General features: G+C 67.6%; 93 protein-coding genes (1 of these 93 running past the window's edge). 34 read left to right on the forward strand and 59 right to left on the reverse strand.

The features are described 5' to 3' along the window. Positions 1-6: 6 nt before the first annotated feature. Together B5X82_RS11315 and B5X82_RS11320 are read right to left on the reverse strand one after the other, a co-directional pair. Positions 7-2,283 (reverse strand): TonB-dependent receptor, encoded by a 2,277-nt coding sequence (locus B5X82_RS11315; protein WP_079648259.1) that lies wholly within the window; start codon positions 2,281-2,283, stop codon positions 7-9. A 219-nt stretch (positions 2,284-2,502) separates the two neighbouring features. After that, a complete protein-coding gene (locus B5X82_RS11320; protein WP_079648260.1) occupies positions 2,503-3,555 on the reverse strand; it encodes an aromatic ring-hydroxylating dioxygenase subunit alpha in 1,053 nt (350 codons plus the stop codon). 325 nt (positions 3,556-3,880) lie between these two features. Between B5X82_RS11320 and B5X82_RS11325 the strand changes: the two genes are divergently transcribed. Genes B5X82_RS11325 through hpaI form a run of 3 tightly spaced genes read left to right on the forward strand, consistent with a single transcriptional unit; the run spans position 3,881 to position 6,625 of the window. After that, positions 3,881-5,017: an LLM class flavin-dependent oxidoreductase gene (locus B5X82_RS11325; protein ID WP_079648261.1), complete on the forward strand. Its 1,137-nt coding sequence runs from the start codon at positions 3,881-3,883 to the stop codon at positions 5,015-5,017. 4 nt (positions 5,018-5,021) lie between these two features. Next, the gene (gene hpaH, locus B5X82_RS11330; protein WP_079648262.1) at positions 5,022-5,828 is read left to right on the forward strand and encodes a 2-oxo-hept-4-ene-1,7-dioate hydratase; all 807 of its coding nucleotides are present in this window, start codon (positions 5,022-5,024) and stop codon (positions 5,826-5,828) included. Between the two features lie 2 nt (positions 5,829-5,830). Next, positions 5,831-6,625 (forward strand): 4-hydroxy-2-oxoheptanedioate aldolase, encoded by a 795-nt coding sequence (hpaI, locus tag B5X82_RS11335; RefSeq protein ID WP_079648263.1) that lies wholly within the window; start codon positions 5,831-5,833, stop codon positions 6,623-6,625. Here hpaI and B5X82_RS11340 read toward each other — a convergent pair. Together B5X82_RS11340 and B5X82_RS11345 are read right to left on the reverse strand one after the other, a co-directional pair. Then, positions 6,619-7,662, reverse strand: coding sequence for an aromatic ring-hydroxylating dioxygenase subunit alpha (locus tag B5X82_RS11340; RefSeq protein ID WP_223811393.1), 1,044 nt, complete (start codon positions 7,660-7,662; stop codon positions 6,619-6,621). The two genes, hpaI and B5X82_RS11340, sit on opposite strands and share 7 nt — an antisense overlap. Positions 7,663-7,687: 25 nt before the next feature. Continuing rightward, the gene (locus B5X82_RS11345; RefSeq protein ID WP_079648264.1) at positions 7,688-9,076 is read right to left on the reverse strand and encodes an LLM class flavin-dependent oxidoreductase; all 1,389 of its coding nucleotides are present in this window, start codon (positions 9,074-9,076) and stop codon (positions 7,688-7,690) included. A 165-nt stretch (positions 9,077-9,241) separates the two neighbouring features. Between B5X82_RS11345 and B5X82_RS11350 the strand changes: the two genes are divergently transcribed. Both B5X82_RS11350 and B5X82_RS11355 read left to right on the forward strand, forming a co-directional pair. Beyond that, on the forward strand, positions 9,242-9,907 hold the full coding sequence (locus tag B5X82_RS11350; RefSeq protein WP_079648265.1) for a flavin reductase family protein: 666 nt from the start codon (positions 9,242-9,244) through the stop codon (positions 9,905-9,907). Between the two features lie 31 nt (positions 9,908-9,938). Continuing rightward, the gene (locus B5X82_RS11355; RefSeq protein WP_079648266.1) at positions 9,939-11,516 is read left to right on the forward strand and encodes a carboxylesterase/lipase family protein; all 1,578 of its coding nucleotides are present in this window, start codon (positions 9,939-9,941) and stop codon (positions 11,514-11,516) included. Between the two features lie 175 nt (positions 11,517-11,691). Here the strand turns inward: B5X82_RS11355 and B5X82_RS11360 are convergent, their stop codons facing one another. The 5 genes from B5X82_RS11360 to B5X82_RS11380 all read right to left on the reverse strand — a co-directional run bounded on the left by B5X82_RS11360 (position 11,692) and on the right by B5X82_RS11380 (position 16,253). Then, positions 11,692-12,630, reverse strand: coding sequence for a LysR family transcriptional regulator (locus tag B5X82_RS11360; RefSeq protein ID WP_079648267.1), 939 nt, complete (start codon positions 12,628-12,630; stop codon positions 11,692-11,694). Positions 12,631-12,709: 79 nt separating this feature from the next. After that, complete coding sequence (locus B5X82_RS11365; protein WP_079648268.1) at positions 12,710-13,261, reverse strand: carboxymuconolactone decarboxylase family protein; 552 nt, start codon at positions 13,259-13,261, stop codon at positions 12,710-12,712. A 24-nt stretch (positions 13,262-13,285) separates the two neighbouring features. Further along, complete coding sequence (locus B5X82_RS11370; RefSeq protein WP_079648269.1) at positions 13,286-14,386, reverse strand: cupin domain-containing protein; 1,101 nt, start codon at positions 14,384-14,386, stop codon at positions 13,286-13,288. A 20-nt stretch (positions 14,387-14,406) separates the two neighbouring features. Continuing rightward, entirely contained in the window at positions 14,407-15,414 is a 1,008-nt protein-coding gene (locus B5X82_RS11375; protein ID WP_079648270.1) for an ornithine cyclodeaminase family protein, read from the reverse strand. Then, complete coding sequence (locus B5X82_RS11380) at positions 15,411-16,253, reverse strand: fumarylacetoacetate hydrolase family protein (protein ID WP_079648271.1); 843 nt, start codon at positions 16,251-16,253, stop codon at positions 15,411-15,413. Before B5X82_RS11380 ends, B5X82_RS11375 begins: the two co-directional genes overlap by 4 nt. Before the next feature lie 299 nt (positions 16,254-16,552). Between B5X82_RS11380 and B5X82_RS11385 the strand changes: the two genes are divergently transcribed. Next, on the forward strand, positions 16,553-17,689 hold the full coding sequence (locus tag B5X82_RS11385; RefSeq protein WP_079648272.1) for an LLM class flavin-dependent oxidoreductase: 1,137 nt from the start codon (positions 16,553-16,555) through the stop codon (positions 17,687-17,689). A 30-nt stretch (positions 17,690-17,719) separates the two neighbouring features. On the opposite strand, the gene B5X82_RS11390 is transcribed toward B5X82_RS11385, so the two are convergent. From B5X82_RS11390 to B5X82_RS11480, 19 genes are all read right to left on the reverse strand, one after another. Continuing rightward, the gene (locus B5X82_RS11390) at positions 17,720-18,520 is read right to left on the reverse strand and encodes an acetoacetate decarboxylase family protein (protein ID WP_079648273.1); all 801 of its coding nucleotides are present in this window, start codon (positions 18,518-18,520) and stop codon (positions 17,720-17,722) included. A gap of 28 nt (positions 18,521-18,548) precedes the next feature. Further along, a complete protein-coding gene (locus B5X82_RS11395) occupies positions 18,549-19,670 on the reverse strand; it encodes a cupin domain-containing protein (RefSeq protein ID WP_079648274.1) in 1,122 nt (373 codons plus the stop codon). A 135-nt stretch (positions 19,671-19,805) separates the two neighbouring features. Beyond that, the gene (locus B5X82_RS11400) at positions 19,806-21,044 is read right to left on the reverse strand and encodes a metal-dependent hydrolase family protein (protein WP_079648275.1); all 1,239 of its coding nucleotides are present in this window, start codon (positions 21,042-21,044) and stop codon (positions 19,806-19,808) included. 24 nt (positions 21,045-21,068) lie between these two features. Continuing rightward, positions 21,069-22,073: a zinc-dependent alcohol dehydrogenase family protein gene (locus B5X82_RS11405; protein WP_079648276.1), complete on the reverse strand. Its 1,005-nt coding sequence runs from the start codon at positions 22,071-22,073 to the stop codon at positions 21,069-21,071. Further along, positions 22,073-23,761 (reverse strand): hydantoinase B/oxoprolinase family protein, encoded by a 1,689-nt coding sequence (locus tag B5X82_RS11410; protein ID WP_079648277.1) that lies wholly within the window; start codon positions 23,759-23,761, stop codon positions 22,073-22,075. Before B5X82_RS11410 ends, B5X82_RS11405 begins: the two co-directional genes overlap by 1 nt. 11 nt (positions 23,762-23,772) lie before the next feature. After that, positions 23,773-25,821 (reverse strand): hydantoinase/oxoprolinase family protein, encoded by a 2,049-nt coding sequence (locus B5X82_RS11415; RefSeq protein WP_079648278.1) that lies wholly within the window; start codon positions 25,819-25,821, stop codon positions 23,773-23,775. Between the two features lie 4 nt (positions 25,822-25,825). After that, on the reverse strand, positions 25,826-26,152 hold the full coding sequence (locus tag B5X82_RS11420; protein WP_079648279.1) for a cupin domain-containing protein: 327 nt from the start codon (positions 26,150-26,152) through the stop codon (positions 25,826-25,828). Between the two features lie 12 nt (positions 26,153-26,164). Beyond that, on the reverse strand, positions 26,165-26,956 hold the full coding sequence (locus tag B5X82_RS11425) for an aspartate/glutamate racemase family protein (RefSeq protein ID WP_079648280.1): 792 nt from the start codon (positions 26,954-26,956) through the stop codon (positions 26,165-26,167). A 92-nt stretch (positions 26,957-27,048) separates the two neighbouring features. Then, the gene (locus tag B5X82_RS11430) at positions 27,049-29,301 is read right to left on the reverse strand and encodes a TonB-dependent receptor (RefSeq protein ID WP_079648281.1); all 2,253 of its coding nucleotides are present in this window, start codon (positions 29,299-29,301) and stop codon (positions 27,049-27,051) included. 182 nt (positions 29,302-29,483) lie between these two features. Further along, entirely contained in the window at positions 29,484-32,168 is a 2,685-nt protein-coding gene (locus tag B5X82_RS27295; protein ID WP_079648282.1) for a LuxR C-terminal-related transcriptional regulator, read from the reverse strand. A gap of 24 nt (positions 32,169-32,192) precedes the next feature. Next, positions 32,193-32,984, reverse strand: a complete 792-nt coding sequence (gene cobA / locus B5X82_RS11440) for a uroporphyrinogen-III C-methyltransferase (RefSeq protein WP_079648283.1) — start codon at positions 32,982-32,984, stop codon at positions 32,193-32,195. After that, entirely contained in the window at positions 32,971-35,598 is a 2,628-nt protein-coding gene (locus tag B5X82_RS11445) for a nitrate reductase (protein ID WP_079648284.1), read from the reverse strand. The genes cobA and B5X82_RS11445 overlap by 14 nt, the downstream gene beginning before the upstream one ends. Next, positions 35,595-35,939, reverse strand: coding sequence for a nitrite reductase small subunit NirD (gene nirD, locus B5X82_RS11450; protein WP_176152532.1), 345 nt, complete (start codon positions 35,937-35,939; stop codon positions 35,595-35,597). Before nirD ends, B5X82_RS11445 begins: the two co-directional genes overlap by 4 nt. Further along, on the reverse strand, positions 35,939-38,458 hold the full coding sequence (gene nirB, locus B5X82_RS11455) for a nitrite reductase large subunit NirB (RefSeq protein ID WP_079648286.1): 2,520 nt from the start codon (positions 38,456-38,458) through the stop codon (positions 35,939-35,941). Before nirB ends, nirD begins: the two co-directional genes overlap by 1 nt. 229 nt (positions 38,459-38,687) lie before the next feature. Further along, on the reverse strand, positions 38,688-39,893 hold the full coding sequence (locus tag B5X82_RS11460) for an alginate export family protein (protein ID WP_079648287.1): 1,206 nt from the start codon (positions 39,891-39,893) through the stop codon (positions 38,688-38,690). A gap of 59 nt (positions 39,894-39,952) precedes the next feature. Continuing rightward, positions 39,953-41,197, reverse strand: coding sequence for a nitrate/nitrite transporter (locus B5X82_RS11465; RefSeq protein ID WP_079648288.1), 1,245 nt, complete (start codon positions 41,195-41,197; stop codon positions 39,953-39,955). A gap of 192 nt (positions 41,198-41,389) precedes the next feature. Continuing rightward, complete coding sequence (locus B5X82_RS11470) at positions 41,390-42,622, reverse strand: CmpA/NrtA family ABC transporter substrate-binding protein (protein WP_079648289.1); 1,233 nt, start codon at positions 42,620-42,622, stop codon at positions 41,390-41,392. Further along, positions 42,619-43,200, reverse strand: coding sequence for an ANTAR domain-containing response regulator (locus B5X82_RS11475; protein ID WP_079648290.1), 582 nt, complete (start codon positions 43,198-43,200; stop codon positions 42,619-42,621). The genes B5X82_RS11470 and B5X82_RS11475 overlap by 4 nt, the downstream gene beginning before the upstream one ends. A 242-nt stretch (positions 43,201-43,442) precedes the next feature. Then, positions 43,443-46,073: a LuxR C-terminal-related transcriptional regulator gene (locus B5X82_RS11480; protein WP_079648291.1), complete on the reverse strand. Its 2,631-nt coding sequence runs from the start codon at positions 46,071-46,073 to the stop codon at positions 43,443-43,445. 214 nt (positions 46,074-46,287) lie between these two features. Here B5X82_RS11480 and B5X82_RS11485 point away from each other — a divergent pair, with 214 nt between their 5' ends. Both B5X82_RS11485 and B5X82_RS11490 read left to right on the forward strand, forming a co-directional pair. Next, positions 46,288-46,770 (forward strand): (2Fe-2S)-binding protein, encoded by a 483-nt coding sequence (locus B5X82_RS11485; protein WP_079648292.1) that lies wholly within the window; start codon positions 46,288-46,290, stop codon positions 46,768-46,770. Position 46,771: 1 nt separating this feature from the next. Next, complete coding sequence (locus B5X82_RS11490) at positions 46,772-49,159, forward strand: xanthine dehydrogenase family protein molybdopterin-binding subunit (protein WP_079648293.1); 2,388 nt, start codon at positions 46,772-46,774, stop codon at positions 49,157-49,159. A 48-nt stretch (positions 49,160-49,207) separates the two neighbouring features. Here B5X82_RS11490 and B5X82_RS11495 read toward each other — a convergent pair whose 3' ends face one another. The 3 genes from B5X82_RS11495 to B5X82_RS11505 all read right to left on the reverse strand — a co-directional run bounded on the left by B5X82_RS11495 (position 49,208) and on the right by B5X82_RS11505 (position 53,159). Beyond that, the gene (locus B5X82_RS11495) at positions 49,208-49,603 is read right to left on the reverse strand and encodes a RidA family protein (RefSeq protein WP_079648294.1); all 396 of its coding nucleotides are present in this window, start codon (positions 49,601-49,603) and stop codon (positions 49,208-49,210) included. Between the two features lie 60 nt (positions 49,604-49,663). Further along, positions 49,664-50,704, reverse strand: a complete 1,041-nt coding sequence (locus B5X82_RS11500) for an aromatic ring-hydroxylating oxygenase subunit alpha (protein ID WP_176152533.1) — start codon at positions 50,702-50,704, stop codon at positions 49,664-49,666. Between the two features lie 100 nt (positions 50,705-50,804). Further along, positions 50,805-53,159: a TonB-dependent receptor gene (locus B5X82_RS11505; RefSeq protein ID WP_079648296.1), complete on the reverse strand. Its 2,355-nt coding sequence runs from the start codon at positions 53,157-53,159 to the stop codon at positions 50,805-50,807. Positions 53,160-53,501: 342 nt separating this feature from the next. Between B5X82_RS11505 and B5X82_RS11510 the strand changes: the two genes are divergently transcribed. The 5 genes from B5X82_RS11510 (at position 53,502) to B5X82_RS11530 (ending at position 58,038) form a co-directional block, all read left to right on the forward strand. Continuing rightward, a complete protein-coding gene (locus tag B5X82_RS11510) occupies positions 53,502-54,356 on the forward strand; it encodes a thiamine pyrophosphate-dependent dehydrogenase E1 component subunit alpha (RefSeq protein ID WP_079648297.1) in 855 nt (284 codons plus the stop codon). 14 nt (positions 54,357-54,370) lie between these two features. After that, positions 54,371-55,354 (forward strand): alpha-ketoacid dehydrogenase subunit beta, encoded by a 984-nt coding sequence (locus B5X82_RS11515; RefSeq protein ID WP_079648298.1) that lies wholly within the window; start codon positions 54,371-54,373, stop codon positions 55,352-55,354. Positions 55,355-55,376: 22 nt separating this feature from the next. After that, positions 55,377-55,607, forward strand: coding sequence for a biotin/lipoyl-containing protein (locus tag B5X82_RS11520; protein WP_079648299.1), 231 nt, complete (start codon positions 55,377-55,379; stop codon positions 55,605-55,607). 66 nt (positions 55,608-55,673) lie between these two features. Further along, positions 55,674-56,492, forward strand: a complete 819-nt coding sequence (locus B5X82_RS11525; protein WP_079648300.1) for an FAD binding domain-containing protein — start codon at positions 55,674-55,676, stop codon at positions 56,490-56,492. A 4-nt stretch (positions 56,493-56,496) separates the two neighbouring features. After that, entirely contained in the window at positions 56,497-58,038 is a 1,542-nt protein-coding gene (locus B5X82_RS11530; protein WP_079648301.1) for a fatty acyl-CoA synthetase, read from the forward strand. 204 nt (positions 58,039-58,242) lie between these two features. Here the strand turns inward: B5X82_RS11530 and B5X82_RS26785 are convergent, their stop codons facing one another. The 3 genes from B5X82_RS26785 to B5X82_RS11540 form a co-directional block, all read right to left on the reverse strand. Next, on the reverse strand, positions 58,243-58,395 hold the full coding sequence (locus tag B5X82_RS26785) for a hypothetical protein (RefSeq protein WP_176152534.1): 153 nt from the start codon (positions 58,393-58,395) through the stop codon (positions 58,243-58,245). A 223-nt stretch (positions 58,396-58,618) separates the two neighbouring features. After that, positions 58,619-59,092: a carboxymuconolactone decarboxylase family protein gene (locus B5X82_RS11535; protein WP_079648302.1), complete on the reverse strand. Its 474-nt coding sequence runs from the start codon at positions 59,090-59,092 to the stop codon at positions 58,619-58,621. A 19-nt stretch (positions 59,093-59,111) separates the two neighbouring features. Then, positions 59,112-59,522: a cupin domain-containing protein gene (locus B5X82_RS11540; protein ID WP_079648303.1), complete on the reverse strand. Its 411-nt coding sequence runs from the start codon at positions 59,520-59,522 to the stop codon at positions 59,112-59,114. Here B5X82_RS11540 and pdxR point away from each other — a divergent pair. Next, positions 59,521-61,047 (forward strand): MocR-like pyridoxine biosynthesis transcription factor PdxR, encoded by a 1,527-nt coding sequence (gene pdxR / locus B5X82_RS11545; RefSeq protein ID WP_235862666.1) that lies wholly within the window; start codon positions 59,521-59,523, stop codon positions 61,045-61,047. The genes B5X82_RS11540 and pdxR overlap by 2 nt on opposite strands. Here the strand turns inward: pdxR and B5X82_RS11550 are convergent. The 6 genes from B5X82_RS11550 to B5X82_RS11575 form a co-directional block, all read right to left on the reverse strand. Continuing rightward, positions 61,016-61,678: a DUF72 domain-containing protein gene (locus B5X82_RS11550; protein ID WP_079648304.1), complete on the reverse strand. Its 663-nt coding sequence runs from the start codon at positions 61,676-61,678 to the stop codon at positions 61,016-61,018. The genes pdxR and B5X82_RS11550 overlap by 32 nt on opposite strands. Positions 61,679-61,878: 200 nt before the next feature. After that, positions 61,879-63,420, reverse strand: coding sequence for a M81 family metallopeptidase (locus B5X82_RS11555; protein ID WP_125724923.1), 1,542 nt, complete (start codon positions 63,418-63,420; stop codon positions 61,879-61,881). Next, positions 63,417-65,015, reverse strand: coding sequence for a serine hydrolase domain-containing protein (locus tag B5X82_RS11560; RefSeq protein WP_079648306.1), 1,599 nt, complete (start codon positions 65,013-65,015; stop codon positions 63,417-63,419). Before B5X82_RS11560 ends, B5X82_RS11555 begins: the two co-directional genes overlap by 4 nt. A 31-nt stretch (positions 65,016-65,046) precedes the next feature. Then, positions 65,047-66,372 (reverse strand): MFS transporter, encoded by a 1,326-nt coding sequence (locus tag B5X82_RS11565; protein ID WP_139385088.1) that lies wholly within the window; start codon positions 66,370-66,372, stop codon positions 65,047-65,049. A gap of 65 nt (positions 66,373-66,437) precedes the next feature. Continuing rightward, positions 66,438-68,648, reverse strand: a complete 2,211-nt coding sequence (locus B5X82_RS11570; protein ID WP_079648308.1) for a TonB-dependent receptor — start codon at positions 68,646-68,648, stop codon at positions 66,438-66,440. A 44-nt stretch (positions 68,649-68,692) separates the two neighbouring features. Then, positions 68,693-69,823 carry an NAD(P)/FAD-dependent oxidoreductase gene (locus B5X82_RS11575; protein WP_209045367.1) on the reverse strand — a complete coding sequence of 377 codons (1,131 nt, stop codon included), beginning with the start codon at positions 69,821-69,823 and terminating at the stop codon, positions 68,693-68,695. Between B5X82_RS11575 and B5X82_RS11580 the strand changes: the two genes are divergently transcribed. After that, positions 69,801-70,673, forward strand: coding sequence for a helix-turn-helix domain-containing protein (locus tag B5X82_RS11580; protein WP_328588183.1), 873 nt, complete (start codon positions 69,801-69,803; stop codon positions 70,671-70,673). The two genes, B5X82_RS11575 and B5X82_RS11580, sit on opposite strands and share 23 nt — an antisense overlap. A gap of 141 nt (positions 70,674-70,814) precedes the next feature. On the opposite strand, the gene B5X82_RS11585 is transcribed toward B5X82_RS11580, so the two are convergent. Further along, the gene (locus B5X82_RS11585) at positions 70,815-71,903 is read right to left on the reverse strand and encodes a sphingomyelin phosphodiesterase (protein ID WP_235862667.1); all 1,089 of its coding nucleotides are present in this window, start codon (positions 71,901-71,903) and stop codon (positions 70,815-70,817) included. A gap of 97 nt (positions 71,904-72,000) precedes the next feature. On the opposite strand from B5X82_RS11585, the gene B5X82_RS11590 reads away from it, so the two are divergent. Continuing rightward, positions 72,001-73,197 (forward strand): hypothetical protein, encoded by a 1,197-nt coding sequence (locus B5X82_RS11590; protein WP_235862668.1) that lies wholly within the window; start codon positions 72,001-72,003, stop codon positions 73,195-73,197. A 2-nt stretch (positions 73,198-73,199) separates the two neighbouring features. Continuing rightward, positions 73,200-74,108, forward strand: a complete 909-nt coding sequence (locus tag B5X82_RS11595; RefSeq protein WP_079648311.1) for a glucosamine inositolphosphorylceramide transferase family protein — start codon at positions 73,200-73,202, stop codon at positions 74,106-74,108. On the opposite strand, the gene B5X82_RS11600 is transcribed toward B5X82_RS11595, so the two are convergent. Next, complete coding sequence (locus tag B5X82_RS11600; protein WP_079648312.1) at positions 74,023-75,198, reverse strand: glycosyltransferase family 4 protein; 1,176 nt, start codon at positions 75,196-75,198, stop codon at positions 74,023-74,025. The genes B5X82_RS11595 and B5X82_RS11600 overlap by 86 nt on opposite strands. 141 nt (positions 75,199-75,339) lie before the next feature. Here B5X82_RS11600 and B5X82_RS11605 point away from each other — a divergent pair, with 141 nt between their 5' ends. The 9 genes from B5X82_RS11605 (at position 75,340) to B5X82_RS11645 (ending at position 84,611) form a co-directional block, all read left to right on the forward strand. After that, the gene (locus B5X82_RS11605; protein ID WP_079648313.1) at positions 75,340-76,137 is read left to right on the forward strand and encodes a hypothetical protein; all 798 of its coding nucleotides are present in this window, start codon (positions 75,340-75,342) and stop codon (positions 76,135-76,137) included. A 98-nt stretch (positions 76,138-76,235) separates the two neighbouring features. Next, positions 76,236-76,802, forward strand: coding sequence for an RNA polymerase sigma factor (locus B5X82_RS11610; RefSeq protein ID WP_223811398.1), 567 nt, complete (start codon positions 76,236-76,238; stop codon positions 76,800-76,802). Beyond that, positions 76,789-77,745: a FecR family protein gene (locus B5X82_RS11615; RefSeq protein WP_223811399.1), complete on the forward strand. Its 957-nt coding sequence runs from the start codon at positions 76,789-76,791 to the stop codon at positions 77,743-77,745. The genes B5X82_RS11610 and B5X82_RS11615 overlap by 14 nt, the downstream gene beginning before the upstream one ends. Beyond that, complete coding sequence (locus tag B5X82_RS11620; RefSeq protein WP_223811400.1) at positions 77,696-80,071, forward strand: TonB-dependent receptor domain-containing protein; 2,376 nt, start codon at positions 77,696-77,698, stop codon at positions 80,069-80,071. The genes B5X82_RS11615 and B5X82_RS11620 overlap by 50 nt, the downstream gene beginning before the upstream one ends. Further along, the gene (locus tag B5X82_RS11625) at positions 80,058-80,807 is read left to right on the forward strand and encodes a DUF2334 domain-containing protein (RefSeq protein WP_079648317.1); all 750 of its coding nucleotides are present in this window, start codon (positions 80,058-80,060) and stop codon (positions 80,805-80,807) included. Before B5X82_RS11620 ends, B5X82_RS11625 begins: the two co-directional genes overlap by 14 nt. 78 nt (positions 80,808-80,885) lie before the next feature. After that, a complete protein-coding gene (locus B5X82_RS11630) occupies positions 80,886-81,791 on the forward strand; it encodes a hypothetical protein (protein WP_223811401.1) in 906 nt (301 codons plus the stop codon). Then, positions 81,788-82,297 carry a DUF2141 domain-containing protein gene (locus tag B5X82_RS11635; RefSeq protein ID WP_079648319.1) on the forward strand — a complete coding sequence of 170 codons (510 nt, stop codon included), beginning with the start codon at positions 81,788-81,790 and terminating at the stop codon, positions 82,295-82,297. Before B5X82_RS11630 ends, B5X82_RS11635 begins: the two co-directional genes overlap by 4 nt. Continuing rightward, positions 82,294-83,469, forward strand: a complete 1,176-nt coding sequence (locus tag B5X82_RS11640; RefSeq protein ID WP_079648320.1) for a glycosyltransferase — start codon at positions 82,294-82,296, stop codon at positions 83,467-83,469. Before B5X82_RS11635 ends, B5X82_RS11640 begins: the two co-directional genes overlap by 4 nt. An 11-nt stretch (positions 83,470-83,480) precedes the next feature. Further along, positions 83,481-84,611, forward strand: coding sequence for a glycosyltransferase (locus B5X82_RS11645; protein ID WP_079648321.1), 1,131 nt, complete (start codon positions 83,481-83,483; stop codon positions 84,609-84,611). A gap of 113 nt (positions 84,612-84,724) precedes the next feature. Here the strand turns inward: B5X82_RS11645 and B5X82_RS11650 are convergent, their stop codons facing one another. After that, positions 84,725-86,191: an amidase gene (locus B5X82_RS11650; protein WP_176152535.1), complete on the reverse strand. Its 1,467-nt coding sequence runs from the start codon at positions 86,189-86,191 to the stop codon at positions 84,725-84,727. A gap of 151 nt (positions 86,192-86,342) precedes the next feature. Here B5X82_RS11650 and B5X82_RS11655 point away from each other — a divergent pair, with 151 nt between their 5' ends. The 3 genes from B5X82_RS11655 to B5X82_RS11665 all read left to right on the forward strand — a co-directional run bounded on the left by B5X82_RS11655 (position 86,343) and on the right by B5X82_RS11665 (position 89,549). Next, positions 86,343-87,077: a TetR/AcrR family transcriptional regulator gene (locus B5X82_RS11655; protein WP_079648323.1), complete on the forward strand. Its 735-nt coding sequence runs from the start codon at positions 86,343-86,345 to the stop codon at positions 87,075-87,077. A 169-nt stretch (positions 87,078-87,246) separates the two neighbouring features. Next, positions 87,247-88,551 carry a 4-aminobutyrate--2-oxoglutarate transaminase gene (gabT, locus tag B5X82_RS11660; RefSeq protein WP_079648324.1) on the forward strand — a complete coding sequence of 435 codons (1,305 nt, stop codon included), beginning with the start codon at positions 87,247-87,249 and terminating at the stop codon, positions 88,549-88,551. Between the two features lie 41 nt (positions 88,552-88,592). Beyond that, the gene (locus B5X82_RS11665) at positions 88,593-89,549 is read left to right on the forward strand and encodes a LysR substrate-binding domain-containing protein (protein ID WP_079648325.1); all 957 of its coding nucleotides are present in this window, start codon (positions 88,593-88,595) and stop codon (positions 89,547-89,549) included. Here the strand turns inward: B5X82_RS11665 and B5X82_RS11670 are convergent, their stop codons facing one another. From B5X82_RS11670 to B5X82_RS11685, 4 genes are read right to left on the reverse strand one after another with little or no spacing between them, the layout of a single operon-like run. Next, the gene (locus B5X82_RS11670) at positions 89,550-90,185 is read right to left on the reverse strand and encodes a 3-oxoacid CoA-transferase subunit B (protein WP_079648326.1); all 636 of its coding nucleotides are present in this window, start codon (positions 90,183-90,185) and stop codon (positions 89,550-89,552) included. After that, positions 90,182-90,889, reverse strand: a complete 708-nt coding sequence (locus B5X82_RS11675; protein ID WP_079648327.1) for a CoA transferase subunit A — start codon at positions 90,887-90,889, stop codon at positions 90,182-90,184. The genes B5X82_RS11670 and B5X82_RS11675 overlap by 4 nt, the downstream gene beginning before the upstream one ends. A gap of 2 nt (positions 90,890-90,891) precedes the next feature. Further along, on the reverse strand, positions 90,892-91,575 hold the full coding sequence (locus B5X82_RS11680) for a glutathione S-transferase family protein (protein ID WP_079648328.1): 684 nt from the start codon (positions 91,573-91,575) through the stop codon (positions 90,892-90,894). A gap of 2 nt (positions 91,576-91,577) precedes the next feature. Then, entirely contained in the window at positions 91,578-92,363 is a 786-nt protein-coding gene (locus B5X82_RS11685) for a glutathione S-transferase family protein (protein ID WP_079648329.1), read from the reverse strand. A gap of 218 nt (positions 92,364-92,581) precedes the next feature. Here B5X82_RS11685 and B5X82_RS11690 point away from each other — a divergent pair, with 218 nt between their 5' ends. Further along, positions 92,582-93,940 (forward strand): FAD-binding oxidoreductase, encoded by a 1,359-nt coding sequence (locus B5X82_RS11690; RefSeq protein ID WP_079648330.1) that lies wholly within the window; start codon positions 92,582-92,584, stop codon positions 93,938-93,940. A gap of 85 nt (positions 93,941-94,025) precedes the next feature. Next, complete coding sequence (locus tag B5X82_RS11695; protein WP_079648331.1) at positions 94,026-96,098, forward strand: outer membrane protein assembly factor BamB family protein; 2,073 nt, start codon at positions 94,026-94,028, stop codon at positions 96,096-96,098. Positions 96,099-96,180: 82 nt separating this feature from the next. Here B5X82_RS11695 and B5X82_RS11700 read toward each other — a convergent pair whose 3' ends face one another. The 12 genes from B5X82_RS11700 to B5X82_RS11755 form a co-directional block, all read right to left on the reverse strand. Beyond that, a complete protein-coding gene (locus B5X82_RS11700; protein WP_079648332.1) occupies positions 96,181-97,077 on the reverse strand; it encodes an SDR family oxidoreductase in 897 nt (298 codons plus the stop codon). 136 nt (positions 97,078-97,213) lie between these two features. Then, entirely contained in the window at positions 97,214-98,647 is a 1,434-nt protein-coding gene (locus tag B5X82_RS11705) for an NAD-dependent succinate-semialdehyde dehydrogenase (RefSeq protein ID WP_079648333.1), read from the reverse strand. Between the two features lie 5 nt (positions 98,648-98,652). Next, on the reverse strand, positions 98,653-99,366 hold the full coding sequence (locus B5X82_RS11710; protein WP_079648334.1) for a dienelactone hydrolase family protein: 714 nt from the start codon (positions 99,364-99,366) through the stop codon (positions 98,653-98,655). A 54-nt stretch (positions 99,367-99,420) separates the two neighbouring features. Further along, positions 99,421-100,482, reverse strand: a complete 1,062-nt coding sequence (locus B5X82_RS11715) for an LLM class flavin-dependent oxidoreductase (protein WP_079648335.1) — start codon at positions 100,480-100,482, stop codon at positions 99,421-99,423. Positions 100,483-100,582: 100 nt separating this feature from the next. Next, positions 100,583-101,980 carry a flavin monoamine oxidase family protein gene (locus tag B5X82_RS11720; RefSeq protein WP_079648336.1) on the reverse strand — a complete coding sequence of 466 codons (1,398 nt, stop codon included), beginning with the start codon at positions 101,978-101,980 and terminating at the stop codon, positions 100,583-100,585. A 100-nt stretch (positions 101,981-102,080) separates the two neighbouring features. After that, on the reverse strand, positions 102,081-103,229 hold the full coding sequence (locus tag B5X82_RS11725) for an MFS transporter (RefSeq protein WP_079648337.1): 1,149 nt from the start codon (positions 103,227-103,229) through the stop codon (positions 102,081-102,083). Between the two features lie 112 nt (positions 103,230-103,341). Then, entirely contained in the window at positions 103,342-103,758 is a 417-nt protein-coding gene (locus B5X82_RS11730) for an ester cyclase (RefSeq protein WP_079648338.1), read from the reverse strand. Positions 103,759-103,809: 51 nt separating this feature from the next. Further along, positions 103,810-104,196: a YybH family protein gene (locus tag B5X82_RS11735; RefSeq protein WP_079648339.1), complete on the reverse strand. Its 387-nt coding sequence runs from the start codon at positions 104,194-104,196 to the stop codon at positions 103,810-103,812. A gap of 73 nt (positions 104,197-104,269) precedes the next feature. Then, complete coding sequence (locus tag B5X82_RS11740) at positions 104,270-106,564, reverse strand: TonB-dependent receptor (protein WP_079648340.1); 2,295 nt, start codon at positions 106,562-106,564, stop codon at positions 104,270-104,272. A 262-nt stretch (positions 106,565-106,826) separates the two neighbouring features. Further along, positions 106,827-107,987: an aromatic ring-hydroxylating oxygenase subunit alpha gene (locus tag B5X82_RS11745; RefSeq protein WP_079648341.1), complete on the reverse strand. Its 1,161-nt coding sequence runs from the start codon at positions 107,985-107,987 to the stop codon at positions 106,827-106,829. A gap of 118 nt (positions 107,988-108,105) precedes the next feature. Then, positions 108,106-109,116 carry a hypothetical protein gene (locus B5X82_RS11750; protein WP_079648342.1) on the reverse strand — a complete coding sequence of 337 codons (1,011 nt, stop codon included), beginning with the start codon at positions 109,114-109,116 and terminating at the stop codon, positions 108,106-108,108. A gap of 69 nt (positions 109,117-109,185) precedes the next feature. Continuing rightward, the gene (locus B5X82_RS11755; RefSeq protein WP_079648343.1) at positions 109,186-110,202 is read right to left on the reverse strand and encodes a saccharopine dehydrogenase; all 1,017 of its coding nucleotides are present in this window, start codon (positions 110,200-110,202) and stop codon (positions 109,186-109,188) included. Between the two features lie 347 nt (positions 110,203-110,549). Between B5X82_RS11755 and B5X82_RS11760 the strand changes: the two genes are divergently transcribed. The 3 genes from B5X82_RS11760 to B5X82_RS11770 all read left to right on the forward strand — a co-directional run. Further along, complete coding sequence (locus B5X82_RS11760; RefSeq protein ID WP_079648344.1) at positions 110,550-111,545, forward strand: helix-turn-helix transcriptional regulator; 996 nt, start codon at positions 110,550-110,552, stop codon at positions 111,543-111,545. 702 nt (positions 111,546-112,247) lie between these two features. Beyond that, on the forward strand, positions 112,248-114,671 hold the full coding sequence (locus tag B5X82_RS11765) for a TonB-dependent receptor (protein WP_079648345.1): 2,424 nt from the start codon (positions 112,248-112,250) through the stop codon (positions 114,669-114,671). A gap of 90 nt (positions 114,672-114,761) precedes the next feature. Further along, positions 114,762-115,343: the 5' portion of an FAD binding domain-containing protein gene (locus tag B5X82_RS11770; RefSeq protein WP_079648346.1), read on the forward strand. 273 nt of this gene lie beyond the right edge of the window; the window shows 582 of its 855 coding nt (coding positions 1-582); its start codon is at positions 114,762-114,764; its stop codon lies off the right edge, out of view.

The raw sequence follows: 115,343 nt of genomic DNA on the forward strand, positions 1-115,343 counted from the left end.
GCCAGCTCAGAAGCTGTAGCGGGCCTCCAGGCCGAAGGTCCGGGGCGGCGCGACCGCGCCCTGGGCTGGCGTGCCGAGGATCGGGGTGTTCACCACGCCGCTCGTCTTGGTGTCGATATCGGTGATGTTCTTCACGAAGGCGGTGACCTGCCAGTTGCTCGGCGCCTTGTAGGTCAGCGAGGCGTTGACCTTGGCGAACGGCTTCTGGCTCAGCAGCTTCAGATTGGCCGGCGTGAAATAATAGCGGGTCGAATATTCGCCATCGACGCGGGCCGCGATCTCGCCGTCGCCCAGCTCCCATGTGTAGGTGCCGGCCAGATAGGCCTGGAACTCTGGCGCGTTGTTCAGATGGTTGCCGCTGAAATCGACCGTGGCCAGCAGCGGGCGGGCGCCGTCGGGGCCGACATAGTTCTTATACTTGGTGTTGAGGTAGGAGCCCGAGGCCTCCAGCTTGAACTGGTCGCTGACGATCGCATCGATCTGGGCCTCCACACCATAGACCCGCGCCGTCGCGGCGTTGGTGGTGACGACCGCAGGGCCTACGACCTGCAGCACCTGCAGGTTGGTATAGTCGTAATAGAAGCCCGCGGCGTTGAAGCGCAGCCGGTTGTTGGCCAGGGTCGTCTTGATGCCGACCTCATAGGCGGTCAGCTTCTCCGGCTCGAACGCCGGCGCCACCGTGGTGACGTCGTAGCCGCCCGACTTGAAGCCCTTCGAATAGGACGCATAGATCATCGTCCGCGGATCGACCTGATACTGGATTCCGAGACGGGGCGTCGTCGAATTGAACGAGACGCGCGGCTGCACCGTCACCGGCGGCAGCGGGGTGTCGTTGGTGGTGGGCGAATTGGCGATATAGGGCTGCGTCAGGCTGAAACCGTTGATCAGGAAGGCTTGTTTGCGCTCGTTGCTGACGCGGATGCCGGCGGTGAGCGACAGATTGTCGACCACCTCATAGGTCGCCTGGGCGAAGGCCGCCTTGGCGCGCGTCTTGATCGTGCCGCCCACCTCGACGAAGTCGACCAGATAGTCGGGGGTGCCATCGTCGGGAACGCCGAAGAAGGCGTTGAGCACCGAGCGCGGGAACGGCGAGGAACCCGGGATCGAGGCGTCCTTCTCGCGGAAGTAGAACAGGCCGGCGGTCGCCTTCAGCCGGTCCGAGGTGTAGTTGAGCTGCACCTCCTGGCTGAACTGGTGCGCGGGCTCGCCGGCGATGAAGAAGGCGTCGACGGTGCTGCCGCCGCCCAGCGGGGTGATCGTCAGCGAATTCTGGTCGCGATAGCCCGTGATCGACTTGAGCTGGAAGTCGCCCAGGTTCCATTCGAGGATGCCGGTGACCGCGTCGATGCGCAGGCGGAACTTGGAATCGCGCGGCGCCGCGATGTCCTGGACGTCGGAGGCCGCATAGCCGCCGAGCTGCTGGAAGACCGGCGGCGTGCCGAGCGCGCCGGGGAGCCCGGTCAGGCCGGCCGCGCCGAAATAGTGCAGCGCCGCGCCATTGTCGCTCTGCTTGTAATGCTCGTAGATCAGGGTGCCGGTCAGGTTTTCGGTCGGCTTGACCACCACCGTGGCGCGGACGCCCCAGGCGTCCTTGTCGCTGACGTCGTTGCCGGTGACCAGATTCTTGCCGTAGCCGTCATGCTTGTCCATGAAGCCGGCGACACGGACGAGGATGCGGTCCTCGACCAGCGCGCCGCCGACCGCGCCCTCGACGTTGAGCGCGCGATAATTGCCGACCAGCACGCGGCCGAAGCCCGACCATTCGTTGGTCGGCCGCGCGGTCGACATGTTGACCGAGCCGGCGGTGGCGTTGCGGCCGTAGAGCGTGCCCTGCGGCCCCTTCAGCACCTCGACCGAGGCGATGTCGTACATGCCGGCGAGCTGCGCGATCGGGCGCGAGACATAGACGTCGTTCAGGTTGACCGCGACCGCGCCCTCGGCGGTCGGCACGAAGCCCGAGCTGCCGATGCCGCGGATGGTAAGCTGGGCATAGCCGTCATTCTCACCCATCTTGAAGGCCGGCACGAGCTGCTGCATGTCGGTCAGCGTGCGCACCTGGGCCGCGACCAGCGTATCGGCGCTCAGCGCCGTGACGGCGACCGGCGTCCGCTGCGCGCTGCTGCTGCGCCGCTCGGCGGTGACGATGATGTCCTGAAGGCCGGTGGTGCCGGCATCGTCCGCCGTCGCGGCCGGTGCCGCCTGCTGCGCCTGGACGGCGCCGGCCGCGACGAGCAGGCTCGCCGACAGGGCCGACGCATGAAGAAGCGCTCTTATGCTAGTCATGATCTCGAATCCTCCCCTAAATAAGGCAAAAGCTAGCCACTGCCCGGACCGTCTTTTTGACGATCTCCTCCGAGCATCTCGCTTGCCAGAAAGAATTACATGTTCGCTAAGTCGGTAACATTCCAAATCGAGAAAAATGGTTTTTCCAAATCACGCAGATTGTTTCTCAAAAACTCTGAAAAATAATTATTCATTTAATCAAAGGTATGCTGCGCATGTTTACGCCGTCATGAGGCTAATCTTGTCCGTGGCGACCGCGCTCCGTTCCTCGCGGCACATCTGCGCGATCCTTCGCCTCACGCGGATCGCGGCGGCGTCGCTCGGCAGGATCGCGGGCTTCAGCGCCCAGAAATCCTCGCCGCCCATCCGATCGGCGACGCCCTCGACCATCGGATTGTCCTCGGCCAGGAAGACGCGGCTCTGCGCCTCGCGCACCATCGCCGGAATCCACGCCTCATCGTCGCCGTAGGAACCCGAGCTGCCGAAGAAATAATGGGTGCTCTGCTCGGTTTCGGGGGTGAAGATATGGAAGGCATAGGCGCCCTTGTCCTGGACCGGCTCGGCGCCCGGCGGCACCGCGCCGAAGTCCATCATCATGACCGAGGGCGCCATCCAGACGACGTTGTTCCATTGGTCGCAGGGCTGCCCCTGCATCGGCCCGAAACCGCACAGCGTGTCGGGCATCCAGAGCACAGCGCGGATCATCCCGTTCTGCTCGCTCACCTTGACCTCGGCCGCGCGCATCGTCTCATTGCCGAGCGATCCGTCATGCAGGAAGCCGACATGGGTCAGGTCCATGATATTGTCGGTCTCGAGCAGCCAATTGGCCTTCACGTGCAGGTAGTTGCCGATATTGTCGTGCCCGCCGGCCGGCGGAATCCGATCGAGGACGGGAATGCTCGCCTCGTCGGCCAGCGCCGGATCGCCCGGCCATATCCACAGGATGCGGTGGCGTTCGACCAGCGGATAGGCGCGCGTCCGCGTGCCCGGCGGGAAATGCCCGCTGCCGCCCGGATTGGCGATGCAGGCCCCGCTCCGGTCGAACTGCAGGCCGTGATAGCCGCACTCGATCCGGTCCCCTTTCAGCCGCCCGAGGCTGAGCGGCGCGAAGCGATGGGGACAGCGATCATCGAACGCGACGGCGACGCCATCGTCGAAGCGGGCCATGACGATCGGCTTGCCGAACAGGCGACGCGCCAGCAGCCTGTCGCGGACCTCGTCCGCCCAGGCCGCCATATACCAGCAGTTGAGGGGAAAGCTGCGATCCGACATCCTCGAGTCCCGAATGCTGCTCTTCACCGACAGCTTGTGTGTCACGGTAGTTAAGGCGGATGCCGGCCTGCCGTGTAGGCAGCTAGCCGAAAGACATTCTTTCCAATTTGGCACGTCCGTCGCTTGCATCCCACATCTATGCGGTCGGCGCCGCTCCGATCGGGAATCCGGGCGGATTGACGCTTCCGTCCGCCGGACGTGAACCTTTCCGCCCCACCGACCCTCCATTTTTTCCATTTCGGAAATCCAGTGGTTCCGCGATGCGATTGTCAAAGCCGGCCTGGCCCCTCAGGCTCGCGGCAAAAGCTTAGGGAGCGACACGAGGATGAAAAGCTGGAAGGACGATCCGCGGGCGGACACCAATCCCCTGTTCAACGACAATCCGCTCAAGCTCGGGCTGTTCGGCCTGAACGGCATCGGGATCAGCATGACCAACGTGCCCGAGGCGCCCAACGCTCGCTGGAGTGAATCCGTCGCCGTCTCGAAGATCGCCGACGAGGCGGGGTTCGAGGCGAACGTCCCCTATGCGCGCTGGCGCGGCTTCATCGAGGAGGAACCCTCGCATCGCAGCGGCCTCGCCATGGATTGCTACACCTGGGCCGCGGCGACCAGCCAGCTGACCAGCCGGGGCGGCGTCTTCTCCACCTCGCACGTTCCCACCATCCATCCGATCGCGGCGGCCAAGCAGTGCGCGACGATCGACCTGATCTCGGGCGGCCGCTTCGGCCTCAACGTCGTCGCCGGCTGGAACAAGCCCGAGCTCGACATGTTCGGCGCGCCGATGAAGGAGCATGACGACCGCTACGCGCAAGCGGCCGAATGGATCGAGGTCATCCGCCAGCTCTGGACGCGCGAGGAGGCCTTCGATTTCGAGGGCCAATATTATTCCATCAAGAAGGGCATCAGCTTGCCCAAGCCGATGCAGAAGCCTTTCCCGCCGATCATGAACGCGGGCGGATCGGATCGCGGCCGCGCCTTCGCCGCCAAATATGCCGACATGGCCTTCGTCATCGTCAAGTCGGACGACCCCGACGAGATCCGCAAGGAAGCCGACCTCTACCGCCGGACCGCGCGCGAGGAGCATGGCCGCGACATCCAGATCTGGACCTATGCCTATGTCGTCCAGCGCGAGACCGAGCAGGAAGCGCGCGACTATCTGAACTATTACGCGGTCGAGCATGGCGACGACCGCGCGCTCGACGGCTGGATGCGGCTCCAGGGCATGCACACCCAGCTCATGCCCAAGGACGTGATGGAGGCGATGCGCTTCCGCTTCAAGGCCGGCAATGGCGGCTTCGAGCTGGTCGGTACCGCCGACCAGATCACCGCGCGCCTGGAAATCCTCAAACAGGGCGGGATCGACGGCGTGCTGCTCGGCTGGGTCGGCTTCGAGGACGGCATCCGGCGCTGGGTCAAGGACGTGATGCCCCGTCTCACCCAGGCCGGTCTGCGGCTGGGCTGACCGCATGGCCTTCGACAGGACGCTGGTCGCCGAGCTGGCGGCCCGGCTCGATCGGGCCGAGCAGGATCGCGAGCAGATCGCCCAGTTCTCGCGCGCCTATGACGGCATGACGATGGACGATGCCTATGCCGTGCAGGCAGCCTGGATCGACCGCAAGGTGGCGGCGGGCCAGACGGTCATCGGCCACAAGATCGGGCTGACGAGCCGCGCCATGCAGCGCGCGGTGAACATCACCGAACCCGATTATGGCGTGCTGCTGTCGCCGATGCGCTTCCACGACGGACAGACCATCCCGATCGAACGCTTCATCGAGCCGCGCGTCGAGGTCGAGATCGCCTTCGTCCTCAGGAAGCCGCTGGAGGGGCCGGACTGCACGATCTTCGACGTGCTCAACGCGACCGATCATGTCGTCCCGGCGGTCGAGATCATCGACGCCCGGATCGAGCGCCACGACCGGAACGGCGGCGGCACGCGGACGGTCCTCGACACGATCGCCGACAACGCCGCCAATGCCGGCATCGTGATCGGCGGCCGGCCGATGCGGCCCGACGCGATCGACCTGCGCTGGGCGCCCGCGATCCTCTACCGCAACGGCGAGATCGAGGAGACCGGGGTCGGGGCCGCCGTGCTCAACCATCCGGCCAACGGGCCGGCCTGGCTCGCCAACCGGCTGTCGCGCTTCGGGGTGTCGCTCCAGGCGGGGGAGATCATCCTCGGCGGATCGTTCACCGGACAGGTGTTCGTGCGGCGCGGCGACAGCTTCCATGTCGATTTCGGGCCGCTCGGATCGATCGGGATGCATTTCGCGTGAACATGTTCAAGACCGCGATCGCCGCCGGACGGCGGCAAATCGGCTTCTGGCAGGCGCTGGCGACCCCCTATACGGCGGAGATCTGCGCAGGTGCCGGCTTCGACTGGCTGCTGATCGACGGCGAGCATGGCCCCAACGACCTGCCGCTGGTGCTCCGGCAGTTACAGGCGATCAAGGGCTCGCCGGCCGAGCCGGTCGTGCGCCTGCCCTGCGCCGACAGCGTATTGGTGAAGCAATATCTGGACATCGGCGCGCGCACCCTGCTCGTCCCGATGATCGAGAGCGCGGCACAGGCCGCGGCAATGGTCGCCGCCTGCCGCTATCCGCCGCGCGGCGTCCGTGGCGTCGGATCGGCGATCGGGCGGGCCAGCCGCTGGAACCGTACGCCCGACTATCTCCACAATGCCGAACGCGACATCTGCCTGCTGTTGCAGGTGGAGAGCGTCGCCGGGCTGCAGGCCTGCGACGCCATCGCCCGCACCGACGGGGTCGATGGCGTCTTCATCGGCCCGTCCGACCTCGCCGCCGCGCTCGGCCATCTCGGCAATCCCGGCCATCCCGACGTCCAGGCGGCGATCGCCGACGCGATCGGCCGCGTCCTCTCCGCCGGCAAGGCGGCGGGCCTGCTCGCGGCCGACGAGCAGCTGGCGCGCCGCTATCTGGCGGCGGGGGCGAGCTTCGTCGCTGTCGGCACGGACGTCACCGTCCTGGCGCGCGGCGCCGAGGCGCTGGCCACCCGGTTCCGCGAAGACGAGGGCGCGCCCGCGGCCGGGGCGGTCTCCGACCAGACCTACTGATCGCCGACCGCTTCGAGGATGCTACCCTTGCGCTCGCGCGCGATGCGCTGCGCGAGGATGCGGCGCGCACGAACGCCGCCGGCGTCGGTCGGCAGGACCACCGGACGCAGCTCCATGATGTCGCGATGACCGACGCGCCGCTGCTGCGCCTCGAGCACCGGCTTGTCCTGCTCGCCGAAGCCCACACGCTGCCATTCGCGGATCTTCTCGTCGGCCTCGGCGTCACCGACGCCATAGTCGCGGCTGTGCGCGTAGAAATAATGGCAGCTCCCGTCCGCCTCGGGGGTGACGAGATGGGCGCTGTGGTTGCCGATCACATATTTGTCGGGCTCGCCCGGCTCCGTCACCGTCGCCGACAGCTTGATGTTGGAGGGCAGCGTCCAGCGCGTCTCCATCGTGAAGTCGATCAGCTTGTCGGGACCTAGGAAGCTTTGCAGGAACGGAGCCGGCCGGCCGTTCGGGAAGGTGATCGATCGATAGACGATATCGCCGTCCTGCCAGGTGTCGTCGACGAGCCGGTGATAGGCCTCGGACGCCTGGAAGTCGCGATGGACGAACTGGATGTGGGTCAGATCAGAGAGATTGTCGATCGCGAGCTGATAGTCGGCGCGGACATGGGCATAGCCGGTGACCGTCGCCCGCGCGGGATCGGCGAGGAAGGAGAAGTCGGCGACCTCGTCCGGGTCTGCGAGCGCCGGATCGCCGGTCCAGACCCAGATCACCCGGTCGCGCTCGACGACGGGATAGGAGCGCACCACCGCGCGTTCGGGTGGATCGCCCAGCGGGTTGAACATGCAGCGCCCGTCGCTCCCGAAGCGCAGCCCGTGATAGGCGCATTCGAGCACGCCGTCGGCGACACGGCCCAGGCTTAGCGGTACGAAGCGGTGGGGGCAGCGATCGGCGAGCGCGACCAGCCCGTGGCGGCCGCGGAAGCAGACGATATCGTCGCCGACGATCTTCCGGCCGAGCGGGGCCTCCCCGACCTCCTCGCTCCAGGCCAACATGTACCAGGCGTTGCGCAGGAAATTGCCGCTCATTTCTCCACCCACGTCACGATCGTCCTCAGGCCGGCTCGGTCACGCGATGGCGAAAGCTGCTGCCGATGTGATCGGACGGCAGCCGGCCGTCGGTTTCCGGAAAGAATTTCTGCCGCATCGTGCCCGGCGCATAGGCGGTCTTGTAGAGCCCCCGGTTCTGCAATTCGGGCACGACCAGGTCGACGAACGCGCCCAGCCCGCCGGGCTCGACCGTCCGAACCAGGTTGAAGCCGTCGATGTCCGCCTCCTCAACCCATTGCGCCATCTCGTCGCACACCTCGTCGGCCGAGCCGACGAAGAAGGCCTCGCGCCCGCCGACCTTGCCGAACCGGCCCAGGTCGCGGACCTGCAGCGGCCGGCCGGGATTATGGGTGGTCATCGCCTCCATGATCGACTGGATCGCGTTGCTCTCGACATAGGTGATCGGATCGTCGGGCGCATATCTGGACAGGTCGATGCCCAGCCATTGCGAGAACATCGCCAGGTTGCCCGTCTCGTCGCTATAGGCCGCGATGTCGCGCTGGATGTCGCGCGCTTCGGCGCTGGTCGGGGCGACGATGACGGTAGCGGCGTTGAACACCTTGATGCTGTCGGGCGCCCGACCTGCGCGCACCGCTTCGTCTCGATAGGCACCTACCGTCTTGCGGGCGAAGCCGATGTCGCTGGTCGACATGAAGGTGCATTCGGCGTGCCGCCCCGCGAAGACCCGCCCGCGCGACGAGGCGCCGGCGGCGTAGATCAGCGGCGTGCGCTGCGGCGACGGCTCCGACAGGTGGATGCCGTCGCAGCGATAATGCTCGCCATGATGGTGGACGGCATGGATCCTCGACGGATCGGCGAAGATCCGCGACGCCTTGTCGCGCACCGCGGCACCATCCTCCCAGCAGCCTTCCCAGAGCTTGTACATCAGCTCCATATATTCGTCGGCGATGTCGTAGCGCGCGTCGTGCGCCACCTGCTGGGTCGCACCGACCGCGCGGGCGGTGCTGGCGAGGATGCCGGTCACCACATTCCAGGCCACCCGCCCCTTGGTCAGGTGATCGAGCGTGCTGAATCGACGCGCGAGCAGATAGGGCTGTTCATAGGTGGTGTTTCCGGTGATCCCGAAGCACAGGTCGCGGCTGACGGCCGCCATTGCCGAGATCAGCATCATCGGATCGTTGTTCGGCATCATGGTACCCGAGCGGAGCACCGCGTCGGGCGTCCCGCCATAGACGTCGTTGGCGCCCAGCACGTCCGCCAGGAACACCGCGTCGATCAGCCCGCGCTCGCACAGCCTGGCGAGATCGGTCCAGAATTCGAGGTCGGTATAGGCCAGCCCGTTCGATTTCGGATGCGCCCAGAGCCCAGCCCAGGATTGCGTCGGGGACGCCATCGAAAAAGCGTTGACCGCGATCTGCTTGGTCCGCCCCATATCCACTCCTCGCCATGATATTTGCTTACAGCATCGCCCGATGCCGGCCGACGGCAAGCCGGAATCCGGAATGTTACTCTTGTCATTTTGGAAAGCGCTTTTGGTTGGCCCGCGTGCGAGCCGCGGCGGTAGACCGATGCCATGAACAGGGGAGAGGATCGATCCATGCCGCCTCGGGACGGGGCCGCCACCACCGCCCGTCCGACCGGGCATGGGCATGATTTCCATTGCTACGAACCGGCCACCGGCCATGGCCTGCGCCACAATCCGATGCAGGCGATCATCGCGCCGCGGCCGATCGGCTGGATTTCGTCGGCCAGCGCGGCCGGAGTCAACAATCTCGCGCCCTACAGCTTCTTCAACATGTTCCGCGCGACGCCGCCGCTGATCGGCTTTTCGAGCGGCGGGCGGAAGGATAGCCTGCGCAACGTCGAGGAGACCGGGCGCTTCGTCTGGAACCTGGCCACCCGCTCGCTCGCCACGGCGATGAACCTCTCCTCCGCCGTCGTCCCGCACGAGGTCGACGAGTTCGTCCTCGCCGGGCTGACGCCTATGCCGTCGAGCTTCGGCAGCCCGCCCTGCGTCGCCGAATCCCCAGTCTCGTTCGACTGCGTGCTGACCCAGATCGTCGATCTTCAGGATCGCCACGGCCAGCCGTCGGGATCGCACCTCGTCATCGGCGAGGCGGTCCATGTCCGCATCGCCCGCTCGCTGATCGCCGACGGGGTCTACGACACGCTGGCGAGCGATCCGATCCTGCGCGGCGGCGGCACTGCCGACTATTTCCATCTGACGCCGGACGGCCATTTCCGGATGGAGCGGCCGGACTAGTCGGCGACGAAGTATCAGGAGAGGCAATGCGATGATCGACAGCGTGACGACGCGACAGGGCCGGCTCAGCGGCATCGCGACGCGGAGCGGGACCGCCTTCCTGGGCATTCCCTATGCCGCGCCGCCGGTCGGCGACCTGCGATGGCGTCCGCCGCATGACCCGCTGCCCTGGCAGGGAACGCGCGCGGCCGGCCGCCATTCGCCGGTCGCGATGCAATATACGCCCTCGCCCGCTTCGCTCTATCATCCCGGTTCACCGCCACAGAGCGAGGACTGCCTGACCCTCAACGTCTGGACCGGCGCCGGGAGGGGATCGGAGCGGCGGCCGGTGATGGTCTGGTTCCACCTCGGCGCCTTCATGTTCGGTTCCTCGGCCTGCACCACCGCGCCCGACGGCAAGCTCCTGTTCGACGGCGCCGCGCTCGCCGCGCAGGGCGTCGTCGTGGTGACGGTCAATTACCGACTCGGCCGCTTCGGCTTCCTCGCCCATCCCGGGCTCAGCGCCGAAAGCGACCATCGCGCCTCCGGCAATTACGGCTTCATGGACCAGGTAGCGGCGCTGCGCTGGGTGCGCGACAACATCGCCGGCTTCGGCGGCGATCCGGACAACGTCACCATCTTCGGCGTGTCGGCCGGGTCGGCGAGTTGCTCGATGCACATGGCCTCACCGCTGTCGAAGGGACTGTTCCATCGCGCGATCGCCGGCAGCGGCGCCTTCATGGGTCCGCCGAGCCGCAGCAGCGGCCTGTTCGACAAGCTGCTCGACCTGCCCTCGGCCGAGGCACGCGGCCTCCAGATGTCGGAGGCGCTGGACGCCGGCGACGTCGCCGCGCTCCGCGCCCTGCCCGCCGATGTTATCATGGCGGCACCGATCCCGATGGAGGCCGGCAGCTGGTACATGGAGGCGCTCGGCGGCCATCTCGGCGAGGGGGCCGCCGACACCAACTATCCGATTGTCGACGGATATGCCCTGCCCGACAGCCCGGCGGCGATCATCCGCGCCGACCGGCACAACGACGTGCCGCTGCTGACCGGCTCGACCGTCGACGACTGCTCGGGCCTGCCCGCGATCCGCAGCCTCGCCGACTATCGGGCCTATGTCCGGCAGGACATGGGCGCGCTCGCCGACGCCGCGCTGCGCGCCTATCCCGCCGACGACGACCGGGAGGCCGCGCGCGCCAGTGGCGACCTGCTCGCCGACCGGGTGTTCGGCTGGCAGAACTGGACCTGGGCCAGGCTCACGGCCCGGCACGGCCGGCAGCCGGTCTATTATTATGACTGGCTCCATGCCCCGCCGATTCCCGAGGGCCGCTATATCGAGAGCGGCTTCGGCGCGGTCCATGCGGCCGAGATACCCTATATCTTCCGCAACCTCGACGCCTATGACTGGCCATGGACGGCGGCGGATGCGCGCCTGTCCGATCGCATCTCCGCCTATTGGGTCAATTTCGCGCGGTCGGGCGATCCGAACGGCGGCGATCTGCCGCTTTGGTCTCGGTTCGAGGGAAGCGACGGACCGGCGATGCGGATCGGTGCCGAACCGGCGATGGGCCGTCCGGGACGCGGCGAGCGCTTCGCGGTACTCGATGCTTATTATGCGGGCCGATAGTCGGCTTCAGCTTGCCTGAAACCGTTCGTGTCGAGCGAAGTCGAGACACGTTCCGAGCGCCAACGTCCCTCGACTTCGGCCAATGGCCGAAGTTTATCCCGAGCACCTGCCTTGCAGGCAGTCGAGGGGCTCGGGACGAACGGTCTGATCTTACCTTGATCCAGCAGTGCTGCGCTCACGCCATCCATTCGGGCGTGCCGCGGAAGGCATCGCGCAGGTGATCGATGAACACCCGCGTCTTGAGCGGCAGGTTGCGGCGCTGCGGATAGACGACGTAGATGAAGCTGTTGACCACCCCGCGATCGGGGAACAGCTCGATCAGCCTGCCGTCATTGATCTCCTGATAGACGAGATAGCGCGACAGATGGCCGATCCCCACGCCGTCGAGGATCGCCTGCTTATAGATGTCGCCATGGTTGACCACCAGGTTGCCTGACACATGGACGACATTCTCGACGCCGTCCTGCAGCAGCCGCCACTTGGCGGTGCTGGAGGCCTCGTTGGTCAGCAGGCAATTATGGTTTTCGAGATCCCTGGGCTCGGCCGGCATGCCGAATTTCTCGACATAGGCCGGCGACACGCACACGCTGCGGATGTTCGGCGCCAGCTTCACCGCGATCAGCCCGGGCTCCAGATTGCTGCTGATGCGGATCGCGACGTCAATGCTGTGGTCGATCAGGTCGACGAGTTCGGGCGTGACCCGGAAGTCGAGGCTGATCTTGGGATAGCGTTCCAGGAAGCTCGGGATCAGCCGCGGCAGATGGTAGCCGGCGAAGGACGGGCCGACGGTGATACGCAGCTTGCCCTGCGGCTCCATCTGATATTCGAGCATCTCCGCTTCGGTTTCCTCGACCTCCTTCAGGATGATCAGGCACCGATCGTAGAAGCGGCGCCCCAGCTCGGACACCGAGAGATGCTTGGTGGAGCGGACGATGAGCTGCCCGTGGATCTTCTCCTCCAGGAAGGAGACATGCTTGCTGATCGTCGAGGGCATGACGTTCAGCCGATAGCCGGCTTCGGAGAAGCTGCCCGATTCCACCACCGCCACGAAGGCGCGCAGCGCGCTCAGATTGTCGAGCATCGAGCGGTAGATGTTCTTGACGTCGCCCTTCATCCGGTCACCTGCCCCTTGCCGTGGCGCGTCCGCCCGCTGTCGTCAGGCGGCGCGCAGCGGGATCGACGACCGCGGACGATCATTGCCCCGCATTAGAGTCAAATATCGATGGGAGGGCAAGCTGCATGCCGAGCGTGCGGCCGACCGCACAGACCTGCATGAAGCGTGTCGCCTGGAACAGCAGCGCGACCGCCAGCCCGGGCGATGCGAGCGATGCCACCTGCTCGGCCGCATCGCGCGCCGCATCGTGGCGGCCCTCGACGATCGCGATCGACAGGGCGCGCGCGGCCTGCTGCAAAGGCGTGGTCTCCGCCGCCGAGGGACGCCCGACCATAGCCGCAATCCATTCGCGGTCGAACCCCAGCTTCACCGACAGCCTTTCATGCTGGATACGCTCATAGGGGAAATCCATCGCCTGGCAGACGGTCAGCGCGACGGTCTCGTTGACGTCGTCGGGGATCGCTCCCTTGAGTGCGACGCTGAGCCCCATGAAGGCGGACAGGACATCGGGCGCATGGCTCCCGTAACGGAAGAAGTCGCCGAAATAGCCGAGCCGATCGACCGTCGGCTGAAAGAGCTTCTGCAAAGTCTCGCCGATCTCGGCGAATTCGAGCGGGGATATGTTGGTCATCGTCGTCGCCTGCTGGGGAAAGGTTCAGACCAGTTCGGAGATATTGGTCTGGAAGCCGATCTGGGTGCCGAGATTCTTGATCGGGTCCTTCATCGTCTCCTGCCAGATCAGCGATTCCGCCGCGATCATCAGCGGGTGATCCTGGATGGTCAGCGAGTAGAAGCCGTCCGGCCCCGACGCATGGTTGTGGACCGACCAGCCCGGCGCCGACAGCATCAGGTCGCCGGCCTTCCAGAACAGCTTCTCGCCGTTGACGGTGCTGCGGCCCGAGCCCGCGAACCAGTAGTTGATCGCCGCCGAGCTGTGCCGGTGCGGACGATCGACCACGTCGCCGGGATAGGCGGCGATCGACGCGAAGAAGCTGTGCGTCGTGCCGTTCCGCCGCTCGGTCGCCGGATTGTAGAGGATGTAGAGGCGGCGCCCGGTATAGCCTTCGCCGATGCCGCGCACCGCGTTCAGCCGCGGCTCGACGATCGACCAGGGCCAGTGGAGCGCGCGGTTCTCGACCGTGTCGGGATCGACCAGATGCTCATAGGGCATCAGGAAGCCGCCGCCCTCGATCGGCACGATCGGCGCGCTGTCCTTGGCGCGGGGGCCGGCGGGGGCGTTCTGCGCCACCGTCTCGAACCATGCCCCGGAGATCTTCGAGTCCTCGGCTTCCTCGCCGTAGAAGACCATCAGCTTCTCGAGCATCGGCCGGTTGGAGAAGGTCAGCCGCACCAGCAGGTCCGACCCGCTATTCTCGTAGAAGACCGGGTGCATCGACGGCACGTTCCACACGTCGTGCTTCTCGACCCCGAAGCAGGAGGTGCCGATCCGCGCGGCGCCCTGTCCGCGGATGCAGGTGCCGACCGCCGACCCGTTCGACCGGCTGACGCGGACGCTCTCGCCCGGCTTCAGCACCTCGATATGCGCGTCGATGCCGGGCGCCAGGCCCAGCCCGGGCGCCTGCGCCATCGGGTGGACGATGCTGGAAGCGCGCCGGCCGTTGGCGGGCGGCGGCTCGTCGGCGAGCCGCTCGACCTCCCGCTCGATCTCCTCTTTGGTGATCACGATCGACGGCCAGCTTTCCACCGAAGTGGCGAACTGTCCGCTTTGGTCGATGAGCTTCGCCTTGTGTGCCACGTCCACTCTCCCGAGACCTGTCATGCCGTTGCCATCATGCTCCGCCAGCGCGGCGGCACCCGCGTCGGCTGGTCGATCGTCATGCCGATGCCCTGCGCGGTGGCACGCTCATACGCCATGATCGCCACCGACAGGTCCGACAGGCCCGTGCCCATCGGCTTGAACAGGGTGATGTCCCCGCCAGCCGGCGGCGACACGCCGTCGCCGAGCAGCGAGCCGAGCGTGCGAACCGCCTCCCACCCCGCCGGTCCCTCACCGAAATGCTCGCGAAGCTCGCGCGAGTTGCGCTGGGCGTTGCCCAGGCTGTCGACGACCACGCGGGTGCTGCGCGCCAGCACGTTGGGCAGGCATTCGGCATTGGCGGGCAGGATCGCGCCAGCCGCGATCAGCAGCGTACCCGGCGCCAGCAGGTCGGCGTCGAGGAACGGCGCCGAGGCGCGGGTGATCAGCGTGACGATCGGCGCGCCGTCGACCGCCTCGGCCAGCGAGCCGCAATCGACCACCTCGAATGGGAAGGCCTGGCGCGCGCGCTCAACGAAGGCCGCGCGCTTCTCGGCGGTCGGGCTATGGATCCTCAGCCGGCGCAACGGCCGGACCGCCGCGATCGCCGCCGCCTGGGTCAGCGCCTGCGCGCCGGTTCCCACCAGCGCCATCTCGGCGGCGTCGGGCGCGGCCAGCATGTCGGCCGCCAGCCCCGATATCGCCGAGGTGCGAATCTGGCCGAGCGTCGCGGCTTCGAGCACCGCGAGCAACTGGCCGTCGCGCGTGTCGAACAGCGAGAAGATCGCGGTCGCGCCCCGGTCGGTATGGACCCAGGTCTTGAAACCGGCATAGTTCAGCCCCGGCGACAGCGACCCCAATGCATGCATCGCGCCGCCGGGCCAGACGCCCAGTGCCTTGTCGACCGTCTTCGCCCGCCCCTGCGCCTCCTCGGCCAGGCCGACGCGCAGCGCCGCCATCGCATCGTTGATGTCGACCAGCGACGCGACCTCGGCCTCGGTCAGCCAGATCAGCCGCTGCTTGGTCATGCGCCCGCTCCCTCGGCGACCACCGCGTTGCGCAGCAGGCCGACGCGCGGAATGTCGATCTCCAGCACGTCGCCGGGGGCCAGCCATATCTTCGGATCGCGCAGGAAGCCGACGCCGTCGGGGGTACCGGTCGAGATGATGTCGCCGGGCAGCAGCCGCGTGAAGCGGGTGATGTAGGCGATGAGCTGCGGGATGGTGAAGATCAGCGAGCCGAGGGTGTCCTGCTGGACCACCGCGCCGTTCAGCCGGGTCGTCAGCTCCAGCGTCGACGGATCGCCAACCTCGTCCGCAGTCGTCAGCCACGGGCCGATCGCGCCGCTCGCCAGGAAATTCTTGCCGGCCGTCACCTGCCGCGCATGGGCCTGATAGTCGCGCACCGAATTCTCGGCGAAGCAGCTATAGCCGGCGACATGGTCCATCGCGTCGGCTTCGTCGACACGCCATGCCGGGCGGCCGATGATCACCGCCAGCTCGCCCTCGAAGTCGAACTCGCCCGACAGCGACGGCGCCACCACCGGTTGCCCATGGCCGACCTGGCTCGACGCGAAGCGGACGAACAGCGACGGATAGTCGGGCAGCGGCGTGCCCGTCTCGATCAGGTGCCCGCGATAGTTGAAGCCGACCGCGATGATCTTGTCGGGATCGGTCACCGGGGGAAGGAAGGTCAGGCTCGACGGATCGACCGGGGCACCGGCGACGGTCGCCGCCTCGTCCAGCCGCCCATCGGCGATCAACGCCCTGACGCCGCTCGCAAATCCCTCGGGCAGCAGGACCAGTCGGTCGCCATCGTCCCGGACGATCCGGGCACGCCCCTCATGCAGGCAGGTTCCTATCCTCATCGGCTCTTTCGTTCGCTGTTGCGCTTTCCCGTAGGTAAGGCGGTTGCCGCCCCGCGGTGTAGGCACGTCGCCGAAAGACATAATTTCCATTTTGGCACTTCCGCCCGCGCGACGATGCCGCGCCGCCCGGTCGGCATTTTTTCGCGCGGATATGAGAAGGATCGCGACCCGCCTGCCGGTCTGGTGCCGATCGCCGGGGCCGCTTTTTCCAATTCGGAAATCCACTGCTTCCGCAGCGCGATTGTCAAAGCCCCGTCCGGGGATCAGCTTCCCGCCAAAATCTAGGGAGCGACACGAGGATGAAGAGCTGGAAGGACGATCCGCGGGCGGACACAAATCCCCTGTTCAACGACAATGCGATCAAGCTGGGCGTGTTCGGGCTCAACGGGATCGGCATCAGCATGACCGACGCCCCCGAAGCCGCGAAGGCGGACTGGAACGAGTCCGCCACGGTCGCGAAGATGGCCGACGAAGGCGGGTTCGAGGCGATCGTCCCCTATTCGCGCTGGCGCGGTTATATCGAGGAGGAGCCCGCCCACCGCAGCGGCCTCGCGCTCGACAGCTATACCTGGGCCGCCGCGACCAGCCAGATCGCGCCGCGACCGAGCATCTTCTCCACCTCGCATGTCCCGACGATCCACCCGATCGCGGCGGCCAAGCAATGCGCGACGATCGACCAGATCTCGGGCGGCCGCTTCGGCCTCAACGTCGTCGCCGGCTGGAACAAGCCCGAGCTCGACATGTTCGGCGCCTCGATGCTCGATCATGAGGACCGCTACGGCCAGGCCGCCGAATGGATCGAGATCCTGCGCGAGCTTTGGACCCGCGACGAAGCGTTCGACTATGAGGGGCGCTATTACACGATCAAGAAGGGCATCAGCCTGCCCAAGCCGATCCAGAAGCCGATGCCGCCGATCATGAACGCGGGCGGATCGGATCGCGGCCGCGCCTTTGCCGCGAAATATTCGGACATGGCATTCGTCATCATCCGTTCGGACGATCCCGACGAGATCCGCCGCGAGGCCGATCATTATCGCGACCTTGCCCGCACCGAGCATGGCCGCGACCTGCAGGTGTGGACGCTCGCTTATGTCGTCCAGCGCGATACCGAGCAGGAAGCGCGCGACTATCTGAACTATTATGCGGTCGAGCATGGCGACGATCGATCGCTCGAAGGCTTCATGGCGATGCACAACATGCATTCGCAGCTGCTGCCCAAGGACGTGATGGAGGCGATGAAGTTTCGCCTCAAGGCCGGCCATGGCGGCTTCGAGCTGGTCGGCACCGCCGACAAGATCACCTCGCGTCTCGAACTGCTGGCCAAGGCCGGCATCGACGGCGCGCTGCTCAACTGGGTCGGTTACGAGGACGGCGTCGGCCGCTGGGTCAAGGACGTGATGCCCCGGCTCAGGCAGGCCGGGCTGCGCCGCACCTGAGACGGGAACGCCAGCGACGCCTGTCAGGCCCTACCGGCCTGACGGGCGTTCTCCGATGGACGCGAGCCGGGTCGCCCCGCCGATGCGGAAGCCGTAGGAATAGGTGACGCCCGCCAGCACCTCATGATCGGCGAAACAGTCGAGCGCCTCGTCGGGCGCGCTGCCAAGCTCGATGAAGGGCTCTCCGGCCCAGACGTCGCCGACCCTCAGGTCGGTGCGGTTGACCTCCACCAGTTCGGACACCGGCGTCTGGGTCGGGTGCAGCGCCGGCCAGTGGCGGTGGCCGAAGGTGGCGGGGCGCGAGCGAAGGTCGCCGGCATCGCCGGCGCGCGTCACCGTCAGCCCCAGCCGGAACAGGGTGAAGCCGTGCCGCGCGCAGATTCCGCCGACCACCGCGCCTTCGCGCAAGCCGCCCGTCACCGGGTTGTAGGGATGCGGCCGCGCCAGGGTGATCGCGCCGATCTTCTTGGGATAGCCGTTGAGCCAGCCGCGGATCAGCGACCATTCCTTGTCGACCCAGACGAAGGCCGGGAAATAGCCCTGGCGATCGCCATGGGTGCAGGCGATGCTGAGCGCCGCCTCATTATAGACCGCGCCGGCGGGATTGCGCAGCATCGCTGCCGGCTGATCCTCGCTGGTCGACTGGAAGGCGCCGACATAGGCCATGCACAGCCCGTCCGCGACCTTCAGCCCGGCGGGCAGCAGCGCCTGCAGCCGCGCGGGATCGCAGCGCAGATAGACGGTCAGCATGTCCGCGCCCCAGCCATAGACCGCGTCGTCGACCAGGCTGGCCTGCCCGGTCGGCGTCAGGAAATGTGTCGCGCCTGCCATCAGCGCTCCCCCTCCGGCCGCAACCGCGTCACGCCTCGAAACCGGGACGCGCGCCCAGGTGCAGCGGCGGGCGGTTCACATATTCCTGCATGATCGTGCTGTTCAGCGCGCCGAGCAGGGCGTTGTCCTGGATCGCGAAGGTATAGGCCTCGCGATCGAAGCGGCCGTTGGAATGCGCGGCCCAGGCCGGGGCGGTCAGGACCAGGTCGCCCGGCCCCCACAATATCTCCTCGCGCTCGACGATCGTCTTCCAGTTGCCCGCGACCGCATAGTTGAGCGCGGTGACGTTGTGCCGGTGCGACCGGGCCATGTCCCATTTCTTGCCGGTCCAGTTGGGATCGACGCCGCCGCTCATCCAGGCGGTGATCGTGTTGGTCGATCCATGGGTGCGGCCGGTCGACGGGTTCCAGTACATGGCGATGATCGCCGCGCGCAGGTCGGGCGTGTCCTTGTCCATGTCGTTGAGGAAGGCCTTCACCTCCTCCCACCGCCACAGCAGCGCGGTCTGCTCGACCACCTCTGGATCGATGAAGGCATGATAGGTCTTGAGCGCGCCGCCGCCGGTCGGCAGCCGGTGGACGAAGTCGGCCATCGGATGGCGATGATGCCCGGCCGGCTCGCCTTCTCCCTCCGTCGCTGCCGGCGCTTCGGCCGCCGTCCCGTCCGACACATAGAGCGCATGGAGATATTCGAGCAGCGGCGCATCGCTGAACATCAGGCGGACGTGCGGCACGTCGCCGCGATTGGCATAGGTCTGGACGGCCATGTTCGGCGTCGACCAGGTGTCGAGCCGCCCGACCTCGAACGCCTTGTTGTCGATGCGTGCCTCTCCGCGCCCCTCGATGCAGATGCGGACGCTCGACGAATTGGTCGCCGGCAGGTCGATGACCTCTCCGGGCATGATCACCTCGATCGACGCGCGGATGCCCGGGGTGATGCTGTTGGTCGTCGACTGGGGGTGGACGATGTAGGAGAGGCGCCGGCCATTGGCGGGGCGGGCAATGGACTTCAGCCGATCGATCTCGCCGTCGATCTCTTCCCTGGAAACCTTGAAGGCCTTCCAGAAGCGCGGCATCCGCTCCTGCTCGCCGGAGGCATCCACGAAATGCCGCCCGGCACGCCGATCCACAGCCTTCGCCTCCGCCGCCATATTCCTCTCCCTCGCCCGATCGTCTTGTCGCACAATTGCCTGTGCTGTGGACCTATCGCGGGATCCGCCAGGGGGTTAGCGGAAATTCCGAAAGAGATATTTTCCATTTCGAAGCATGGGCGGATGCGGGCTTCCCTATTCCCGATAAGGTTCGGCCCCTACCGAGCAGCCGCCTTTCCAGATCGAGCTGATGGCGTCGGAATCCTCGTAGAGCAGCGAGATATCCGTCAAGGGATTCCCGTCGATCGCCAACAGGTCGGCGAACGCGCCCGGCGCGATCGTGCCCAGGTGGCCGTCCATCCCCAGGATCGATGCGTTCACGGAGGTCGCCGACTGCAGGATTTCGAACGGGGTCTCCGCCTGCGCCCGGAGGCGGAACTCGTCGCGCTGGTGGCGGTGGAGCGGGCCCAGAAGATCGGTTCCGAACCCCAGCTTCGCGCCCGCCGCCCGGCACAGGCGGATCGCCTCTATGCCCTTGTCGGCCACCTCGACCAGCTTGGTCAGCAGGTGATCGGGAGCGCCGGCCTCGACGCCGCTGCGCCGAAAGGCCTCATATGTCGCGAGCGTCGGCACGACGAAGGCGCCCGCTTCCGCCACCGCCTGCGCGGCCGCCGCGTCGATCAGGTTGCCGTGCTCGATCGTCCGGACACCCAGGCGAACGGCGCGGACGATCGTCTCCGCCGTATAGGCGTGGGCGGCGACATAGGAACGGCGACGGCTCGCTTCGTCGACGATCGCGGCGATCTCCTCCTCGGAGAATTGCAGCATCCAGATCGGATCGCTCGGCGAAGCGATCCCGCCCGATACGAAGATCTTCAGATGGTGGGCCCCCTGGCGCAGCGCCTCGCGTGCGGCCTTGCGCATCGCATCGACCCCGTCGACCCGCCTGGCGAGGATACCCCGCCCGCTGCATCCGCAGAGCTCCTCGGCTTCGTGCGGCGCGCGGATGTCGCCATGCCCGCCACTCTGGCTGAAGGCATGGCCGCAATAGAACAGGCGCGGGCCGACGACCCAGCCCTCCTCGATCGCCCGCCACAGGCCGTAATCGCCGCCCCCCACGTCGCGCACGGTCGTGAAGCCGCGCTTCAGCGCGTCCTCCATCAAGTGCCTGGCTCGCTGCGACAGATAGGTCGGCGGCAGCGTCTCCAGCTTCACGAAGTCGATGTCCGAGGCATAAGCGTGGAAATGGGCGTCGATCAGGCCGGGAATGACATGACGCCCCTCCATGTCGACGATCTCGTCGGCCGGCGGCAGGTCGTCGAGGCCGTGGATCGACACGATCCGCTCGCCATCGATCAGGATCGATGCGTTCTCGATCAGTTCGGGATGGACGCCGTCGAAGATATGGACGTTGCGAAGGAGCGTGCGGGACATCGGTTTTCCTGGTTCTGAACGGGATCAGGCCGGATCGAGGCGGACGACGATCTTTCCGATCTGGTCATGGCTGTCGAGCCGACGATAGGCGTCGAGCACGTCGTCGAAGTCGAACCGGCTGTCGATGCGCGGACGCAGGCCCGCGCGAACGGCCTTCTCGACGAAGGCAATGCCCCGGCGCAACTCGTCCGGATGGCGGACATGGTTGAACACCGAATAGGGATGCACGATCGCCGCTCGCCGGACGAGCCGGACGATATCGAGTTCGGTCGGCGCTCCCGACAGCAGGCCGTAGACGAAGATCCGGGCATCGTCGGCCAGCGCATCGAGATAGTCGGCCATGAAGGGACCGGCGACGGGATCGAACACGACGCGCACGCCGTGCCCCGCGGTAACGCGGTCGATCGCCTCGCTCAACCTCTCCCCGCCGTCGAGCGGGACGACCAGGTCGGCGCCCGCCTCACGGATCGACGCGGCCTTCCGGGCCGTCCGGCTGGTGGCGATCACCCGGGCGCCGCACAGCTTGGCGACCTGGATCGCCGCCAATCCGGCGCTGCTGCTCGCGGCGGGGATCAGGACGTGATCCGATGGCCCGACCGAGGCGATCTCCACCAGCGGGAAGTAGGCGGTCAGATATTGCATCCACAGCGACGCGGCCTCGACCGCGTCGAGCTCCGCCGGCCAGGGCGCCACATAAGCGGCCGGCACGGTGGCCACCTCGCCCTGCACCCCATGGGTGGAGGAGTGGAAGGGAACGGTGCAGACCCGGCGGCCGATCAACGCGGGATCGACCGCGGCGCCGACCGCGACGACCGTGCCCGCGCATTCCGAGCCGATCCGCGAGGGCAGGATCGGCAGCGAATAATGCTCGCCCCGGCAATAGAGCCAGTCGGCCCGATTGAGCGCGAAGGCATCGACCCGGATCATCACTTCGTCGTCGGCCGGCGGCTCGGCGGAGAGCTCCTCGATCGCGAGGACCTCCGCCGGGTCGCCGAGGCGGTGGAAGCGGACGGCGCGGAAGCGATCCATCAGGCGCCCTCCCCGCCCACCTCCAACCCATAGTCGCGCCGGGCCTGCTCGACGGTGATGTAGCCGTCGCGCAGATCGCGACGGACCGCGTCCCGGTCCCGCTGGCGAGGATCGCCATGTCCGCCGCCGGTGGCCGAGAAGATGCGGATCACCTCGTCCTTGCGGACCGGAACGGTGGTGCACATGGTGTGCCGGTCCCGCGTGCCGTCCCGGCGGTGGATCTCGGCATAGTTGGTCGATCCTTCCTGGCCGCCGTCGAGCGCCCAGGGGCGGGCCGCGCTCCGCGATACCGCATAGGTGAGGAAGGCCTCCTCCCCCGTCACGCGATAGTCGAGCACCACGCCCTTGCCGCCGCGATGGCGACCCGCGCCGCCATCCTCGTTGTGAAAGGCATATTGATCGACCTCGAGCGCGTAACGGCTCTCGAACAGTTCGCAGGGGATATTATAGGTCTCGCCATTGGCGCAGCAGAACTGGCCGTTGTCGCCGTCGAGCCCCGCCGAGGCGCCCCAGCCGCCGACCAGCGGCTCGCCCATCACGAACAGCTCACCGCTTTCCGGGCTCAAGCCCGAGATGAAGGTCGCCCCGACGGTGCGCTGATGGCCCGCAGGCAGGCGGCCCGGCAGGATCGGTGCCAGCGCCTTCCAGAAGGCATCGATCGCAGCGATCAGTGGCTCATAATAGAGCGACACCGGCGCCGGCGCCTGCGCGCTGACGATGGTGCCTGGCGGGCAGATGATGCGCAGGGGCCGGAAGCAGCCGCCATTGGCCGGAATTTCGGGATTGGTGACCGCCTTGAACAGGCAGCGCGCGCCGGTGACGAGCCCGGTATAGGAGCAGTTGATCGGACCGACCGTCTGCGGCGAGGAGCCGCTATAGTCGACGATCATCTCCTCGTCGGTGATGGTCACCCTCACCCGGACGACGAAGGGACCGTTGCCGACGCCGTCCTCCTCGACGATGTCCTCGGCTTCGAACACGCCCTTGGGAAGCTTGGCCAGCTCGGCGCGGGTCATCCGCTCGCCATAGTCGAGCAGCTCCGACATGGCGGTGAGCAGCTGGTCGCGGCCATAGCGGGCCAGCATCTCGTCGATCCGTCGCGCGCCGACCCGGGCGGCGGCAACGCCGGCATGCATGTCGCCGATCGTCGATTCCGGCAGGCGGACATTGTCGCGGATCAGCTGCACCAGCGACTCGTTGATCGCGCCGCGGTCGTAGAGCTTGAGGAAGGTGAAGCGCAGCCCCTCCTGGTAGATGTCGACCGCGTTGGTCGAGACGCTGCCGGGCTGCGCGCCGCCGACCTCCGTCCAGTGCGCCTTGTTGACCGTCCAGGCGATCAGCGTCTCGCCGTCGAACACGGGCACCAGGATGACCACGTCCGACAGGTGCGTGCCGCCCCCCGCATAGGGCGTGTTCGAGATGAAGACGTCGCCCGGCCGGATCGACGCCGGATCGGGATGATGTTCAAGCAGCGAGACCACCGCCGTGTCGAGCGTCGCGAGGAAGGCGGTGACGCCGTTGCCCTGCGCCAGCAGATTGCCCTTCGCATCAGTCGCGCCGACCGCGAAGTCGGTGGTCTCGTAGATAATCGGGCTCATGCTGGTCCGGATCATCGCGTTGAACATCTCTTCGCCGAGCGCGACGATGGCGTCCTTGATGATCTCGATCGTGAAGATGTCGTGCTGCACTGTCCCGCTCCTCAGGCTGCGAGATGGATGTGGTAGTTGCCGAACCGGTCGACCGAGACGCGGTGCGGCGGCGGGACGACACAGGTCACCGAAGGCTCCTGCACGATGGCGGGGCCGGCGAAGCTCATGCCCGGCTCGAGCCGCAGGCCGTCGTAGATCACCGCTTCGTGGATGCCGTGCTGGTCGAAGTCGACCGTCCGCCGGCCGATCACCGCCTCCTCCAGCGCCAGCCCGGTCACCGACTTCTCCGCCAGGTCGGGCTTGGGCACCGCCACCGTCGCGACGAGGTGGAAATTGACGATCTCGATCGGGTTGGGCAGCCGATAGGTGAAGCGCTTCTCATGCGCCGCGTGGAAGGCTTCGCGCGTGGCCTCGACGTCGATCGTGCCATCCGGCGACCGCACGGCGGCAATCTTCACCGTATGCTCCTGGCCGATGTAGCGCATGTCCAGGAAATGCTCGAAACCGACATCGCCCTGGCCGTAATCGGCGCCGGCCTGCTGCTCGATCGCCGCGAAGCCCTCCGCGATCTGCGGAGCCGAGACAGGATCGAGCCGGGTCAAGCGGGTCTGCAGATAGTCGCGGCGCAGATCGGTCAGCAGCATGCCCCAGGCCGAGAATACCGATGAGTTGACCGGCACGATCACATGCGGGACGCGCAGTTCCTCGGCCAGCGCGACGGCGTGCATCGCTCCGCCCCCGCCAAACGCCATCAGCGCGAAGTCGCGCGGGTCATAGCCCTTGTTGGTCGATACCAGCCGCAACGCGGCGGTCATGTTGGCATTGGCGATGCGGACGATACCGCGCGCAACCTCCTCCTTCGACAGGCCCAGCCGTTCCTGCAGCGGCGCGAACGCGGCATCGACCGCCGCCCAGTCCGGCTCGCGCTCGCCGCCGACGAAGCTCGCCGGATCGATGCGGCCGAGGACGAGGTTGGCGTCGGTGGTGGTGGCGCTGGTCCCGCCATGGCCATAAGCCGCCGGCCCCGGACGGGCGCCAGCCGATTTCGGCCCGACATGGAGCTTGTCGCCCTCGTCGATCCAGGCGATCGATCCCCCGCCATTGCCGATCTCGACGATCTCGGAGACCGCCGTCTGAATCGGATAACCTGGGTTCCGCGCGTCGCGCTCGATATGATATTCGGTGGTGACCTTGACCTCGCCGTCCTCGACCAGGGTGCACTTCGCGGTGGTCCCGCCGATGTCGAGGACGATCAGGTTGGGCTCGCCGATATGCCTGCCCATATAGGCGGCGGCGAAGATGCCGCTCGCGGGGCCCGATTCCACCATCGCGATAGGATTGGCCTTGGCCGCCTTGGCGGTGGCGATGCCACCGTTCGACTGCATCATGTAGAGCGGCCGGTTGTAGCCGCCGTCCCTCAGCTGGTCCTCGAGCCGCTCGATATAGCGCTGGGTGATCGGATGGACGTAGGTCGACAGGATCGTGGTGTTCGTCCGTTCATATTCGCGCCATTCGCGGCTCACCTCGTGCGATGCGAGCACCGAGACCTCGGGCCAGAGCCGGCGGATCTCGGCGATCACCGCCTGCTCGTTCGACGGCTCGACATAGGCGTGGAGGAAGGCGACCGCGATCGCCTCGACCCCGTTCCAGCGGAAATGGTCGAGCAGGTCCGGCAGCGGCCCCAGGTCGACCGCGCGCTTGATCTCGCCACGGAACGTCACCCGCTCGTCCAGCTCGGCGCGCAGATAGCGTTCGACGAAGGGCTTGGGCTTGCGGAAGTTGAAGTTGAACAGGTCGGGCCGGTTGCCGCGCGCGATCTCGATCACGTCGCGGAAGCCTCGGGTGGTGATCAGCGCCGTCCTGACGCCCTTGCGCTCGGTCAGGGCGTTGATGACCACTGTCGAGCCATGGGCGAAGAAGTCGAGCCGGCTGATCGGCACGCCCGACTTGTCCAGCGCGTTGAGCACGCCTTCGTCGAAATTGGGTGGGGTGGTGTCGGCCTTGGCGGTGCGGACGGCGCCGCACTGGCCGGTCGCCGGATCAACCTCGTAGAAAACGAGATCGGTGAAGGTCCCGCCGACGTCGCTGGATGCGCGCACCTTGTTACTCCTGCTCTTCGGCGACGAGGAAATAGGCGACGCGGCCGGCCGACAGGGTCAGCGTCGCATGGGGTTCGCCCGCCGGGATGACGACCAGGCTATCGCGCCCGACCCGGGTAGTGCCCTCGGGCGTCTCGACGTCGAATTCACCGTCGAGGATGAACGATATCTCGGTGCCGGCATGGGCCGAGTAGCCCTCGGCGGGATGGCGCACCCCCACCGGGAAGGCCGCCATGCCATAGGTGGTGGTGACCCGCCCCGACGAGACCGTCTCGCCAAGGTTTTCGATCTGGACGACCGCGTCGTCCCATTGCATCGGAATGATCTGCACGAGATTCTGTCCTCAATAGCGGACGCGATTGCCGATCGGCGGCGGGGCGGAGAAGATGCCGAAGGCTTGGAGTTCGGCCTCGGGCGGCGGGGCGCAGCTCCAGCGACGGCTGGGCGACCAGTCGAACCGGCGGCGCAGCGAACCGAGATATTCGGCCATGGTGAAGGCGGCGAGGATCGGGTCGATCACCGGCACGCCCAGCTCCCTCTGGACGATCTCGTTCATGCCGAACGAGCAGGTGCAGCCGAGGATCAGCGCCTCGGCCTTGTCCTCCTCGATCGCGATCCGGCCCGCCTCGAGGATGCGGGCGGTGGTGAGCTCGCAGTCCTTCTGAAGATCGGGCACGCCGATCCCGATCGCACGCATCGAGGCGAGGTTATGGGCATAGCCATAGGCCTCGACCCGCTCGCGCATCTGAACCGCCCATTTCTCCTGGCCGATGATGATCGAGAAGCGATTGGCAAGATTGGCGGCGATCTGGACCGACGCCTGGCACGGCGCGACCACGACCGTCCGCCCCGATATCTCGCGCGCATCCTCCAGCCCCGGATCGTAGAAGCATCCGATCACCATCGCGTCATAGGCTTCGGCATCGGCCATCCGAGCCAGTCGGACCATGTCGGCGACGATCAGCGCCTCATAGGTCCGATATTCGAGATGGTTGGGCAGCGGTGCGGTGCTCAGCGAGACGACGTCGATCTCGGTATCGGCCGCCTTCACGCCGGCCATCAATCCTCCCATCGGCGCGTCGTAATCGGGATATCCCACCGGATTGACCCACAGGACCCTGGTCGTCTGCGACATGGCAAAGCCTCTCCCTCGCGCCGGCCCCGAGGGGGCCGGCGGTTCTTCCTTCAGCGTGGTGGGAGGGGCGCACGAGGCGCCCCTCGTGGCGATCAGAACCTTACCGTCAGATCGATCGACCAGGTTCGCGGCAGTCCGGTCTGGGCGAAGCCACCCAGCACCCATTCGGCGTTGTACTTCTTGTCGAAGAGGTTATCGACCGAGGCGATCAGCGACCAGCTCCCGTCCGGTTTCTCGATGCCGAGGCGGGCGTTGAACAGCTCATAGGAGCTGCGCGCGGTCGAGTTCTCCGGGTCCCAATATTGCTTGCCGTGATGATCGACATCGCCGCGGGCGAAGATGCCGATATCATCCGTGATCGGGGTCCGATACTGGACGCCCATCGACCAGGTATCCTTCGGCACATAGGGCGTCCAGTTGCCGACCTGCGCGGGATCGACCGCATAGGCCTTGATACGGCTGTGCGTGTAGCCATAGTTGGCGAAGGCATCGAGGCCGTCGGCGATCTTCGCCTGAGCCTCCAGCTCGAAGCCGGTCGAACGGACGCGGTCGATGTTGACCAGCACCTGCGCACCGATCGAGCCGATGAACACGAAGTAGAGCGGGTTCTCGTCCTTTGTCGTGTAGAAGGTACCGTTCAGGCGCAGCCGGCGCCCGAACAGGTCGCTCTTGAAGCCGGCTTCGAACGTCTCGGCCTTCTCCTGCTTGACGACGTCCGACACGCCCGTGACCCCGGCCGCGGCGGCGACAGCCGATACGCCGCTCTGGTTGAACTGGCCCGACCGGAAGCCGACACCCCACGAACCGAACAGGTTGAGGTTGTCGCTGACCTTGTACTTCGCCGAGAATTTCGGCTGGAACAGGTCGTAGCTGTTGCGCTTGATGCAGTTGTCGGGCGTCGCCGCAGAACAGCCGATCGGCAGCGAACCGGTCTGGTCCGGGCGGACCGCCTGGCGGCGGCGATCCTTGTCGTAGCGGCCCGCGAAGGACAGTTCGAGCCGGTCGGTCACGTCATAGGCGACGTTGCCGAACAGCGCCCAGGCGCGGTTATGGTTGTCGTCGGCGAGGAAGGACAGTGTCGGGTTCACCGGATTGTTGAACTGCGGCTGCCGCTTGACGGTGACGATGCCCTGGAGATTGTCGTCGCCGGTCGTCGTCGAGATGAAGCGCTTGGTGTCCAGATAATAGGCGCCGGCCATCCAGCGGAAGGGCTGGTTCGACGGTGACGTGATCCGCAGCTCGTTCGACCAGGCCTTCAGATTTTCATATTGGGTCTGCGTCCCGTCGGTCCCGAAAACGTCGACGCTGGCGGTGTAGGGGAATTGGTCGCCCTGGATATACTCCTTCACCTGGTCATAGGCGGTGACGTTGGTGATCGTGGCGAAGCCGGCGTCATATTGCAGCCGCAGCGATACCTGCTTCGTGGTGCGCAGATTATAGCCGAGGTTGGTCGCACAATAGCTCCGTGACACGCGATTGGCGTCGGGCGCCGGGCCGCCGAACGGATTGGTCAGATCGAGGAAGCAGGGCCGGGCCGGATCGAAATTGGCAGACTGATACTGGAAATTGCCGCCGCCGCCTTCGGTCCGCCCATATTGGGCCTTGAGGTCGACGGTGAAGTCCGGGCTCAGTTCGGCGAAGAGCTGACCGCGCAGGTTCAGGTCCTCGACGCCGTCCACTTTCCGGTCGAGATGGACGTTGCGGTAATAGCCGCCGAGATCGCGATAGGCGCCCGACACGCGGAAGCGGAGCGCATCGCCCATCAGCGGGCCCGACACAGATCCCCGCACGCGATAGTCGTCGCCGCGGCCATAGCCGGCCGAGGCCGTTCCCTCGAGGTCCTTGCTCGGCGCCTTGGTGGTGATGACGATCGCGCCGCCGATGGCGTTGCGGCCATAGAGCGCACCTTGCGGGCCACGCAGTACCTCGATCCGCTCGAGGTCGAAAAGCTCCTGGGTCAACTGGCGCGAGGTGACCTGCTGGACGCCGTCGATGACGACGGCGACCGGGCTCTCGCCGTTACGAACCTGCGACACACCGCGGATGGTCAGGAAGGAAACGCCGGCGCTTTGCGACTGGTTGATCGAGACGTTGGGCGTCGACGACAGGAAGTCGCTGACTCCTTCGATCTTGCGATCGGCGATCGACTGCGCCGAGAAGGCCGTCACCGCCAGCGGAATGTCCTGAAGCCGCTCGTTGCGGAGCCGGGCGCTGACCACGATGTCCTCGACACCGACGGCCTGCGTCTCCAGGGCGGGATTCTCCTGAGCCCAGGCCGGCAACGCGCCCATCAGGCACACCATCGCCACACCGCCCTTGAGCACTCGTCTGAATGGACCTGTCATGCTTCTCCCCTTTTCGGATGCCGCGCCGGCGGGGCCTTCCGTCCCTTCCGGTCGCCATGGTTCCTCCACCTCCCGTGTCGATCCGCGGCGGTTTCGAGACAATGTCGGGGAAGCATAGTCCAGGGTGGGATTCCGAGGAGGTATCCCCCTCCCCTCCCCAAAAACCTACCCGAAAGAGCAGGTCAGATGAGCCCGAGTTCGCGGGCCCGCGCAACTGCCTGTGTCCGGCGCGCGACGTCGAGCTTGGCGAAGACATTCTTGAGATGGAACTTCACCGTGTGCTCGGTCATGTCGAGCAGACGGGCGATCTCCTTGTTGGAGCGCCCATGGGCGAGCTCCTCGAGCACCTCGCGCTCGCGGAGGCTCAGCCCGGCATCGCCGCCATCGCCGCCGCGCATGTCCCCCTGCCGGGCCAGCCGCGCGACCAGGGTCGCCGCGAAGTCGACCACGAGGATGTCGACATAGGCGTCCTGCGCGTGGCGCCCGACGGCGCGGAGCAGCGGCATCGCTCCGCGGCTGGCGAGAAACGGGCCGTAGGCGGCCTCGGGGGCCGCCAGGGCCAGTGCCTCGACCATGTCCTCGATCGCCTGCACGCGTGAGCCGGACAGGTCGAGCAGTTGGGCGCGCGCCACCAATATCCGAATGACATGGAGGAAGGCGCCGAGCTCGCGGGCGCAGGCCAGCGCGTCGGTCAGCGTGCGGATCGCCCTCGATCGGTCGATCGCGGCGAAATGCGCGGCGAGGCCCAGCCGGCTTTCGAGATAGGTGAGCCAGACGAAGGGATCGGCCTTCCATGCCTCATCGGGCAGTGCCTGACGCAGCCCCAGCGCGATCGTCGTACGATCGGCGGGGCCGTCGCCCATCAGGGTGAAGGCGTCGGCCAGACGGTCCAGCCTTTCGAGCCCGCGCGCGCGCGCGATCCGGCGTAGCCGTTCAAGCGCGCGCTCCGGATCGTTCAGCAGGCCGTGCTCGACGATGAGCGCGCTGTAGTAGATGTCGACCCAGCCGTCATAGCTTTCGACCTGGTCGAGGTCGGAGCGTATCTGCTCGGCCGGGAGATCGGTCTCCCCACCCGCCCAGAATTTCTGGCTGCTCGCCAGCAGGCGCGACATGGCCCGAAGGCCGGGATCATAGGCGAAATTCTCCTCGGCCATGCGCTGGGCAACGCCGAAATGCGCCTCCGCGGCGCGCAACCTGCCCTGGTAGAGCGCCGCCAGCCCGGCGTGGAGATAGCAATAGTTGAGGCCCAGCATGGTGCGTGCCTGCCGCATCCAGCGCATCGCCTGCTGGGCGCGACGATCGGCCGCGCCGAAGCGGCCCAGCGCGAGATCGTAGACGACGAGATGGCAGGACAGGATCGAGCGCGTCACTGCATCGGCGGACACCATCGCGTTCAGTTCGGCGTCGCGCCTTTCCAGCTCAGCAAGGTCGATATGATGGTCCTCATAGACAGTCAGCAGCACGCCGACGTTCAGCAGGTCGCGTTCGAGCGCCGCGTCCCCCGGGGCGGCGGCGTCGCGCGCCGCGACGGCGATGTCGAACAGGATGCGCGCTTCGGGCAGCAGCCCGTCCTTGATGCATGAATAAGCCTTGGCCACCGATATCCGGGGATAGGCATGGATCACCGCGTCCGGCAGCTGCTGGAGCAGGCCGCGCAGATAGCCGATCCCGCCGAACAGGATCAGCTCCCAACCACCCGCATCCTCGATCAGCTTGGCGCAGCGGGCATAGTCCCCGCTGAGCCGGGCGTGGCGGACGGCGTCCGACATGTAGCCGTTCTGCTCATACCAGCGCGATGCTCGCCGGTGCACCTCGTCGACCGCTGCGTCGCCGAAGCGCCGGCGCTGCTCGTTGCGCAGATATTCGGCGAAGAGATGATGATAGCGATAGCCCGCGCCGCCTTCGACAGTGGGAACGATCAGCGCCCCCAGCGGCTCGAGCCGCGCGATCGTCCGGAGGCTGTCCGGACGTTCGGTGACAGCGGCCGCGAGCCGGTCGTTGAAATGCTCGAGCGGCGCTGTCTGCAGCAGGAAGGACTGGAGGTCGGGCTCCAGGCCGCTGACGATCTGGTCGGCCAGATAGGTCGCTATATGCCCGGAATCGCCGTGGAAATTGTCAAACCGCACATTCGATGGATCGTCTCCGACGAGCAGCCGGGCCAATTGGACCGCGACCGGCCAGCCCTCGGTGCGTTCGAGCAACAGCGCCAGCGCCTCTTCGCCGATCGGTTGTTCGAAGACCTCGGCGAGTTCGTCGGCCGTGAAACGGAGCGCTTCGCTCGTCAGTTCGTCGGCGCGACCAGCCGCGAGGAGATGCGCGATGTCGAAGGGCAGCGGCGACCGCGACGTGACGACGAAGGTCATGTTGGTCGGGATGTTCTGCAGCAGTCCGCGCAGCATGGCATCGACCGCCGGCGAGGCCAGTCGATAATAATCGTCGAGGACGACCAGCACCGGCCGCTCCGCGCGTGCGATCGCATCGAGCATGGTCGACAATGCGGGTGGGATGCCGCTTGCGAAGAATCCCTCTTCGGCACCGGCCTCGAGCCCCTGGAGGTCGAGCCCCGCGGTCGACAGCGACGCCACCAGATAGGATAGGAACTGGGTCGGTTCGGCGTCGCCCTCGTCGAGCGACAGCCAGGCGACCACCGTCCCGCGATCGCGCTCCTCGCGGCACCATTCGGCGACCGTCGTCGATTTCGCATAGCCTGCCGGCGCGATCACCGTCGCGAGGTCGAGCCCGAACCAGCGCTGCATCCGCGCCCGCAGCCGGGGGCGGCCGACCAGGCGAACATTGTTCCGGGGCAGCTCGAGCTTCGACCGGAGCAACCAGGGGCGTGCCATTTCCGGGTCAATCTGGTCAGACATGACCCCGTATCCCCCGAATGATGCTCAGCGGCAATATGAGCCTGCACATGCGCCGATGCCGCGCGCACCGTCCGGCACGGGGTCGGCCGCCACGGCACCGATCAGGATCAGCGTCGGAAGTCCCTCGGCAAAGGCCCGTGTCGCCAGCGGCAGGAGGTCGAGCCGGGTCCGCAACTGCCTTTCGTTGGGCAGGCTGACATTGCACATGATCAGCACCGGCGTGGCGGGCGCCAGCCCTGCGCCGATCAGCGAGCGGCTGAGCTCGGTGGCGGCTTCCCGCCCCATATAGACGGCCAGAGTCGACTGGCCGTCGGCGAGGGCCGTCCAATCCAGATCAAGGCACGTCCCCCGCTGGCTGTGCGCAGTGACGAATTGGACGCGGCGGGCGACGCCGCGAAGCGACAGCGAGATTCCGGCGGACGCCGCGGCGGCGCTCGCCGTGGTGATCCCCGGACAGACCCACGCCGGAATCCCCGCTTCGCGCAACGCGTCGAGCTCCTCGGCCGATCGCCCGAACAGCGAAGGATCGCCCCCCTTGAGCCGCACAACCCGTTTTCCCGCCAGCGCCGCCTCGATGAGCAGGTCGTTGATCGATGCCTGCGGCTTCGAATGCCGGCCAGAGCGTTTGCCGACGCTCACCCGTTCGGCATCGCCGGCGGCGAGATCGAGGATGGCGGGCCCGACCAGCGCGTCGTGGAAGAGGATGTCGGCGGCCGCGATCAGCCGCTCGGCCTTGCGGGTCAACAGGTCGGGGTCACCCGGCCCGGCGCCGACCAGCCAGACGGTTCCAGGCGCGATCGCTTCATCCGGCGGCATGGATCGTCTCCCTGGTTCGGCCGGCATCGGCGAGGATGCGGGCGAGGGCGGGCCGGCAGGACCCGCAATTGGTGCCTGCGCCGATCGCCTTGCCGATCGCGCCGACATCGGCGAGCTGCTGCTCGGCGATGGCCGCGACGATCGTCTTGAGGCCGATGTCGAAGCAGACGCAGACCACCGGCCCGCGATCGGGCATGGCGCCCGGCGCCCGGCCCGCCAGCAGCGTCGGCGCCACCTGCGGCGCGTCGAGCTGCGCGATCAGCCAGTCGCGACCGGGCAGCTCGCCGGCCCGGGTGAGGAACAGCGCCGCCGCCAGCCGATCCTGCGCGATCACCGCCACCCGGCGGGTCCCGCGCGCCGGATCGCTGGCCTCCATCCGAGCGCCCGCGGGAAGCCAGCCGTCGAGCGCCGCGGCATCGCCGATGCCGGCCAGTTCGTAGAGCGTGCCGCCGGCGACGGTTATCCGCGTCGCCCATAGGGCGGGAGGCAGGCCCGCCGGGCCCGCTTCTCCGCGCAGGACCAGGAAGGCGCGCCATTCGATCGCGACCTTCTCGACCCGCGCCGGGGTCGACTTGAAGCCGGGCTGGCCCGAATGCGGGTCGGTCAGCGGCCGGGGCAGCAGGCCGGTGCGGCCGCCGGTCGACTGGCGGTCGGTCCAGTGGATCGGGGTGAAGATCTCGCCCCGGCGCTGGCCTTCGCTCGCGGCGACGCGAAACAGGCTGGCGCCCTGCGGCGTCGCGACCCGGGCGATGTCGCCATCGTCGAGGCCGAACCGCAGGGCGTCCGCGGGGTTGATCTCGACCAGCGGCTCCGCACGATGGCGTGCGAGCTTGGGCGACAGGCCGGTGCGGGTCATCGTGTGCCATTGGTCGCGATAACGGCCGGTGTTGAGGGTCAGCGGCCAGTCGCGCAACGTCTCGGGCAGCGTGGCCTGCGCCACCGGCACCAGCCGCGCCCGCCCATCCGGCGTCGGGAAGCGGCCGTCGGCGAAAGGCCGATCCTGCCAACGCATCGGCTCCATCGTCTCATAGGCGGGGTTGCCGATCGCGCCATGGATCGAAAGGTCGAATAGCCGGGTGCCGCCATTCTCATAGGCCGAGAGGCGGGCATGCTCGCGATAGATGTCGGCCGGCCGATCATAGCTGAAGGCGCTGGCCCAGCCCATGCGCGCGGCGACCTCCTTGACGATCCACCAGTCGGGCTTAGCCTCGCCGGGCGGCGCCAGCACCGGGCGCTGGCGGCTGATGCGCCGTTCGCTGTTGGTGACGGTGCCGTCCTTCTCGGCCCAGGCGGCAGCGGGCAGGCGGACATGGGCGAAACGGCCCGTGTCGGTATCGGCCATCACGTCCGAGACCACGACGAACGGGCAGGCGGCCAGCGCATCGCGCACCCGGCCCGCGTCGGGCATCGATACGGCGGGGTTGGTCGCCATCACCCACAGCGCCTTGACCCGCCCTTCCCCGATCGCCCTGAACATCTCGACCGCCTTGAGGCCCGGCTTCGTCGCCATCGCCGGCGCGGACCAGAAGCGCCCGACGCGCGCGACCTCATCCGGGGCGAAGCCCATATGCGCGGCGAGGGTCGAGGCGAGCCCGCCGACCTCGCGCCCGCCCATCGCATTGGGCTGGCCGGTGATCGAGAAGGGCGCCGCGCCCGGCTTGCCGATCCGCCCGGTGGCGAGATGGACGTTGATGATCGCGTTGACCTGATCGGTGCCGCGCAGCGCCTGGTTGATCCCCTGGCTGAACAGCGTGACGGTGCGGGGATGGGCGGCGAACAGCTCGTAGAAGCGCAACAGCGCTTCGGGCGCGACCTCGCACGTCCTGGCCACCGTCCGGGGATCGCCGCCATCGCCGATCATGTCCCAGAAACGGTCGGGCACCGACAGGCTGGCGTCGACGAACGCCCGGTCGATCAGCCCCGCCCGCCGGCAATGGGCGAGCAGACCGTTCATCAGCGCGACGTCGCTGCCCGGCCGGATCGGCAGGTGCAGGTCGGCATCCTCGCAGGTCTCGGTACGACGCGGATCGATCACGACGAGCTTCGCGCCGCGCTTCTCGCGGGCGGCCTGGATGCGCTGATAGACGATCGGGTGGCACCAGGCGGTGTTGGAGCCGACCAGGATGAACAGGTCCGCCTCGTCGAGATCGTCATAGCTGGCCGACACGACGTCCTCGCCGAAGGCGCGGAGGTGGCCCGCGACCGCGCTCGACATGCACAGCCGCGAATTGGTGTCGATATTGGCCGAGCCGATGAAGCCCTTCATCAGCTTGTTGGCGACATAATAATCCTCGGTCAGGAGCTGGCCCGAGACGTAGAAGGCGACGCTGTCGGGCCCGTGCCTGGCGATCGTCTCCCGGAAGCGGCGGGCGACGAGGTCGAGCGCCTTGTCCCACCCGGTTCCCCTGTCGCCGACCATCGGATGGAGCAACCGGCCCGACAGGCCGACCGTCTCGCCCAGATGGGTGCCCTTCGAACAGAGCCGGCCACGATTGGCGGGATGATCGGGATCGCCCGCGATCGTCACGGCCCGCTCGCCGGTCCCGGTGGCCAGCACGCCGCAGCCGACTCCGCAATAGGGACAGGTGGTGCGGACCGGCACCGGGTCGCTCATGCCGCAGCCAGCATCGCCAGCATCGCGACCCGCGAAACCAGGACGCGGCCCGCATCGGCGCGTACCGGGATGGTCGGCACGCAGCCTTCGTCCTCGCCCAGCGCCTCGCCGGTCGACAGCGAGATGCGCCAATTGTGCAGCGGGCAGGTCACCGCCTCGCCATGGACGATGCCCTGGCTCAGATGCCCCTGCTTGTGCGGGCAGCGGTTGACGAGGGCATAGAGCCTGTTGCCCGCGGTGCGGAAGATCGCGATCTCCTCGCCGTTCGCGGCCTTGATGGTGCGGGCGCCGCGCAGCGGTATCTCCACCAGCGCTCCCACGTCGATCCAGTCTCCGGTCATCATCGCGCTCCCTCCGCGGCCAGGATTTCGAGGGGGCGGAATTCGCCGAGATGGGCATGCTGCTCGCGGTGCTTGCCGGCGGCGCGGGCGGCCCAGGGATCATCCTGCGAGAAGCTCTGCGAGAAGAGGAAGCGCGCGGTCAGCGCCTCGCGGCCGACGACGTCCTCGACGATGCGGCGGCGGACATGGTCGATGCCCACCCGCTCGATCCATGGCGCGGTCCGCTCGAGATACCAGGCCTCCTCGCGGTAGAGCTGGATGAAGGCGGCGATATGGTCGAGCGCCTGCTGCTCGGTCGCCACCTTGCACAGCAGGTCGGTGCCGCGCAGCTTGATGCCGCCATTGCCGCCGACGTGCAGCTCATAGCCGCTGTCGACGCAGATCACGCCGAAATCCTTGATCGTCGCCTCGGCGCAGTTGCGCGGGCAGCCCGACACCGCGATCTTGAACTTGTGGGGCATCCACGAGCCCCAGCTCATCTTCTCCGCCTTGACGCCGAGGCCGGTCGAATCCTGCGTGCCGAAGCGGCACCATTCCGAACCGACGCAGGTCTTCACCGTGCGCAACGCCTTGCCATAGGCATGGCCCGAGACCATGCCGGCGGCGTTGAGGTCGGCCCAGACGGCGGGCAGGTCCTCCTTCCTGATCCCGAAGATGTCGAGCCGCTGGCCGCCGGTCACCTTGACCATCGGCGCGTCATATTTCTCGACCACGTCGGCGATCGCGCGCAGCTCGCGCGGGTTGGTCAGCCCGCCCCACATGCGCGGCACCACCGAATAGGTGCCGTCCTTCTGGATGTTGGCGTGGAGGCGTTCGTTGACGAAGCGGCTCTGCTGGTCGTCGACATAGTCGCCGGGCCAGGCGCAGAGCAGATAATAGTTGAGCGCCGGGCGGCAGGAGGAGCAGCCGTCGGGCGTCGTCCAGTGCAGCTTCTGCATCACCTCGGGGATCGAACGCAGTTCCTGCGCGACGATCTCGCGGCGGACGTCGCCATGGGTGAAGCTGCTGCACGGGCAGATCGTCTTCGGCCCGGACTCGACCTCGTCGCCCAAAGCGAGGGCGAGGATGGTCTCGACCAGCCCGGTGCAGGAGCCGCAGCTCGCCGAGGCCTTGCAGGTCGCGCGCACCGCGTCGAGGCTGCACGCCCCTGCCTGGATCGCGGCGACGACCTTGCCCTTGGAGACGCCGTTGCAGCCGCAGATCTCGGCATCGTCCGAGAGCGCCGCAACGGCCGCCTTAGGGTCCGCCTGCCCCCCTCCCTGGGCGAAGGCCTGTCCGAAGATGATCAGGTCGCGGATGGACGAGACGTCGTCGCCCTTCCTCAGCAGGTCGAAATACCAGCTTCCGTCGGCGGTATCGCCGTAGAGCACCGCGCCGACGACCTTGTCCTCGCGCAGTACCAACCGCTTGTAGACGCCGCGCGCCGCGTCGCGCAGGACGATGTCCTCCGCCCCGTCGCCGCCCGAGAAGTCGCCCGCCGAGAAGACGTCGATGCCCGAGACCTTGAGCTTGGTCGAGGTGACCGAGCCGCGATAGCCGCTCGGCTCCGCGACCAGCCCGTCGGCCAGCGCGCGGCACATTTCCCACAGCGGGGCGACGAGGCCGTAGACCTGTCCGTCATGCTCGACGCATTCGCCGACCGCGAGGATCGCCGGATCGCTGGTCACCATATGGTCGTCGACCTGGATGCCGCGCCCGACCGCCAGCCCCGCTTCGCGCGCCAGCGCCGTCGACGGGCGGATGCCGACCGCCATGACGACCAGGCTGGCCGGGATGGTGCGGCCGTCCTTCAGCGCCACGCCCTCGACCTGGCCCTCGCCGACGATCGCCGCCGTGTCGGCGCCGGTCAGGATGGTCTGGCCGCGCCGTTCCAGCTCGGTCTTGAGCAGCCAGCCTGCCGCTTCGTCGAGCTGCCGCTCCATCAGGGTCGGCATCAGGTGGAGCACGGTCACCTTCATGCCGCGCAGGCTGAGGCCATGCGCCGCCTCCAGCCCCAGCAGGCCGCCGCCGATGACGACGGCGTCGCCGCCCCGATCGGCCGCCGCCAGCATCGCGTCGACGTCCTTCATGTCGCGGAAACTGATCACGCCGGGCAGGTCCTTGCCCGGCACCGGGATGATGAAGGGATCGGAGCCGGTCGCGATCAGCAGGCGATCATAACCGACCGTGCGGCCGCTGTTCGCGGTGACCGTGCGGGCGGCGCGGTCGATCGCGACGACCGGGTCGCCCGCGACCAGATCGATGCCGTTGTCGGCATACCAGGCGGCATCGTTGATCACGATCTCGTCGAAGCTCTTCTCGCCGGCCAGCACCGGTGACAGCATGATCCGGTTGTAGTTCACATGCGGCTCGGCGCCGAAGATCGTGATGCGGAACCGGCCCGGATCACGCGCCAATATCTCCTCGACCGCGCGGCAGCCCGCCATGCCGTTGCCGATGACGACGAGGCGCTGCGTCCCGACCGTGTCGGAAGCGTCGTCGCGATCCTCGGCGCCGATGCCCGTGCCCTGAAAATCCATCTTCCAAGCTCCAGAAACGAAAAAGGCCGCCATGCGGACGCTGGAAGATCCAGCGCCTGCATGGCGGCCTTGCCATCATCGCGAACCGGCGAACCTGCCGGGACGATGCATCCGCGACACCCGACCCTGGATGTCTCGGACTATGTTCGATCGGACGACCTTGCCCGTTCGAAAAGAAGATGGCGCGAATCGCGCCATCGCTCAAGTAAAATTTTGCACTGCGGCATGGTCAGAAAGTCCAATCAGCCTGCAGCCAGAATTTGCGGGTGTCGGTGGCGAAGCGCTTCGCCCGATAGTCGGCATAGCGCGCGCCGAGCGTCGTGCGCCCGAGCTTGGCGGTGACGAGCAGGTCGAGTTCGTCGCCATAACGGAGGTGGAGCCGGTCGCTGTCGAAGCGATGCCAGGCCGCCTGGATCGAGATCAAGTCGAACGCTCCGGCCTTCGTCCAGCCATGGCCGGCGCCGACGTAGAGATCGCGGACGCCATTGGGTGGCGTGATCAGGAACTTGTCGGCCCAGCCCTGGAATTTGAAGCCGGTGGCCAGCGGCGTCTGGAAACTGGTCAGCGCCGCGCCATGGCTTGCGCCAAGCCGTTCATAGCCGAGGTTGATCCTGAATGCCGCGATGTCGAGCGTCGCGTCGGCCAGATGATAGTCGGCATGATAGGCGTTGGGGTTGCGATGCCAGTCGCTCTGCCGGGCATAGCTGAGGACGTAGGAGAGCTTGACCGCGCGCGCCAACGGACGGCTTCCGGAAAGGCGCGCGCCATAGGTCTGGCTCGACAGTGCGAAGCCCTGCGCCGCCGCCTCATCCTGGTCGACCAGATAGGCGAAGCCGCCGAGCGTGCCGATCGGCGTAGCATAGCCGATGGTGGCGAAGACATTATCGCCCGAAACCGCCTGCTGCCGCGCGCCCCGCCCGTCGATGCCCCAGATGGTGCGCGCCGACCAGGCATAGCTGACATCGACCTTCAGCTTGGGCAGGCCCGTCCATTCGGCGCGCACGGCATCAAAGGTCTGGCCATTGTCGCGGAAGCCGACCGCGCCGACGAAGCGCTCGTCATCGATCGCGATCCGCTGGCGTCCCGCGGTCAGCGCCAGCGCCCTGGTCTTGTAGCGGAGCTGGGCACGGTAGAGGCCGATCGACTGCGGATCGGCGACCAGCGGCCGGGTCGCAGCCCCCCTGAGGCCGTCATAATAATCGTCGATAGCGGCCAGCGCCCCCTGCCCCTCGACCAGCGCGGACCAGGCCCCGCTGCTGGCCTGCAACCCGCCGCGGAGGCGCAGGGTCAGCGCGTCGGCCCTGTCGGGAAGGCCGTCCTGGTCGGCATGTTCATAGCGGATACGGGCGTCGATCAGCGGCTCGAGCGCGATCTTTTCGGCGCAGGCGGGCCCTGCGGCGGCCAGCAGGGCCGCCGTCGCGATGATGGTCTTCATGGGAACCCCTTTCGGATGCGGGCGCCGCCTCCCTGACGGCACCCGGACCTCACATCAGGTCAGATGCGGACACCGGTTTTCGCCGCCTCCCAGTCGCGGCGCCAACGCCGCTTGACCCCGGCCAGCGCCACGAAGGCGAGCAGGCAAAGGCCGGCGAATACCAGGAAGCCGGACTGGTAGCTGCCGCTGAATTGCTTGGCGAAACCCAGCGATGAGGAGAGGTAGAAGCCGCCGATGCCGCCCGCCATGCCGACCAGGCCGGTCATCACGCCGATCTCGGCCCGGAAGCGCTGCGGGACGAGCTGGAACACCGATCCGTTGCCGGTGCCGAGCGCGAGCATCGCGACGACGAAGGTAGCGAGCGCCGCCCCGACCGTATGCGCCGCGCTGACCCCGGCCAGTGCCGCCGCCGCGACCAGATAGACGATCGACAGCGCCTTTACCCCGCCGATCCGATCGGCCAGCGCGCCGCCGAGTGGGCGGACCAGCGATCCGGCGAAGACGCAGGCGGCGGTGCAATAGCCGGCCATCACCGCGGTCAGGCCGAACTGGTCGGTGAAGTAGATCGGCAGCGATGCGGCAAGGCCGACGAAGCCGCCGAAGGTGACGCTGTAGAACAGCATCAGCCACCAGGCGTCGACGGTCCTGAGCGGTTCGAGATAGGCGGCCAGCTTCTTCGGCGCCGGCGCGCCCGGCGCGTCCTTCGCCATCAGCATATAGGCGACGAAGACCAGGACCAGCGGAATGCAGGCGAGACCCAGCACCGCGTTCCAGCCGAACAGATGCGCGAGGCCCGGCGCGAACAGCGCCGCGAGCACGGTGCCCGAATTGCCCATGCCGGCGATGCCCATCGCCTTGCCCTGATGCTCCGGCGGATACCAGCGGCTGGCGAGCGGCAGCGCGATCGCGAAGCTCGCCCCGGCGAAGCCGAGGACGACGCCCAGCGCCAGCGTGCCCGCGAAGCTGGTCACGCCCGTCAGCCAGGCCGTGAACAGGCCTGCGATGACGATGAGCTGGCTGATCGCGCCCGATCGCTTCGGCCCGATCCGATCGACCAGCAGGCCGTTGACGACGCGCAGGATCGCACCCGCCAGGGTCGGAGTCGCAACCATCAGCCCCTTCTGCGCCGGCGTGAGGCCGAGCGATGCGGCGATGTCGGGGCCGAGCGGGCCGAGCATCACCCAGACCATGAAGGCCAGGTCGAAATAGAGAAAGGCCGCGATCAGCGTGGGCTTGTGCCCTGCGCTCCAGAAACCGTCGCCCTTCGCCGGGCGATCCTGATCTTCCCAATATGCGGTAGCCATATGCCAGCCCCCAATCTCGTGGAAAAACGAAAAAAGCCGCCTCCGATCAGCCCTTGGCGGGGATCGGACAGCGGCTTTGCTGCTATTCGCTGGAAACGCCCCCGGCGTTGGGAGCAGGTTCCTCTGGGCGCGCTTCGTCGCGCGACGGACCCTTGATCGGCTATCGGCGCCTTGTTCGCAAGTGCAAAAAAATCACTTGGCCGACAGGCCGGCCAGATAGGCCTCGATATTGTGCGGATCGAACACGCGGCCGTCGAAGAAGCGATCGGGGCCGAGGGTCAGCGCCCCGCTGTGCGATCCGACGCCGGTCGGGGTCGCGATCGCGCCCTCCACCTTCATGCTCGCGCCCGGCATCGGCACGTCGCTGCCGGCCAGCGCGCGGCGATAGACGTCCGACCGGAATACGTCGGCGGCGCGGCGCTCGATCGTCTCGTCCTTCTCCACCATCCTCCAGCGGACGAGCTGCGAATAGATCCACAGCGCCTGGCTGCGCCACGGGAAGTTCGCCGCCTCGCGGTCGAAGATCATGAAATCGTCGATCGCCACCGGCGCGGTGCCCGGCCGCAGCAGGAGCCTGCCTTCCAGGGCGGGCAGGATCGTCGCAGCCGGTTGACCGACATAGCTGGCCCGTGCGAGCAGCGCCGCCAGCTCGCCATGATGGGCGGGATCGTCGCACCAAGCCGCCGCCCGCGCCATCGCGCCCAGGAAGCGGTCGACCATGCCGGCATGGCCCTCCATCCAGTCGGTGCGGAAGGCGAGGACCTTTTCCACGCCGCGCCGCCAGATCCGCGATCCCACCGCGACGATCTCCGCCAGCCCCGCCGCGACCGCGACGCTGCTCCACGGTTCGCCCGCGATGAAGCCGTCGATCTCGCCCGACCGCAGCGCCTCGACCATCAACGACGGCGGCAGCACGCGCAGCGCCAGATCGCGATCGGGGTCGACCCCGGCATAGCCGAGCCAATAGCGCAGCATCAGCGCATGGCTCGAATAGCGGTGGACGATGCCGACCACCGGCTTGCGGCGATGCAGGCCGATGGCGGCCGCAAAATCATGGGCCGCACCCTCCGGATCGGCGATGCGCTTGGCGGGATCGGGATCGAGCGCCGCGGCGAACTCGGTCGACATCGCCAGCGCATTGCCGTTCAGGTTGAGCTTGAAGGGCGCCGAGAGCGCCGCCGGATGCTGGCTGAGCCCCAGCGTCACGGCGATGGCAAGGGGCGCCAGCATGTGCGCGCCCTGCACCTGTCCATAGACCAGCATGTCGCGCACCGTCGCCCAGCTCGTCGCGCGGTGCAGCGAGAGGTCGAAGCCCGCCTCTGCCGCGAATCCCTTCTCTCGCGCGGCTATCAGCGGGGCGCTGTCGGTCAGCGGCAGGAAGGCGATCGAGATCGGCGTCGGGCCCGACATCGGCTGGGCGCTCATTCCGTGCCCCCCAGCAGGCTGTGGGCGGTGATCAGGGCTTCGGCCACCTCGACGATCTTCCTTCCCTGGTTCATCGCGGTCGACCGGAGCAGCGCATAGGCCTCGGGCTCCGGCAGGTCGCGGCTCTTCATCAGCAGCGCCTTGGCGCGATCGATCGTCTTGCGGTCGGCCAGCGCCGAGCGGGCTTCGTCCAAATCGGCCTGCATCCTGGCGAAGGCGTTGAAGCGGCGGATGGCGAGGTCGAGGATCGGCTTCACCCGCTCCTTGCGCAGCCCGTCGACCACATAGGCCGATACCCCGGCATCGATCGCCGCGCCGATCATCTGGTCGTCCGACTGGTCGACGAACATCGCGATCGGCCGGGCGAGGGCGCGGCTCACCGCCAGCATCTCCTCCAGGCTGTCGCGGCTGGGACTGCCCAGGTCCATCAGGACGACGTCGGGCGCCATCCGTTCCAGCTTGGCGACCCAGGCGCCGAGCGGGGGAACGAGTTGGATATCGTCATAGCCGGCTTCGCGCAGCCCGTCCTCGAGGACGGTGGCGCGCAACCCGCTGTCGTCGACGATCACGATCCGCAAGATGCCCCCACTCCAAACCGCCCCCATAACGGCAAGCGCCGCCATCCCCCTCATCGGGAAGACTTCATTCTCTCCAGATCCCATTGCGGCTTCGGACCCATGGTTCCGGCCGCGAACGTGGTTCAGACGCGACGGCTTCCCTGCGGTACGCCGTTCTCATCAGAGAGACGTACAAGCATCTTCTCCAGAACATCAACAGCTAGAATTCCGCAGCGGGCGGCTTTGGTGCGGAGCGACCGAACCTATTGGAGGCTCTCGAGCGCCATGGCCTCAGAGTGGGCCGACATGTTCGACTGACGCGCATAAGAAATCGCCGCCGAGCGGCAGTTGACGCCGATCTTGCGGTAGAGGCTCTTGCGATAGCCCAACACTGTCCCGACCGAGAGCGACATCCGCCAGGCGATCTCCTTGCTCGACAGGCCTTCGACGATGAAGCCCAGCACCTCGCGCTCGCGCGGGCCGAGGCGGGGCTGGTTGCGCTCCTCGACCTCGATCAGGTCGCCACGCGACGGCGCCAGGCGTCGCATCGCATGCCGACCGGTATCGGGCCGGAGCACGAGAATTCCGCCCGCTGCGCTCTCGCTGGAGGCGAGCTCATGTTCGAAATGGCCACGCAGGTCGCTCTGCACCGCCAGCCTCTGCGCCTCGGCGACCAGATCCCCCGCCGCGCGGGCTTCGCCGCTCGCCGCGTGGCAGGCCGCCTTCAGCACCGTCGCCGTGATCAGCCGGCGCGCGCATTCGCGGACCGCGGGCTGGTCGAGCAGCGCATCGACTCCGGCCAGCGCGGCGGGCACGTCCCCGCGCTTGAGCCCGACCCGGACGTTGAGGAAGGCGCTCTCGACCGGCTCGACGTGCTGAAGCTCCTCCACCCCGCGTTCGATCGCCCGGATGTCGCGCTCGCTCTGTACGAGCATCTCGGCACGGAGCGACCGAAGATAGCGCGACAGCAGGCCGAGATTGCGGTTCTCCATCCGGTCCAGCACGGTGTCGAGGAAGCTGATCGCCCGCTCGGTGCCTTCGCGATGCTGCACCCGGATCGAGGCGATCCGGTAGAAGGGCCGGAGCATCTCGTACCAGGGGTCGAGCTCGTCGATACGATCGAACACCGCCTCGATGATCGCATAGGCCTGCTCCGCCTCGCCGCGCTCGAATTCGAGTTCCGCCAGGAATATCTTCGCCGCGACCATCTGGTTCGAATCGGCGCCGAAGCAATTCTCGGCGATGTCGAGCACCGCCGCGAAGCGCCGGCTCGCGTCGCGGGTGTTGCCGCTCTGGAGATGGGCATGACCAAGCCAGAGCTGGACATAGGCCTCGACGAAGGTCGCCTTGGCCGCCTGGCATTTGAGCGTCGCCTCGCGACCGGTCGCCTCGGCCTCGACGAACAGCCCCTCGCGAATCTGATAGCCGCCCTTGAGGTTGAGGATCATCGCATCGGCGATGTTGCGGATGTCGGCCGGTCCATGGTCGCGGAGCCGTTCGAGCGAGGGGAAGTCGATCGGCCGCATCTCGTAGGAGCGGAGTACGCCGTCGATCAGCGCATAGCCGATCCGGAAGCTGTGGAACGCCTCCTCGTCGGGGAAGCTCGCAGGATCGAGATCGGTCGATATCTCGTCGAGCAGATGGCGCGCCTCGTCGATCGCGCGCGCCTGCATCAGCACATAGACCTTGGTCAGCAGCATCGCCGGCCTTCCCCCGAGCCGACCGATCGGGATCGCGTTGACGGCATAGAGGATCGGGGCGCCCCATTGCAGGATCAGCAGCCAGCCGCCGCCCGCCTCGATCAGGTCGCAGAGCAGATCGAGATCGCCGGTCTCCAACGCATGGCGGATCGCGCCGACCCGGTCGCCGCTCGCGACCAGCGAGGTCGACAGCGACCGGTGGATGTCCGAGATGCGCTTTTGCGAGGAGCGGCGGCCGAGCCGGTCGACCGCGAAACGCACCGCCGCATGCGGCTCATAGACCAGCCGCGTCCCTTCCGACCGGAGCTTGACCAGTCCGTCGCGGGCTAGACGGGTGACGATCTCGCCCGCGCTGGCGAAATCGTCATGCTCGAAGATCGGCGCGGTGGCGTTGCCGAAGGCGAAGGCGGCCGCCAGTACCTCGATGTCGCGCGATGACGGAGCGACGTCCATCAGGTCGCGGACGAAATCAGCGATCATGTCGCCCGCCTCGCCCCCAGTGCCGAAGCCGTGGTCGGCCGGCGAATGCCCCGTCCCGTGCCGCACCGACGCAATCAGCGCCGGCCAGCCGCCGGTGGTCGCGACCAGCGCCGCGACCTCGCGTTCGGGCAGGCCCCCGTCGAACAGCTCGGCCACCTCGGCGGCGGAGAAGGCGAGTTCGGCTGGAGTGTACATGATCCCGCCGTCGCCGAGCACGCCCGCCAGCCGCGGCGGCGCGACCCGCGAGGAGACGACCAGCTTCGCCTTCTCGCCAAAATGCTTGCCGATCATCTGCGAGAGGCCGAGCACGGTGTCGAGATCGCCGGGCGCGACCTCGTCGAGATAGAGCGACACGGATCCGTCCCGCCGGCAGGTCGCGTCGACCTCGGCGAGCAGGTCGTCGATCCCGAACGGGCCCGCGCCGGGGGCGATGTCCCGTGCTTCGCCGTTATCCCTGAGTGCAAGGCAGAGATAGTGCGGGAAGCCGTCCGTCCCGGCAGGGCGGTGATAGAGGTTCAGCCAGCGGGCGCTCTCGCCTTCCGACCGGGCGAGATCGAACGCCTGCGCCATCAGCGTCGACTTCCCGAAACCGCTGGGCGAGGCGAGGAAGGTCAGCGGATAAGGCGACCGCGATATCCTCGAAGCGATGGCGCGGGGAATGAAGCTGCGTTGCGGGATCGGCGGCGCGAAGCGATATCGAGAAACAATATCCATGGATCGGCCAGCTTTCCCGATGCGGCTTCCTGCCTCGCCGTCCGCGCCTTCGCGGTCCGGTCCGAAATTGTACCATGAGGGGGCGGGAGCCGACAAGCTGACGCCGGGCGCGCGCCTTCCTCCTTCCCTCCCCCTCCCATATTAGGGGATTGCGCCGCGCCGCCCCGACTGGTTGCCTCCGGACGCAACCTCGCCACCGCTAACGGGTCACCAGATGCAGCCCACTCCGGCCTCCGTCTCCTTCGATCTCAACGGCGCCGCCGTCAGCGAACAGGTCCCTCCGGCAACCCTGCTCGCGGCGCTGCTGCGCGATCGGCTCGGCATGAAGAGCGTCCGGCTCGGATGCGGCGAAGGGGTGTGCGGAAGCTGCTCGATCCTCGTCGACGGGCGCAGCATGCGCTCCTGCCTGATGCTCGCCGCCCAGGCCGACGGCACATCCATCACAACGGTCGAGGGCTATGCCGCCCGACCCGACCTCGCAACGGTACAGGCCGCCTTCGTCGAGGGTTTCGGTGCGCAATGCGGCTTCTGCACCTCGGGCATGATGGCCACGGTCGCCGAATATCTGGCGGACGGCTCGGTCTCCGACCATGGCGATCCGGTGACGATCCGGTCCGCGCTCAACGCGGTCGCCTGCCGCTGCACCGGTTATCAGCAGATCGTCCGGCTCGTCGCCGGCCTCGCCGGGGAACGCTGAGATGGACGCGCCGACCGCTCCCTCCTGCCGTTCGACCGGAACCTCGGTCCGGCGGCGCGGGCTGGCGCGGATCGTCGCCGGCAAGGCGGCCTATGTCCCCGACCAGCACCTGCCCGGCACGCTCGACGTCGCCTTCGCACGCAGCCCCGTCGCACACGCCCATATCCGCTCGATCGACATCGGGCGGGCCGCCGCGCTGCCGGGCGTGGTCGCGGTCCGCACGATGCGCGACCTGCCCGGCCTCGGCAGCCTGTCATCGACCTGGGAGGTAGCCGGCCAGCGCCATTGCCCCGAACATGCGCTCGCGACCGACCGGCTGCGGCATGTCGGCCAGGCCTTCGCGGTGGTCGTGGCGAACGACCGCGCCACCGCCGAACGCGCCGCGGCGCTGGTCGAGATCGACCTGGAGCCGCTGCCCGCCCTCCTGTCGGTCGACGCGGCGCTGGAGCCCGACGCCCCCCGCCTCTATCCCGACTGGCCGGACAACGAAGCAGCCCGCGCCGAATGGCTGGTCGGCGATCCCGACGCCGCACTCGACGGCGCCGCACTGGTCGTCGAGGAGAGCTTCACCAGCCAACGGGTCCATCCGCTCAGCCTGGAGACGCGCGGCATTCTCGCCGCGCCCGACGGAGAGGGCGGCGTGACGCTGTGGGTGTCGACCCAGGCGCCGCACCAGGTGAAGATGGCTGTCGCATCGGCGCTCGGCCTGCCCGAGCATCGGCTGCGGGTGATCGTGCCCAATGTCGGCGGCGGTTTCGGCATGAAGGCCTATCCCCATGCCGACGAGGCGCTGCTCGCCCGCCTCGCCCTCGATCTCGGCCGGCCGGTGCGCTGGATCGAGGACCGCCGCGAATCCTTCGTCAGCTCGGCGATGGGGCGCGACCAGCGAGTCGATCTGCGCGTCGGCTTCGACGCGACCGGACGCATCCTCGCGCTCGACGGGGTCGTCACGCTCGACAAGGGCGCGCTGATCGGTCAATCGTCGCTCGGCACGGCCTGGGTCGGCGCGGCCTTCCTGCCCGGCGGCTACGCCATTCCGGCGGTACGTATCATCGCCCGCGCGATCGTCACCAACACGCCGCAGACCGGCGCCTATCGCGGTTATGGCCAGCCTGAAACCAATCTCGCGCTCGAGCGGACGCTCGACATCGCGGCGGATCGGCTCGGCATCAGCCCCGCGGAGATCCGGCAGCGCAACTTCATCGTCCCCGCGCAGATGCCGCACATGATCGCGACCGGCGTGACGCTCGACAGCGGTGACTATCCCCGCCTGCTCGACATGACGCTCGAACGCTTCGGCTATGAGGAGGCCCGCGCCCGCTGCGCCGCGGCGGCGGCATCGCCGGTCCGGCGCGGCGTCGGGATCGCCTGCTATATCGAGACGAGCAACATGGCGCCCTCGGCGGCGGCGGCCTATCTCGGCATCCGCGCGGGCAGCTTCGACCTGCTTACGATCCGGATGGAGCCGACCGGCCATGTCCGTATCGATACCGGCCAGACCGAACTGGGCCAGGGCATCTCCATCACCCTCGCCCAGCTATGCGCCGACGAGTTGATGATGCCGGTGGAGGACGTCGTCGTCGCGCATGGCGACACCGCCCTTCCCGCCTTCACCTCCTACGGCACCGCCGGCAGCGCGGGGGCCGGAGTCGGCGGCGCGGCGGTGATCAAGGGTGCCGCCAGGCTGCGCGACAAGCTGCTGCTCTGGGGCGCGCACCTGCTCCAGCTCGACGCCGCGGCGGTCGAGCTGGCGAGCGCCCGGCCGCTGGGCGACGAAGGCGCTCCGCGCGCCGTGGTCCGTGACAAGGCCGATCCCGGCCGCCAGGTCGCCGTGTCCGAGATCGCCCGCGCCGCCTATTTCTTCCACTCGGCGCCGGACGGCGTCGATCCGGGGCTGGAGGCGTCCGTCGGCTATGATCCGCCGGGCTTCGCCATCTCCTACGGCGCGGTGGCGGTGGAGGTCGCGGTCGACGCCGAGACGGGCAAGGTTGCGATCGAGCGGATGACCTTCGGCCATGATTGCGGCCGGGTGATCAACCCCGCCATCGTCGAGGGCCAGATCAGTGGCGCGGTGGCGCAGGCGATCGGGGCTACGCTCTACGAAGCCGCGCGCTACGACGAGGAAGGCCGCCCGCTCTCGACATCGCTGATGGACTATATGCTGCCGCTCGCCGCCGACGTGCCGCCAATCGACCTCGTCCATCTCGAGACCCCCTCCCCCCTCTATCCCCACGGGGTGAAGGGCGTCGGGGAAAGCGGCACCATCGCGGTGCCGGCGGCGATCATGAACGCCGTCCAGCACGCGATCGGCACCGGAACGACGCTGACCGCGCTGCCGCTGTCGGCCGAGCGTGTCTGGGAAGCGATGCGCACCACCGCCCAGATATGAAAAGGCCGGGCGCGCGTACGCACCCGGCCCCCCGGCCTTCCCGCGAAATCAACGGTTGAAATAGGCGATCGCCTCGATCTCGATCATGAAATCGGTGTTGACGAGCCGATTGATCTCCACCCCGGTCGCGGCCGGCGGGACGACGCCCTGATAGAAGTCCGCCCGCGCCTGTGCGCCGTCGAAGAATTTGTCCATGTCGGTGACGTAGATGGTCTCCTTGACGATATCGGTCGGATCGAGGCCGTGATGCTTCAGCGTCCGGCCGATGTCGGCGTAGATCGAACGCATCTGCGCCCCCATGTCGCCGACATTGGTCGGGGTGCCGTCGTCGTCCCAGCTCACGCAGCCCGAGATGAACAGGAAATCGCCGGCGCGCACCGCCTGCGAAAAGCCATAGTCGTTCTCGATCGGCCGCGGGCGAAACGCCTTGTCGATATCCACCATAATCTGCTCCTTCGTGAGAAGGGAGGATGGCACCGGCACGGGGGCATCCTCCCAGGACGGCTAGTGAATGAACGGCGCGCTCGGATGAGCACGCGGATAGGCGCGCAGATAATCGAGGAAACGCGCCAGCGTCTTGTCCGATTTTGTGAGCGTTCCGGGCCGATATCTGATCGTGTTGAGCACGGGCAAATCCTCGTTCAGCACATGGCTCTCGAAGACCTTCATCTCGTTGAGCAGAGCCAGTCCGGCGGCGTTGCCGTCGTCTTCGGACCGCCGCGTCACGATCCCGGCATAGATGCCGGACTTGTTGGGGCGGCTGCATCCGAAGACGGTGAAGGCCCCGTACCAGCGGCCGTTGTGGGTGCCTTCCTGGAAGAAGATGTTCGAGCCGTGGATGCCGAGCTTCCAGGCCAGCTCGGCCTCGCCCTTCTGGTTCTGCTCGGCGGTGCCGCCGGAGAAATTATAGTGGAAACCCCATTCGTGCCAGTGGACCAGCTTATGGGGGTCCTCATGCTCGAAGCTGACGCCGTGCAGCACCTTGAGATGCTGCATGTCGGGCGTGTTCGCGGCGAATACCCATCCATCGCAGTCCATCACGGCACCGCGGAAGGTGCTGATGTTCAGCTCGCTTTCGTCATGGGGGAAGAGGTCGGGGAAATCGAACAGCGGCTTGACCCCGTTGAACGCCATCACCAGCCCGAGCCGCTCGATCGTCGGGAATTTGAAGAGGCGTGCCGTCCGCGGCGGATGATCGCCGATCGCCGTCTTCACGCAATGGCCCGCCGAATCGAACTGCCAGTGATGGAAGGGGCATTGCACATTGTCGCCGACCACCGCACCGACGCCGATATCCGCCCCCAGATGGGGACAATAGGCGCTCATCACATGCGCCTTGCCCTCGCTGTCGCGGTAGACCAACACCCGTCCGCCGAGGAACTCGCGGCTGATCACGCGCCCCGTTTCGAGCTCGTCGCTGAGGCAAAGGGGAAACCAGCTCTGCGTGTAGACGCCATTCTCGCCTTCGCCCGGAATGGGGGCTGCGAGATGGCGGACCGGGACGTCCGCCTCCTCGTCATGGTTCTGCAGCGGCTGGCCGGTCATGGCAGGATTCTCCATATCATCTGGTTTGAGTGTGCCGTCTCGGGGGCCGAGCGGCCGGAAGGACGGCGACCGACGCCGCCGCCTCCCGGCGCGGCGCCCGTCAGTAGCGCCAGCTTGCCTGCAGCCCGTAGGTACGGGGCATGCCGGTGAAGCGGACGATCGACGACAGGCTGTCGAGAACGTTGGTCCAGTAATATTTGTTGGTGAGGTTGCGGACGAAGGCCCCGACCTTCACCTTGTTCTCGCCGAAGGAGACGCCCGCGCGCACGTCGATCAGCGTATAGGCCTTGATCACCTGCCGCGTGTCGGCGCTGGTGAAGGCGGTGTCGCGGTTCGCCAGCACCGAGGAGGTCGCGCTGTTGTAGACCGCGGAGACGCCTGCATAGCCCTCATGCCCGGTGCCAAGCGGGAAGCGATATTCGGCATCGCCGACCAGCGACCATTTGGGCGCATAGGGGAAGCGCTGCCCCTTGAAGTTGGTCGGCGTGCCGAAGGCGTCGAAGCCGTCATAGCGGGTCACCCGCGTCTGGAGATAGGTGCCGCCCGCACTGAGCGTCAGCCCATCGACTGGGCGCAGGGTCAGCGACGCCTCGATGCCCTTGCTCCAGCTGCTGGGAATCTGGACCAGTCCGTCGAGCGTTCCGAACAGTGGATCGGGTTTGCGGCTGCGGAGCTGCTTGTTCTTGTAGTCGTTGTAGAAGCCCGCGATCGTCAGCTCGCCGAGCCGGTCGGGCAGCGACGCCTTGAGGCCCAGCTCGTAGGTGAGCACCGATTCCTGGTGGACCGGGAGCAAGCCGGTATAGCTGACCACCGAAGCGGTCGGGAAGCTGCCGGCCTTGTAGCCCTTGGCGATGCGGCCATAGACCATCGCCTTGTCGCTGAGCTTATAGTCGACGACCGCGTTCCACGAGAGATTGTCCTCGTTGAGCTTGTCGAACAGCAGCGGGTCGTAGGTCTGCGGGAAGTTCGGCGTGAACACCGAGCATTGCCCGTCGGCGAGGCTGGTCCCGAAGATCTGGTTGAACCAGTCGGCGGTGACGCCGAGCACGAAGGAACAGCCGCTGAACGATCGCCTCACATTGGTGTAGCGGGCGCCGGCGGTGAGCTTCACCCGATCGGTGAGCTGGACTTCGCCATTGAGGAAGGCGGCATAGGTCTTCGAAATCTGATGGGTGAAACTGTACGTATATTCGGGCAGCAGGTGACCCGGCACGAAATAGAGCGGATCGGCCGAGACCGACTGGCCGATATTGTAGAAGATCCGATCGTAGACGTTGAACCTGTCATAGTTGAGGCCCGAGGTGATCCGGACCTTGTCGAAATCGGCGTTGAGCCGAAGCTCCTGCGAAAACGCGTGGATATAGCCGGTCGTGTTATTGTCGGCCGAGTTGAGCGTGGTGCCGTCGAAATCCTGCACCGAGTCGGTCTTGTAACGCGAATAGGAGGTGATCGAGATCAGCTTGAGATTGTCGGTCAGCCCCTTTTCGAGGCGCAGCGATCCCTGGATGAAGCTGTCGTCGCGCTTGTTCGCGCGGCCGTAGACGCCCGCCCCCCAGTCGGCCGAGCGATTGTCGCGCGGCGGGCGCGGATAGGCGCGGAACGCCGCCGCCTCGGGATTGCCGCAGGTGCCGGCGGTCGACGCCCCACAACTGTCGACCAGCAACTGGGGCGCCTGGGTGTCGCCCCGGTCCTGCCAGGCGCTCAGCATCGCGCGGACGGTGAAGTCCGGCCCGGCGTCCCAGGTGACGATCGCGCGGCCCTGGAGCTGCTTGACCTTGCCGAGGTCGTCGTTGCGGGTGATGCTCTTCTGCCAGGGCCCGCCCTGGACGACGCGCGCCGCGACGCGGGCCGATAGCCTGTCGCTCAGCGGGCCGCTGACGAACCCCTGCGCGTCATAGGTGGAGAAGCGCGACAGGGTGAGATCGGCGCCCGCCGCAAGCGCGGCGGTCGGCTGCGCGGCGATATAGTTGATCGCGCCGCCGGTCGTGTTCTGGCCGAACAGCGTCCCCTGCGGCCCCTTGAGCACCTCGACCCGCTGGAGGTCGAGCACCGCGAGCTTGGTCGTTGCGCTGAACGGCAGCGGCACCTCGTCGACATAGACCGCGACGGTGGGCGCGGCCGACAGGCTGGTCTCGTAGAAGCCGATGCCGCGCATGGTGTAGACAGGCGTATTGAACGGCGACGGCTGGACGGTCAGGCCGGGAACGATCTTCACCAGGTCCTCGGGCGAGCGGACGCCCGCGCTGAGCAGCTTGTCGCCGCTGGCGATGGTCAGCGACATCGGCACGGTCCGCGCGCTTTCCTCGCGCTTGTTGGCGGTGACGATGATCTCGGCCGGATCATCCGCGACCGCGGGCGCCGCCTCGGCAGCATGGAGCGGGGTAGTCAGCCCCTGGCTCGCGACGACGGTCAGGCAACTGGCCGCGAGCAGCCGGGCGATGGTGGAATTGGCCATGTTTCGATCCCCTCTTTTATTGAGTCCTTGAAGCCAACGAGGCTCCGATAATCCCGGCCAAGCCCCTCTTCACGATAGCCCATAAATCTGGACGGCCTCCGCGCCGGCCAGTCCGAAGCGCACATCCCATCCCACCCGATTCATGGGGGGCGGTCCGGAAATTCCCGATTTCCCTGCAGTTCGCCAAGGCCCCGACCCGCCGCCGGCACCCCATTTTTTTCGGGGCTGTCCTCGTCCGGCGATCGCGTCATGCATCGCTGGACAATGGGCGCGGGCCTCCCGCCTCCATGCCGCTCATAGAACAATACCGGACTTCGGCCCGGCCCCTGGAGAGACGGAGAGATGTCGAACTATCCGAAGCCCGACGGCCCCACCCTGCGGGCCATCTACGAGAAAGCCGCCCGCATCCAGTTCAACGACGAACGGGTGATCAAGGAGATCAAGGCCGGCAAGCTGGTGATGCCCTTCTACAGCACCCGCGGCCAGGAGATCATACCGGCAGCGATCTCGGTCTCGCTGACCGACGACGATTATGTGAACACCATCTATCGCGGCGGCCACGACCAGATCGCCAAGGGCTTCCCGCTCGCCGATTATTGGGCCGAGATCGCCGGCCGCGTGACCGGCGCATGCAAGGGCAAGGGCGGCCCGATGCACCTGACCTACCCCGCCAAGGGGATCATGGTGACGACCGGCATCGTCGGCAGCACCGCCCCCATCGCCAACGGCCTGGCCTGGGCGGCCAAGCTCGAAGGCAAGGGCCGCGTCACCATCGCCAATTTCGGAGACGGCGCCGCCAATATCGGCGCGGTCCACGAGGCGATGGAAGGGATCCGGGTCGACGGCAACGATCCCGACGAGATGTACGGCGTGGCGCGCTGGGCGATCGATCGCGCCCGCGCCGGCGAGGGTCCGACCTTCATCGAGGCGACCACCTTCCGCTTCAACGGGCACCTGATCGGCGAGGCCGGCGGCTATATGGACAAGGAACTCTACGCCGCCTCGCAGACGCGCGATCCGATGCCGATCCTGCGCCGCCGCCTCGTCGAGGAGGGGATCGTCGCGGCCGGGGAACTCGACGCGCTCGACGCCTCGATCCGCGCCGAGATCGATGCCGCGGTCAGGACGGCCTACGCCGCCGACTATCCCGATCCTTCCGAACTGAAGGTCGACGTGCTCGTCGACGCGATCGCCTGAGCGGAGACACGACCATGACCGACCCCGTCAAGATGACGATGATCGACGCGATCAACCGCGCCCTCCACGACGCGATGGAGGAGAATGGCAGGATATTGCTGCTCGGCGAGGACGTCGCCGATCCCGAGGACGGCGGCGTCTTCGGCGCGACCCGGGGGCTTTCCACCAGGTTCGGCGAGGACCGGGTCAAATCCACCCCGATCTCCGAACAGGCGATCGTCGGCGCCGCCATCGGCGCGTCGCTGGTCGGCTACCGCCCGGTCGCCGAGGTGATGCTGATGAACTTCATGACCGTCGCGATGGACATGCTGGTCAACCATGCCGCCAAGCTGCGCTTCATGTCGGGCGGCCAGACGAGCGTGCCGATCACGGTCCGCACGATGACCGGCAGCGGCCTCTCGCTCGGTGGCCAGCACAGCGATTTCGTCGAGGCCTGGTTCGCGCACACCGCCGGCATGAAAGTGGTGATCCCGTCGAGCGCCAACGACGCCTACGGCCTGCTCCGTTCGGCGATCGACGACGAGGATCCGGTGATCTTCGTCGAGACGCTGCCGATCTACTGGGCGCAGGGCGACGTCAGCTTCGAGCGGATTCCGATCGGCAGGGCCCGCGTGTGCCGCGAGGGCAGCGACCTGACGATCATCGCCTATGGGCAGATGGTGCCGCACAGCCTGACCGTCGCGGCCGAGCTCGCCAAGCAGGGCAAGTCTGTCGAGGTGGTCGACCTCCGGACCGTTTCCCCCTGGGACCGGGACACCGTGCTGGCGAGCGTCGCCAAGACCGGCCGCGCGCTGATCGTCCATGAGGCGGTCAAGGAATATGGCGTCGGCGCGGAGATCGCCTCGGTGATCGGCGAGGCGCTGTTCGGCCAACTCAAGGCGCCGATCCAGCGGCTCGGCGGCGCCTATTGCCCGGTGCCGTTCAGTAAGCCGCTCGAACAGGCCTTCGCCCCCAATGCCGACAGCATCGGCGCCGCGGCGACCGCGCTGCTTTCCTGACGAAGAGGATCGGAACCGGACGATGACGACACAGGTGCTGCTGCCCAAGCTGGGCTTTTCGATGAGCGAGGGCGAGCTGAGCGAATGGCTGGTGCCCGACGGGGCGATGGTCACCGAGGGCCAGCCGCTCTATGCGCTCGAAAGCGAGAAATCGACGCAGGAGGTCGAGGCCCCGGCCAGCGGCCGGCTGCGGATCATCGCCGCCATCGGCCAGACCTATGAGGTCGGCGCCGTCCTGGCCGAGATCGAATAATTGAGGCTTGCTTTCTGGAAGGCGCGGCCCAAGCCTGGGCGGCATCATGCCGCTCCAGGTTCAGCCATGACCGATACTGCCGCCGGCGGCGCCACGCCCCTACGCTATTCGGCGCCAACGACCATCGAGGAGATGGTGGCACTGCTCGCCGGGGACCGGGGCGCAACGCTGATCGCCGGCGGTCAGAGCCTGTTGCCGCCGCTGCTGGCCGGCGTCGGCGCCGCGACCCATCTCGTCGACATCCGCAACGTCGAGCGGCTTCGCGCGATCGAGATCGGCGAGGACGAGATCTTCATCGGCGCGGGCAACCGCTTCTCCGACCTGCTGCGCGGCCCGGTCGCCGGACTGCTGCCCGCGCTCGCCGAGGCGCTGCGCCATGTCGGCACGACCACCATCCGCAACCGCGCCACGCTCGGCGGCAACATCGCCTGGGCCGATCCCCGCGCCGAGGCGCCGATGGTGCTGATGCTCCACGGCGCGACGGTGCGGACCGACCGCCGCGCCATCCCGATGGCGACGCTGCCCGTCGGTCCTTTCAAGACCCGGCTGGCGCGCGACGAGGTCATCCTGGGCGTGACCGTGCCGCGCCGTCCCGATCCCGCCGCGATGCGCTTCGCCGAACTGCTCGACCGCCACAGCGCCGGCAAGGCGGTGGTGTCGGTCGCGGTCCGACCGGCCGGCGACGCGATCGACTTCGCGATCGCCGGGCTGCTCGACCGGCCGGTGACCGCCACCGCGCCGGTCGCCTCGCTCGATCGCAGCCTGAGCGAGATCGAGCGCAGCCACCGGCCGCTCGAGGACCCGTTCCATTCCTACCGCTACCGCCGCGAAATGGCGCTCGTGCTGCTGCATCGGGCGCTGGCGGCCTCGATCGAAGGACGTTGAGAACATGTATCCCGCGCCTCCGCCACAAGGCCAATCACTGTCGCTGATGCTGCGGCGATCCGCCTTGCGCCACCGCGACAAGACGGCGCTGGTCTTCGAGGACGACGCCTGGAGCTATGCCGAGCTCGACCGGCTGGTCGACGAGCTGGGCGAAGGCCTGTTGCGGCTCGGGGTCGAGGCCGGGGATCGGGTCGCGATCCTCGCCCGCAACAGCCATGCCTTCCTGGCGCTGCGCTTCGCGGTCGCGCGGATCGCGGCGGTGCTGGTGCCGGTCAACGTGATGCTCGGACCTGCCGAGGTCGCCTATGTCCTCGACCATTCGGGCGCGCGGCTGCTGTTCACAGACGCCGCGCTGCTCCCCCTCGCCCGCGAGGCCACGCCGGCCACGGTCGAGGAGATACTGATCCTCACCGGCCGGGACGACAGCGGCGAATGCCGGGGCTGGCGCGCATTGCTCGTCCCCGGCGGGGCGCCCGGCGATCGCGCCGACGGCGCCGACCTGCTCCAGATCATCTACACCAGCGGCACCGAGAGCCGGCCCAAGGGCGCGATGCTCAGCCATGCCGCGGTGCTGTGGCAATATCAGAGCTGCCTGTTCGATTGCGACTGGTCGCCCGACGTGATCGCCCTGCACGCCTTGCCGCTGTTCCACTGCGCCGCGCTCGACGCGATGGCCGGCCCCGCCCTGCTCGCCGGTGCGACCAGCATCATCGCGGCGTCGCCCGCACCCGAGCTGATCATCCCGATGATCGAGCGCCACCGCATATCCTCCTTCTTCGCCCCTCCGACGGTATGGATCGCGCTGCTGCGCTCCCCGCTGTTCGAGAAGCACGATCTTTCGTCGCTGACGCGCGGCTTCTATGGCGCAGCGATCATGCCGGCCGCGGTGATCGACGAACTGGGCGCACGGCTGCCGGGCTTGAGGCTCTGGAACCTCTACGGCCAGACCGAGATCGCACCGGTCGCGACGGTGCTTCGCCCCGAGGAGCATGCGGCCAGGCCGACCTCGGCAGGCCGCCCGACGCTCCACGTCCAAACCCGGGTGGTCGACGACCAGATGCGCGACGTCGCCCCCGGGGAGATCGGCGAGATCGTCCACCGTTCGCCCCAGCTCCTGTCCGGCTATTGGCGGCAGCCCGAGATCAGCGAAGCGGCCTTCGCGGGCGGCTGGTTCCATAGCGGCGACCTCGCCACGATCGATGCGGAAGGCTTCATCACCGTCGTCGATCGCAAGAAAGACATGATCAAGAGCGGCGGCGAGAACGTCTCCTCGCGCGAGGTCGAGGAGGCGATCTACGCCCATCCGCATGTCTCGGAGGTTGCGGTGATCGGCCTTCCCGACCCCCATTGGATCGAGGCAGTGACCGCCTTCATCGTCCCACGCAACGGCGCCGATGTGTCGGCGGAGGACATCCACGCGCATTGCGCGGGCCGCCTCGCCGGCTTCAAGCGGCCCAAGCGAATCTGCTTCGTCCCCGAACTGCCGCGCAACGCCGCCGGCAAGATCCTCAAACGGGAGCTGCGCGATCAGGCGCCGGGCGCCTGATTTCTGCATCCGTCACTGCAGGACGATCACATCGGACCGGCAGGGCGTCAGCCCACCTCGGCCAGGAAATCGGTCATCAGCCGCGCCGCATTCGGATGCGCGGTGCCCCTCATGAGCCCGACCTTGCGGACGATGACGAGCGTCGGCCCCGGCGTGAAGCCCCATGCGATCTCCCTGTAGGCCGGGTAGCGCCGCCGGCGCCGGCTAAGCCTTCAGGGCCGCGGCGATCATCGCCGATAGCGTCTCTTCGGCGCGGCCGCGGGCCGCGAGGTCCTTCGATGCGAGATCCTGACGGAGCCACTCGGGCGCATGCTCGACGACCCTGGCGATCTTCTTCGATATCTCATCCGACGTCATGAGACCGCATTAGCGCGGGATAGATCGACAGAAGCTGAACCGCTGTGATGAAGCCATCGAGCGCCGACCCGATCTCCGTTCGAGCAACGCAACGACAATCCTGGGCGGCATCAGGCTTCGTCGCGTGGCATTTGCTGCATGGAGAGGTGAAGAGGATCGCGTGCCATGTTCCGATGCATCGAAGCCGCGAGGCCTTCGGAGATCGGCTCGTCGTCGTGGAACGCTACCGATCTCGCGCCCGATCATGTTCGACGACGGCTTGCGGCGTGTTTCGGAAACTGATCGCCATTCGATTGTAGGCGTTCATCAGGCTGATCGCGATCGTGAGATCGACCAGTTGCTTCTCGTCGAACACTTCGCGCGCAGTCTCGTAGACGCCGCCCGGTACGCCGGTCTCCGCGACGCGTGTGACACTTTCGGCCCAGGCGAGTGCCGCGCGCTCGGTCTGGCTGAACAACTCGCCAGCTTCCTCCCACGCCTGCACCAGCGCGATCTTCCCGACGGCTACGCCTTTCTTGACGAGATCGCGGGTGTGCATGTCGAGGCAATAGGCGCAATTGTTGATCTGGGAGACCCGGAGATAGACCAGGTCCACGAGTTCGGCGGACAAGCCGCACTGCGCGACATAGCCGTATACGCTGCCGAGCGCCTTGGCGCCGAGGGGAGCGATCTGGTTGTAATCAAGCCGTTTGGACATCGTTCAGTTCCATCTCATCTTACTTGGCGGGGGTAGTGAGCGGCTTGTCATCGGAATCCACGACAAAGACCGCGAGAAGCTTCGCCGGCTTCGTTGCGCTCGCGTTCCGGCTGATCTGATGCCGTGCTTTCGGCGTTTCGTACCAACCCTCGCCCGCCTTGTAGACGCGAGCCTCTTCGCCATTCACCTTCGACTCGATCTCACCCGACAGGACATAAGCGTAGATGAAGGCTGACGGCGCATGGGTGTGCGAAGGGGAAGCGGCACCGGGCGCATAGTCGACTTCGACGATGACGAGCGACTTGCCAGGAACGTTCGTGATCGCTCGATCGAATTTGGGCGTGACGGTTTCAGCATGGCCGTCATGGGCCAGGGCCGCCCCTGCAAGGGTCGCGACGAAGACGACGGCGAGAGCGATTGGTATCTTCATGACCTTCTCCTTCGGGTGGGTTGAAGATACCACCGGTCAGGCCAGGAAAAAGTACCAAGAAACTCAAGAAATAATGTACCACGGCATGATGAGCGAGCCCCTCAACCTGACCCTCGACCGCACGGCGAAGACATCTTTGACCGAGCAGATCCGAAGCGGCGTGACCACCGCCATCGAGCAAGGCGTGCTGGAGCCGGGGGCACGTTTGCCATCGTGGCAGGATCTCGCTGCGCAACTCGGCGTTTCGCGGGGCACCGTGCGGGTCGCATATGAGAAACTGGCGGCAGCCCAATTGATCGAGGCAACGCGAGCGGCCGGCACGCGCGTCACCCGACGGCCTCGTGGCATCGAGAAGAGCGAGCCTCCGCCGAATCCGGGCTCGTTCATCAGACTCTATCAGGAAATGACGCAGGGCCCCGCGCTATACCAGATGGGGATACCGTCGGCCGAGACGTTTCCTGCCACCTTGTTCGCGCGGATCCGCGCCCATGCAGTCCGGGCGGAGACAAGCGCTGCGCCGCTTTATCCAGATCCTCGCGGCGAGGTCGAGCTCAGACGGGAGATAGCGGGTCACCTCGCCGTCTCGCGAGGCATCAATTGTTCGGTATCGCAGGTCATCGTGACGGGAGGCTTCAGTGCGGGGCTCGGCCTGACACTGAGCGTGCTCCGCCTCGCCGGCGAGCGGGCCTGGGTCGAGGAGCCGGGTTTTCCATGGTCCAGAAAGGGGCTGGAACTTGCGGGTCTGTCCCTTGCCCCGATCCCAGTCGATAGCCAGGGCATCGATGTCGACGACGGCCTTCGTCGTCATCCCGATGCGAGGCTCGTCCTCGTCACCCCCGGTCAACAAGCGCCGCTCGGTTCCACCTTGTCGCTCGATCGGCGCATTCGCCTGCTCGAATGGGCCAATGCGTGCGAAAGCTGGATCATCGAAGATGATTATCTGAGCGACCTGCAACTATCGGGCAGGGCCGCGCCGGCGCTCGCGTCGCTCGATCGCGGCGGGCGCGTCATTCATATCGGCTCTTTCAGCAAGACGCTCAGCCCGAGCATTCGCCTCGGCTTTGTGGTCGCGCCCGTCGAACTGGCTTCCCGGTTCGCCGAAGTGGCGGCATGCCTCGCTCCGCCCCCCGGACCTGCCGTCCAACTCGCGACGGCGGAGTTCATGCGGGAAGGACATTATATGCGCCACCTCCGCCGCACGAAGCGCGCTTACGCCGCCAAACGCGACGCATTGTTGGAATGCCTCCGTACGTCGGCGCGCGCCGGGCAGATCGCCGCGCCCGGCTTGGCGGTACTGCTGAGACTGCCGGAGGGAACATCGGACGTAGCGGTGACGCGTGAAGCTTCCGCGCTCGGCATGTCGCCGTCGCCGCTGTCGACATGGTATTCGTCGACCGAAAACATGGAAAGCGGGCTTCTGCTCGGTGTCGCGACCGCGCCGGCGCGAAACCTGGCCGAATCCTGTGCTCGGCTCTTCGAGCTGATCGATCGCTCTAGCTACGCCGCTGACGGACCATTGCCTTGAGGGTGAGCGCGTCATGGATCGCCGCGGCCTCCATGTCATTGTTGAAATAGGCCCAGACCGATCGGCCCGCAGCAGCCTGCGCCGTCATCCAGTCCGTCCAGTCCAGCAGCACCCGCTCGGCATAGCGGCCATGATATTTCCCCACCCCGCCATGGAAGCGCACATAGGCGACGGGCCCGCCCGCCCATCGCGGCGACGCGACGGTGGGGAAATCATGCGCGACGACGCCGGCGCCGTACCGATCGAGAAGCGCGGCGGTCTCCTCGAGGTACCAGCTCTTGTGACGGAACTCGAAGACATGCGTAAGATCGCTCGGCAGCAGCCGCAGAAACGCCTCTAGCCGGGCCAGATCAAGCCCTAGCATCGGCGGCAATTGGTAGAGGATCGGGCCCAGCGTCTCGCCGAGATGCCGGGTCGGCGCCATCATGCGGGCGACCGGCTCCTCGCAATCCCTGAGCTTCTTCGCCTGGGTTATGAACCGATTGGCCTTGACGGCGTAACGGAAGCCCTCGGGTGCCTGCTCCCGCCACTTGTCGAACGTCTCAGCCTTGGGCAGGCGATAGAAGCTGTTGTTGATCTCCACCGTATCGAACTGTTCGGCGTAGAAGCCGAACCAGCGCCTGGCCGCCATCGCCTGCGGGTAGAAGGATCCCCGCCAATGGCGGTAATTCCAACCCGAGCAGCCGATCCGTATCGACGCGGCTTGCGATGGCGGAGCGGAGGCATGGGCTCGACCGGTCATCGTCGGCGAACGGTTCAAGCGCCCCGCGGTTGCACGGACGGGCGCGCACGCGTTGGCGAGCGGGAAGCGGAACGGACCGGCGATCCCTGTCAGTGGGAAAGCGATGGCGGATAGCAGCTCCATTCGACAGCACGATCGATATGGAAGGCGCCGACCCCAGTCACGAACCCTACATGGCGGTACGGCAGCGCCGTGAGTTCGACGCTGAGCGAGCCCGGCGCGTTGCAGTAGATCGTACGCCGCGCGATCGGATCGAACCGCGCCCGGAAGTGCTGGCTCGACTTGACCACCACGACATCCTTCCCGGCAAGGTCGATACCAAGTCCGGTAAAACATTCGGGCGAGAAGACCTGCTGCCGGATGCTGTTGATCACGATATCGATCCCGCCGACGCGCAACCATATCGCAAGCCCCAGCGGGTCGCTCGGGACGTCGCTGAACACGCGCTGCCGAAGGTCGTCGCGGATCGCGACCACCTCGGCACCGGCCAGATCGACCGGATCGCCCGAAAGAGCGCCGATCTTCCCGCCGATCCTCAGGTCCATCCGCGCACCGACTCCGGCATCGGCGGCGATGATGGCCGCCTGCGGATCCCAGATCATGCCGATCGCGGCGCGATCGACCTTGCGATCGAGCAGCTCGCGCAACAGGAAGCTGCTGTCGCAGGCGGCGCCTCCGCCGGGATTGTCAGAGCTGTCGGCGATCACCACGGGTCCCGGTCCACGCGGTGTCGCCAGCGCTTCACGGACCGCCTCGCCGACGCCGAGGCGCTCGGCTGGTGCCGCTTCGAGATTGTCCACGAAGCGGCCGGCGACCTCATCTGCAATGGCCTTCGCCGCGCCCTCCGCTCCCGGTGCCGCTACGATCAGGACCGAAGCGCCGGTGCGCTCCCAATCCGACCAGGGAAAGCCGTGCATCAGCGTCACCGAGAGAATATGATCGCGCTCCTCATAGGCCGAGAGCGCGGCTACCAGGCTGCGCATCGGCTCCTCGGTCGTCCCCTGGAGGCTGAGGATGGGGATCGAGCGCCACACGGTGCATGGCCGCACCCTTCCCGCCGCCATCTCGGCGAGTATCGCGACCAGTTCCCCGGCGCGGGGACGATAGTCGACATGGGGATATTCCTTCACGCCGACGATCACCGTACCGCTTCCGATCATCTGCGGAGAGACGTTGCCATGCAGATCGAGCAGGGCGCCGATCGGCATGTCGGGCCCGACGATCCGGCGGACATGCGCCAGAAGATCGCCTTCGCAATCGTCCAGCCCCTGGGCCATCATCGCCCCATGGAGGTTGAGCAGGACCATGTCGACCGGCTGCGCCGCCCGCAATCCTTCGAGGATTTCCTCGCGCAGCTCCTCATAGAGCGCCCGCGTCACCGGTCCGGAGGGCTGGGTCCAGAAGCAGGGACCCTCGACCACGGAGAAGCCGCGCTCGCGGGCCACGGCAACGGCGTCGCCATATCCGGGAAAGGCCAGCGCCGCGGCGCGACCGGCCTCGTCGCCGGGCCGGTAGCAGACGTCGCTCTCGAAGCTGCGCATGCTGGTGGGGATCGGCGAGAAGCTGTTGGTCTCGTGCGACAGCCCGGCCACGTAGATCCGCAGAGGTTCGGGACCCGTGCGCCCGTTCACGCGTCCGCTCCCGCCGTCCGCTCGAAACGCAGCGCCTGCATCCGGCCCGCGGTGACCGAAAGGCGGTCCCCGCCTTCCGAAAAGGTCAGAATTGCGCCGATCGCACCAATCGGCCCCAGCGAGATCGCCTTCCAGATGCGATCGGCAAGCGGTTCGAGCCTGTAGCGGGCGCTGCCCTGCGGCCCCCACATCGTCATGGTCGGCCCGCCTTCTTCGTCGGCTATCTGGAGGCCGGTGTCCGCGATGGACGAACCGTAGCGGCCGCAGCGACTGCCCAGGCGGCCTCCTTCGACCACGTCGAGCGGATCGAGACGGTGCCGATGGCCGAATTCCATGAAGCCAAGTCCTTCATCCTCGAAGGTCACGCTCTGCTGGCAGAACAGCAGGATGTCGGGGAGCTGGAGCACCCCTTGGTCGTCGGCGCGCATGGGCACCGGCGGCCCGCCGTCGATCGCCACGAGCTGCATCTCGCCAGTCTCGCTGAGCTCGACCACGCGGCCGTTCGCCGCCGAAACGAAGATGCCGGTCCGTCGCTCGACCGCCTTGCCCTCGGGAACGGGATCGAGTCCTTCGACACAGGCGTCGATGACGCGGTTGGCGAGATCGGCGGCGCTCACGTCGGCGCGGTTGCTGGCAATCGTGATGTCGAGCCCGGCGGCCGGCACCTTGATCATCTGCGAATTGCCGGCCAGGACGCCGCCGCCGTGCGACAGGGTCTCTACCCCGCGATAGGGCATGGTGATGAGCCCGAGGCCGTACCCGGTCGAGATGCCGTTCGCCAGGCGCATCGGCTCACGCATCAGTTGCCAGCTTCCCGCGGAGCCGACGATCGGCGCGTCCATGTGCTTCATCCAGCGCAGCATGTCGTCCATCGTCGATACGATCCCGCCCGCGCCACTCACCTCCATGCCCATATAATCGCGGGTGAAGCGCCCGTCGGCCCGACGGAAATGCAAGGTGGCGCTATTGGGGACGAAATCCGTGTCCCAGCGGCGCAATAGCGTATCGTACATGCCGACCGGCTCGAATATCCGTTCGCGCAGCACATCGTCGAGCGATTGGCCGGTGATATTCTCGATCGCGGCGGTCAACAGCATGTAGCCGCCGTTGTTGTAGCTCCAGCTGGTTCCCGGCGCGAAGTCGCGATCGTCGATGGTTCGGTAGAAATCGATCAGCTCGGCGTCGGTCGCCGGCGTGGAAGGGCCCTGGAGCAGAAGGGTGATCGCCATCACGTCGCGAAGGCCGCTGACATGGCCCATCAGCTGGCGCATCGTCGCGTCGCGGCTTGCCGCGTGCAGGCCCGGCACATGCGCACCGACCGGATCGTCGATTCCGGCACGCCCCTCCTCGCACAGCAGCATATAGGCGAGCGCGGTGAAATGCTTGGTCGTCGAGCCGATCCGCATCCGCATCGACGGGCTCAGCACCACCGGCAGTTCCATATGGGCGAGGCCGAAGCCCTTGCGGTAGACGGGCTTGCCGTCGATCGCGATCGCCACCGCCACGCCGGGCTGCCGCCCCTGATCGACCGGCGCGAAGATCGCGTCGACCTTGCCCTCGTCCAGCGTTGCAACCATCGACCGTTGGGGCATCATCTCTTCTCCATCGACACGGAACGGACCAACCTCATTGACGCGCCGGGCCGGTGAGGGCGAGGTCAGGCGACACTCCCGTCCCGGCCGAGGGGCGGCGCGTGGTCCACCAGAGGCACAGCGACGCGAGCATCGCCAATGGAGCGCCGACCAGCGCCATGCTCTCGCCGAGCCTGGCCTCGCCGCCCAGCCATTCGCTCACGAGCGCGACGAGCGGTCCCGACAGAGCCCCGCCAAGCGACACGGTGACCACGTACAACCCCATCACCAGGCCTCGCAATTCGTTGGGAATGCGGAAGTTGATCGCGATGACGGGAATCGAGATCGCGATCGCATAGGCGACGATGAAGGTCACCGCGGCGATCGCGAAGCCGATCAGGCTGGGCATCATCGCCAGGAAGGAGGCCGGGGCGCACAGCAGCGCCGCGATCGCGGCGGGCCGGGTGATCCCCCCGCGGTCGCCGCGACGAAGCAGGTGATCGGCCAGCTTTCCGCCCGCCAGCAGCCCGACGACGCTCGCCCCCAGCGAGACCGCTCCGAACCAACCGGCGAAATCGGCGGGCTGCTGTCCGTAGAGACGCGTGAGGGCGGGCGGTATCCAGCTCAATATGCCGGTCGACATTCCCGACAGGAAGGTCGTTCCACCGAGCAGCGGAAGCAGGAAGGTGCGAAAGGCCCAGAGTTCCACGAGGGTACCGCCGCCCCGGTCGCGAACCTCCATGCGCGGGGGTTCGCGCAGCAGGGCGAGCAGGGGAATGAGCAGCACGCCGCCGGCGGCGAAGGCGAGCGACAGCACCCGCCAGGCGCTTAGCCCGAAGGGCAGGCCCCCCGGACCGGCGGAGACGGCCGCCAACGCCCCGAGACCAAGGCCGCCGATGATGATGGCGCCGCCCTGCCCCAGCCCCTGGCCGATCGCATAGCTGCTGGTCGCCATCGCGCGATGGCGCGGGGCGAAATAGTCGCCGATCAGCGACATCGCCGCCGGCAGCGTGATAGCGTTGGCGATGCCGAGAACCGCCTTGCTGAGCATGAGCGGCCACAGGCCGCCCGACAGGGCGGTTATCACGAGGCCGGTGCACCAGAGCAGCATGGCCGCCACCAGCATCCAAACCCGGTTGACCCGGTCGACGAGCATTCCCATGGGAATGCAGAACAGCGCATAGGCCGCGTAGAGGACGGTGGTGTTGGCGAGGCCCACCTGGACGTCGGAAAGACCGAGTTCATGTTTGATCGGCTCGACGAGCAGCGAGATCACATAGATGTCCATCGCCGTGAAGAAGGCGATAGCGACGAACAGTATCTGCGCGCGGCGCGCCACCCCAAGGTCCGGATAGTGCCGATCCCCGATGTCGTCTTTCACGGGAGGTCCTTTGCGAAGGAAGCAGGCGGGACGCGGCCGTCTGAAGCGGCTGCGCCCCTCCCCGCTCAGAAGCCGGTGGTCAGCTTCAGGCCGATGGTGCGCGGCTGCAGCATCGTCACTTGCGCAGGTCCGCCGAGGCTCGACAGGATGGTCTGGGCGCTCAGCTGGCCGCGGACATCGAGAAGGTTGCGCACATAGAGCTGCGCATCGACCGGTCCGACCGTGATCCCCGCGCGGACATCGATCGAGGTGTAGGCCGGTAGGTGATATTGCGGCACGCCGGGATTGGCGTCGAAACTCGCCTCGCGGTCCGAAACATAGCGCAGCGTGGCGCCGAGCCGCGGTTCGAGCGGACTGTCGACCAGCCGATAGTCGGCGTTGAGCGCAGCGGTCAGGTGCGGCGTATTGGGCAGCCGCTCGCCCTTGCGGGCGCCGAGCGCCGCATTGGCTTCGGCGACATAGCCGTCATTATAGGCGAACGCGCCGCTGAACAGCCATCGGCGGCTGGGCCGTGCCGTGAGGGTCAGCTCGCTGCCCTTGATGTGCGCCCCGCCGGCATTGAGATAGGTCGACACGCCGGCCACCTGGCTGAGGAGCTGGATATTCTTCCAGTCGATGTAGAAGGCCGAAAGATCGATACCGAAGCTCCGATCGGCCGTCTCCGCCTTTATGCCGATCTCGTAGCTGTCGAGCGTATCCGACGCGTAGGTGTCGGGAGCGCCGCGCAGGCCGGTGGCCGGATCGATCACGAGGAAGTTGGGCCCGCCGGGACGATAGCCGGTGGCGAAGCGCGCATAGGCGGTGACGTGGCGGCTGAACTTGTAGCGCGCATTGGCGAGATAGGTGGTCACGCCTTCTTTCGACGTCCGACGCGGGCCGGAGGTGACAAGCAGCCCCGCGGCGTCCTGCTCGAACGCCTGCTTGTTGCGGGCGTAGCGGATGCCTCCGGTCACGTCGAACCTGTCGGTCAGATGCCAGGTGACGTCGCCGAACAGCGCATATTCGCGGTAGGTGCTACGGATGCGCGCGTCGACGAGGTTGACCGGCAGCGGCGCGAGGCCGGCACCGAAGACGTTGCCGAACTGGTGCAGCAAGCTCTTCTCGCGGGTGTAGAAGCCGCCCAGCAGCCATTCGATCGGCTTGCCGCTTTCCGACGCCAGCCGGATCTCCTGAGTGAACTTCCGCGTCCGGGCGAGCTCGTCGATGCCCACGGCCTGCGCGGGCACTCCGAACAGGAGGTTCAGCAGCGTCGCATAGACAGCCGATCCGTCGGTGGTCTGAAACGCCTTGTTCGACTGGTAGCTGCTGATCGAGCTCAGCGTCGCGCCGCCGAAGTCATAGGCGAGCGTGCCGCTGACGAGCCGGAAATCGTTGCGGAACGGTTCGGCGAGCGGGTGAGCCTGATCGAGCGTGCCGGCGATGCGGTCCCCGGCAAGCGTATAGGCCGTATAGCCGTTGCCGTCGCGGCGGATGTTCTGCGCGAAACCGGTCAGGCGGACGGTCAGCTCATCGGTTGGACGGGCGTAGAGCTCGACCCTGCCACCGTAGACCTTGCCGCGATCGACATCCTTCCGCCCGGTCGCGACATTGTCGCTGAAGCCGCCGTCGCGCGAATAATAGCCGCTCGCGCGGACCGCGAGCTTGTCCCGCGCCACGGGGGCGTTGAGGGTTGCGGCGACGTCATAGCTGGTGCCGCCCTGGCGGGTATCGGCCAGACCGAGCTGAGCGCTGCCGCCGAAATCCGACAGCGACGGCGTGCGCATCACATATTTGAGCACGCCGCCCATCGAGCTCGCGCCGTAGAGCGTACCCTGCGGGCCGCGCAGCACCTCGATCCGATCGAGGTCGAACAGGCCGACGTCGAGCGCGCGGCGCACGCCGTTGGCGAAGGCGGAGCTCGACCCATAGGGGACGTCGTCGACGTAGATGCCGACGGTCGGCCCCACGTCGGCGCCGGTGGTCACGCCACGCAGGCTGATCTGCGAAGTGCCCGCGCCCTGCGTCGTGAACTGCAGGCCGGGAACGGTGTTGGCGAAATCGGCGAAATCGGTGGCCGCCAGCTTGGCCAGATCCTCGGCGGCCAATGCCGTCACCGACTGCGGGGCCTCGATCAGCCGTTCGCTGCGCTTTTGCGCGGTGACGACGATGTCGCCGGGCATCGCGTCCTCGCCGGACGGAGAGGCCCCTCCCTGCGCATGGGCGGGCGCCGAGGCGGCGAGTAGCGCGATCGTGCTGATCGCTAGCAACCGGATTTCACGGGCAGTTGGAGTGAGCATCGATGTCCCCCTTCTCTTGATGGGCTTCCCTGGACGATGTGGTTTCACGAAAGGACTTCGGCGCGGAGGCGTGCGGGCGAGAGGTCCGACGCGTCGATACCCTGATCCTGAAGGTCCGCAGGAACGGAGCGGCCGCTGATCAGCTCGGCTGCCAGTCGCGACAAGGCGGGCGAAGTCTGGATGCCATAGCCGCCTTGCCCGACCAGCCAGAAGAAGCCGGGTGCATCGGATGCGAAACCGACCACCGGCGTCTTATCGGCGACGAAGGTGCGCAGGCCCGCCCAGCTATGGGTGATGCGGCGCACCGGCAAGTCGAGCGCCTGCTGCACCCGGTCCACCGCGATCGCGAGGTCGAGTTCCTCCGGCGAGGCGTCACACGGTTCCGATGGGGTCTCGTCGGCGGGCGAGATCAGGATGCGGCCGCCTTCGGGTTTGAAATAGAATTGCTCGGCGATGTCGATCGCTGCCGGCCAGCGCGACGGATCGACGCCCGCCGGAGCGTCGACGGTGAGCGCGCTTCGGCGCTTGGGCTGAAGGCCGACGGGACATATCCCCGCAACCGCCGCGATGCGATCGCCCCAGGCGCCGGCGGCGTTGACCAGGATCGGGGCGCGGAAGCTCCGCCCGGAGGCCGCGACCAGCCAGTCGCCGTTGGCCCGCTCGATCGCCTCGACCCCGCTCGAGCAATGCAGGCTTCCGCCATTAGCACGATGGCGCCTGAGGAAATGCTGGTGGATCGCCGCGACGTCGAGATCGAAGGCGCAGCGTTCCTCGAGCGCGGCGACGACATGGCCCGGCTTCAGCAAAGGGATACGCTCGCGCAGCACATCCCCGGAGACGCGGGACACGAATGGTCCGACCGTCGGCTGGCCGGCGAAGGCCTCGAGGGCGTCGAGCTGATCGGCACGGGCGATATGCACGCAACCGCGCGGATGGGCGAAATCCTGCCCGTCGGCGCCGGCCAGGAAGAAATCACGGCTCGACCGGGTCAGCGCGCGGATCGAGGCGTTGCCATAGACTTCGGAGTGCAAAGCTGCCGAACGGCCGGTGGCATGATAGCCCGGCTGAGCCTCCTGCTCGAGCAGCACTACCTGGTGGCTGGTAGACAGCTCGGCGGCGACCCCGGCCCCGGCTATTCCTGCCCCGATCACGATGACGTCGGCTTCGAGATGCACGTCCAACCCATTTCGTTCGAATCGATGGGTCATTTCTGACAGAAAAATTTCTAATTGGAAAATTCTTTCTGATCAGGACTTACATAAACCGCTTTGCAATGATCTCGCAAAGCCTCCGCCTTTCGCTGTTCACCATGATTTCCGGCTAATAGATGCCTTCCACCAGCCATTTATCCGGTATGCAGCCGTCACCGGATACGCTACTGCGATCCTGATCAGGACAACATCATTGGAATCGAGGATGTCTCGCGACGAAAAAACCCTGGGGGCCGTCCTCACCAAGCTGCGCACGCGCAACGGCTGGACGCTCAAGGAAATGAGCCAGCGCAGCGGCATCCCCATGTCGACCTTGTCGAAGGTCGAGCATGGCCGCCTTTCGCTGACCTATGACAAACTGCAAAAGCTCGGCGAACGGCTCGACATCCGGATGGCCGATCTCTTCGCGGAGGATGAACGCGAAGCGAGTCCGGTACCGATCATGGGCCGGCGGAGCATCGGCACAATGGAATCGGCCGTTCGCGTCGACACGCCCAATTATGAATATCGTTATGTCTGCACTGAATTGCGCAACAAGCGCATGGTACCGGTCCTCACGCGGGTTCACGTGCGCTCGATCGCGGACTTCGGCGATCTGGTCCGTCATCCGGGGGAGGAATTCATATATGTGGTGAAGGGCGCCCTTATCGTCCACACCGAATTCTACGATCCGGTCCGGCTCGACGAGGGTCAGTCGCTCTACATCGATTCAGGCATGGGCCATGCCTATATATGCGCCGAGGGATATGACGAGGTCCTGTTGCTCGGCGTGATGTCCAGCGCCGAGGAACTGCCTCCCATCCGGGGTGCATAGGGGCCATCGCGTACAGCGCGCCTTCCGGGTCCCGGTGCACCGGCTGCGAAATATGGCGCCAGCAACGGAACGACCGGCAGCACTGTCGTCCTTTCATTCGGCGATGCGCTTCAACCTCGAGCGCCAGTGAATTAATGGGGATCAGCTGCGCTTTGCGCCGTAGAAGGCGACATAGCCGACATGGTCGGAGAGCATCGCTCCATCGGCATCATGGCCGAAGGGCGTGCTGAGGCCCTGCACGGCCAGTTGCAGGCGCGCGCCGGGAACGGCCAGTTGCCAGTCGCGGGCGCGGAGCATCGAATAGGCCGCGTCGGTCGGCATGCTGCCGCAAACCGTCTCCGACGCGCTGCAGGTGCGCAGCGCGTCCCTGACGATGCCGGGCGCCCGTTCGCCCCATTTGCGCAGGTGCGCTGCGAAATAGGCCCGGCGCGCGGGACGCTGGCCGACGTTGAAGTCGCCCGCGACGATGACCGGTGCGCCGGGCTTCACATTGGCGGCGAGGAACTGGTCGAGCGCGTCGATCTGGCGGCGATAGGCGTAGAGCGACCGATCATCGGCGACGTGCGAGGCGCGGCGCGAATTGAGGTGGACGTCGACCACCGCGATCGGTTCGCCGAGCCCCGGCACCGAGATCATTGCCAGCACCGCTCCCTTGTTCGCGAGGCAATCGAAGCCGGCGCAGGTAGGAAAGGCCATCCTCCGCACCGACAGGATCGGATAGTCGGACAGGATCTGGAGGCCGCTATCGACGATCTTGCCGCTGCGCTCGCCGCTGAAGAAGCTCGCCTCGCGCTGGAAGGCGCGGTCGGCCTCGGTGGTGATCGGGGCGCCAGCCAACGACCGGGCGGGGCCGTTGACGATATAGCGGTAGCCGCCTTCGACGCCGATCCGCTTCGCCTGGTCGGTGAACGCTTCCTGCAGCACGACGATGTGCGGCTGCTCGCCCAGCAGCCGCAGCGCTTCCAGCCGGGCGCCGATCTTGGCGAACGCCGCCTCGCGGCCCAGCCGGACCGGCCAGGGCAGCCCCTCGATATTATAGGTCATCACCGAGAGGCCGGGATGCCCGCGCATGTTGGTCATGACGAATGGCGTGTTGCCGTTGGCAGGGCGCAACAGGCCCGGCACCAGCAATACCAGGACGATCAGCCCCAGTCCGGCCACGACCCGCGCCGCCATCTTCCCTGCTTTCGATCCGATCGTCATCGCCATGCGCTCCGTTTCGAGCGCCAAGACGGCAAGCGCCTGGCAAAGCCGCACCGCTTCGGCGTGCGAATCCGCCCTTTTCGCGCCGATGCGGGTTTCGCCGGACGGTGGCGTCATGGCGCGCATGAGGATCGGATTTCTGTTCAATCACGACCAGGTCCACCAGGTCGCCCACGCCCTGCCGATCGCCTTGGCGATACGCCGGCTCCATCCCACCGCCGAGATCGTCGTCGCCACGACCAACGACCGGCTGACGGCCGAGGTCCGCCGCCTGGCGGCCGACGCCGCCGAGGGGCTGACGATCGTCCAGCTTGCATTGCGCAGGCCGCTGACGCGCTTTCTCGCACGACATTTCGAATGGGCGCTGCCGGTGCGCAAGATCGGGGTCTATCGCGACAATCTCGACCTGTTCGAAGGTCTCGACGCGCTCGTCGTCACCGAAAAGACCTCGCTCCTCCTCAAGACCCGCTACGGCCTGAGAGTACCGATCATCCATACGCGGCACGGCGCGGGCGATCGCGCGATCGGCTTCGACAAGGCCAGCGCCCGGTTCGACCGGGTGCTCGTGTCGGGACCCAAGATCCGCCGTCGCCTGATCCAGGAAGCCGGCGTCGCCCCCGACCGGATCGACACCGTCGGCTACGCCAAGTTCGACCTGATCGGAGAACGCTCGCCCCGCCTGCCCTTCCAGGACAACGGCAAGCCGACGGTGCTCTACAACCCGCACCTCTCACCGCACCTGTCGTCCTGGTATCGCCACGGCCGCGCGGTGCTCGACCATTTCCTCCACGACGACCAGTTCAACCTGATCTTCGCGCCGCACGTCATGCTGTTCCACCGCCGCTTCGTCGTCACGATCGACAAGTTGCGGATCGACCGGCCCGGCGTCATCGATCAACGCCATCTCGACGCACCCAACATCCATATCGACCTGGGCAGCCCAGCCTCGACCGACATGACCTACACGCTCGCCGCCGACATCTACCTCGGCGACGTCAGCAGCCAGGTCTACGAATTCCTCCATCGCCCCCGCCCCTGCGTCTTTCTCAACAGCCATGACGTCGATTGGCGCGGCAATCCCAATTACGCGCATTGGGCGGCGGGGCCGGTGATCCACGATCCGGCCAATCTCGGTGCCGCGATCGACTGGGCTATGGTCGCGCGCGACCAGTATGAGCCGATCCAGCAGCAATTGTTCGCCGACAGCTTCGATCTGTCGGAGGAGCCGTCCTCGCTTCGCGCGGCACGGGCCGTGCTGCGCTTCCTCGGCGTGCCGGCGATGGTCGAGCCGGCGCAGGGCGGCAAAGACCTGGCGGCCTGACCATGCCGCTGCGCAAGGACATCTGGCGGCCCGCCATCGTCGAGCGTCGCATGAGCGACATCGTCGCCGCGGGCTCGATCGAGGGGGCGCCGCTGCGCTGGCTGCCCGCCTTGCGGCCCTACAGCTTCCTGGCCGATCCGTTCGGCTTATGGCGGGACGACCGCTTCCACCTGTTCGTCGAGCGCTTCGATTATCGCGACCGGCGCGGCGTGATCGAGCTGATCGTCCACGATGCCGGCCTCACGCCGCTCTACCGCTGCAAGATATTGTCGGAGCGCTGGCACCTGTCCTACCCGTTCGTGTTCGAGGCCGAAGGGCAGATCTGGATGCTGCCCGAAGCGCATCGCTCCGGCGGGTTGACGCTCTATCGCTGCTTCGACTTTCCCGACCGCTGGCAGCGTGCGGCGCGGATCGAACTGGATTGCGTGCCGGTCGACGCCACGCCCTTCTGGCACGACGGCCTGTGGTGGCTGTTCTACGCCGCCGCCGACGATCGCCACAGCAAGGTCGCCCATCTCCACGTCGCCTTCTCCGAACGGCTGACCGACGGATGGCGGCCGCACCCCGCCAACCCGGTCCGTCGCGATCCGGCGAGCGCCCGACCCGGGGGAACGCCGATCCTCCTCGATGGGCGGATCATGCTGCCGGTGCAGGATTGCTCGCGCACCTATGGCGGCGGCATCGCCATGCTGGCGATCGAGCGGCTCACCCCCGACGACTTCGTCGCGCATGTCGAGCGGAGCATCGCCCCGCCCGCCGGGCTTCACCCGTTCGACGAGGGCATGCACACCTTGTCCGCCGCCGGCGAGGTAACGCTGATCGACGTCAAGCGGACGATGCTGTCGCTCCACGGCCTTGCGATCGAGGCACGGCGCGAGACGCAGCGCCTGTTCGCGCCGCGCCGCCGCTGACCAGCCGCTCCATCACCGCGCGGCCGCGCGCCTCGAAGGCCTCGGCCCCGAAGCGTTCAAGCACCTTCGCCCGCGCCTGCGCGCCGATCGCCGCCATCCCGCGGGGGTCGGCGATCATCGCCGCGATCTTCCCGGCGAGCGGCTCGACCGCGCCGGGCATCACCAGCTCGCCGGTCGCCCCCGGCTCGACCGACCGGGCCAGCTCGCCCACCGCCGAGGCGATGACGGGCAGGCCCGCCTGCATCGCCTCATGCGCGGCGATGCAGAAGCCTTCCGACCAAGACGGCTGCACATAGAGGTGGAGCCCCGCCAGGAAAGCGCGCGGATCGGCGACGAAGCCGGGGAAATGCACGCCGCGCACCCCCTTCTCCGCCGCCCAGGCCTCGAGCGCGGCGCGCTCGGCGCCTTCGCCGCCGACGATCAGCTCGAACCGCAAGCCCAGCCGTTGCAGCCCGGCGACCGCCCGCAACAGCACGTCATAGCCCTTCACCGGATGCAGCCGGCCGAGGCTGCCGATCCGGATCACCTCGCCCGGCCGCCATGGCGCCGCGCACGGCGCACCGGCATCGGCGCGGAAGATCGGCCAGGTCATCAGCCGGTCCGGGCCAACCTTCAGCCGATCTGCGGTCAGCGCGGCGACCGCGTCCGAATCCGCCACCCACAGGATCGTCAGGTGCCGCGTCATCCGCAGCAGGCGGCGATTGGCGGGCTTGAGGAAGGCGGCATGCTGCCAGCTCACGACCGGCAGCGACAGGCGGAGCCCGGCAATCTGGCCGAGCAGGGTCGCGCGAGTGAGCGACGTCCAGAGATGGGTCGGCCGCCAGTCGCGCAGGCGCCGGAGCAGCCAGCGAAGCGCCCGTCCATGGTCGCGTTCGCCGCCGGGGCGCACCTCGACCGCGATCCCCGCCGCCTCCAGCGCCGCCACGCCGCGTCCGTCGCGCCGGGTCAGCGCGAAGACTCGCACCTCGGCACCGCAGCGGCGCAGCACGTCGAGGATGGCGGGCACGGGCGACGATGCCCCGCCGCCCTCCATCGAATTGATGATGTAGGCGATGCGGAACGGAGGCGAACTCAGCGGCGCGTGCAGCATTGCCGAAAGACGCCGCCGGCCTGGTGCACCCACACCTGTCCTGCCGTCCGAAGCGAAAAATTTTCCTGGTGCGGCATTTGCGATGCGCTGCCGTCTTTCGTGCAGCCGGCAGAGCCCGCCGGCGCGATGGGAGGACAGCGAATGCGAGCCGCCGCGACCGGGCCCGTCCTGACGCTGATGCTGGCCGCTGGCATGCCCGCCTATGCCGCGTTGACGCTGATGCCGTGCAGCGGATGCCAGTTGCCGACCCTCCCCCCGCGCCTGGCCGATAGCCGAAAGGCATGGAAGGCGCTGATCACCCCGCCGCGGTCGCAGCCATCTTATGACGATCTGTTCCATGCCGGCCATGCGGCGGCGCGGGGCCTGACCGATCGCTGGGCTGCCCATGTCTTCGTGCCGGGCGAAAGCCGCTTCTCGATCGAGACGGTGCGCCGCTTCGCCCGCCGCTCGGCAGGGCCGGAAGCGATCGGCATGCGCCGCGACACGCTGTCGACGGGATCCGCCACCCTCCGCTATGCCCTCCCGCTCGGGCCCGCCGACAGCGTCTCGCTGGGGCTGATGGCCGGCATGGAGAAGCAGCGCTTCGCCTTCGACCTGTCGCGCGGCCACCATGTCCGCAGCCAGATGCTGGGCTTCGTCGCCAACTGGTCGCACGGAACGCCGTGGGGGCTGGAGACCGGCTATCGCTTCGACTTCGGCAGCCGCACCACCTCCAGCCTCGAGCGCGGCATCGAGCTCGCCGAAGGCGCGCAGCGCTCGCAGCGCGGCGCCTGGACCGCGCTCAGCTACACGATCGAGCGGGCAGACGCCCCCACCAGCCTGTCCTTCGGCGTGCGAGCCCAGGCCTTCCGGCTGACCGACGACGATCGGCTCGCGTTCGGTGCCGCCGGCCGCGCCGACAACCGCCTCGTCTTCACCACCTCTTTCCGGTTCCGCTGATGGCTCTCCTGACCGCCGATCGCCGCACGCTCCGCCTACCGTCCCCAGTCCCACGCGGCTATGAAGTAAGCCCGACCGGGCCGAACGAGACGAATCGCATGACCGGAGACGGCCTCGAAGCCATCTTCATGACCCATCGCCCGACGCTCTCGCGCTTCTTCGCGGCGCGCGGCGCGGGCGCGGACGTCGAGGATCTGTTGCAGGAACTGTGGCTCAAGGCGCGGTCTGCGCAGACCGGGCCGATCGCCGATCCCGCCTCCTATCTGTTCCGCATGGCTGACAACCTGCTGCTCGACCGCCGCCGGGCCGACCTGCGCCGCAGCCGCCGCGACGACCAGTGGACCGGCATGACGCGCGGCAGCGTCGTCGACGTCTCCGACACGCCGTCGGCCGAACAGGTGCTGATCGCCCGCGAAAGGCTGCGCATCGTCGACCGCGCGATCGACGCGCTCGGCGAGCGGACCGCCGCGATCTTCCGCAGCTACCGGATCGACGGCCTCAACCAGCGCGACATCGCCGCCCGGATCGGCATCAGCCTCAGCGCGGTCGAAAAACATCTCCAGAAGGCTTATCGTGCGCTGGTGGAGGTTCGCGGCCGGCTGGATGCGGATTCCCCGGCACCGCGTCGTCTCGACGTCGAAGGAACGAACGATGTCGCAGATTGACGAAGCGAGGAGGGAGGAAGCCGCGGCCTGGTTCATCCAGCTGCGCGATCCCGCGACCGCCGATTGGGAGGGCTTCACCGCCTGGCTCGAACGCGATCCCGCCAACAACGGCGCCTATGAGGCGATCGCCCTGGCCGACGGCGACTATGCGTCGCTGGTCGAGCAGGCCGCCCCGCCGCAGCCGTCGAACGACAATCCCGCCGGGGAGCCGCGCCGCCTGGGCCGGGTCGCCGGATGGGCGACGGCTGCCGCCGCCGTCATGGTCGCCGCGGTCTCCTATCCGCTGCTGACCGGCTCGCCCGCCACCTATGCGGTCGAAACCGCGGCCGGGCAGCGCAACACCATCCGGCTCGACGACGGCACGCGGATCGACATCAACGGCGATTCGAAGGTCACGCTGCGCAAGGACGACAACCGCTTCGCATCGCTCGAACGGGGCGAGGCGACCTTCACCGTCACCCACGACGCGAAGAATCCCTTCTCGGTGAAGGTCGGCGATGACGTGATCCAGGACGTCGGCACCGTCTTCAACATCGTCCGCGACGCGGACGGGATGGAGACGGCGGTGTCATCGGGCGTGGTCGTCTACAATCCCGGGGACGAAGCGGTGCGGGTGGCCGCGGGCCAGGTGCTGCGCCTGTCTGCCGACGGCAAGACAGTGACGGTCGGCGCGGTCGACCCGGCAGGCGTCGCCTCCTGGCGCAAGGACCGGCTGGTCTACGACAATGTCACGCTGGCGCGGGTGGCTGCCGACCTGTCGCGCAACCTGGGGACGCCTGTGCGTATTTCGCCCGACATTGCCGCCCGCCCCTTCAGCGGCGTAATCCTGCTCGGCGGCGATCAGGCCGCGCTGCTCCCGCGCATCGGGGCGATGCTGGACGTGACGATAACGCATGAAGTCGATGGTTGGCGCCTATCGTCGCACAGTGGTGACGGCCGCTAGGGGATTGGCCTGCATGGCGATGGCGGGGGCGCTGGCGCAGCCGGCGCACGCGCGCGACGTGCACTCCTTCGACATCAGGCCCGGCCACCTGTCCGACGCGATCGTCGCGCTGGGCGTGCAAGGCGGCGTCAGCATCGGCCTGCCGAACGCCACCGCGCAGAACCTGCCGGTCCCCGGCGTGCGCGGGCGGCTGTCGGTCGACCGGGCGTTGCGCCGACTGCTGGCGGGCAGCGGCTTCCACGCCGTGCGGATCGACGACCGCAGCTATACGATCGCGGCGGACCGGTCGAAGGCGCGGTCCGCACCCGTGGCGCTCCCCGCCGGGCCGGCCAGCCCACCGATCGACATCATCGTCACCGCCAGCAAGCGCGACATCCGCCTGCGCGACTTCCCCGGCACGATCGCGATGGTCGACGCGGCAGTCGCCGGGCTGAACGGCAACGCCCGCTACGGCACCCAGGCGCTGGTCGACATCATCCCCAGCCTGTCGTCGACCCATCTCGGCCCCGGCCGCAACAAGCTGATCATCCGCGGCGTCGCCGACAGCAGCTTCACCGGCCCCACCCAGGCGATCGTCGGCCAGTATCTCGGCGACATCCGGCTCAACTACAACGCGCCCGATCCCGATCTGAACCTCTACGACATGGCCAGCGTAGAGGTGCTCGAAGGGCCGCAGGGGACGCTCTACGGTGCGGGGTCGCTCGGCGGGATCGTCCGGCTGGTGCCGACCTCGCCCGACCTGTCACAAGCTGCGGGTTCGATCGCGGCGGGGATTGGCAAGGTCGAGGGGGGCGGGCCGAGCAACGATCTCGCCGGCATGATCAACCTTCCCATCAGGACCGATCGGATCGGCCTGCGTGCAGTCGCCTACCGATCCGTCGACGGCGGCTATATTCGCGACGCCGGGCGCCGGCTGAACCACATCAATCGCTCGCAGGCGGCTGGCGGGCGGATCATCCTGCGCGCCCGGCTCGGCGACTGGACGGTCGATGCCGGCGGCACATTGCAGGACATGAAGAACCGCGACGGCCAATATGCCGAGCGCGGCCAGCCTCCCTACACCCGGCGCAGCGCGATCGCGGAGCCCTTCGACAACGACTATCGGCTGGGCCAGATCGTCGTCACCCGCAAGTGGGGCGATATCGCCCTGCTGTCGGCGACCGGCATCGTCGGCCATGACGTCGACGAACGGTTCGATGCGACGCGCGCGAGCGACACGAGCCCGCGCCTGTTCCACCAGAGGAGCCAGATCACCCTCTTTTCGAACGAGAACAGGCTGAGCCGTCAGGATCCCGACGGGACCGGCTGGCTGGTCGGCACCAGCTTCGTGTCGAACAGCGAGCGGCTGATCCGCGAGCTGGGCGCGGCGACGGCGCCGACGCGGATCGCCGGCGTGCGCAATTCGGTGCGCCAGGTCGCCGCCTATGGCGAGCTCAGCCTGGGTCTCGGCCCGCTGATCGTCACCGCCGGCGGGCGGCTGGCGCACAGCCGGCTGACCGGCGAGCTGCTCGACGACGGCAAGGACAGGAACGAGCCCAATCGCAGCGAAGTCGAGGTGCTGCCGTCGATCGCGCTGAGCTGGCGCCCAACGCCGCGCCTGACCACCTATCTCCGCTATCAGGAGGGATTCCGTCCCGGCGGTCTGTCGGTCGCAGCCGGCAGCGGCGGGATCGTCTCGCAACGCTTCCTGGGCGACAGCATCGTCACGATCGAGGGCGGTGCGCGCTTCGGCCATCCGGTACGCGACCACTTCTCCGCCGCGCTCAGCCTGTCGTACAGCCATTGGGAGCATATCCAGGCCGACCTGGTGAACGCCGCGGGACTACCCATCACCGCCAATATCGGCAACGGCCGCATCCTCGGCTTCGAAGCGAGCCTGCGCTGGGCGCCCTTCGCCGGCTTCGTGGCCGAAGGCGGGCTGTTCCTCAACGACAGCGAGCTGACCAGCCCCTCGGCGGGGTTCGAGGATGCCGCCCATGCCGAACTACCCAACATCGCGCGGGTCGGCGTGCGCGGGGCGCTCAGCTACGATCGGCCGATCGGCGGCGGCCTGTCGCTGTCGCTGACCGGATCGGTGCGCTATTTCGGCCATTCGCAGCTCGGCGTCGGCAGCCTGCTCGCCATCGAGCAGGGCAATTATGCCGACACCGCGCTCGGCCTGCGGATCGGCACCGAGCGGCTCGGCGCATCGATCGACGTGACCAACCTGTTCGACACGGCCCAGAACCGCTTCTCGCTCGGCAACCCGTTCGGCGTGATGGACCGGCTGCAGGTCACGCCCCAGATTCCCCGCACCGTCCGGATCGGCGTCGATGCCCGCTTCTGACCGCCGGCTGCTGGCGTCGATCCACGACGTCTCGCCCCGCTTCGCCGGTCAGGTCGACCGGCTGGCCGATCGGCTGGCGCACCATCTCGGCGGACCCCGCTTCGCGATGCTGGTGGTGCCCGACCATTGGGGCGAAGCACCGATCGCTCACGACCGCGCCTTCCACGCCCGGCTGCGCGACTGGCATGCGGCGGGGATCGAGCTGTTCGTCCATGGCTGGTTCCATCGCGACGACAGCCGCCACGCGGGGGCCGCCGCAGGCTTCAAGGCGCGCCACATGACCGCTGGCGAAGGCGAGTTCCTGGGCCTTGGCGAGGACGAGGCGCTCGACCGCATGCGCCGCGGCCGCGCGCTGATCGAGGATATCGTCGGCGCCGGGGTGGCCGGCTTCGTCGCCCCCGCCTGGCTCTACGGCCCCGGCGCGATCGCGGCGCTCGGGACCGCCGGCTTCGCGATCGCCGAGGATCATCTGCGCGTCTGGTCTCCGGTCGACGGTCGCGTGCTGACGCGCGGGCCGGTGGTGACCTGGGCCAGCCGCAGCCGAGGGCGCATCGCCAGCTCGATCGCCTTCGCCGCGCTCGCCCGCCATGCGCTCGCCCCCATGCGGACGGTGCGGGTGGCGGTCCATCCGGGCGACACCGGCGTGCCCCGGCTGCTCGACAGCATCGACGCCGCCTTCGCCCGCCTGCTGTGCGGCCGGACGCCCGGGCGCTATCGCGATCTCCTGACAGGCTGAAAAAATCGTCGCGCCGCCGTGCGGGAAAGCGGGTGCCGCGTCGTCCTCGCTGCGAAAAGGCAACGCGACGAGGACTGCGTGTCGTCCCATCCGAATAGCGCCACGGCGCAGCTTCCGTCGATCGACATCCCCAACCGCAACTGGCCCAAATGGATATCGGCCGCCGTGTCGATCCTGCTGCTGGCGGTGATCGGCCGGCAGCTGGGGCAGCTCGATCGCGCCGCGCTGCTCGCGTCGATCCCCGCCAGCCCCGGCTTCTGGGTGGCGCTGCTCGCTTATTATCTGGCCCTGCCGCTGTCCGAATGGATCATCTTCCGCCGGCTCTGGGGCCTTCCGATCGAGGGCTTCGCCGCACTGCTGCGCAAGCTGGTCAGCAATGAGGTGCTGCTCGGCTATAGCGGCGAGCTGAGCTTCTACGCCTGGGCTCGCCGCCGCTCGGGAATCAGCGCGGCGCCGTTCGGGGCGATCAAGGACGTCAGCATCCTCTCGGCGCTCGCCGGCAATGTCGCGACCCTGGCGATGATGGCGCTCGCCTGGCCCTTCGTCGCCCATCTCGGCAACGGCATCCGGCTGCGCGACGTGGCGCTGTCGATCGCAGCGGTGCTGCTGACCTCGATCGCGATCGGGCTGCTCAAGCGCAGGATATTCTCGCTGCCGGGCGACCAGCTCCGCTTCGTCATGGGCGTGCACCTCGCCCGGCTCGCGGCAACGACGCTGCTGTCGGGCCTGGTCTGGCACTGCGCGCTGCCCACCGTTCCGCTGACGCTGTGGATCGTGCTCGCCGCGCTCCAGCTGCTGGTGACGCGGCTGCCCTTCATCCCCAACAAGGACCTGCTGTTCGCCGGCGCCGCCCTGCTGATCGCCGGGCCGGGCAGCGACATCAGCCGGCTGATCGCAATCGTCGCGAGCATCATCCTCGTGATTCACCTGCTCGTCGGCCTGCTGCTCTCGGCGGCCGACCTGGTGCGCGAGGCGCGCGAATGAGCTTCGCTATCGCTATCGCCTTGGCCGCCGCGCTTCCCGCCTCCACGCCGGAGCTCGGCACGCGCGAAGGCGCCTGCCGGCCGAATGAACCGGGCCCGGCGCTGCTGATCGACGTCGTCGGCCTCAAGGACCGCTCGGGCCTGCTCCGCGCCGAACTCTATCCGGCGGTCGACGGCGATTTCCTGGCCGACGACAATGTCCTGATCGCGGCGGGCAAGACCTTCGCGCGGGTCGACATGACGGTGCCGCCCAGCGGGCCGGTCCGGCTGTGCATCCGCGTGCCGCGTGCCGGCCACTACGCGCTCTCGCTGCTCCACGATCGCAACGCCAACCTGAAGTTCGACCTGTCGGGCGACGGTATCGGCTTTCCCGGCAATCCGAAGCTCGGCTGGTCGAAGCCGCACGCCGACAAGGCCGCGGTCCAGGCGGGACCGGGCCTCACCACCATCGCGATCCGGCTCAACTATCGCCGCGGCCTCACCATGCGTCCCCTGGAGGATCGATGAAGATCGTCGACGTCAGCGCCTTCTACGCCCCCGAGGGCGGCGGCGTGAAAACCTATGTCGAGCAGAAGATCCGTGCGCTGGCGGCACGCGGCCACGAACTGGTGGTCGTCGCACCGTCGGACCGCGATGCGATCGAGCCGCGCGGACCGGGATGCCGGATCGTCCACCTGGCCTCGCCGACGATGCCGCTCGACCGGCGCTACCGCTATTTCGCCGAGGCCGGGCCGGTCCATGCGGTGCTCGACGCCGAACGCCCGGATTTCGTCGAGGCCTCGTCCCCCTGGCGCACGGCCTCGATCGTCGCCGGATGGCAGGGCGCCGCACCGCGCGCGCTGGTGATGCACGCCGATCCGCTGGCGGCCTATGCCTATCGCTGGTTCGGTCCGATCGCCGAGCGGGCGACGATCGACCGCCATTTCCAATGGTTCTGGAACCATCTGCGCCGCAATGCCCGCCGGTTCGACCGGGTGATCTGCGCCAATCACGGCTTCGCCGCCCGGCTTTCGGCGGGCGGCGTCGCGCATGTGGCGACGGTGCCGCTGGGGATCGACGCCGGTATCTTCAGCCCCGTACATCGCGACGAGGCGTTGCGCGCCGACCTGCTCGCCCGCTGCGGGCTCGGGCCCGACGCGCGGCTGCTGCTCGGGATCGGCCGGCACAGTCCGGAGAAGCGCTGGCCGATGGTGATCGACGCCTGCCAGCGCGCCAGCCTGAAGCGCCCGATCGGGCTGGTGCTGGTCGGCGGCGGGCGCGACAGCGCGCGAATCCGTCGGCACATCGGCGGCAATCCGCACGTCCACCTGCTCGCCCCGGTGCGCGACCGTATGTTGCTCGCCCGATTGATGGCGAGCGCCGACGCCCTGATCCACGGATGCGAGGCCGAGACCTATGGGCTTGCCGCCGCCGAAGCCGCGGCATCGGGCCTGCCGCTGATCGTCCCCGCAGAAGGGGGGGCCGCCGATCTGCTCCTGGCCGGCCAGGGCGAGCGATACCGGCCGGCGAGCAGCCGGTCGGCCGCCGCCGCGATCGATCGGTTGTTCGCCCGCGACATCGTCGGCCTCCACGCCGCGACCCGTGCCGCCGCAGGGCGGATCGCCACGATCGACGATCATTTCGATCGGCTGATCGCCGACTATACGGGGCTGTCGACGACGGCCCGGATCGTCGCCTGAGGGGAACGGCCATGAGGCATCCGCCGACGCCATTCGCCCAGGCAACCCATATCGCGATCGTCATGCACGACTTCTCGAACGGCGGGACCGAACGGATCGCGATCCGCCTGGCCAACCGCTGGGCGCGGACGGGGCGCCGCGTATCGATCCTGTGCGGCACGGCCGAAGGGCCCGCCCGCGCGCTGGTCGATCCGGGGGTCGCGGTGATCGCGGTCTGGCCTGAGATCCAGCGGAGCCCCCTGTCGCGCTTCGCGCTGGGCCGCGCGCTCGCCGAATGCGTCGGGCTGCTCCGGCCGGACCTGCTGTTCGTCCCGGGCAATTTCCATATCCTGGTGATCGCGACCCTGGCCCATATGCTGGGGCCCGATCGGCCGGCGATCATCTGCAAGCTCAGCAATCCGCTCCGCCGCCCCGGCCGGGCACGCCCGCTTCAATGGCTGTTCGAGAGGATCGTCCGGCGCATGACCGGTGCCGTCGACGGCTTCGTCGCGATGTCGGCGGCCCTGGCGGACGAGGCGCGGCAGGTGCTGCGGCGGCCCGAGGTGCGGCTGATCCCCGAACCCAATCTCGACGAAAGCTATCGCCCGCCGCGCGGTACCGGACAGCGCGACGGCCGCACCATCCTGTGCGCCGGCCGGCTGGCGCCGCAAAAGAATTTCGACCTGGCGGTCAAGGCTTTCGCCCGTGTCGACCCCGCCTTCGACGCCCGCCTGCTCATCCTGGGCGAAGGCGAGGCACGCCTGAAGCTGGAGATCCTCGTCGACCGGCTCTGCCTCAACGATCGCGTCCGGTTCGCCGGCCATGTTCCCGACATCCGTCCGGCCCTGGCGCGCGCCAGCCTGTTCCTGCTCAGTTCGCGCTATGAGGGCTATCCGGCGGTAGTCGTCGAGGCACTGGCCGCTGGCGTCCCCGTCGTCGCCACCGACTGCTCGCCTGCGATGGGGGAGATCATGGATGACCCCACCTTCGGCCAGGTCGTTCCCGCCGATCCCGCCCGGCTGGCCGAAGCGATGGAGAGCCTGCTGCTCGACCCCTGGCGGCGGGTCGATGCGAGCCGCCTTGTCGAGCGGCATCGCGCGGATGCGGTCGGCGATCGCTACCTGGCCTTCTTCGACGCCGCAGTACAGGCCCGCCGGGGTTGAAATTCACTTCCATCACCGGCGGTCGACCGGGCCCTCTTCACCAACGGACCCAGAAGGCCTGCGATATCAGGCCCAACACTGCAGCAGGTCGTCATATCGGTCGATTTCCGCTGCTAATCGCCATGGCTGGCATCGTCGCGCGCGTCAGGCACGGACAGATCCGCAGCACGCCCGAACCATGGCCGGGCTTCTTCGAGTTGGGCCGCCAGCGCGAAGATCGTCTCCTCGTCGCCGAAGCGGGCGGCGAATTGCGATCCGACCGGAATGCCCTGCTCAGTCCAATAGAGCGGGATCGAGGCGGCCGGCTGGCCCGTCACATTGTGAATCTGGGTAAAGGCCACCGACGCGGCCAGCGCGGCATCGAGTTGATCCTGATCGGGATTGGACGGATCGAGCACACCGATCTGCGGCGCGACCTGCGCGGTCGTCGGCGACAGCACCAGGTCGAACGCGTCGGACTGGGCGCGGAACAGGCGTGACACCTCGGTCATGCTCTCCAGCCCGGCGATGAAGTCGCCGGCGCTCGCCCGCCGCGCGCCGTCGACCAGCCGCGCGACGTAGGTTTCGAGCTCTTCCATCCGCACCGGCCGGCCGGTCGCGCGGGCATGCTGGTCGAGGCTGTGCATCACCAGCATCGGCCAGACGACGAAATATATCTCGCGCAGCCGGCCATGATCGAAGCGCAGGTCCGCCTCGATCACCTCATGGCCGAGCTTCTCGCACAGCCTGGCGGTCTCCTCGATCGCGCGGATGCAATCGGCGTCGACCGGCGTATCGTCGAAGGCGCGGCGCTGCAGCGCGATGCGCAACCGCTTCGGCCGGGTCCGCGTCGCGGCGAGAAAGCCCCGGCGGGGCGGCGGAGCGGCATAAGGCGCGCCGGTGTCGGGCCCGTGCGTCACGTCCAGCAGCAGCGCGCTGTCGCGCACGGAGCGGCTGAGCACATGGGTTGTCGAGAAGCCGAGGAAGGCGCCATGGGCGGGCCCCGCCGGCACCCGGGCGCGGGTCGGCTTGATCCCGAACAGACCCGAGAAGGAGGCCGGGATGCGGATTGAGCCGCCGGCGTCGCCGCCCTGCGCGGCGGGCACGACCCCCGCCGCGACGGCCGCCGCCGCCCCGCCCGAGGAGCCCCCCGCCGTCCGCGACAGGTCCCAGGGATTCCGCGTCGGCCCGAACAGGCGGGATTCCGCGCTCGCCGCATAGCCGAACTCGGGCGTCGTGGTGCGGCCGAACAGAACCAGCCCTGCTGCCAGATAGCGCTTCACCACCTCGCTGTCGAAGCTCGACACCTGATCGCGCATCACCAGGCTGCCGCTGGTCATCGGCCAGCCGCGTCGATGGGTGGTGATGTCCTTCAACAGGAAGGGAACGCCAGCGAGCGGCGCCGACAAGGCGGCAGCCGCCGCGTCTACACGGCCGGCCTCGTACATCGGGTGGCAGATCGCGTTGAGCACCGGATTGACCGCTTCGGCCCGGGCGATCGCGGTTTCGAGCAGCTCGGCCGGCGTCACCTGGCCCGATCGGACGAGCTCCGCCATGGCGACGGCATCGAGCCCGCGATATTCGGAAAAGGAAAGGGCCATGCGCGCTCTGTTCGTGAGGATCGACAGGAATCGACGCAGGACTATCAGCCCCGCCGATCGTGGGGCAGGTGCGAATTGGCCACTTTGAGCCTCGTCTGCATGACCGGCGATTGCTAGTCTCGCCGGCCGGAACATCGTCGGGAGATTTGCATTGCCGCTGGATTCTTGGGCTGGAAGAGGGATCGTCTACGATCCGGCGGTCGCTGCCAGGCTGCTGAAGCGCAAGGACAGCGAGCGCGAGAAATCGCGCAACAAGAAGATCAGCGACATATTGGCGGTGGCGGTCAACATCTTCGCCCAGGAAGGCATCAGCGGCTTCTCGATCCGCCGCATCGCATCCGAGGCCGGCATCTCGCTCAGCACGCTCCAGCATTATTTCGGCACGCGCGACAATCTGCTGGTGCTGACGATCAATTCGCTGCTGGCCGGCTATATCGCCGACTATACCGACATCAGCCGCGACACCCGCCTGTCCCCGCGCGAGCGGATGGTGAAGGTGATCGACGATCTGCTGCAGGTCATCTCCAACCCGCTGATTTGCGCCTTCTACGTCAATCTCTGGCCGACCGCGACGAAGGCCGACCCGGTCGCTGACATCGTCCGCGAAAGCTACACCCAATATTATGAGGCGCTGACCACGATCATCTCGGGCATGCGGCCCGAACTGTCGCTGGAGAAAGCGTCGACGCTGAGCTGCCTGATCGGCTCGCAGATCGACGGCTTGGTCGTCACCCGCCTGATCGCGCCGCACGGCTTGCCCGACTGGGAGGTCATCGTCGATCGTTCGAAGGCAGCATGGCTGGCGATCATCGACGATTTCGATGCGCAGGAGGTCGCACCGGCCCCGGCCAGGAAGCCGGCGCGCAGGCCCCGCGCCAAGGACTAGGCGCGCACCGCCCGTCGGACGCCGGGGCGGACCATCGACCGACCATCACGATATGGCCAGTTCCAACCTTGGGAAGCCGTCGCTTTCCACCGATGGATCATGCCGTGATCGATCCGGGGGCAAGCCTGGGCGACGCGCCTTTCTTTCCTCCATCAAAGATCGAAGGACCATGTCGAAGCCCTTGACCTCATCGAATGACACCCTCTGGGACCGACGGTTGGCGGCGGTTCCGCACGGCGTCGCCACCGCTGCACCGATCTTCGCCGCCCGCGCGGAGAATGCGGAGATCTGGGACGTCGAAGGGCGGCGCTACATCGACTTCGCGTCCGGCATCGCGGTGCTCAACGTCGGCCATCGCCATCCGAGGATCATCGCCGCGGTCGAGGAGCAGCTCGGCCGCTTCACCCATACCGCCTTCCAGGTCGTCGGCTATGAGCCCTATGTCCGGCTGGCCGAGCGGCTGAACGCGCTGGCGCCAGTGGTCGGCCCCGCGAAGACGATCTTCTTCACCACCGGCGCGGAAGCAACCGAGAATGCAGTGAAGATCGCCCGCTACGCCAGCGGCCGCAGCGCGGTGATCGCCTTCGTCAACGGCTTTCACGGCCGCACCCTGCTCGCCTCGGCCATGACAGGGAAAGTCCTGCCCTACAAGAAGGGCTTCGGCCCGCTCCCCGGCGATATCTACCATATCCCCTTTCCCAGCGAGGCGCACGGCGTCACGGTCGAGCACAGTCTCGCCGCGCTCGCCAACATCCTCAGCTCGGACGTCGAGGCGGCCAATGTCGCCGCGATCATCCTCGAACCCGTGCAGGGCGAAGGCGGCTTCCACGTCGCGCCGTTCACATTCCTGCGCGCGCTGCGCAGCCTGTGCGACGAGCATGGCATCGCACTGATCGCCGACGAGGTGCAGACCGGCATCGGCCGTACCGGCAAGCTGTTCGCGGTCGAACATGCCGGGGTGCGGCCCGACCTGATCACCGTCGCCAAGTCGCTCGGCGGCGGCTTCCCGCTGTCGGCCGTCGTCGGCAACGCCGCACTGATCGACCGGGTGCCGCCCGGCGGCCTGGGCGGCACCTATGCCGGCTCGCCGATCGCCTGTGCCGCCGGCCTCGCCGTGCTCGACGTGATCGAGCAGGACGGACTCTGCGACCGTGCCGAGCGGATGGGACGACGGATCACCGAGCGATTGGGTGCCATCGCCGCCCGCCGCGAGCTGCCGATCGGCATGCCGCGCGGCCTCGGCGCGATGATCGCGTTCGATATCCGCGCCGGATTGGAGGACCTTCGGCCCGACGGCGGGGCTGCGAAGCGGGTCTGTGTCCGTGCGCTGGAACTCGGCCTGATCCTGCTGACCTGCGGCCAGCATGGCGAGGCGATCCGCCTGCTGGCGCCGCTGACCGCGTCCGATGCCGTGCTCGACGAAGGGCTCGACATCCTCGCACGGGCGCTGGCCGATACGCTGGGCACCGCATGACGGGCTGGCGCGGCGCGCGGACGGATTGACCGGAGCGGCGAATGGACCGCAGGAAATTCCTTCCGCCCTTCGCTGCCCTGCGCGCCTTCGAAGCGGTCGGGCGGCTACGCGGCGTCCGCAAGGCGGCCGAGACGCTGATGGTCGATCATGCGATCGTCAGCCGCCACGTCCGCGCGCTCGAGGCCTGGACCGGCGTCACCCTGCTCGACCGATCGCGCGGCGCCGGCATGCTGACCGAACAGGGCGCCGCCTATCATACCCGGATCACCGCCGCGTTCGCCGAGATCGCGAACGCCACCGCGGACCTGATGCATGTGCCCGACACACGGCTACTGCGGCTGTGGTGCGTGCCGGGCTTCGCGTCGCGCTGGCTGATGCCCCGGCTCGATCGTTTCCATAAGCGCCATCCCGACATTGAGCTGGAGGTCCGGCCGAGCGACCGGCCGCCCGACTTCGCCGCTGACGAGGCGGACGTCGACATCCGCTATGTTCGCGACGGATCGCCGGCCCGGCAGGACCGGATCCGGCGGATCGAGTTGGCACGCCCCGCCGTCTACCCTGTGATCAGCCCATCCTTTCCGCTGGGCGGGGGCAGGCTGTTCGGCCCGCTCGACCTGCTGCGCGCGCCGCTGCTGCACGAGGAGGGCGATGGCGAATGGCGCGCCTGGCTGGCCGCGCAGGGCGTCACGGTGCCCAGCCAGTTGCCGGGCGTCCGGCTGTGGCACGCCCATGTCTGCATCGATGCCGCACGCCAGGGACAGGGCGTCGCGCTGGGCAACGACTTCCTCGTCGCAGCGGAGCTCGACACAGGCGCGCTCCGTCGGCTGGAACCGGCCGAGGCCGCTTTCCGGCCGGCGATCCTCGGCAGCTATGCACTGATGGCGCGAGAGGACCGCTGGTCGGCCGATCCGGTCGCCAAGTTCCGGCGCTGGCTGCGCGCCGCGATCCGCAACGACATGCCGCCCGCCCCGGACGAAGCCGGGGCGCACGCCGACTGATCAGACGAACCGCGCACTCGTCCGCGCGCGAAGCTCCTCCAGCCCGATGCCGGGCGCGGTTTCCAGCAGCCTGAAGGGCGAATGCCGGTCGGATCGCGCGAACACCGCCAGGTTGGTGATCAGCATGTCGACCACATTCGCCCCGGTCAGCGGCAGGGTACAGTGATCGCGGAACTTCGGCGCGCCGTCCTTGGAGACGTGCTCCATCAGCACGATCACGCGGCGGACGCCGGCGACCAGGTCCATTGCCCCGCCCGGCCCCTTCACCAGCTTGCCGGGGATCGTCCAGTTGGCGAGGTCGCCATCCTCGGATACCTCCATCGCGCCCAGCACCGATGCGTCGATATGGCCGCCGCGGACCATCGCGAAGCTCTCCGCCGACGAGACGTAGCTCGTCCGGTCGAGCTCGGTGATCGTCTCCTTGCCGGCGTTGATCAGGTCGGCGTCGGCCTCGCCCGCCAGCGGGAAGGGTCCCAGCCCCAATATGCCGTTCTCCGAATGGAGCATGAGGTCGACGCCTGCCGGGATGTGGTTGGCGACCAGCGTCGGGATACCAATGCCCAGGTTGACGTAGAAGCCGTCCTCCAGCTCGCGCGCGGCACGCGCCGCCATCTGGTCGCGGGTCCAGCCCGTCATGCCGCTTCCTCCCGCACGGTCAGCCGTTCGATGCGCTTCTCGTTGCTCGTCGCCAGGATCAGGCGATCGACATAGATGCCGGGCGTGTGGATCCGGTCCGCCCCGATCTCGCCAGGGCCGACCAGTTCCTCGACTTCGGCGACCGTCACCCGGCCGCAGGTGGCGACCACCGGATTGAAGTTGCGCGCGGACTTGCGGAACAACAGGTTGCCGTGCGGATCGCCCTTCCACGCCTTGACCAGCGCGACATCGGCCCGCAGCCCGCTTTCGAGCAGATAGGCCGTGTCGCCGAACATCCGCACCTCCTTGCCTTCAGCGATCAACGTGCCGACGCCGGTGCGCGTGTAGAAACCGGGAATGCCCGCTCCCCCCGCGCGGATGCGCTCGGCCAGCGTCCCTTGCGGACAGAACTCCACCTCGACCTCCCCGGCCAGATATTGCCGCTCGAACTCGCGGTTGCCGCCCATGAAGGAGCTGATCATCTTCGCGACCTGCCGCGTCTGCAGCAGCTTGCCGAGACCGAAATCCTCGATCCCGGCATTGTTGGAGATGATGGTGAGCCGCCCGACCGCGCTGCGCCGCACCTCGTCGATCAGCGTCTCCGGTATGCCGCACAGGCCGAAGCCCCCGGCCGCGATGGTGATGCCGTCGCGGAGCAGCCCGTCGAGCGCGGAGCGCGCGTCCTCATATATCTTCCGTGCCATCGTTACACCATCGCCTCGTGCAGGACGGCAGCGGACCACCAGCGCCCCTGCAACCGCTCGCGCTGCGCTTCGGTTATATGGGCAAAGCCCGCCTCGCGCCCGCGCGCCACCGCCGGCCGCGCCGACATCGCCGCGAACCAGCGCGCGAGATTGGCGAAGCGTTCGACCAGCCGCCCGTTGAACCAGACCCAGCCCCAGCAGGCGATGTCGGCGATCGAATAGTCGCCGGCGATCCAGTCGCGATCGGCCAGCCGCCGGTCGAGCACGCCATAGAGCCGTTCCGTCTCCCGCACGAAACGGGTGGCGCCCAGCGCCGCGCCGGGGCCTTCGGCGCTTAGGAAATGATGCGCCTGCCCCGAACTGGGGCCGAGTGCGCCGACCTGCCAGAACAGCCAGCCCAGCACGTCCGACCGGGCGGCGCCCGACGCCGGCAGGAACCGGCCCGTCTTCTCTGCGAGATGGACCAGGATCGCGCCGGATTCGAAGATCGCGACCGGCCCGCCCGCTCCGTCATGGTCGACGATGGCGGGTACCTTGCCATTGGGGCTGATCGCCAGGAAGGCGGGGTCGAACTGCTCGCCCTTGCCGATGTCGACCGGCAGGACGCGATAGGGCAGCCCGCATTCCTCGAGCATGATGCTGACCTTCCACGTATTGGGGGAAGGCGTGGTGTAGAGATCGATCATCGTCAGAAATCGAGCGGCAGCGTCAGGTGGCGTTCGAAGATCATCAGGCGATGCGCGAGCAACTCGTCGGACACCGAGGGGGCGATGACGGGACCGACGCCGCCATAGATCGGCCGGATCGTCTCCGGCATCGGGTTCAGCTCGTGCGGCAGCGGTGCGATCAGGTTGGAGAAGGCCGCCCAATGCAGGTCGGCGACGCTCAGCCGATCGCCGACGAGATATTCCGATCCCGCCTGCTTCTGGCGGCGCAGTTGCCCGGTCAATCCGTCGAGGATGTGGACGATGCGCGCCGGTGCGGCCGCCATCGCCTCGGCCGAGATGCGATATTCATTGGCCAGCTTCGCCTGCACCGGCGGCGCGATCTTGCCATAGGCGGCGCTGATGTCCTCCTCAGGCGTTTCCGCCAGGATCTGGTAGCGCCGGTTCCAGCCCAGCCCGCCCGGCGAGCTGATCTCGCTGGTGATGCCGAGCGCCAGAGCGCGGTCGCGATAATCCTCGGGCAGCAGCGACGGACCCGATCCGATGCGTTCGGCGAGATGGAGGATGTCCAGCCAGCCAGCGACGGGATGCTCGTCATTGTAGATGGCGATCGGCGCGTTGCGGATGCCGGTCCATTCGACCAGTTCCTCATTCGCCTGGAGCGGCACCTGCTCGACCGGAAGGAACGGCACGTTGCGGACGTGGAGCACGGCCTTCGCCGCCTCGCCCCACGGCCCGGGCAGGCCGGCCGACAGGACGAGGCGCAGCCCCTTCATCGTGCGCGCCTCGGAAACACTCAGATATCTCATTCCCGTTCCCCTTCCGGCCCATTCTTTCTCCGGGCAGTGCGGCCCATCGACGGAAGGAAGGCTGGCATGGCGCGGGTTCGCCCCGACAGGTTAACAGCGACCAAAACCGAAACCCGGCACAGCCGCGCGGAATGGCCGGCCGTCACATTGCCGCCCTGCGGCCAACCACTACCCGATGGTCCCAGGGCCGCGACGGCCGGGCAGCATGGGCAACGACGATGGACATTCCTTCCGGTTTCGAAGGCGAGCTGATCGCGGCGGGCATGCCCGGCTATGACGAGGCCCGGCGCGTGTTCGACCGGCGCGCGGACAAGCGGCCCGGCGCGATCCTCCGATGCCGGTCGGTTGAGGATGTCCGCGCCGCGCTGCGCTTCGCGCGCGACCGGCGGTCGCCGATCGCGGTGCGCAGCGGCGGACATGGCTTCACCGGCCGCTCGACGATCGACGACGGCGTGCTGATCGACCTCTCGGCCATGGACGGCGTCATCCTCGACGCGGATCGGCGGACGGTGCGGATCGAGCCCGGCGCGCGCACCGGCCGGGTGCTGCGCGCCACCGTTCCCGCGGGGCTGGCGCCGGTGACCTGCGCGGGCAACGACATCGGCGTGGTCGGCGCCGCCCTGTTCGCCGGGCAGGGCTATCTGTCCCCCCGCCACGGCAATATGTGCGACAACGTCCTGTCGTTCGATCTGCTGCTCGCCGACGGGCGGATGATCCGCGTGTCGCGCGACGAGCATCCCGACCTGTTCTGGGCGATGCGCGGCGCTGGCGACAATTTCGGCATCGTCGTCGCGGCCGAGATGCGGGTGCATGCGGTGCCGCCCCTCATCCACGCCTGCGCGATCGAATATGACGGAAGCGATGCCGCGGCGGCGATGCGCCTCTACCGCGATCATCGCTGGGCCTCGCCGCTCCCCTGGCTGCTCGGCAGCCTGTTCCTTGACGCGGCGGGAGGCGAACCGCGCCTGTCCTACCTGTTCGCGCTGACCGGCAGCGAGGAGGAGGCCCGCCGCGATCTCGACGCGCTCGACCGGAGCGTGAAGCCCCGCGCGTCGACCGTCGATCGGATGGACTGGGTCGGCCTGCACGACTGCCTGGCCTTCCCCCCCGATATCCGCTTCCATATCGCCCAGCGCGAGCTGCATGCGCTGGACGAGACCTCGATCGCGCTGATGCTCGACGAACTGCCCCGCCTCGCCGCCGATCCCGACCGGCCGACTCCTGTCGACGGCGAGCCCGCGGCGATGATCCTCTTCTATCCCACCGACGCGGCGATGGGACGCCCCGCCGATCCGCCCAACGCCTACAGCCTGCGCGGCGGCTATGACCTGGAGGCGGTCGCGCTATGGCGGGATCCGGCGCGGGACGCGCACCATGCCGGCTGGGCGGAAGGCGCGATCGACCGCTTTGTCGCCTCCGGCCTTGCCACGCGCGCCTCGGTGCTCGCGAACAGCTTCGTGGACGAGGCGCTGTCGCGCAACTGCTTCGCCGGCGACTATGCCCGGCTCGCCGCGCTCAAGCGGGTCTATGATCCAGGCGGCCTGTTCGGCTCGACCGCGATCATCCGCTCCGCCTGATCCGGCCGGCCACGCATATTGGCCTTCCCCCACCTCGCGCGGCCCGCCGCCGCCGCGTGACAATCGTCGGCAGAGGGAGAGCGCGATGAAGATTTCGAAACGAGCCATGACGATGACCGGCGTGGCGGCGGCCCTGCTCGCCATGGGCTGCGCGGCGATCGGCGGGTCGAGGCCGCCGGCGCAGTGGGAATATCGCGGCGGCAATGCCGAAGGGCAGCATTTCAGCCCGCTGGAGCAGATCGACGAGCAGAGCATCGGCCGGCTCGGCCTGGCCTGGTACGCCGCCATCCCATCCCCCGACGGCCCGGTCGGCACGCCGATCGTCGTCGACGGGGTCAGCTACGTCATCAGCACGCTCAACATCGTCTATGCCCACGACCTGCGCACCGGCAAGCTGCTATGGGCGTTCGATCCCAAGGTCCGCTTCGGCAGCGCGCTGCTCGCCTCCTGGGGCAACCGGATCACGCGCGGCCTGGGCTATGGCAATGGCAAGATCGTGCTGACCACCGGCGATTGCCGGGTGATCGCGATCGACGCCAGGACCGCCGCCAAGCAATGGGAAGCGCGCGCCTGCCCCGACCAGGGCGACTATACGATCACCTCCGCCCCGCGCGTCGGCGGCGGCAAGGTGTTCGTCGGGCCCAACAATGCCGATCTCGGCACCGCGCGCGGCTATGTCGTGGCGTTCGACCTGGAGACCGGCAAGCAGCTCTGGCGCTTCGACACCATCCCCGACGGCCCCGACCCGACCGACCCGACCATGAAGATGGCCGCGAAGACCTGGGACCCGGCGTTCCTGCGCACCGCCGCGGGCGGCAGTGTCTGGGAGGACATGACCTACGATCCGGTCACCAGGCTGCTCTACATCGGCGTTGGCGGCGCCACCCCGTGGAACCCGATGAACCGCGGCGCCAAACGCGGCGACGAGCTGTTCACCAACTCGATCGTCGCGGTGAAGGCCGATACCGGCGCATATGTCTGGCACTACCAGACCACGCCCGACGACGGCTGGAACCTCGAGCCGACCATGCCGATGGTGATCGCCGACATGGAGATCGACGGCAGGAAGCGCCGGGTGGTGATGGAAGCGCCGAAGAACGGCTTCTTCTACATGCTCGACGCCCATGACGGAACGCTGGTCAACAAGCCGAACAACTTCGTGCCGGTGAACTGGGCGAAGGAGATCGACGGCAAGACCGGCCGTCCGGTGATGAACCCGGAGGCGGAATATTGGAAGAAGGACGGCGGCGCGGTGGTCTTCCCCGGCCCGCTCGGCGCCCACAACTTCAACCCGATGAGCTACGATCCGAGCACGGGACTGGTCTATATCCCGACGCTCGATCTGCCGACCCGGATGGAGATCGACAAGACCGCATCGGTCGGTTCCTCGGTCGGCGGCGCGACCTACACCCGTTACCTGAGCCATATGGACCAGGCCAAATGGCCGCTCGTCGCCTGGGATCCGATCCGGCAGAAGGCGCGCTGGCAGACCGCCGGCACCATTCCGCTGGGCAGCGGCGTGCTGTCGACCGCCGGCAACATCGTCTTCCAGGGAGGCGCCGACGGCGTGCTGCGCGCCTATCGCGCGTCGGACGGCGTGGAGCTCTGGTCGTTCAGGACGGGGTCGGCGATCGCCGCCGCGCCGGTGACGGTCGATATCGACGGGGTCCAGACGCTGATCGTCGTCGCCGGCCCGCCCGGCACCTCGGCCGCCGTCCGCGCCTTTCCGGGCCTCTATGGACGGGCGGACACCAACGGCCCGCCCCGGATCTTCGCGTTCCGCCTCGACGCCAGGGCAGCCGCGCCGGCGATGACCACGGCCTCGGCCAGGCCCTTCGCCAAGCCGCCCTATCCGCGTCCCGACGCGGCGCTGGCGGCCAGGGGCAGGATGCTGTTCGAAACCCGCTCCTGCGACCTGTGCCACGGCGCCGGCGCCCATGCGGTGACGGGATCGGTGCCCGACCTGCGACGCGCCTCGGCCGCGACCTATGACGGGTTCGAGGGCATCGTCCGCGGCGGCGCATTGCAGGACAAGGGCATGCCGATGTTCTTCGACCTGGTGACCGAAGAGGAATCGGCCGCGCTGCGCGCCTTCGTGCTCGACGCCGCCTGGGACGCCTATCGGGCGCAGCAGGGCCAGCCGACCGCATCGCGCTGAATCGCGTCCGCCCTTTCCCCCCGAACGGATGCGAAAAGCCCGCCCGATCATCGATCGGGCGGGCTTCCTTATTAGCCGGCGATCAGGCGAAATAGTCGCGGTTCTCGGCGATATAGGCGCGCAGCGATTGCGGCGGGCGGCCCATCAGCCGCTCGAAGGTGGGATCGGGATCGACGTTGCCGCAATGCCGCCGCTCGCAGCTTATGTAGGAGATGAGCTGCTCCGCATTGGCGCCGGCGGCGCGGCGCAGGCCGTCCTCGGTGTCGCGCAGCTCGACCTTCTCGCCGACCTCGTCGCTCAGCATCGCGACCACGTCGTCGAAGCCGATCTTCTCGGTGCCGGTCAGCACATATTCCTGGCCGGCGTGGGTGGCCGGCCCGTCGCTCAGCACCTTGGCCGCGACCCTGGCGATATCGCTCTCGGAGATCCAGGTGCGCTGCGCGTCGAGCCGCGCCGGCAGCGGCAGGTAGCGCTTTTCCTGGATGTCGGCTTCCGCGAACCACATCAGGTTGAAGCCGATCCAGGCGGAGACGTTGATCAGCGTCGTCGGCAAGCCGCTGCGGCGGTGGAGCGGGATGGTGACGTTCTTGAGCGCGCTGCCGGTGCGCGTCGCGAACCATTCCTCGGTGATGTCGGCATCGGTGACGCCGGGATAGACGGCGATGTGGCGGACGATCAGGTCGATCGGCGCAGCCTTGGCCGCTTCCAGGATGTTGCTGGTCGCCACCACCTCGTCGGTGATGAAGTCGGGGGTGATGATCAGCACCCGGTTCACCCCCTCCAGCGCGGCCGGCAGGCTCGCCTGGTCGTGCCAGTCGGCCTTGACGACCTCGGCCTCGGGATAGAGCGCCTTGAGCTGCTCGACCCCCTCGTCGCGCGTGCTCGACAGCCGCAACTGGTGTCGGCCTTCCTCGGCTAGGATGGAGGTGACGATCGACGCGATGTTGCCGGTCGCGCCCAATATCAGAATTCTGGCCATTGCCTGTCCTCTTGAGAATATCCGCATCCCGCGCTTCGCTGCGCGGCGGCGGCTCGGGAAAGGTGCAATGGGGCCCGGTCGGCAGACAGGTCATCGAAGGCCAATCGCGGGGCCGGGATCGCCGGCTCCCGTGCGATCAGAAGCCCAGGCAGATATATTTGATCTCGAGATAGTCCTCGATGCCGTGGCGCGATCCCTCGCGCCCGAGGCCCGACAGCTTGACGCCGCCGAACGGCGCGACCTCGGTCGAGATCAGGCCGGTGTTGACGCCGACGATGCCGGCCTCGATCGCCTCGGCAACCTTCCAGACCCGGCCGACGTCGCGCGCGTAGAAATAGGCGGCGAGGCCGAAAGGCGTGGCATTGGCCATCGCCACCACATCCTCGTCGCGTTCGAAGCGGATCACGGGCGCCACCGGCCCGAACGTCTCCTCCCGCGTGACCAGCATGTCATGGGTGACGTCGCGGATCACGGTGGGAACGTAATAACGATCGCCGAGCGGATCGCGCCGGCCGCCGGTGACGATCGCGCCGCCCTTGTCCAGTGCGTCGGCGACATGCTCCTCCACCTTGGCGACGGCCGCAGCGTCGATCAGCGGGCCGATCTGGGTATCGGCGGCGCGGCCGTCGCCGACCCTGAGCGCCGCCGCCGCCTCGGCCAGCCGCGCGACGAAGGCGTCGTAGACGTCGGCCTGGGCATAGAGCCGGTTCGCACAGACGCAGGTCTGCCCGGCGTTGCGGAATTTGGAAGCGATGGCCCCTTCGACCGCCGCATCGATGTCGGCGTCGGAGAAGACGATGAAGGGCGCGTTGCCGCCCAGCTCGAGGCTGAGCTTCTTGATGGTCGACGCGGACCGGGCATAGAGCGCCGCGCCGACCTCGGTCGATCCGGTGAAGCTGAGCTTGCGGACCACCGCACTGTCGAGCAGTGCCGCGCCGATATCGGCCGCACCGCCGGTGACGACGTTGAGCACGCCGGCCGGGATGCCCGCCTCCTCCGCCAGCGCCGCGATGGCGAGCGCGGTGAACGGGGTCTGCGACGCCGGCTTGACGATCGCGGTGCAGCCGGCCGCCAGCGCGGGACCGATCTTGCGGGTGATCATCGCCGCCGGAAAGTTCCAGGGCGTGATCGCCGCGATCACGCCGATCGGCTGCTTCAGGACGATGATGCGCTTGTCGGCGGCGTGCGGCGGGACGACCTCGCCATAGACGCGCTTCGCCTCCTCGGCATACCATTCGATGAAGGCGGCGGCGTAGCGTATCTCGCCCTTCGCCTCGGCGATCGGCTTGCCCTGCTCGGCGGTCAGCAGCGCGGCCAGATCGTCGATCCGCTCGACCATCAGCTCGTGGAAGCGGCGCAGGATGCGGGCGCGATCGGCAGCGAGCAGCGCGCTCCACGCCGGCAGCGCGCGCTCGGCCGCGGCGATCGCGCGTTCGGTCTCCGCCCGGCCCAGCCTCGGTACGCGACCGAGGGCGCCTCCGGTCGCGGGGTTGTCGACCATGATCCAGTCGTCGGCCGACACCCACTCGCCGTCGATCAGGCAGGCCTCGCGCTGCAGCGCCATGCCCATGCCCGTCAGCCCAGCACGTCGAGGAACAGCGCGCGCATCGCCTCCCACGACCGGCGGTCGGCATCGGCATCATAGCCATAGGCCTCCGATCCGAGCGCGTCGGCGTCGCGGTTGGTGAAGCTGTGGCGGGCGCGGCCGTAGAGATTCATCTGCCAATCGACCCCGCCGGCGATCATCTCGTTGCTGAACGCCTGCAGGATCTCCGGCGTCACGAACGGGTCCTGCGCGCCGTTGCAGATCAGCAGCTTGCCGCGGATCGCGCCCGCATCGGTGCTGCCGGTGCCCTGGAGGCCGGCGTGGAAGCCCACGACCGCCTTCAGGTCGGCGCCCGTCCCCGCCAGTTCGATCGCCGAGGTGCCGCCGAAGCAATGACCGACCGCCGCCAGCCGGTCGGGGTCGACCATCGGCTGCTCGGCCAGCCCGCGCAGCGCCGCGGCCAGCCGGCCGTGGAGCTCGGCGGGATCGCCCAGCAGCTTGCCGATCCAGCCGAGGATCGCATCCATGTCGGCCGGCGTCTCGCCGAATTCGTCCATCGCATAGGCGACATAGCCGAACTCGCGGACGATCCGCTCGGCGCGCTCGATCGCGTGCTCGCCGAGGCCGGTGGCCTCGTGGATGACGAGGACGCCGGGCCGCCTGCCCGTCCGCGTCTCGTCCCAGATGAGCCGTCCGGTCAGGGCGGTTCCGTCATGGACGACGGTAAGATCCTGGCTCTGCATAAGCCGCCTCCAGCATGATATTCGGGTTGGGAAAAAGGGATGCCGGCCGGCGGATCACCAGCCCTTGATCTCGGGCATCACCTTGTCGACGAACAGCTTCCGCGACGCGTAGACATCGTCATAGGGCATCCCGGCATAACCGAGCGAAACCGCCAGGTCGAAGTCGCCGATCAGTTCGCGCCGCTCGCACAGCTTGTCGACGATCCGGGCGGGATCGCCCCACAGATTGGCTTCGAGATAGGCGTCGATCACCGCCTGCTGGTCGGTCTCGCGCAATGTCCTGGCCATTTCGGCATAGGAAGCATAGGCGCCGCCCGACTGGGCGAAATTCTCGCTGAGCAACTCATAATGCTCGAGCACCTGGACATAATAGCCGGCCATGTAGGTGCGGGCCATCTCCTCGGCGCGCTTCAGGTCCTTGTCGACGAACATCAGGTCGGACGTGATCGGCGGCGGTGCGTCGGCGCCGTTGGCCGCGCGATAGATGTCACGGTGGCGCTGGACGTCGGCCGCCGCGACGGCCCATGGCGCGTTCGAGAACTTCATGCAGCCCAGGCCCAGCGCGCCGGCGGCCTCGACCGATTGGGGCGACATGCCGACCATGTAGACGCGCCCCTTGAAGCTGCGCGACGGGCGCGGACGAACCTCGATGCGCGGCTGCTTGTAGAAGTGGGTATCGGCCTCGACGAAGCCGGTTTCCAGGCCGTTCAGCACGATCTCCGCCGCCTCGTCGAAGCGCTGGCGCGATTCCGAAAAGGGCACGCGCAGCGCGTCGAACTCGCGCTTGGCGAGGCCCCGCCCCATGCCGATGACGACCCGGCCGTCCGAAACATAGTCGAGCATGATCGCCTTCTCGACAACGCGCAGCGGATCGTTCCAGGGCAGGATGAACGCCGCCGGCATCAACTTGATACGCTTCGTCTTTCCTGCAATATAGCTCAGCAACTGGGCGTTGTCGGGCACCATTGCATAATCAAAGAAGTGATGCTCGACCGGCATCAGCATGTCGAAGCCCATGGCTTCGCCTTCGATCGCTATATCGAGTTCTCGACGATATATTTCGCTATCGTCCATTCCAGGGCGACCCTGGAACAGAAGCTGGATACCGATCTGCATTATGAACTCCAATGTCTTGACTATGACTGGTCGATGGACAAGCGATGCAACGGACGCTTTCCAGCGGCGAGGTTAGGGTTGGCCAAAGGGCGTCGGCGGCTCAGCCCCGCCTCAGGATCCCGCCGATCCGCCGCGCGGCGCGGGCGCCGGACTCGATCGCCCCCGTCAGGAATCCGGCGAATTGCGGGGCGAAGTCCGCCCCGGCAAAGCACAGCCGCCCGATCGGCCGGTCGAGCCGGTCGACGAAGCGGGCCATCTGCCCGCGCTTGAGCGATCCGCTGCCACCAAGCGAGAAGGGCTCGCGGCCCCAGTCATGGCCGACGAAGCCGGCCAGCCGGGCCTCCGGCGCGAAGCGGCGCAGCGCCGCCTCCATCCGGGCCGCGCCGTCGCGAACGCCGAGCGCGCCCTCCATCGCATAGGCCGACAGCAACTGGCCGTCGTCGAGGATGCTGTGGGTGAAGGTGAACTCGAACGGGTCGGTGCCGGTAGGCGCGAAACTGTTAACCGCCCCCGGCAGGCCGCGCACATGCAGGATGAAGTTGCTGAGACGCGGCGCGGCCATGCCCTCGGCCGCCGCCTGGCGATGATCCGCAGGGAGATCGGGCGAGAAGCGGATCGCGCGCCACGCCTCCACCGGGGTGGCAACCACCGCGGCGCGGGCGGCGAAGGCCGTGCCGTCGGCGGTGCGGACCGAAACGCCCTCGGCGCCCTGAGCCACCTGCGTCACCGGCGCGCCGAGCCGAAGGTCGAACCCGCCGTCGGCGCGGATCGCCTCGCATAGCGCGCGCATGGTGCCGCGCAGCCGATAGACCGCGAACAGCGCCATGAAGCTCTCATAGGTCCACAGGCCGTTGGCCATGCGCTGCATCGCCCAGGCGAGGCTCACCTGATCGAGCGGGCGACCGAAATCGCTGAAGATCGCCCGCAGCGCGCTATCGTCGACCGGATCGAGCCGGATCGCGCGTAGCCGATCCTCGACCGACATGCGATCGAGCGCGACGAGGCGATCGCCGCTGGCCTGGACGGCGAAAGGCGTGGCGAGCGCTGCCTGAAGCGCGGGATCGCCCCAGAAGGCGGCGAGGCCGCGCCGCAGCCGGCCATCGAGCTCCTCGGGCGGCATCGCGCGGAGGGGGCCGCCGGCGCCGATGAAATAATGGTCGGCAACCGGCCGTTCGACCACCTCCAGCTCGTAGCGCTGCACCTCGCGCCAGATCGCCGCCTGGTGCCAGTGGAACCATGTCCCGCCGCTGTCGACCGCCTGCCCGGCAAGCTGGCCCCAGGCGACCCGGCCGCCGAGCCGCGGCCGCGCTTCGAGCAGCAGGACGCGATGTCCATCCCTGGCGAGGTCGCGCGCGGCGATCAGGCCGGCGAGACCGCCGCCGATCACGAGCACGTCGATCGGCCGGTCAGCCGCCACCGCCGGCGTCGCCGCAGCCCCCGCCAGCAGCCCGATCCCGCCCGCGATCACGCCGCGCCGACCGACAGCCACCCCATCCATGCCGACCTCCCCGGAAAAGCGTCCGCGCGCCATGCTGGCGTCACGGGTGCGGCTTCACGAGGTGGAGGGAGGCCAAAGCACCGCAGGCCCCCTTCCCTCTTCAGGCTCGGACGGACACCGGCAGCTCGCGCCGCGCCGACAGGGCCAGAGCGAGGCCGATCGCCAGCACACCGATCGACAGCAGCCCGATCGGTGCCCGGCTGGGCATCACAACCAGCAGCGCCGCCAGCGCCGGGCCGGCCGCCGCGCCGAAATTGATCGCGCTGCCGCCCAGCGACGTCCCCCGCCCGCTCTCGTCAAGGCCGGCGAGCAGGCTCATCAGATAGGATGTCGTGAAGGGGGTGGTCATGTTGAAGACCATGATCCCGGCCGCATAGGCCTCGATCGACTTCAGGCAATAGACGGCGAAGGCGACGAACATCTGCACCCCGAAGCCGATCGCGAGCGGCAGCGCGTAGCCGAAGCGGTCGCGCATCGCCGCGGCGGCGAACCCGCCCAACGGGGTGGTGAAGGCGGCGATGGTGAGCAGCAGCGCGAGACCGGCCGCGCCGAAGCCGACGCCCGTTCCCGCCTGCTCGGCATAGGCCCAGACCGCCGCCTGCGACAGGTACATCAGCGCGAGTGCGCCGAGCGCCCGCAGCGATCCGCGCGGCAGCCGGCCCGGCCCCGCGCCGGCCGAGACGGCGGGATCGGCGATGCCGGGGGCCAGGAAGAAGCCCGCGCCGCCGACCGTCGCGAGTAGCAGCAGCTCGACCAGGAAGGCCGCCTCGCGACCGATCGGCGCCGCCAGGGCGCCGGCGCCGTAGATCGACACGCCGAAGTTGATCGCGATCATGATCTGCATCCAGGCGATGGTCCGCTCGGGATGGCGCGCGAAAACCGGCAGCGCGTTGGTCGCGGCCGCGATCAGGCCCGACCCGATCCCGAAGAGCAGCCGCAGCGGGATCAGCCATGGCGTGTCCGCGACGACGATCGATCCGGCCGAGGCGAGGAGCGCCAGCGCGATGCCGGCCAGGGTGAGCCTGCGCTTGTCGAGCGAGACGATGCGCGGGCTGATCGACACCACGGTGAGCGCGAGGGCGAGCAGTTCGCAAGCGGCGATCCAGCCGGCCGCCGACGGCCCCATGCCATAGTCGACCGCCAGCGCGGTGACCTCATAGGGCAGCAGGGTGATGGTGAGCCACGCGAGCGGGCTCACCACGATCAGGGCGACGTTCTGCGCCGGGCTCAGCGCGGTGGTAGCGATCATCGGCGGGCAGGTCCTTCCGCGCCGATGCCCCGCGCTCCGGGCCGGAACGGGAGCTGGCGGGTCCGGTCCGCCCATGAGCGAGGCTATGCCGGGCGACGGCGGAGGTAAATCGTCAGCCGCCGATGCCGAGCTGCGTCGACAGCGCGACCATGTCCCAATAATCGGCGAGATAGCTGATCTTGCCGTCCTCGAACCGCAGGAAGGAGGCGCCACGGATCTCGAAGCGCTTGCCGGTCGGCTTGCCCAGCAGCTCGGTCTCGCCGGTGAAGGTGCCCGACAGCGTCCATTCGGCGCCGCCGGCCTTCGCATCCGCAGTCGCGGCCACCAGCGTCATGGCGATGTCGGGGAAGGCGACGATGCTCGTTTCGTAGAATTCGCGGAACTGGTCATGACCCTTCATGACCTTGCCCAGCGGCACGTCGTCATAGACGACGTCATGATGAAACAGCTCGAAAAAGACCTGGCTATCCCTGGTCTTCCAGGCGCCGATGACGCGTTCGACAAGCTTCAGGTTGTGGGGATCGGACATCGCACTCTCTCCAGTTCTGGATCGCACTCTTCGCTTCAGCATCGTTGCGGCTCAGGATTTGGCGCTGCCCTGCGGATCGTCGATCGCGAAGCGCCAGCTTCCGTCCGCCTGCTTGCGGACGACCGCGAGGGTGTGGAACGGAACGCTCATCGGCTGGCCGTCGGGGCCGGTGCCATCGATCCGGCCGCGAGCCCGGGTGGTGGCGAGCTTGCCGTCGACGCTCTCGATCACCGCGACCTCGTCCAGCGCCACCTTCGGCTTCATCGCGATCAGGCCGGCGAGCTCGGCGCGGATGTCGGCTGCGGAAGTGGTGACCTCGCCGCTGAAGCGGACGAAGGCGCAGCCCTCCTCATAGAGCGTCAGCGCCCCTTCGATGTCGCCTTCCTCGAACGCGCGCGAAACCGCGGCGTCGATCTCCCTGGGATCGAAAACCTTCATCGACCATTCTCCTGCCGGGCCGGCGCCGCCCACGATGCGTCGCTCGGGCGGGCGCCGGCATTGCGGTGTTGCGTCAGAATTCGAAGCGCGCCTCGATGCCATATTCGCGGGGCCGGCCGCGCTGGGCGAAGTTGTAATTATAGCCGGCGCCCAGATCGGCGACGAAGTTCAGCGTCTTCTCGTTGAAGATGTTCTTCATCCAGGCCGACAGCGAGAGGCGCTTGCCCGGAAGCTGCCAGGTCAGCCGCGCATCGTGGAGCGAGTTCGCCTTCTGGCTGATCAGCGGGAGGTTGAAGGCGCTGTAATAGACCCGCGAGGTGAAGCGGGAGTCGGTGTGCAGCAGCAGGCCGCCGAAATCGCCTTCGGCCAGGCGCCAGTCAATGCCGCCGCTCAGTGTCCATTCCGGCGCCAGGATCAGCCGCTTGCCCGAAAGATCGACGCCGCTGACGGTCACCTCCCGGAACTTGGCGTTGAGATAGGCGACGCTGAAACGCACGGTCAGCGGATCGAGCGGCTGCGCCACGACGTCGGCCTCGACACCCCAGAGCCGCGACCTGGGCGCGCTGGTCAAGAGCTGGAGGAAGTTCGGCGTGACGTCGATGAACTGCTGGTCGCGGTAGATATAGTAGAAGGCGGCGGTGTTGATGCGCAGGCGCCGGTCGGGCGTCTGATACTTCAGGCCGACCTCCCAGGAGTCGAGCCGTTCGGGTCCGACCGCCGTTACCTCCTGCGCGGCGAAGAAGGCCTGGCCGTTGAACGCGCCGCCGCGCCAGCCGCGGCTGTAATTGGCGTAAGCGAGCGCGCCGCCGGCGAACTCCTGCGAGACGCCGAGCTTCCAGCTCAGATTCTCCGATTTGAGCTTGTCGACGGGCGGCCGGTCGAAGATCACCGCGGCGTTGAGCACCTCCTGCCCTGTCGCCGGGTCGAGATAGCGCAGCGTGCTGCGATAGGATTTCAGCCGGTTGTTGTCGTGGGTGTAGCGCAGGCCGAGGGTGAAGCTGAGCCCCGAGTCCAGCTTGTAACTGTTCTGCGTATAGAGGGCCAAGCTGGTGCGGACCTGGCGCAGGGCATTGTCGTAGCCGCAGCCGGTCAGCCCGTCGTCGAAACAGTCGAGCTGGCCGTTGCCGTCGGCATCGCCCGCATATTCATAGTAGAATTTGTAGGTCGTCCGGAAATCGACCTTGTCGCGATAATAATAGGCGCCGACCATCCATTGCAGCGGCCCGTCACCGGTCGAGGCGAGGCGCAGGTCCTGCGAAAAGGCTTTCGCCTTGCTGTAGAAATCCGCTTCCTGGATGCGGAACGGCGTCGCGTCCGAGTCCTCCTGCGAGAACCAGCGGCCTTCGTCATAGGCCGACACCGCAGTGAGCGCGACGCTGTCGCTCAGGTCCCAGTTGGTGGTCAGCGAGACGCCCTGATTGTGGATGTTGATGACGCCGTCGCGATCCGATTCATTCTCGAAGAAGCCGAGGCCGGCGCGGGTATAGCCGGTGCCGAAACCGACACCGCCGGGGCCCGCCACGCCGATGTCCTTGGCAAGGCCGCCATAGGCATTGTCGGGGGTCGATCGGGTCCGCGTACCGCGCAACAGGAAGCGCAGCTCGTCGCTGGGCTTGTAGAGCAGGCTGGCGCGCAGGGCGAAGTCGTCGATCGAGCCCTGGTCTTTCTTGCCGGGCAGCCGGTTGCGCACGAAGCCGTCGACATTGGTGTAGGAGAAGGCGATCCGGCCGGCGAGCTTGTCCTCGACCAGCGGCACGTTGGCGCCACCATTCACCTCGCGCCGCGCGAGGTTGCCGATGCCGCCCGACAGATAGCCGGTCCAGCCGTCCCCGAGGTCGGGCTGCTTGGTGAAGATGTTGACCGCGCCGCCGGTGGTGTTCTTGCCGAACAAGGTGCCCTGCGGCCCGCGCAGCACCTCGACCCGGTCGAGATCGAATATCTGCAGCGACGACAGGACCGGCAGGCCCTTGTAGACCTCGTCCACATAAAGGGCGACCGGGCTCGACTGGTTGTGGCCGAAATCGAGCGAGGAGATGCCGCGGATCGAGAAGACCGGCAGGCCGTCGCTGAACGGGCCGGTCACCTGCAGGCTGGGGATCTGCGACACGATCGAGGTGACGTTGCGGATCTTCTGCTGGTCGAGCTGCGCCGAGGACAGCGCGCTGACCGACACCGGCACGCGCTGGAGATTCTCCGAGCGCTTCTGCGCGGTGACGATGATCTCGCCCAGGCCGCCATCGTCCGATGCGGCCTCCTGAGGAGCGACCGCGGCGGGTTCTTCCGCCATCTGCGCCATCGCCCGGCCGCCGATCGCGATCGTGGCCAGCGAGGCAAGGAGCACGCCCCGCGCCGTTGCTACCGTCATCATTCCCGCCCTTTCGTTTGTTGATCGTCGCGTATGCCGATCTTGCTGACCAGTCCGTCTCTGCGACATATCCCGTCTATCGATACTCACCGGAGGCAGGCAGGTTCGGATTGTCCAAATAGAGGGGTGGGACTTGACCTTTTCGATATCGCCTCGTTCACATCAGACAACAACCAGATATTATCCAATAATCGTCCCGATCATTTCTACGAACGGGATTCTTGATATTGCCCGTATCCTGGTTTCTTCTGTCTACCCGGCATGATCAACGTCGGCCCTGCGCCGCCAGCGTAAGCCCGGCCGGGGGATCGAGCATCCGGTCGAGATACCAGTTCTGGAACTGCCAGATCGGCTTTTCGAGATGCGAGAAGCGGGTCGGCTCCCAGCCGTCGGATTCGAGCCCGGCCTGAACACCGCGGCAGATCACCAGGTCCTCACTGTTGATCCGGTCGATCCAGGCACCCATGTCAGCGATATGCTCGGCGGCGCCCGGCTGATCCTTGCCACCCTTCATCATGTACATGGTCCAGACGAAGCGCGTCTTCTTGTGCCCCACGATCTCGGTGACATAGGTGCTGACGCTGTCCTCGCTGACCGACATCAGGAATTGCGGGTGGAGCGCGAAGAAGGACAACCGCTGGCCCGCCCATTCGGGCACGCCCGCGATCCTCGGCCCCGCGACCATCGGCTCCGGCCCGGTATAGGGGGTATAGAGATCGTGCCAGTTCCGCCGCTGGCCGTCCGAGGAATAGGAATGTTCCGCAGGCGATATGGCATGGAACGAGTCGCGGTGGACGGCGATGGTGTGGTAATTCTCGTTGGCGTTCTCGAGCATCACCTTCCAATTATAGTCGCCCTCGATCTCCGAGCGATGGACCGGCTCCATCGCGCCGATGTCCCACGGGCTGATCAGCTCGATCAGGTCGGGGATCTTCGCGGCCAGCGGCTCGGCACCGGCATCGAAGTTGATGAAGATCATGCCGTTGACGATCTCGTGGCGAATCTCGGTGAGCCTGACCGTGCAGGGATCGAAGCCCTCCGCCTTGCCCATGCCCGGCGCGACCTGGAGCTGACCGGTCGTGTCGTAGTTCCAGGCATGATAGGGGCAGACGAACGCCGGGGCGTTGCCCGCGCCGCTGGCCACCGCCATCGCGCGATGCTTGCAGACGTTGAAGAAGGCGCGGATCAGCCCGTCCTTGCCGCGCACCACCAGCACCGGCTCGCCGACCACGGTCAGCGCGACATAGTCGCCCGGCTGCGACACCGCCCCGACATGCGCGGCATAGAGCCATTCGCGCTTGAAGATCCGCTCCCGCTCCCGTTCGAACATGGCGGGATCGAGGTACATGCGCTTCGGCATCCACTGCGCCTTCTCCAGCGGCCGGCGGACGCGCTCGAAATCCTCTGCCTGGAAAATATCGGACATTGCCGCTCCTCTTGGATGTGGATCGGCCGCGCTGCGGCCGTTCGTCAGCGGGGATGCCGTTCGCGGCCCCCGCCCGACAGGGGCGGGATGGCCAAAGCGACGGCGCGGTCGGCACGGCTCATAGCTTGCGTATCTTCGTGCCGAACTGCTGCATCCGCTTCACGACATGGGCGGGATCGAGCAACGTCTCGGGATTGTAGAGACCGGGACCGACCGGCGGACCGCCGGCCAGGCCCATCATCCGCTCCATGCACAGCACCGCCCCGCGTGCGCTCATCGCCGCATAGCCTGCCTCGTCCTCCAGCTCGTAGCGCTCGCGGGCATGGACGCCGTCATGGCGCTCGCCCTCGATCTCCACGAATATTTCGTGCGATATGCCTTCGCCCCGGAAGGAGCGCGCGGTCTTGTCGAGTGCGAAGGCCATGTCGACCGACCGGGCCCCCGTCTCGTTGGCGAGGGTGATGACGTCGGGCAGCGCGAAGCCATGTGCGGGCAGCGCGCGGCCGTCGCTGCTGGTGATGCTCAGCGTCTCCGATCCGTTGCGGCGCCATTGCCATTTGCCGTCGCGCCGGACGAGATAGGACGGCACGCCGAAATTGCCGGTGACCATGTTCGAGGAGGCGGAGCCGCCTCCGCCGAAATCGACCGGATCGAAGATCGCGCTGACCGTCAGCTTGTCGATCGACCGGAAACCCCTGGCGAGCTCGAGCGCCGCGACCGGCATCGATCCGCCGTGCAGATGGCCGAGCAGCAGCAGCGGGGCCCCTTTCGGATTGTGGATGTGCCGCGCGATGAACGGCGCGAAGTCGTACACATATTCGGAGAAGGCCGCGTAGGGGATATGCTGCTCCTCGGCCAGGGTCATGCCGTGCAGCGCGCGATCCTTGATCATCGGGATGAAGCAACTGAACCGCATCCCCTTGGGAAGGCCCAGCCCCGGCGTCATGATGTCGGCGGTCATCGCCTCGGCATGGCCGACCTCGGCCGCCAGTTGCTGCGCCTTTTCCAGCCGGCGCCCGGCAATCACGAAGGGAAGGTCGGGGTAGAGCCGGCGGAGGCTGCGCGCCGCCTCGCTGCCGACTGGCCCATAACCGACGAAGAGCACCGGCTCCTTCGAAGACAAGCTCATTTCCGCGTCTCCTCACCTGGCGCCGCCACGGCGGCGTCCAACAATGTCCGCATCGATCCGGACGGGGCTTCAGGCCGCGACCTGACTGAAGTCGGCACCGAACTCGGCCAGCCGGCGAACCGCATCGCCCGGGTCGATCAGCCGTTCGGGCAGATAGAGACCCGGGGCGGCCGGGCTTCCGTTCGCGAGACCCAGCAGGCCTTCGAGCCCCAGCGCGACGAACAGCGCGGTCAGCGGCGCCTGGCCGGCCGGATGGACGATCCGATGGACGGTTCGCCGCGGCGCGCCATCCTTGCCGAGACCGCTGATCTCGATGCCGATCTCGGTCGAATGATGGTCGCCGGCCCGGCGCGCCGGCGTCTCGCCGATCGCGAGATCGAGCCGGACCGAGGTCGCGCCGGTCGCCGCCGCTAGGCTGACCGAGTCGAGCGGCGAATAGGCCTGGGCCGGCACCTCGCGCCCCGACGAGTCGATCAGGGTCGATTCAGCGAGGTCGCCGCCGACCCAGAAATAGTCGCCGTCGTGCCGGATCATCGCGAAGGGCGCGTGGCCGGTGATGCGCTCATAATCGGCATAGGCCGCGGGCCCGCCCATGTCCCGCTCGTCGAGCAGCGCGGTGATCCGGATCGAATCGATCGCGGCATAGTCCCTGGCGGCGTACAGGGCCGGCAGCACTGCGGCGCCCGCCAACCACTGGCTCGACAGCATCATCGCCGCTGCGTTCGGGTTCCGAATGTGGACCGCGACCTCGGGAGCGATCTCGAAAGCGCCGCTGGAGATGCTGAGATAGGGGATGCGCCGCGCCTGCGCTTCCGCCGCGGCATGGAGCCAGTCGTCCTTGACGAACAGCGCGAAGGCACCGAAGCGCCGATCAGGCGACAGGCCCAGGTCGGGCCGCTCGAGATCGACCTGCACCGCAACGGCACCGTCGATGCCGCTCGCGACCGCCTCGGCCTTGGCGATGTCGCGGCCGCCGATCGCGATCGGCAGGTCCGGGTACATCCGACGCAAGATCGTTGCGCTGATGCTTCCCACCACACCCGAACCGCCGATCAATAATATGGGCGCGTCGATGTTGTTCGCCATTGCCGATTTCCCTTCCGATGACCGGACCGGTCGGGCCGTCGGCTCGTGCAGCCGACACCCCCGGAACGCCTCACCCGACGGGGCCTAGCAACCGCCCTCCCCTCCTGAACATGTGCGCAGTGGCCGTTTGCGATCGATATCCTTTTGGAGACATCGCCGACCGGCTGGTGTCTGGGAATCACCAAAACGGCTGTCATGATAAAAAATATCATTATTTTTCAATATAATAATTACAACTTCCTGCGGCTGCACTTCGGAAGGGCGCTATTTTGATTTGGTCGATCACTTCGCATATTGTAGTACATGTGACATAGAAAATTTATGTCGTTGGACTTAGGGAGAGCGAGATGACCGCTTGGGCTCAGCAGATGCAACTCACCGCCGACGACGCGGTCTTCACCGGCCCGGATGTCGCTCTGATGCGCGTTCTGATCGCCGATGGCGCGACGGACGCCGGCGCTGGCCCCGGCCTGTCGCTGATGGACCAGGCGCGGATCGCCGCCGATGCTGCCGGCCCCGCACTGATCGATCGCGTGTCGCAGCCGCTCGGCCGCTATGGCCAGGCCGGATCGGCGATCCTCACCTCCTCGACACTGCGGGTCGCGCTTGCCTCGATGAACACGATCGCCCCGCTGCTCAACCTCCGACACGAGCTGGTGCTTGCCTCCTGTTCGGGCGACGGCGTGGTGCTGTTTCGGCCGCTCGCCGGGATCGACGCGCCGGTCCGCGACGCGCTGCTGCCGCTCGACGCCGCCAAGGTCGCGCTGTTTCTCGCCCAGCTTCTCGACGGCACCGACAGGACCGTCCGCCTCGTCGCCCCGACCTGCTGGATCGCCGGCTTCGCACAATCGCTGGCATTGGCCGATCGGGTCGAGCTGATCGAGAGCGACATGTTCGAAATCCGCGTCCCCGGGGCCTCGGCGACCATGCCGCTGCCCGGCCGCTGCGTCGCCGGCCATGCCCGGTGGATGCGGGGCTGCATCCGCAGCATCCGCGACATGGTCGAGGATCGGCTGCTGGAAAGCGTGCGGCGGCTGGTCAACGCGGCAACTGACGACTCCCCGTCGTTGGGCGACGTCGCCACGCGCCTGCATCTCTCGGCGCGCACGCTGCGCCGGCGCCTGGCCGATCGCGGCGTCAGCTTCATGCGGATCGTCGACGAGGAGCGCCGCAGCCTGGCGCTGCAATATGTGATGGGCGGCGAGATGACGGTGGAATCGATCGCCGAGCGGTTGGGCTATAGCGAGAGCGCCAACTTCCGCCATGCCTTCCGCCGCTGGACCGGCTCCTCACCGCGCAACTATCTGGCGGGCGGCAGGACGCTCGAAGCCGCCCAGGCCTGATCGATCGCCGCCCTCGACCAAGCCCTCTGCGCCCCCCTCGGCCGAGGTTTGATCATGGGAAAGGGCCAGCACCTCAGTGCCAGGCAAGCGCGCGACGACGAACTGCCTTACACCCCCATACCCTGAAGCCAGGCGCCCGCACGCCCCAAACGCAACATCCCGCCGATCCGCGCGAAAACATCGATCGCCCAAACAGACACTGGCGACAGGTCGCATCAATCGACCGCAATTTGCCGCGAGACGCCCAGAATCCTCGGCTTCTGACGGCTGAAACCGAATAGCTGGCCATTATCGAGCAGCTGCGGCAGGTTCATCCCGCGCGCGGCCTCGCCGCTGGTCGCCCGCGACGACCAACCTCCGCCATCACCCGAAGCCCCCTCCTTGGGGGCGATCGAGAATTCCCCGCCTCCTCGCCACGCCTCGCGCCGCCCAAACTCGATCGGGTGCGACGAGTCCTTGATACGTCTGGATTTTCGGTCGGTGCTCGTGGCGCGGTGGCGAAATAGCTTTTCCCAAAACTAACAATCGCTAGTCCATAAAAAGTCTATTGAAATATGATTGATAATATGCAAAATAGGCTTGGCAGGTTGCATGGCTGCGTCGTGGCCATGCCGCCGCAACGAAGGGGAGACGTCGGAACGGTTCGCGGGGCGGGAATGCCCGTGGATCTTGCGGCCAGCACCGCGTCAGGGAGGTCAGAACATGAATAGATCACATGCCGGACGGATGAAGTTGCTCTGCGGGGTCGCTCCCCTGCTGTTGCTGGCCGCCGGGACGGCCCATGCAGAGACCGCCGCGGCGGAGACCATCGAGACCGCGGGCAGCGATGGCGCCGGCGAGATCGTCGTCACCGCGAACAAGCGCGAGCAGTCGATCAACAAGGTGGGCCTCGCCATCACCGCGCTGAGCGGGGACGCGCTCAGGTCACAGCGCGTCGTCAGCCTCGCCGATCTCGCCAACACGATCCCGGGCCTCAGCTACGCGCCGTCCGCGACGCAGACGCCGGTCTACACGCTGCGCGGCGTGGGCTTCTACGAGACCTCGCTCGCCGCCTATCCGACCACCAGCGTCTATGTCGACCAGGTGCCGCTGCCCTTTCCCGCGCTGAGCACCCACGCCAGTTTCGACCTGGAGCGCGTCGAGGTGCTGAAGGGGCCGCAGGGCACGCTGTTCGGGCAGAACTCCACCGGCGGCGCCATCAACTTCATCGCGGCCAAGCCGACCGACACCTTCGCCGCGGGCGGCGATATCAGCTATGGCCGCTTCAATCGGGTCGAAGGCAATGCCTATGTCAGTGGCCCGTTGTCGGGCACGATCAAGGCGCGCCTGGCGCTGACCGGCGCGCGCGCCGACGATTGGCAGTACAGCTACACGCGCAAGGACAAGCTCGGCGAGGTAGGATATTATGCGGGCCGCCTGATCGTCGATTGGCAGGCCAGCGAGCGGCTCGATTTCGAAGTCAACCTGAACGGCTGGCGCGACAAGAGCGACCCGCAGGCGCCCCAATATCAGACCCTCCTGTCGCAGTCGCCGACGACGACCGTTCCGGGCTTGCGCGCCTTCCCCTTCTCACCGTTCGAGCCGCGCGCCGCGGACTGGACGCCGAGCACCCGGCCCCATGCCGACAACCGCCTCCTGCAAGGATCGGTGCGCGGCAATTGGGAGGTCGTCGACGGCGTCACCGTCACCGCGATCTCCTCCTATGTCGACTACAAGCCCGATCAGGGGTTCGAGACCGACGGCACCACCTTGATGGCCGACGACTTCATCATCGATCGCGGCCGGATCAAGTCGTTCAGCCAGGAGCTGCGCGTCGCGAACAGCGATCGATCGGACTTCCGCTGGGTGGTCGGCGCGAACTATGAGAAGAGCCACGTCTACGAATATCAGCTCCAGACCTTCTCGGACATCAGCACCGCCCCGGTGTTCGGTTACACCGGAGCCTATGTCTATTCCGACCAGCACATGCGCAACTACGCCTTCTTCGCGAACGGCGAATATGACCTGTCCGACCGGTTCACGGTCAAGGCCGGCGCCCGCTACACCAATGCGCGCCGCCGGGCTGCGACCTGCACCGGCGATCCGGGCGATGGTTCCTTCGCCGCCGCGTTCGACGGCCTCGCCAATGCGATCCAGCTCGGTTTCTTCCCGGTCGCGGGCTTCACGCCCACCGGCGTGCCGGTGCCGCCGATCGGCGGCGGCTGCGCGCCGCTCGACAACACCACCGAGGATGGCACGCCGGCGACCTATCTGCCCGGCGAGTTCAACGACACGCTGAAGGAGGACAATATCTCCTGGCGCGTCGGACTCGACTACAAGCCGGCGAGCAATGTCCTGCTCTATGTCAATGCGGCGAAGGGCTACAAGGCGGGCAGCTTCCCGATCGCTTCCGCCGCGACGTTCGAGCAGTTCCTGCCGGTGACCCAGGAATCGCTGATGTCCTACGAGGCCGGCTTCAAGCTGACCACGCTCGACCGCAAGCTCCAGGTCAGCGGCGCGGCCTTCTACTACGACTATAAGAACAAGCAGCTCCGCTCGAAGATCGTCGATCCGATCTTCGGCGTGCTCGACGCTCTCGACAACATTCCCAAGTCGCGCATGATCGGCGTCGAACTCGACAGCAGCTTCACGCCGGTCCGAGGGCTGACGCTCGGTGCTTCGGGGAGCATCCTCGACAGCAAGATCACCCGCTTCGTCGGCCTCGACACCGCGGGCGGCGCGATCGACTATAGCGGCGCCGTCATCCCTTATACCCCCAAATATCAGCTCCGCCTTTCGGCCGACTATGTCTGGGATATGGGATCGGCCCAGCCTTTCGTCGGCATCGTCTTCTCCACCCGCAGCAAGGCGCTGGCGAACATCGGCGGATCGCGCGGCCTCGTCATCACGTCGGACTTCGCGTCGTCGGTACCGGTCGATCGGACCTATACCATTCCCGGCTACTCGCTGGTCGACGTGCGGGCCGGCGCCCGCTTCAACGACGGCCAGTGGAGCGTCACGCTGTTCGGGAAGAACGTGTTCAACAAATATTACGTGACCAACATCTTCACCGACTACGACACGATCGCCCGGTTCGCCGGCCAGCCGGCCACCTATGGCGTGACCTTCGCGTTCAAGTTCCAGTGACCCGATCGGGGCGGGCGCCGCAGCTTGCGGTTGTCCCGCCCCGTCTCCGCCGATAGCGTTGGCGCGGGATCGAACAGCAGGGCGATCGAAGTGAAGTTTCCTGCCTTTGCCTATGCCGTCCCCGAGACGATCGAGGAAGCGCTCGAGCTGCTGGCGTCGGACGCGGATGCGAGGCCGCTTGCCGGCGGCCAATCGTTGCTGCCGATCATGGCGCTCCGGCTGGCCGCGCCCTCGATGCTCGTCGACCTCGGCCGGATCGACATGCTCCGCCAATGCGTCGTCGGGCCGGACCGGATGAGAATCGGCGCGATGCGCACCCATGCGGCCAACGCCGCCTGTTTCGACGTCTGGGCCCAGCTTCCGCTGATGTCGGACGCGCTGCACCATGTCGCGCATCAGGCGGTGCGGAACCGGGGCACCTTCGGCGGCAGCCTTGCCCATGCCGATGCCGGCGCGGAGATGCCGCTCGTCGTCTCCGCGCTCGACGGCGCGATCATCCTGCGCGGCCCGCATGGCGAGCGCAGCGTTCCGGCCGCCGACTTCTTCCAGGGCCATTACACGACCGCCATCGAGCCCGGCGAGCTGCTGGTCGCGGTCGAGCTTCCCTATTCGCCGCTGCAATGGGCGTTCGAGGAATTCGCCCGCCGTTCGGGCGATCTCGCCGTCGCCATG

It is taken from the genome of Rhizorhabdus histidinilytica (genome assembly GCF_900167915.1).
In the GTDB taxonomy this organism is placed as follows: Bacteria; Pseudomonadota; Alphaproteobacteria; order Sphingomonadales; family Sphingomonadaceae; genus Rhizorhabdus; species Rhizorhabdus histidinilytica.

What these genes read in the sequence shown, in the direction of transcription:
- B5X82_RS11765 (WP_079648345.1), top strand. Translation starts at nt 112,248, where the DNA reads ATGAATAGATCACATGCCGGACGGATGAAGTTGCTCTGCGGGGTCGCT.
- B5X82_RS11625 (WP_079648317.1), top strand. Translation starts at nt 80,058, where the DNA reads ATGCCCGCTTCTGACCGCCGGCTGCTGGCGTCGATCCACGACGTCTCG.
- B5X82_RS11315 (WP_079648259.1), bottom strand. Translation starts at nt 2,283, where the DNA reads ATGACTAGCATAAGAGCGCTTCTTCATGCGTCGGCCCTGTCGGCGAGC.
- B5X82_RS11395 (WP_079648274.1), bottom strand. Translation starts at nt 19,670, where the DNA reads ATGGCGGCGGAGGCGAAGGCTGTGGATCGGCGTGCCGGGCGGCATTTC.
- B5X82_RS11425 (WP_079648280.1), bottom strand. Translation starts at nt 26,956, where the DNA reads ATGTCGCAGACGACCAGGGTCCTGTGGGTCAATCCGGTGGGATATCCC.
- B5X82_RS11755 (WP_079648343.1), bottom strand. Translation starts at nt 110,202, where the DNA reads ATGGCGAACAACATCGACGCGCCCATATTATTGATCGGCGGTTCGGGT.
- B5X82_RS11490 (WP_079648293.1), top strand. Translation starts at nt 46,772, where the DNA reads ATGGACGCGCCGACCGCTCCCTCCTGCCGTTCGACCGGAACCTCGGTC.
- B5X82_RS11340 (WP_223811393.1), bottom strand. Translation starts at nt 7,662, where the DNA reads ATGAGCGGCAATTTCCTGCGCAACGCCTGGTACATGTTGGCCTGGAGC.
- B5X82_RS11470 (WP_079648289.1), bottom strand. Translation starts at nt 42,622, where the DNA reads ATGAGCGCCCAGCCGATGTCGGGCCCGACGCCGATCTCGATCGCCTTC.
- B5X82_RS11620 (WP_223811400.1), top strand. Translation starts at nt 77,696, where the DNA reads ATGAAGTCGATGGTTGGCGCCTATCGTCGCACAGTGGTGACGGCCGCT.
- B5X82_RS11750 (WP_079648342.1), bottom strand. Translation starts at nt 109,116, where the DNA reads ATGAGCTTGTCTTCGAAGGAGCCGGTGCTCTTCGTCGGTTATGGGCCA.
- nirD (WP_176152532.1), bottom strand. Translation starts at nt 35,939, where the DNA reads ATGACCGGAGACTGGATCGACGTGGGAGCGCTGGTGGAGATACCGCTG.
- B5X82_RS11400 (WP_079648275.1), bottom strand. Translation starts at nt 21,044, where the DNA reads ATGTCCCGCACGCTCCTTCGCAACGTCCATATCTTCGACGGCGTCCAT.
- B5X82_RS11745 (WP_079648341.1), bottom strand. Translation starts at nt 107,987, where the DNA reads ATGTCCGATATTTTCCAGGCAGAGGATTTCGAGCGCGTCCGCCGGCCG.
- B5X82_RS11665 (WP_079648325.1), top strand. Translation starts at nt 88,593, where the DNA reads ATGGACCGCAGGAAATTCCTTCCGCCCTTCGCTGCCCTGCGCGCCTTC.
- B5X82_RS11680 (WP_079648328.1), bottom strand. Translation starts at nt 91,575, where the DNA reads ATGATCGATCTCTACACCACGCCTTCCCCCAATACGTGGAAGGTCAGC.
- B5X82_RS11635 (WP_079648319.1), top strand. Translation starts at nt 81,788, where the DNA reads ATGAGCTTCGCTATCGCTATCGCCTTGGCCGCCGCGCTTCCCGCCTCC.
- B5X82_RS11715 (WP_079648335.1), bottom strand. Translation starts at nt 100,482, where the DNA reads ATGCAGATCGGTATCCAGCTTCTGTTCCAGGGTCGCCCTGGAATGGAC.
- B5X82_RS11720 (WP_079648336.1), bottom strand. Translation starts at nt 101,980, where the DNA reads ATGGATGGGGTGGCTGTCGGTCGGCGCGGCGTGATCGCGGGCGGGATC.
- B5X82_RS11385 (WP_079648272.1), top strand. Translation starts at nt 16,553, where the DNA reads ATGAAGAGCTGGAAGGACGATCCGCGGGCGGACACAAATCCCCTGTTC.
- B5X82_RS11350 (WP_079648265.1), top strand. Translation starts at nt 9,242, where the DNA reads ATGCCGCCTCGGGACGGGGCCGCCACCACCGCCCGTCCGACCGGGCAT.
- B5X82_RS11595 (WP_079648311.1), top strand. Translation starts at nt 73,200, where the DNA reads ATGCCGCTGCGCAAGGACATCTGGCGGCCCGCCATCGTCGAGCGTCGC.
- B5X82_RS11705 (WP_079648333.1), bottom strand. Translation starts at nt 98,647, where the DNA reads ATGGGCATGGCGCTGCAGCGCGAGGCCTGCCTGATCGACGGCGAGTGG.
- B5X82_RS11560 (WP_079648306.1), bottom strand. Translation starts at nt 65,015, where the DNA reads ATGATGCCCCAACGGTCGATGGTTGCAACGCTGGACGAGGGCAAGGTC.
- B5X82_RS11590 (WP_235862668.1), top strand. Translation starts at nt 72,001, where the DNA reads ATGAGGATCGGATTTCTGTTCAATCACGACCAGGTCCACCAGGTCGCC.
- B5X82_RS11760 (WP_079648344.1), top strand. Translation starts at nt 110,550, where the DNA reads ATGACCGCTTGGGCTCAGCAGATGCAACTCACCGCCGACGACGCGGTC.
- B5X82_RS11500 (WP_176152533.1), bottom strand. Translation starts at nt 50,704, where the DNA reads ATGACCGGCCAGCCGCTGCAGAACCATGACGAGGAGGCGGACGTCCCG.
- B5X82_RS11485 (WP_079648292.1), top strand. Translation starts at nt 46,288, where the DNA reads ATGCAGCCCACTCCGGCCTCCGTCTCCTTCGATCTCAACGGCGCCGCC.
- B5X82_RS11530 (WP_079648301.1), top strand. Translation starts at nt 56,497, where the DNA reads ATGTATCCCGCGCCTCCGCCACAAGGCCAATCACTGTCGCTGATGCTG.
- B5X82_RS11600 (WP_079648312.1), bottom strand. Translation starts at nt 75,198, where the DNA reads ATGCTGCACGCGCCGCTGAGTTCGCCTCCGTTCCGCATCGCCTACATC.
- B5X82_RS11700 (WP_079648332.1), bottom strand. Translation starts at nt 97,077, where the DNA reads ATGGCCAGAATTCTGATATTGGGCGCGACCGGCAACATCGCGTCGATC.
- B5X82_RS11725 (WP_079648337.1), bottom strand. Translation starts at nt 103,229, where the DNA reads ATGATCGCTACCACCGCGCTGAGCCCGGCGCAGAACGTCGCCCTGATC.
- B5X82_RS11460 (WP_079648287.1), bottom strand. Translation starts at nt 39,893, where the DNA reads ATGAAGACCATCATCGCGACGGCGGCCCTGCTGGCCGCCGCAGGGCCC.
- B5X82_RS11465 (WP_079648288.1), bottom strand. Translation starts at nt 41,197, where the DNA reads ATGGCTACCGCATATTGGGAAGATCAGGATCGCCCGGCGAAGGGCGAC.
- B5X82_RS11405 (WP_079648276.1), bottom strand. Translation starts at nt 22,073, where the DNA reads ATGGATCGCTTCCGCGCCGTCCGCTTCCACCGCCTCGGCGACCCGGCG.
- B5X82_RS11525 (WP_079648300.1), top strand. Translation starts at nt 55,674, where the DNA reads ATGACCGATACTGCCGCCGGCGGCGCCACGCCCCTACGCTATTCGGCG.
- B5X82_RS11580 (WP_328588183.1), top strand. Translation starts at nt 69,801, where the DNA reads ATGACGTCGGCTTCGAGATGCACGTCCAACCCATTTCGTTCGAATCGA.
- B5X82_RS11390 (WP_079648273.1), bottom strand. Translation starts at nt 18,520, where the DNA reads ATGGCAGGCGCGACACATTTCCTGACGCCGACCGGGCAGGCCAGCCTG.
- nirB (WP_079648286.1), bottom strand. Translation starts at nt 38,458, where the DNA reads ATGGATTTTCAGGGCACGGGCATCGGCGCCGAGGATCGCGACGACGCT.
- B5X82_RS11325 (WP_079648261.1), top strand. Translation starts at nt 3,881, where the DNA reads ATGAAAAGCTGGAAGGACGATCCGCGGGCGGACACCAATCCCCTGTTC.
- B5X82_RS11520 (WP_079648299.1), top strand. Translation starts at nt 55,377, where the DNA reads ATGACGACACAGGTGCTGCTGCCCAAGCTGGGCTTTTCGATGAGCGAG.
- B5X82_RS11320 (WP_079648260.1), bottom strand. Translation starts at nt 3,555, where the DNA reads ATGTCGGATCGCAGCTTTCCCCTCAACTGCTGGTATATGGCGGCCTGG.
- hpaH (WP_079648262.1), top strand. Translation starts at nt 5,022, where the DNA reads ATGGCCTTCGACAGGACGCTGGTCGCCGAGCTGGCGGCCCGGCTCGAT.
- cobA (WP_079648283.1), bottom strand. Translation starts at nt 32,984, where the DNA reads ATGCCGCCGGATGAAGCGATCGCGCCTGGAACCGTCTGGCTGGTCGGC.
- gabT (WP_079648324.1), top strand. Translation starts at nt 87,247, where the DNA reads ATGTCGAAGCCCTTGACCTCATCGAATGACACCCTCTGGGACCGACGG.
- B5X82_RS11380 (WP_079648271.1), bottom strand. Translation starts at nt 16,253, where the DNA reads ATGAGGATAGGAACCTGCCTGCATGAGGGGCGTGCCCGGATCGTCCGG.
- B5X82_RS11610 (WP_223811398.1), top strand. Translation starts at nt 76,236, where the DNA reads ATGACCGGAGACGGCCTCGAAGCCATCTTCATGACCCATCGCCCGACG.
- B5X82_RS11515 (WP_079648298.1), top strand. Translation starts at nt 54,371, where the DNA reads ATGACCGACCCCGTCAAGATGACGATGATCGACGCGATCAACCGCGCC.
- B5X82_RS11540 (WP_079648303.1), bottom strand. Translation starts at nt 59,522, where the DNA reads ATGAAGATACCAATCGCTCTCGCCGTCGTCTTCGTCGCGACCCTTGCA.
- B5X82_RS11615 (WP_223811399.1), top strand. Translation starts at nt 76,789, where the DNA reads ATGTCGCAGATTGACGAAGCGAGGAGGGAGGAAGCCGCGGCCTGGTTC.
- B5X82_RS11710 (WP_079648334.1), bottom strand. Translation starts at nt 99,366, where the DNA reads ATGCAGAGCCAGGATCTTACCGTCGTCCATGACGGAACCGCCCTGACC.
- B5X82_RS11605 (WP_079648313.1), top strand. Translation starts at nt 75,340, where the DNA reads ATGCGAGCCGCCGCGACCGGGCCCGTCCTGACGCTGATGCTGGCCGCT.
- B5X82_RS11345 (WP_079648264.1), bottom strand. Translation starts at nt 9,076, where the DNA reads ATGGGGCGGACCAAGCAGATCGCGGTCAACGCTTTTTCGATGGCGTCC.
- B5X82_RS11675 (WP_079648327.1), bottom strand. Translation starts at nt 90,889, where the DNA reads ATGGCACGGAAGATATATGAGGACGCGCGCTCCGCGCTCGACGGGCTG.
- B5X82_RS11695 (WP_079648331.1), top strand. Translation starts at nt 94,026, where the DNA reads ATGAAGATTTCGAAACGAGCCATGACGATGACCGGCGTGGCGGCGGCC.
- B5X82_RS11650 (WP_176152535.1), bottom strand. Translation starts at nt 86,191, where the DNA reads ATGGCCCTTTCCTTTTCCGAATATCGCGGGCTCGATGCCGTCGCCATG.
- B5X82_RS11735 (WP_079648339.1), bottom strand. Translation starts at nt 104,196, where the DNA reads ATGAAGGTTTTCGATCCCAGGGAGATCGACGCCGCGGTTTCGCGCGCG.
- B5X82_RS11445 (WP_079648284.1), bottom strand. Translation starts at nt 35,598, where the DNA reads ATGAGCGACCCGGTGCCGGTCCGCACCACCTGTCCCTATTGCGGAGTC.
- B5X82_RS26785 (WP_176152534.1), bottom strand. Translation starts at nt 58,395, where the DNA reads ATGACGTCGGATGAGATATCGAAGAAGATCGCCAGGGTCGTCGAGCAT.
- B5X82_RS11375 (WP_079648270.1), bottom strand. Translation starts at nt 15,414, where the DNA reads ATGACCAAGCAGCGGCTGATCTGGCTGACCGAGGCCGAGGTCGCGTCG.
- B5X82_RS11535 (WP_079648302.1), bottom strand. Translation starts at nt 59,092, where the DNA reads ATGTCCAAACGGCTTGATTACAACCAGATCGCTCCCCTCGGCGCCAAG.
- hpaI (WP_079648263.1), top strand. Translation starts at nt 5,831, where the DNA reads ATGTTCAAGACCGCGATCGCCGCCGGACGGCGGCAAATCGGCTTCTGG.
- B5X82_RS11355 (WP_079648266.1), top strand. Translation starts at nt 9,939, where the DNA reads ATGATCGACAGCGTGACGACGCGACAGGGCCGGCTCAGCGGCATCGCG.
- pdxR (WP_235862666.1), top strand. Translation starts at nt 59,521, where the DNA reads ATGACCTTCTCCTTCGGGTGGGTTGAAGATACCACCGGTCAGGCCAGG.
- B5X82_RS11360 (WP_079648267.1), bottom strand. Translation starts at nt 12,630, where the DNA reads ATGAAGGGCGACGTCAAGAACATCTACCGCTCGATGCTCGACAATCTG.
- B5X82_RS11495 (WP_079648294.1), bottom strand. Translation starts at nt 49,603, where the DNA reads ATGGTGGATATCGACAAGGCGTTTCGCCCGCGGCCGATCGAGAACGAC.
- B5X82_RS11480 (WP_079648291.1), bottom strand. Translation starts at nt 46,073, where the DNA reads ATGGATATTGTTTCTCGATATCGCTTCGCGCCGCCGATCCCGCAACGC.
- B5X82_RS11730 (WP_079648338.1), bottom strand. Translation starts at nt 103,758, where the DNA reads ATGTCCGATCCCCACAACCTGAAGCTTGTCGAACGCGTCATCGGCGCC.
- B5X82_RS11685 (WP_079648329.1), bottom strand. Translation starts at nt 92,363, where the DNA reads ATGAGATATCTGAGTGTTTCCGAGGCGCGCACGATGAAGGGGCTGCGC.
- B5X82_RS11645 (WP_079648321.1), top strand. Translation starts at nt 83,481, where the DNA reads ATGAGGCATCCGCCGACGCCATTCGCCCAGGCAACCCATATCGCGATC.
- B5X82_RS11510 (WP_079648297.1), top strand. Translation starts at nt 53,502, where the DNA reads ATGTCGAACTATCCGAAGCCCGACGGCCCCACCCTGCGGGCCATCTAC.
- B5X82_RS11570 (WP_079648308.1), bottom strand. Translation starts at nt 68,648, where the DNA reads ATGCTCACTCCAACTGCCCGTGAAATCCGGTTGCTAGCGATCAGCACG.
- B5X82_RS11505 (WP_079648296.1), bottom strand. Translation starts at nt 53,159, where the DNA reads ATGGCCAATTCCACCATCGCCCGGCTGCTCGCGGCCAGTTGCCTGACC.
- B5X82_RS11670 (WP_079648326.1), bottom strand. Translation starts at nt 90,185, where the DNA reads ATGACGGGCTGGACCCGCGACCAGATGGCGGCGCGTGCCGCGCGCGAG.
- B5X82_RS11690 (WP_079648330.1), top strand. Translation starts at nt 92,582, where the DNA reads ATGGACATTCCTTCCGGTTTCGAAGGCGAGCTGATCGCGGCGGGCATG.
- B5X82_RS11430 (WP_079648281.1), bottom strand. Translation starts at nt 29,301, where the DNA reads ATGACAGGTCCATTCAGACGAGTGCTCAAGGGCGGTGTGGCGATGGTG.
- B5X82_RS11550 (WP_079648304.1), bottom strand. Translation starts at nt 61,678, where the DNA reads ATGGCGGCCAGGCGCTGGTTCGGCTTCTACGCCGAACAGTTCGATACG.
- B5X82_RS11740 (WP_079648340.1), bottom strand. Translation starts at nt 106,564, where the DNA reads ATGATGACGGTAGCAACGGCGCGGGGCGTGCTCCTTGCCTCGCTGGCC.
- B5X82_RS11640 (WP_079648320.1), top strand. Translation starts at nt 82,294, where the DNA reads ATGAAGATCGTCGACGTCAGCGCCTTCTACGCCCCCGAGGGCGGCGGC.
- B5X82_RS27295 (WP_079648282.1), bottom strand. Translation starts at nt 32,168, where the DNA reads ATGTCTGACCAGATTGACCCGGAAATGGCACGCCCCTGGTTGCTCCGG.
- B5X82_RS11365 (WP_079648268.1), bottom strand. Translation starts at nt 13,261, where the DNA reads ATGACCAACATATCCCCGCTCGAATTCGCCGAGATCGGCGAGACTTTG.